The organism is Streptococcus sp. F0442, from assembly GCF_000314795.2.
Classification (GTDB): domain Bacteria; phylum Bacillota; class Bacilli; order Lactobacillales; family Streptococcaceae; genus Streptococcus.
In genome coordinates this window covers 228,865-341,398 of record NZ_KB373316.1, presented here as the reverse complement: position 1 = coordinate 341,398, position 112,534 = coordinate 228,865, and the positions used below count along the sequence as shown (strand labels likewise).

The window sequence follows — 112,534 nt, the reverse complement described above, 5'->3', positions numbered from 1 at the left end:
AAGACTATTGGTTGCCTCTGTTGGCAACTTAAAGTACTTGCTGACATGGTCTACTTTTACTGCAATTTCTTTATCTGTCATTAGAGAATCTCCGCAAATTTCTTAGCATGTTTGTTAAAGTAAGCAAAGCCAGCAACAAAAATAAGAATTGGTAAAACATAAGGAATCAAAACCAAGAACTTATTTTCCACCAAAAGCCAGACAGGGGTGTTGGCCTTATCAATCAAGAAGTAACGCATGTCTTGGATGATTTGAGCCAAGGGATTCATCATGACCAACTTAGCGGCCCATGGATTGCGGTCTGCGATAAAGGTAATCGGATAAATAATTGGCGTCGCATATAGGCCTGCTTGCAAAAGTACTTCCCAGACTTGTCCAAGATCGCGGAAACGAACAAAAAATGTCGCTAAGATCAATGCACATCCTGTCGCCATCAAGAACAACTCAAAGAACAACGGAATCACCATCAAAGCTGTCCAAGAAAATGTCACCCCATTAAAGAATGAAAAAATCAAGACCACCACAAGGTTAATAACAAAGTTGATGGCTGCTCCTGAAATTGCAGACAAGACAATGATGTGTTTGGAGAAGTTCAACTTCCGTAACAGGTCGCCTCGACTAACGATCGACACCATCCCCATGGAGGTCGCTTCTGAGAAGAAGCCCCAGATTACATTGGCCAACAAGAGGGCAACTGGGAAATGGGGTACATCTCCACCCAAGCGTAAAAATCGGATGAAGACAATATACATAATACTAAAGGTCATCAAGGGCTTTAAAATCGACCAAAGATAACCAATTGCTGATCCTTGGTAGCGTAATTTAAAGTCTGTTTTAATTAACTCTCGTAATAAAATTCGATTTTTCTGACTAAAAACGTCAAACATTATTTTTTACCTCGATATGCAAACTTTGTCAGAATCAAGCTAGTAAACACAAGAGTGTGGAAGGCTCGGTTCTTACGGTAACCATACTGACGAATCCGTCTCAAACGTTCTCTTAGCGGTACGTCCATGATGGTCACAAAGTTTTCAATAATTTCTTTATTTCGGGGACTGACTGGCAGATCCAATAAATTTTTTGCTTGTTCTTGACTGGACTCGATGAGATTCCAATATTTGGCAAAAAGAATATGAGGGCGAACCCAGTTTTTAACCCGTTTTCTAAGGGTACGAGCCCCAAGAACGTTGCTACTGTGCTGACGGTACAATTCTGTCGGCTGATCAATATAAATGAGCTTTCCAAAGCTAGCTGCCAACAATGCTAGGTACCAATCATGCATGAGAAGCGCATGCTTTTCTTGACCTGTCCATAAGTCAGCCAGGGCATGATTAATCATGGCTACTCCGCCAGTTACCGTATTCTCCGTCAACTCTTGAATCAGTTCCGTATTGGCATGATCAGACTGGGTGCGAATCATACTTTCGTGCTGCACATTCAAGTTTTCATCAACCACTTTTAAATCCGTGTAGGCCAGCAAAGGCACTTCCTGAGGATGCTTGGCTGCTGCTTCCACTTGTAGGGCAATCTTTTCAGGAAGCCAGACATCATCTTGGTCACTAAAACAATAAAGATCAGCCTTTTCATATTTTAAGAGTGTGTGAAAACTCTTGATAACACCGAGATTTTCGATAGCTTCTTGGTTGATAAAGCGAATGCGCTCATCCTGGGCTACCAACTCTTGAATGATCTCCACCGTACCATCTGTCGACCCATCATCTCGGATCAAGAGTTGCCAATCCTGATAAGTCTGGTCTTGGATACTTTTGACCTGCTCTTTTAGATACTGTTCACCATTATAGGTGGACAACAAGATATTTACTTTCATGATAAGAATAATTCCTCGTATTCACCTACAATTTTTTCCCAGGTAAAGTTTTGCTTCATATTGTCCTTGGCTAATTGACCCCATTTAGATACATCTTCTAAAGAATCAACCTGGTTGATCAAATGCGCCAAATTCCCATTTTCTTTGGTCCAATATTGGGCTGTGTCCTTTGCAACCGTTTGGTTAAAGGAAACACCTAAAACCAAATTGAGATCCGTCTGCGCAAGAGCCTCTAGGAGACCTGGATTGGTTCCACCCACTTCATGACCATGGATATAGGCAAAGGCTTCTTTACGGATATACTTCAAGAGGTCTTGGTCATAAACCGTTCCTACAAACTTAATACGAGGATCCTGATCAAAGCCTGTTCGAGTTCGAAGCTCTTCAAAATAGGGATTGCCTTCATGGTTACAAATGATCACCAAATCCCGATTGGTAGAAGAGGCCATAAATTCACGAATGGCAGTCTCGTAATTATTTTCTGGAACAAAGCGACCCAAGATCAAATAATAGTTTTTCTCTTGTGTCTGCCACTTGTGATAGAGTTCTCTGACCTTCCTATCCTGACTAGTCAAGCTGGTCGGAGATAAGTCCGTCCCATAGGCAATATAGGTCGTCTTGGACCAAGGGTAGGCTTCCTTGATATAGGACTCAATACCAGGGTTGTCAGAAATTACCAAATCCGCATGGCGCGTCATGATCTTTTCAGAATACTTGAGATAGGCTTGAATCGGTTTGGACCACTTGGCCCTCTTCCACTCCAGTCCATCTGGATTGATATAGAATTTCCCACCCATCTTATGAATCTTACGCGCAAAGGGTGCTACGAAGGCCCCGATTGTATTGCCCAAAACATAAAAAATCGGCTGTGCAATTCCTTGCTCCTTGATGACCTTCAAGGCATAGCTGATGGCCATCATATCATAGGCAATGACCCGTGCAGGTCCAAGCTTCGGTGCTTTAATCGTAAAACAATCGACACCCTTATAATCAAAATGATGATAGGCTTGATCATTAGAAAGGCAAGCAACATGGTACTGAATATCTGTAGACACTTGATGCGAGACTATTTGGTCCACAAAAGTCTCAAAACCGCCGTACTGAGCCGGAAGCCCACGACTTCCGATAATAAAAACGTGTTGCATAATATTCCCTTTCTAACAATTTACAGTCTATTCAATTATACCATTTTCTAGGCTTTTTGCCTAATGCAAACGGAAAAGCGACCCTTGAGGTCGCTTCAAATTTCTCTTATTTCACTTCTTGTTTGTAAAACTCTTTCAAGGCATCTTGCCAAGTTGGAATAACGAATCCTGTAGCTTTCGCTTTTGCCAAGCTCATCGTTGAGTTAAGCGGACGTTTTGCCTTAGCAGGGAATTGGCTGGAATCAACTGGCTTCACTTCTACATCCGTATCTTTGAGGATCTCAACTGCAAAGTCATACCAAGTTGTATCTTCTTTTGCATCGTTAGACAAGTGGTAATAACCATATTCTTTACGATTTTCAGCCAAATAAGTCATGAACTCAGCAAGAGTACGTGTCCAGGTTGGACGACCATGTTGGTCGTTGACGACTGTAAGTGTTTTGTGAGTCTTGGCAAGGTTTTGCATGGTGAAGACAAAGTTCTTACCGTAGTTCCCGAAGACCCAAGCTGTACGGATGATATAGAAGTTAGACACATACTTCTCAACTAATTCTTCTCCCATACGTTTGGTACGACCGTACTCTGTTTGAGGATCTGGTTGATCGTCTACTTCCCATTCTTGTCCCACTGGTTTTTTCCCATCAAAAACGTAGTCGGTTGAGATATAGACCAAGGTTGCATCGTGCTTTTCAGATGCCTTTGCTACATTTTCAGTACCAGTCACGTTGATGGCATAGTCCAACTCTTTTCCTTCATCTTCAGCAGCATCAACAGCTGTGTAGGCAGCACAGTGGTAGACTAGGGTTGGTTTTACTTCCGCAAATACCTCGTCTACTTTTTCTGCATTTGTGATATCCATTTCAGCTACATCAACAGCTACATATTCTTCATTTCGTTCATCTAACAAATGGCGAAGCTCCGTTCCAAGTTGCCCATTTGCACCTGTAATTAAAATCATGGTAAATTCCTTTCAAATGCTTTTTCCCTATCATTATAGCAAAAAAAGCAGAAGTTTTCTGCTTTTTAGGATGGGAAGTGCTCCTTATTTTTTGAATACTTCTGTTTAAAAATGAAGAACACTAGTATCCAAGAGATCCATTCTATTATAAAACCAAGATACTGTATAAATGTCTTGTGATAAGAAACTTTTACATGACCAGAATTTCTAATAGATAAATAAATTTTACCATCATTTAAAACTTTTTCTGAAACAGTTGGTCTCCGAGCTTTTTTATTTTCTTTTAATTCCGATTCGGTAAAAACACGCTGTTTCAGCACAGGTTGAGATCCTTCAGCCCCCCTAGAATATTCTGCGCGATATCCTTTGTACCATATCATTGGTATAGAAATAGTTGTTTCCTTTTTATCATCAGGAACCTTTATATCAAATTCTAAAAGATTGTATCTCTTTTTAATAGTTGATATTTTTACACCCTTAGCTGTTTGAAATTCTGTAAATTGTGGTAAGCGTATCTCTTGGTTATTAATATCAAGATTATAATATTCATCACCTACAGGATCGATATATTTTGATTTATCACCTTTATAAACCGATTTTAGTAATTTTTCATTCTTTTTATTATCCTCACGCATCTGTTTGTAATTTTTTGAAGAGGAATTAAATTGAGGAACTACATGATTGAAATAAAAAGATAAACTCAAGATACATAAGACGATCGAGAAAAACCATTTCTATTTGTAACAGCAAGAAAGAATAGGAACAACAGGGGAATGAAAAACAATAGGCGCCCTGAATACTGCATACTCCCTAAAAAACTGTATTTCAATATGGAATTCCAAGGCAGCAGACTCGTTGCAGAAAAATATAAGATCCAACAAGTCCAAAATATAGTTTTACTTAAACTTCCTAGATGGCGATAAAATAAGATTACCATCATACTCGCATAGAATAGGCCGTCTCGTACGAATTGATGGATCGGCCACTCTAATGGTGTGAAAGGTTTATAAAAACCATATCGATCTGCTTGAAATGGAAAAGGAACTAAAAAAGTATCTTTCACATTGACAGGAAAATTTCTCGCTGTCCATGTAAAGAAAAATTTTTGTGATGAAACCTGTTCCAGATATTGAAAAATGTATCCTGCTGACAAACATAAGGCAAACAAGATTGAAAATACAAAAGAGATAATCTTTTCAAGTGTGAGCCTTTTATAATTTAATAACAATAATACCGCAGAAAAAATTGCTAATATAATAGTTGATAAAATATGGGTTTGAATTAAAAGTGCTACTACGATCCCCAAATAGAGAGGGTTCTTTTTATTTAAGTAGAGCACACGATAAATAGAATATATAAGAATTGGGACTAGCGGCACTACCATGGTCATTCCAAAACCAAATAAAGTATAATAACACGGTATTGTCAATGCCACTACTAAGCCAGTCATCTTATTATTTACTATTTTCGAAACAACAATATAACTTGTTAGGCTTGTACAAAGAGTGATCAGGAAGGCAAAAATACTATAAGCAAAATTTCCATCGTTCGTCATCATATAAACGATGGCTGACGGATAAAACTGCCAATTGCCATAAAACATGGGAGAAGCATATCCTGTACCAAATGCAAATAAAAAATTCAGATTGGGAAGGATATCCCAATGTTCAATAGACTCCGCTAAGCCGACAATGCGTGATAAATGAAACACATAGTCATATGAGCGACTTTGAAAATTGATCAGATTGAAAGATACAAATGTAAAAATGAGCGCATAGGAAGTTAAAAATAAATAGATCAACTTATTACTAATTTGGTTGAAAACCTCTATAAGCCGGTCAATATGACTACGGATCCCTTTTACCATATCCAACTGATTGATTTTATCAAGGAGACGATCAATTTCCTTGTAAAATCTATCTATCTTTTGCTTAACAGCAAGAATCATACTTAGGATATTGTTCATTCTTCACTTTTCTCTTTGATGACATAAATTGGACGTTTCTTGGTTTCCATGAAGATCTTACCGATATATTTACCTAAAATGCCGATGGTTAGTAATTGGAACCCTCCTAGGAAAAGAATCACTGTCATGAGGGATGGCCATCCAGAAGTAGGATCTCCAAACACTAAGGTCCGGATTACGATCAGAATCACCATGATAAAGGCCAAGATCCAAGATAAAAGTCCACCAATAAAGGCAATATTTAGTGGGGCATCCGAGAAATTAACAATCCCTTCAATCGAGTATTTAAAGAGGGACCAAAAATTCCAAGACGTCTCTCCTGCCACGCGCTCTACATTTTTATATTCGAGGTATTCTGTCTCAAATCCAACCCAGGCGAAAATTCCCTTAGAAAATCGATTGTACTCAGATAGTTCAAGTATGGCATTGACCATAGGACGGCGCATCAAACGGAAATCACGCGCCCCGTCGACCATTTCCACTTGGCTAATATGATTGATCAATTTATAAAACATCCGTGCAAAGAAAGAGCGAATCGGTGGTTCCCCATCACGGGTTACGCGTCTCGTTCCGACACAGTCTAAATCCGGCTCTTCCTCCAACTTCTGCTTCATTTCGATCAATAGTTCTGGAGGATCCTGTAGATCCACGTCCATGACTGTTACATAATGACCTGTGGCATGTTGGAGACCAGCATAAAGAGCTGCTTCCTTCCCAAAGTTCCGTGAAAAGGAAAGATAGTGCACATTCGAATCTGTAACATGTAGCTTACGTAGAACAGATAGCGTCCTGTCTGACGAACCATCATTTATAAAAATATATTCAAACTTTTCTCCCATCTCTATCCGAACACGTTCCATTTCCCTATAAAATAACGGAATTGATTCTTCTTCATTAAAACATGGGACTACAACTGATAGTGTCATATCTTACTCCTTGACTTATTCACTCTCTATTGTAACAAAAAACTAGGGTTTCCCCTAGTAATAACTTATTTTAGTCTTTCAATTATACAACAGCATATAAAACAGAGATTGTTTGTAGTATAGTTAAACCTATAATAATGAGACTACTTTCTACTACAAAATGATCCGTGAACTTTTGTTCATCTGAAATTCTTTGCTTAAACAAACTGCAAATAACTGGTAGAGACAGAGCGACAACTCCTAAATAGTATCTACCTTGAACTCCTAAAACTTCAAAATTTCCAACTGGTGTCCAGGTTAAATACAAGGTTAAAGAGATTAACCCAACAATCGCAAAAGAAACCAAACTTGCTCCTACTACTGATACTTTTGGAAGTTTGATCTTCCCAAAATTTGAAAAAGTAATCAAGCTATATAGAGCATAAATTGGAATAAGAACCTCTGACATGGATAAATCCAACCAACCAAAGGTATAGAGCTGATTTAAATGACTGACTGATAATAACATCTCCTTCAAAATCACTGGAAGATACCAATGAGGTTTTGAAATGATGCTACTAATTTGGCCTTTTACATCTGCGCCCTCCAGTTTAAAGTTCTCAATTCGAACTTGCTGGGTAAGAACGTACCAAAAAATCGTAAAGACAAAGACTGCGATAATCAAGGCGAGAGAGATGAGATAGTAGTTTTTACACTTCGTTTTCTTTCTCGGTATAAAGAGCAATAGTCCTACTAGCAAGACATAAGGAAGTTTCATTGTAACAAGGATGATACAAAGCAAAGCATACAGCAATAAATCCTTGATGCTAACAACTTTTTCATCATCTGTTACATAGTTCAAGAACAATCCAATAATGAGGTAGGTAAACCCTAATGCTACACTATCTTGATTGTATGAAGCAGCAAGTACCAGATTCATTGGAAACATCGCAACCATTGTCATCAACTGCTTCGCTTTTCCACTTAATTTAATGGCAATAAGAGCTAAAATACAGTAAGCGATCACATTAAAAATTCGACCTAAGTAATAGGAGACTCCTACACTCAAGTTCAAAAATTTTCCAATCCCGAATCCAAGAGCCTGAGGAATGTAACCAATAAACCAATATGAGTTTGTTGCCCTGTAATCAGTTTCTTTACCAAACTTCACTTGTTTGGTCGTCTGTTTTTCTTCAAACAAAGAAGATTTGGTAAACGGCTTTTTGAAGTTCTTATATACATCAAAGTAATCTTCCGTAATATGGATATTTTTATTTCCCATATTGACGTCACCTTCAACAATATGAATGGTTCTTGATAGGTGAACTTGTTCATCGGGCGTATTCAAAACAGGTGTAATGAAAGCAAAGGAAAGACCGCCAATAAGCATAGCAATGAAGGTCCCAACATTTCTCTTGGGTAAAAGAAAAATGAAAACAGCAAATGCAACAAATACCACTATACCAATTTTAGGAAAGTCCACTAAGCGCTTTGTATAAATGACTGTCATACAAAAGGCCAGAAGCATGAAAGCCACTACATACTTCTTATTCCGCTCAAAACTATCAACAAATAACCTCATCATTTACTCCTAATTATTCGAATTTTGACTCTTCACATATTGTCTCATTAGCAACTTGGCCATCCATTTAGGCCAAAAGAGTTCGTACATGTATAGATCTTCTTTACTTCGAGTGTTGTCTGCAATCGTTTTTGACGTTTCAGACTCTCCATGGATACGGTGGCACATAAGCTTATCAGATACGTAAGCAAAACGACCTTTATACTCACTGATCTTATACCATGCGTACCAATCCAAACTCACTCTCATTCCTTCATCAAAAAAGAAATTCTTCAGATTTTCAAGATGATAGGTTACAGCTGGACAACAAATCGGATTTCCAAAAGCCATCACACGGTTGCGCCAGAAATGACTTGCTGGAAAAAGATTCATGGTTTTTAACATCAAGGTTTTGATCTTAAGATTTGTATTCGCAGGAATTTTATGGCCGTCTTTTTCTTCAAAATAATCAGAATAGCCAATTAACACATCTGGATGTTTCTCCATCTTAGCCAATACTTTCTCAGCATATTCCGGCTCATAATAATCATCCTGATGGGCAATGGTTGCATATTTTGTCTCTACAAAAGACAGGGCATTGTTCCAATCCTTGCCAATTCCCCCACCTTGCTTCGTATAAAATGGAATATCATAACGCTGGCAAAGTTCTTTGATCGAATCCAATGGTGTTGAACTATAACAAATAATCTGCGATCGAAGAGTTTGTTTTTTCAAGGATTGAATACAATCATCTAAATATTCACTCTCTCCATAAGCACAAATCACCCAGGTGTGTTGTTGATTAACGAGCATAGCTCATCCTTTCTACTTTTCTTGCAACAAAATAAACAAGTAAACTTCCACTAAAATAAACGAACATCACGATTAAAAAGCTTAAAGAAGCTCCCAAAAGCCCTAATCTATGTACAAAATAGTCATTTGTCAGTTTGGAAGTTATGAACATGAACAAATATACAGGCAATAAATAAGTTTGTTTACGAATAACTGTCATGACATCGCCAAAAACGATCCCAAGAGAATACAAGATACCAGAGAAAACAAGGATAGCTAGCGTACTGCTATGTTGATATAAAGGTAAGCCAAAAACAAGACTTAAAATTGGAGTCCCAATCAAATAGGCTAGTACAGTCAAAATCAAGCCAACTCCCAAGACAATCACAAACAATTTCTTAATAATGGCATCGAATTTTTTCAAGTCTTTATTCTTCCATAAGATCGCTAACTGAGTTGTTAAGGGTCTAAGGATTAAAATAAAGAGACTCATAAAAAAGACAGGCATAAACAAAATATTATAATCCCGTTGTGTACCTGCAATAAAATGTCCCAGTCTGATTTCAGAGTCAATGGCGATTCTAGGTTCATTGAAAATATAAGCAAGTAAAAATCCACTAATAAAGAGAGGAATACAATTTTTTAAAATAGCAATCGCATCGAACAAGTTCCTTTTGAGATTGTTTACTGAAATATCAATGGATTCAAATTCTTTTGATTTTACGTAATCATAAGAGAATACAAAAATAAAATTTAAAAGGACTAAATAAAGCAAGGACTGGGTCAAGGATTTTGTGACAAGTAAAAATACCAATAAAAGGATTGTGCTAATAGAATAACGAATCGTCATTGATTTGCCAGCAATATCCAATCGTTCATGACGCTGAAACATCCCTTGGAAAAGATCAGAAATTGCCTCACACATTCGAAAGAGAACATATAAGGCGATAATGGTAATTTTTGAACTCTCATGAAGATCAATCCCCGAAATAAATAAATAAGGAAAGAAGATAGCCACCATAAGTAGGAGAGAGAGACCTCTGGCAATACTATAGCTTGTAAAGGAATGTCTATAATGGACATCTGTCCCCTGGTAGCTTCGAACCTGAAACATTCCTACCACCACAAGAATCGCAGCAATTCCATAAGCCAGACTAAAGGAATCTGCTTCCATTGGAGAGGTCATTCGTGTAACGATTAATGTAAATAGCACAGATGATCCAGCGAATGCCAAGTTTCCTAACAGATTCCAAAAATATACCTTCTCAGTTGAAATAGGCTGATTATTCTTCATGCTCTTTAACCTGTAATGCAATTTTCTGAGACAACTGTCGGATTTGAACGGATTGTTTTGAGGTAATCCGAGTCAAAGAGAAGTTTAAATAAACAAGTAAACAGAAACCTAAGAAGAAGACTAGATTGCTTGGAACTTGAATCCCTAACATCTTTGAAAGTTGTCCAATCAAATTAGGAAACCAAATGACTGGCAACGAGACGATACAAAGAATAAGCCAAGAGATGACATTTCTCATTTCAACAACTTTCTTTGCAACTAGTCGCAGAATATAAACCATAAAAATAATTACAATAAGGGTTAACCAAATATTTAGCATCTTATTTCTTATATCCTCCACCTATTCTAGCCACTAACATAGCCATTGTCACCTTAATCATATAATAGACTGATTTACTTAAGGTAATAGACGATTCACCATGTTCTCGTTCATTCATCAAGACAGGTACTTCTGCAACGGAATAACCCGAGGTCAAGAGGGATACAATCGTCTCTGGTTCTGGATAATCACTTGGATATTGCTTGGCGAATTCCTCAATCACTTTTCGGTCAGCAACTCGTAAACCAGAAGTTGGATCTGTTACCTTTTGACCCGTCAAAACCTTGATTAATTTTTCAAAAAATGAGATTCCAATCCGCCGCGCGAATGAGGATTGGAAACCTTGATTTTCAATGAAACGAGAGCCAATCACCATGTTCACATCTTTCTCTTGTAGAACTTGAAGCATCATTCTAATAAATTCAGGATTATGTTGGCCATCTCCATCCACTTGAACCGCATACTGGTATCCTTCTTTAACTGCGTATTGATATCCTGTTTGCACAGCACCACCAATACCTAAATTGATGGGTAAATCAATGACGTTATAGTGATGATTGCGACAAATTTTAAGTGTATGATCTGTAGAACAATCATTGATAATGACATAATCAAATTCGGGCGTATGATCTTCAATCATCTTGATTGTTTTTTCAATATTTCCACTTTCATTATAAGCTGGAATAATGATCAGTAATTCTGAATTTCTCACTCCTATTGTTTTCCCTTCTATGCATATCACTTCATTATACAATAATCAGTGCATATTTTCTACTTTATACTGCCCCCTCCTCCTTTTCATGGTATAATAGAGTGAATCGATTGCGGGAGGACATCTGATGCTAAGACTTGGAATGATTGGAACGAGTTGGATTTCACACGAATTTATAAATGCGGCTCACCAGACGGGTCACTATCGTTTGCAGGCTGTGTATTCGAGAAAAATGAAGACAGCTCGAGATTTTTGTGACCCATATGAAGCGATCTCCTGCTACACTGACTTAGTGGACTTCTTAGATAGCGAACTGGATGTAGTCTACATTGCCAGCCCCAACTCTCTTCATTACGCTCAGGCCAAGCTTGCTATTCTAGCCAAGAAGCATGTCATCATTGAAAAACCGGCTGTGACGAGTCCTGCTGAATGGAAGGAACTGGTGAAGCTTGCTAAAGACCACCATGTTTATCTCTTTGAAGCTGCTAGAAATTACCAAGAAGCTGCCTTTCAAGTGGTTAAAGACTTCCTTTCAGGCCAGGAGATACTAGGCGCCAACTTTACCTTTGCCAAGTATTCTTCCAAGTTGCCTGCTCTTCTAGCAGGTGAGATGCCTAATATTTTCTCAGATCTCTATGCAGGTGGCGCTCTAATGGATCTGGGAGTCTACTGCCTCTATCTGGCCATTGGCTTTTTTGGAGCGCCAGACTCTAGTCACTACACCGCTCACCAATTACCTAACTCAGTTGATCTCTATGGGCAAGGTATCTTGATCTATCCTGAGTTTCAGGTTGCCATTCAGGCGGGAAAAAACATTACCAGTCATCTCCCTGCTGAAATCTACACTAAGACTGGAACCCTGACCCTAAATGCTGTAGCTGCAATCGACCAGGCTCAATTCGTCAGCCATTCTGGAGAGGTCATCGACCTTCCTATTGAGCCCTGCAGTCATGTCATGCAAGAAGAGGCCGAGGCTTTTGCTCTTGCCATAGCTGGGCAAAAAGAGACGGCTTACCTAGAGTGGTTAAAAACGGCTGAGCAGGTCCATGAAACCCTCTACCAAATGCGCCAAAGCGCTGGAATACAATTTAAGGATAAAAAAGAATGAAAGAACTATTTCCACAAAGCTGGAAAGATCAGCTAGAAACACTCGGATTTGATACCTTCACTGACATTCAAGAGCAAATCTTCACCCCTATCTATGAAGGAGAAAATGTCCTCGGGATCAGTCCTACCGGTACTGGTAAGACACTTGCCTACCTCTTTCCAAGCTTGCTCAAAGTCAAACCTAAGAAGGCCCAACAGCTCTTGATCTTAGCTCCTAATACGGAATTGGCGGGACAAATTTTTGATGTCACCAAGCAATGGGCAGAGCCTCTTGGGCTCCAGACTCAACTCTTCCTGTCAGGATCCAGTCAAAAACGGCAAATCGAACGTCTCAAAAAAGGACCTGAAATTCTAATTGGGACGCCTGGTCGGATCTTTGAACTGATCAAGCTGAAAAAAATCAAAATGATGAATGTGGAAACCATCATTTTAGATGAATTCGACCAATTACTGAGCGATTCTCAGTACCACTTTGTCGATAAGATCAGCCATTATGCTCCCCGCGACCATCAATATGTCTACATGAGCGCTACAGCCAAGGTCGATCCAGACCAACTAGAAGAAAATACCCTTCGCATTACGGTTGACGGGATTTCTTTGGACAATATCCAACATTTTTACATGCAAGTGGATAAGCGGGACAAGGTCGAATTGCTCCGCAAACTCGCCTACGTAGAAGATTTCCGGGGCTTAGTTTTTTTCAATAGCCTATCTGATCTCGGAAGCGCAGAAGAAAAATTGCAGTATAGAGATATTGATGCTGTTTCTCTTGCCAGTGATGTCAATGTCAAATACCGCAAGGTCATCCTGGAACGCTTCAAAGACCATCAGCTAACCCTCTTGCTTGCTACCGATTTGGTGGCACGCGGAATTGATATTGAACATCTCGAATGTGTGATTAACTACGATCTCCCCCGTGATGTGGAGACCTATACCCACCGTGCCGGTCGGACAGGACGGATGGGGCGTGATGGCTACGTGGTCACCTTTATCACCCACCCAGAAGAACTCAAATCCTTGAAAAAATACGCCTCTGTACGTGAAATCGTCTTAAAAAATTCTCAACTCTTTTTAAATGAATAAGAAAATCCTCTGCTAGTGAATGGAACTGCAGAGGATTTTTACGTTAATTTCCATTGTAATAAATGCGATGACTTTCAAGTTGATAGTTCAATAATTCATCGACCGTTACAAAGGTATAGCCTTGGGCTTTGAGATAGTCAAGCAGTGCTGGCAGAGCATCAATCGTGGTTTGATGGATATCATGCATGAGGATAATCGAACCTGGTTTGACAGCTTTTTTTACTTCATTCAGAATGGCTGTTGTATTGTGGCTCTTCCAGTCTAAACTATCCACATCCCACATAATATAGGATTGGTCCACCCCGTATTGGATGGCACTATTAATTGCTCCGTATGGTGGACGCATGATCTTCGTTTGGACGCCTGTCGCTTTTTGGATGGCTTCTTGAGTATCTAGAATCTCTTTTTTAGCACCGTCTAAGCTCAATTTTGGTAATTGAGGGTGATTCCAGGTATGGTTTCCAATCTGATGCCCTTCCTTACGAACTTGCTTGGCAATATCTGGGTAAGCATTGACATTTTTTCCAACCATAAAGAAAGTTGCTTTGGCATTGTATTTCTTTAAGATAGAAAGAGCTTGAGGAGTCGTCGTTGGATCCGGCCCATCATCAAAGGTCAGTGCAATCATCTTGCGATGACGCTCTTCAATATAAGAATGATAGGAGGCCAAATCTTCAGAAAGCAACCGTTCAGTATCGATCACATCATAGAATTTAGACAAGGGAACAGTAAAGGTATCATCTCCCTTAACCTCAGTTGGAAAGGGAATGGTGAAATTTCCTTTTTCATATTGAAATTCCCATTGGCTCAGATCTAACTCTGCAAAATGAGCGACCATTTTCTCAATGCTCTCTTCATCCAGCTGACGAAAGGCTAGATTGCCTTGCAACTCTTCCAAAAAGATCTGCTTAGCTCCATCTGGATCCGCAAAAACCTGGCTGAGGGTCAGAGGATTGTTCTCATCATCCAAGTAAAAGAGAGGCAGCTTCACCGTCTCATCTTTGATGAATTTTCCTTTTCTGTACTGATACTCAGCCCGCTTGATCTGAATGGGATGATAGCCGACAAAAGGAGCTGCTGCTTCTTCACTATGGTAGAAAGTTAGATGCTTGGGTTCCTTGGTTTTCTCATCCGATCCTAAATGATTCAGGTCTTCTTGGATCTTTTCTTTAATGATCTCAACGGGTTGTCCATCTTTTGTAGGATAATAAGCCGTCACATAGGAAGTCCCTATTATTCCTTCTTGAATCTGAACATTTTTTCCTTTCTCCACCGCTCCTTCTAGCTGGGTTACCTTAGAAAATTGGTCCTGATAGGCCTTGTTTTCTCGTGATTTTTGAATCTTTTGGTAACCAATATACAAAAGACCAACTAAAAGAAGATTTATAAGGATTAATAAAATAATTTTTGTGTGTTTGAATCGCATAACTTTATTATAGCAAATTTCTCTCCAAAAAACAGTCCTTTTTTGTAAATGTTTTCATAAAAAAGAGGGCGACAGTCGCCCTGGTTATTATCAAATTGATTTCTCACGAATAACTTCAACTTTATAACCATCCGGATCTACTACGAAATAATAGTTTGGTGGTGTTCCTGGAAGCCCCTTTGGTTCAGTCACTTCATAACCTTTAGCCTTATGCTCTGCATGCAAACCTTCTAAATCTGGTGTGCTCAAAGCTACGTGAGCATAGCCATCTCCGATGACATAAGGACCATGATCATAGTTGTAAGTCAATTCTAACTCGTAGTCATCCCCAGGCAAGGCCAAATACACAATGGTGAATTTGTAGTCTGGGAAATCCTTCCGACGTTTTTCCTCAAAACCAAATGCATCTTGGTAAAAAGCGATTGATTTTTCCAAGTTTTCTACACGAAGGCAAGTATGCAACATTTTTGAAGTCATAAGATTTCCTCTTTTCTTTTTTTAAAAATTTATAAACGATTTTTTTTACGACTTTCCGTCTTAGTGAATAACTTCACTTCAAAGATAGTCCCCTTGGGTTTGTTATCTTTAACTTGAATAGTCCCTTTAAAGGCTTCAACGATCTGCTTGGCAAGCGATAACCCCAAACCAAATCCACCTTTCTGACGAGTTCTGGCCTTGTCCACCCGGTAAAAACGATCAAAGATTCGTTTCTTATCCTCATCACGAATCCCCGGACCATTATCCACCACTCTTAGAAAGAGATTCCTGTCCTTTAACTGGACTTCAAACTGGATCTCACCGTCTTCATCGGTGTATTTCAAGGCATTGTCATAGAGAATAGTCATCAACTGCTTGAGGAGCGTTCTATCAGAACAAATGACTTTGTCCACCTGATTGTCTCCACGAAAGATCTTATCATTTTCTTCAGCAACAATCTCAAAATTCGAGAAAGTCTGATCAAAAAAGCTTGGCTCAATATCTTCCATCTCTGGCTTCAAGCCGTCATCCCTTCGGGCAATATTGAGAAGGTTGGTGGTCAAGAGCTTCATATTTCGCACTTCATCCAAGCTAGATGCAATGCTCTCGCTTGACTCCATAATGGTCGCTTCGGGCTTTCTAAAAAGCGTTTCGAGGCGATTTTGAAGGACTGCTAGAGGCGTCCGTAACTCATGAGAAGCATTTTCTACAAAAGCCTTTTGCTTTTGCATACTCTCAAGAAGCGGCTTAACGCTAAGACGGGCAAGGAAGAGACTCGCAAATAAGGAGATCCCCCAGAAGCAAATCATGACGAGTGCGATCTGGCTTTCGTGTTCCTCACTGGTCTGCTCTAGCTGACTGATATTGGTCATGACGACCGCATACTTGACGTCGCTATCTCCGTCATCAGACAAGCCCAAATCCGTCATGTAAGCCCGGTAACTTTCTTTTTTTCCGTAACTATTTGTAATTTGGAGCTGGGAAACTTTGTTGAGCAGTTTCCGGCCAAAGGTTACGGTTTTGAAGTTTAAAAATCCATTTCCTGTTGTCAAGTTTTGATATTTTTTATTCAGCAGAACAACAGTCGTATTGGAAGTAACATCTCCTTTTGGTTCCGATTTATCAGGATCAGGCATCATCATCTCATGCTCATCACCCTCTTTGGAATTAGACTGTTTCTGATCCCGGTTGGCAATAGCTATAATGGAATAGGGATCCTGACTCAGGGTCTTGAGATTCTCATCGACCGTTGTATAGAGACTCGAGCGCATGACCTGGATGATAATCAGGGTCATGGCTGAGAATATCAAGGTGAAGAGACCAAAATATCGGATGAAGTAGGAAAAATCATCTTCCCCGACGGTTTTCTTAATCCTTGTTAACATCTTTTAAGATATACCCCACACTGCGTAATGTTTGCAAGTTCTCAACAAAATCTGTTCCTTTTAATTTCTTACGGATTTTTGAAACATAGACTTCAACCACTGAGATGGTTGTGTCACTATCAAAGCCCCAGAGACGATCGAAGATCTGGGTCTTTGGAAGGATGACATTTTGGTTTTGAAGGAAATAGACCAAAAGATCAAATTCCTTCCCAAGAAGTTCCACTTCCTTATCGTCCACGTAAGTCGAATTAGTGGATAAATTAACCTTTAAATTGCCATAATTGAGGGTATTTTCATTGACCTTCCCTGAACGCTTCAAGAGAGCTTGAATCCGCATCTTAAGCTCTTCAAGATAGAAAGGCTTAGTGAGGTAATCGTCTGCTCCTAGCTCAAATCCATGCCCTTTGTCATCCAGACTTTCTTTAGCTGTCATGATCAAAACAGGGGTTGTCACGCCTTTTTCACGCAATTCTTTCAAAACATGGAATCCGTCTTTTTCAGGAAGCATGAGATCCAGCAGAATCAAATCATAGATCCCGCTTTCTGCTTCGTAAAGACCTTCTTCTCCGTCAAAGACCTGCATAACGTCTGCAAAATCATCTAAAAAATCAAATACTGAATTTGATAAACCAAGGTCATCTTCGACCAATAGAATTTTAATCATCGTGGCTTCCTCTTCTCTTTCCTGAGTGAGTCTTTCTAATCTATTCTTAATCATTATAACACGACTTTCCTTCATTTCCTATAGTTTCGAATCTTGTTTTACTAGCAAATTCAGTCTGCCTGAGGAAGGTTATTTTATGAGTTTGTCGTGTTTTCCTTGTTACTTTGACTGTCACTTGTCTTGTTTTTATTCTTCAAATTCTTTTTGCTGGACTTGTTAGAGGAATCCTGGTTCCTTTCTTGTTGTCCGCCAGATTGCTTCATGCCATTTTCTGGACCATTCCCTTGAGGGCCACCATTGCCTTCCTGTGGCATTTGACCAGGTCCACCTCCTTGCGGACCACCTTGAGGACCACCGCCTTGAGGACCGCCGTCCTGTGGGCCGCCATTTTGCTGGTTTCCTTGTGAAGCATGGCCATTTTGACTATTTTGTTGCTGATTGGTTCCTTGGTTTTGACCCGTTTGAACCGGTTGAGAAAATTGTTGAGAATTGGAAGATTGTGAGGCGATGACACCGACCCCAAAGCCACTTCCAGCACCGACCAACAATCCACCAACTGCTGCCATACCGATCCACCACTTAGGACTTCGTTTGAGGACGACCATTTTTTCTTTGGATTCTTGCGTTTCGACTAGTTGTTTTGTTTCTTTTTGATTCATCTTTTTACCTTTTATCTTTTTTACAAGTACTTGTCTTTTAAATTTTAAAGGGAGCTCGATCCTTTAAGTAAGGCGATTATACTGTAGAAGGCTTAAACAGGCCTAAATTTTTACTTAAAAAATTCTAAACTAGCCTGTTCTTTCTCGTATGGGCTAAATCTTTCTCTTCTAGACATAAAAATACCTCTTAAGTAGATTTTGGTTATTTACCATGTCTACTTAAGAGGTATCATATCAAAATTTTGTATCGATTATTTTCTTATTTCATGGATAGAAGCGCTGCTTCAACAGCTGCTTTCTCCCGCTCGATAAGATCGATTCGAGCCGCGATTTCTTTAATTCCCATCTTGATATTACGGCTGATCGCCATATCATCCAATTGAGGCTCAAAGAAGGCCTTGTATTCATTTAAGCGTTCACGGGTCTTGAAACAGTTAGCTGGGTAGATGACAAACTTATCAAAGCTCATATCACCACCGAGGGCTTTCTTGATCCAATCCCAGTTTTCACGCGCCCAATTCCAAGTTCTTCCTTGGGTAAAGTCATCGTGCAAGAAGTTGTAGTACCAGCTCATAGCCAAGTCCTGAGGTTTCACCACATCCTTGTTCTTCCACTCCTTCAATAGAGCTTCCAAAGTTTCCTCATCCTTGGTGTAAGAAAGTGCAGCCGCCAACTGGCGTTTAAAGTTTCCATCTACTGTCTTAACATAAGTATCCAGGTATTGTTGGCTAAGCTCCTTGGTTTCCTGGTGCTTGATTTGGTTGACCAAGATTTGCAGGCGGATGGCAGCTGGAAGTTTTTCCAAATCATCTGCATGCGCTTCAAAGATAGCGCTCGCTTGAGCTTTTGCAGCTTCATCATTGGCCTTGATCATATTAGCAATCATTAGCTGACGAACTTTTTCGTCTTCTTCTGTTTCACCAGGCTTAGCTTCTAGACCCAAGCGTTCAAAGTTGTAACGGTTCAAGCGTTTCAACAACTCATGGAAGGCCGCTTCTGTTTCAGTTCCTTCATCCACAAAGAGACTGATTCCGGCTAAAACGCTCGAAACAGCTGAAACAACCAAGTAGGAACTTTCTTCTGTCAAGTGTTCAATCACTGGCAAGAGGCTTGCATAAGAAATTTGACCACTTTCCGCTAAGAGACGGCGTTCTTGAACCACTTGTAATTTTGAAGTGCTATCCAAGCTAGCAAGGTCAGCAAGGATGTCTTCCAACAATTCCCCACGGTAATCACTGATATAATGAGCCGTATTTTCTGTATTGAAGCGAAGAGCTCCGGTATTAGCTTGTTTCAAGGCACTGTAGTTTGGAATTTCTAAGACTTCTGTTTCCAAGGTATCTGGAATACCTGTCCAGTTGCTATTTAATGGAACAACCCACTTGCGGCCTTTTTCTTCTCTTTCTCCGATGAAGAACTGCTCTTGACGGATGATCAAGGTATCGTTCTCTACAGAAGCTGAGACAACAGGGTATCCTGGTTGCTCCAACCAAGAATCCATAAAGGCTGCGACATCACGACCTGAAGCTTGACCAAGAGCATCCCAAAGGTCACGACCGATGGTATTGCCGTATTGGTGTTTTTCAAAGTAGATCTTCAAACCTTTACGGAAGGCATCATCGCCTAACCAACGGCGAAGCATGTGCATGAGACGGCTACCCTTAGCGTAAACGATTGCTGGGTCAAAGAGAGTGTTGATCTCGTCTGGGTGTTTGACTTCCACATGGACGGATTGAACGCCATCTGTAGCATCGCGTTTCAAGGCAGCAGGCACTCCAGTTGTTTGGAAGTCTTCAAAGATATTCCAGCTTGGTTCAATGGCATCCAAGCTGACATATTCCATCATATTGGCAAAGCTTTCATTCAACCAAAGATCATCCCACCATTTCATGGTCACGAGGTTACCAAACCATTGGTGAGCTAATTCGTGAGCTACGACCAAGGCTACTGTTTGTCGGCTTTGGGCCGTAGAGTTTTCATCTACTAGAAGGTAGACTTCACGGTAGGTTACCAAGCCCCAGTTTTCCATCGCTCCGGAAGAGAAGTCTGGAAGAGCGATATGAAGAGATTGAGGGATTGGATACTTCACGCCATAGTAGTCTTCATAAAATTCAATAGCACGAACGGCAATATCCAATGAGAAGTCCAAGTTTTCTAATGGGTGAGCTTTGGTAGAGTAGACACCGACTAGGGTTCCATTCTTGGTCTTAGCTGTCACTCCTTGAAGGTCTCCAGCCGCAAAAGCCAAGAGGTAAGAAGACATCCGTGGAGTCGTAGCAAATTTCCAAATTCCTGTTTCTTTGCGGTTTTCCACGTCGATTTCAGGCATATTTGAAAGGGCAATTTCACCTTCTTCTTGGTCAAATTTCAAAGAAAGATCGAACGTTGCTTTGGCTTCAGGCTCGTCCACACTTGGAAAAGCTTCACGCGCAAAATGGCTCTCAAACTGGGTAGAGAGGACTTCCTTCTTCACGCCATCAATGCTGTAGTAAGATGGGTAAATCCCTGTCATATTGTCTGTGATCTTACCAGAATAGGTCAGAGTAACTGTCACTTGACCTGTTCCTTCTAATTCAACATAGACTGCTTCATTGTCATCATCAACCGTAAATGGACGGGCTTGACCTGCTACTTCTACTGTTTCGATGGTCAAATCCTTTTGGTGAAGCGAGATCTTGTCCGCCTTGGCTTGACCTGTAATGACCACACGACCACTAAAAATCTTTGTTTTACGACTTAAATCCAAAAACACTTCGTAATGTTCTGGAACGAATGTTTCTACAAAATGTGCAACTGCTTGCATAATTTCCTCCTTTAAATTTCTTTGCTTTTCAACTAAAAGCCCTCATAAAACTATTTTATCACAAAGTCAAGATAAAAGAAAAGACAAGCATTGGAATGCCTGTCTGAGATCGAAAAGATTCAGCAATTCTACATTTCGATAATTTTACCTGTTTCGAAGTAAACTACCCACTCACAAATGTTTTTTGCATAATCTCCGATACGTTCCAAGAAGTTGATCACTTGGAAATAATCCCGTCCGGTCACGATGGACTCTGGATTCTTCCGGATTTCTTCTGTCGCCAATTCTTGAATGCTATCAAAGTAATGGTTGATCACTTCATCCCGTGTAGCAACGTCATAAGCCAAATCCACATCACCTTTGAGGTAAACATCCAGTGTCGCTTCAACAAAGTCTTTAACTTCACGACCCATCTTGCTGATCTCTTCTTCAACAGATTGGATGCGGACTTCACCTTTCATGCGAATGGTTGCTTTGGCGATTGAAACCGCATGGTCACCCATCCGCTCTAAGTCTGAGACCGCTTTTAAGACCGTCATAACCACACGAAGGTCTTGTGAAACGGGCTGTTGAAGCGCGATAATCTCAAAGGATTTACGCTCTAATTTCACTTCGTACTCGTTGATCTCCGTATCATCTTCGATGACTTGGCGGGCCAATTCCCGGTCATGGGTCACGAAAGCACGGACCGTACGATTGATTTGGGTCAACACTTCATTTCCCATTGCATAAAACTGGTTATGCAACTTTTCTAAATCTTCTTCAAATTGAACTCGTAACATTTTATTTTCTTCCTATCCAAATTTACCAGAGACATAGTCTTCTGTTTCTTTCTTAGCTGGGTTCAAGAACATTTCGTTGGTATCATTGTACTCAATCAAATCGCCATCCAAGAAAAAGGCTGTTTTATCAGAAATCCGACTCGCTTGTTGCATGGAACGTGTCACCAAAAGCATGGTGTAGCGGTCTTTTAGTCCATACAAGGTTTCTTCAATCTTCCCAGCTGAAATCGGGTCCAGCGCTGAAGTTGGTTCATCCAAAAGAATAATCTTTGGACTGGTCGCAAGGACCCGCGCCACACAGACCCGCTGCTGTTGACCACCGGAAAGTCCGATCGCTGAATCATGCAGGCGATCCTTGACTTCATCCCAGATGGAAGCGCGTTTCAGTGAGGTTTCAACCGCCTCATCCAAGACAGCCTTGTCCTTGACACCATTGATCATCAAGCCGTAGGTCACGTTATCATAAATGGACATTGGAAAGGGATTGGGCTGTTGAAAGACCATTCCGATTTCCTTACGCAATTCGACCGTATCGGTCCGTGGTCCGTAGATATTGTGACCGTTGTAGAGGATGGTGCCTGTGGTTGTAACCTCATGGTTAAGGTCCCCCATGCGGTTAATGGCTTTTAAAAGGGTAGATTTCCCTGATCCTGAAGGACCAATCAAGGCTGTAATCTCTTTTGGAGCAAAGTCCAAGGAGACACTATTTAAAGCCTTCTTTTTATTGTAATAAACCGACAAGTCCTTGACTTGCAAAATTGGTTCTGTCATTCTATTTTCCTTTTTATTGTCATATTACTTTATCCAAAGTGACCTGATACATAATCGTTGGTCGATTGCAATTTCGCGTTTTGGAAAATATTCGAAGTCTTATCGTACTCGATGAGGTTTCCAAGATAAAAGAAACCGGTATAATCACTAGCACGGGCTGCTTGTTGCATGCTGTGGGTCACGATGACAATCGTGTAATCCTTCTTCAACTCCAGCATGGTTTCTTCTAATTGCGCTGTCGCAATCGGGTCAAGTGCTGATGCTGGCTCATCCATGAGTAAGATATCTGGCTTCACAGAGATGGCCCGCGCGATACAAAGTCGTTGCTGTTGGCCACCTGAAAGTGTCAGGGCTGATTTATGAAGATCATCCTTGACCTGATCCCATAGAGCTGCCTGTCTCAAAGAAGTTTCGACCAATTCGTCCAAGACTTTCTTGTCTTTCACACCAGCACGTTCATGCGGGAAGGTAATATTTTTGTAAATCGATTTGGCAAAAGGATTTGGTCGTTGGAAAACCATTCCGATATGCTTGCGCATTTCATAGACATTGATATCTGGGCGATTGACATCGATTCCTTCATACCAAATTTCACCCGTTACACGCGCAATATCGATGGTATCATTCATCCGGTTCAAACTACGAAGGTAGGTTGATTTCCCCGATCCTGAAGGACCGATCAAGGCTGTAATCTTATTCTTTTCAAACTGCATGTCAACGCCTTTGATGGACTCGTTCGTTCCATAATAGACATGCAAATCTTTAGTCGATAGGACCACCTTTTCTTCAGGAAAAGTAATGATGTGTCTCTCATCCCAATTGTATTTTGACATTTCTTCTCCTTTAAGCAGATGTTAGTTTTTTATGAAGGTAACTTCCGAGTTTGCGGGCTCCAAAGTTAAAGATCAAGATAAAGATCAAAAGAACCGCAGCAGAACCAGCTGAGACTTCAATGGAATCAGGAATGGTTCCTTCGCTATTGACCTTCCAGATATGGACGGCCAAGGTTTCAGCTTGACGGAAGATCGAAATCGGACTCGTCACACTAAAGATATTCCAGTTTGACCAATCGAGAGCTGGAGCTGATTGGCCTGCTGTATAGATCAAGGCAGCAGCTTCTCCAAAGATCCGTCCTGAGGCCAAGACAACCCCAGTGATAATGCTTGGAAGAGCCTCAGGAACCACGACATGCATCACGGTTTCCCAGCGAGACAAGCCCAGAGCTAGACCTGCTTCACGCTGCGTATGATGGACGTGCTGCAAGCTATCTTCGATATTGCGGGTCATCTGGGGCAGGTTAAAGACGGTCAAGGCCAAGGCACCTGAAATGATCGAAAATCCATATTTGAACTGGACAACAAAGACCAAGTAACCAAAGAGACCTACAACAACAGATGGCAAGGAAGACAAGATCTCAATACAGGTACGAACCAAATTGGTCAAGCGCCCTTTTTTAGCGTACTCAGAAAGGTAAATCCCAGCCCCAAGAGAAAGTGGGAAGGAAATCACCAAGGTAATGACTAAGAGGAAAAAGGAATTATACAATTGAATTCCGATCCCTCCTCCTGCTTGATAAGAAGAGGATTTCCCAGTCAAGAAGTGCCAGGATACATGGGGCAAGCCACGGACCAAGATATAAAGGATCAATGAGGCAAGAATCGCAACGATGATCCCTGAAATAGCATACAGTACTCCTGTTGCAATTTTATCCATTCGTTTAGCGTGCATAGTTCTTCTTACCTCTTTCTTTCGTAATCAGTTTAATCACACTGTTAAAGGCAAGACTCATGAGGAGCAATACCAAGGCAAGTGACCAAAGAACATTGTTATTGACCGTACCCATGACGGTATTTCCGATTCCCATGGTCAAAATAGAGGTGAGGGTGGAAGCTGGTGTCGTGAGCGAGGTTGGTACCACTGCCGAGTTTCCGACCACCATCTGGATAGCCAAAGCTTCCCCGAAGGCACGCGCCATACCAAAGACAACTGCTGTAAAGATTCCAGAGCGGGCTGCCTTGATGGTGACATGCCAAATGGTTTGCCAGCGGGTCGCTCCCATGGCCATACTAGCTTCCCGGTAATGACGGGGAACAGCTCGGAGGCTATCGGTCGTCATAAAGGTGACTGTTGGCAGGATCATAACAAAGAGGACAAAGACCCCGGAGAGGATCCCAAAACCAGTCCCTCCAAAGAGACTACGGGTGAAAGGGACAACGACTTGAAGACCAATGAATCCATAAACAACGGAAGGAATTCCCACCAAAAGCTCAATCGCTGGTTGCAAGAAACGAGCTCCTTTGGGAGAAACTTCTGTCATAAAAACAGCTGCTCCAATGGCAAATGGCGTTGCCAAAAGGGCAGAAAGCAAGGTTACAATAAAGGAACCTAGAATCATTGGTAGGGCTCCGAATTCCTTTGCGGCAGGATTCCAAGAGCTCCCAAATAGAAAACTAAAGATATTGACTTTATTGACAAAGAAAGTCGATAAGCCTTTTTGAGCCACAAAAATCAAAATCATGGCTACAACGACAACAATCAAACTCATACATAGAAAGGTAATGGTCTTCCCAAATTTTTCTAGGCGGGAGTTTTTTGATTTCGTCAGCATTTTTTTTGCTACTTCGTTCATTTTTTACCTAATTCTTTTATTTTTTTGTCACATTCCCTTTTAAATCACGGGTGACTTTCATATCATTGATTGGGATATAGCCCATCTTACCAACAACCTTTTGCTGGATCTCATCGGTCATCATGTAGTCAATGAATTTTTTAGACAACTCATTGGGTTTTCCTTTGGTATACATGTGTTCATAAGACCAGATTGGCCAGTTATTGTTGATAACATTGGCTTTGGTTGGTTGATAACCATTGAGCTTCATGGTTTTGACACTGCTATCCAAGTAGGTAAAGGCCAGATAAGAGATGGCTCCTGGAGTCTGGGAAACGATATTTTTCACCATTCCATTAGAATCTTGCTCTTGGGCCTGCTTAGGTTGTTTGCCATCCATGATAATGGCATCAAAGACTGCACGGCTACCAGAACCAACAGCCCGGTTCACAATCGTGATCTCAAGATTTGGTCCTCCCAATTGCTTCCAGTTGGTATATTCACCCGTAAAAATCTTTCGCAATTGCTCAGTTGTCAAATTATCGACTGAGATATTTTTATTGGCAATGATCGCTGTCCCTGCTACGGCTACCTGGTGATCGACAAGACTAGAAGCATCAATCCCAGATTTTTCTTCGGCAAAGAGGTCACTATTTCCGATATCAACTGCGCCTGATTGAACTTGAGAAAGTCCTGTACCAGATCCTCCTCCTTGCACATTCACAATTTTACCTGGATGTTCCTCAATGTAACGGTCCACTACTCCCTCAACTAGAGGTTGTAGGGCAGTCGAGCCAACAGCTGTAATAGACTCTCCACGATTGATCCAAGAAGCACAAGCAGATAAGCTTCCTGCTAATACGATCGTCGCTAATCCTAAGACTAACTTTTTAGACGTTTTCAAATCATGTCTCCTTGATATTTCACTATTTCACTTTCGATTTTTTGTCAATTTTTTTCCAAAAAACCTTTACTTCCACTATATCATAGAACCAGTTCTTTGCCTAGCATTTTACCTAAAACGTAGGCCCTTGGGATAGAAATTTTTCAGGGTCTGTCCAGTGACTTTGGCAAAGCCCAAACCATTGCCTTCAACGAGGACCTGGTACCAACCATTTGGATGTGTTTCCTTCAATTGGATGGTCTCTCCCGCCACATAATGGACAAAGTCCTCTGGTGTGATGGCAACGGTCTCTTTAACTTCACTCGGTCTCAGAGCTAGACCAAGGGCAAAACTAGGTTCAAAACGATTTTTCTTGAAGGTTCCGAGGTGCAAACCATTTCGAGCAATTTTTACTTTGCGCAAATCTGGTAAACCTAAAGGAACCAAATACAGCTCGTCACCAAAGGTTTCGAGAACCCCTTCCAGTGTGACTTTAAAATGTTTCTTAGCAAATTCCTGCCACAATTTCTTTTGTTCTGCAGATAATTGGTCCTTCTTCGAAGGGACTTTGGCAGGTCGATTCTCTCCTAGATAGCGGAACTTAGCAACAAATTGTCCCTCTCCTTTAAAGAGATGAGGATACATGCGCGCCGTTTCTGGATAGTCAATGCCTTCTGCCATACCATTGATCTTCTCGATAGTTTCCAATTCCAGATCATAGTTTTCCAGAAGCCAGGATACGATCTCTTCATTTTCCTCAGGAGCCCAAGTACAGGTTGAATAAACCAAGAAACCACCCGGAACCAACATCTTGAGAGCATCCTCTAGAATCTCTCTTTGAAGGAGACTGCACTCTCGAGGATAATCGATGGACCAATAGTCCATGGCATCTGGTTGCTTACGAAACATCCCCTCGCCTGAACAAGGGGCGTCTAGTACAATCAGATCAAAAAAGCCTGAGAAAACTTTGGCCAGACGATCGGCTGATTCATTTGTCACCAGCACATTTCGAGCACCAAAGCGTTCGACATTCTCTACGAGAATTTTCGAGCGGCCCTTGTGGATTTCATTGGAGACCAAGAGTCCCTGATTGTCCAAATAAGACAAGAGCTGGGTCGTCTTTCCTCCAGGAGCTGCCGCCAAGTCTAAGACCTTCATCCCTGGCTTCGGCTGAGCGACTTGGGCCACTATCTGTGCTGCTGGCTCTTGCGAATAGACCAAGCCTGTTGCGTGCTCGATGGATTTCCCCGAGACCTTTCCGTAGTGCCCCCAAGGCGTATTAGGAATGGGATCGTCAAATACTTTTTGCGCTTCTTTCAAGGGATTGGTGCGAAAGGCTGCTAACGCTTCTTGATCAAAGGTCGCAAAAAAAGCAGCAGCATCCTCACCTAGAAGATGCTGGTATTTTTCTTTAAAACCATTGGGAAAATTCATTTAACTTCTCCCTTTCTTAAGATAGGTTTGAATTTCTGTTAGCTTAGCTTTTGGAACCATCATAATGGGTTCCACTGTCTGGTAATTGGGGCTATCCCCATTTAGATTTAAGACTGTGTATCCTAACCGTTCGCCCATGATCGCTGCTGCTGCGTAGTCCCATGGCCAGATATAGCTAAAGTAAGCCAAAATACCGCCTGAGAGAATTTTTGCAAAACTAATGCCTGCACTCCCATAGACTCGAATTCCTAGTGAATCCATTCCAAGATCAGCCATGCCCCAGTCATTTTTCTCAAGCATACCGACATTTGACGCAATCAGGAAGTTCTCCAAAGGCTGATCCACAAAGGGCGTCAGTTCAACATCATTTCGATAAACTGGGAATTCCCCACCACCATAAAAGAGGTGGTCCCGCATGACATCGTAGATCAAACCAAACTGACCAATCCCGTCTTCAAAATAGGCTACCATCACCGCAAAGTCTTCCTTTTGGGTCACAAAATTATTGGTTCCATCAATGGGATCGATTACCCAAACCGCTCCTTCTGAAATCGGGGATCGAAGACCATCTTCCTCCGCAAAAATACGATCTTCGGGATAGCGACGATTAATTTTTTCAACCAAATCCTGTTGAACTTGTTGGTCCATTTGGGTGACCAAGTCCGTTGGCCCCGTCTTTTTCGTAATCATTAAGGAATCATTGAGATGAAGACGTAAATACTCCCCTGCTTCCAAAACGATCTGTTTTGCATACTCTAATTTATTCTTCAAGAGAAAACCATCCTTCCTCTTTTTGCTTTGCAGCCTGGGTCGCACGATAGAGAGAATAACCGCTCACTTCTTCGAACTCCCGTCCGAGACGTTTTTCTTCTCCGATACTAGGCACGACCTTCTTAAAAGCGCGGTAGGCTTCCATGTATTCTTTGGCCTCTACCTTACTTTCATAGGCTTCTTCAACTTTATTGTAAAAAGAAAGCACTGAAGCAAGCTCTTCAGTGCTCCACGATAAGTCCAGTGGGTAACTATAATTTTTTTGCATTCGACATACTTCTTAGTTTATTTCTGCTCTTAGAGTGGCAGAGCGTAACTCTTGTTTACGATAACTCCGCGGCAAGAAGGCACGAATTTCGTCTTCGTTAAAGCCGATTTGCATGCGCTTGTTATCTAAAATTATCGGTCTCCGTAGGAGACTTGGATTTTCCTCAATCAGATGAATCAAGGCTGAGATCGATAAATCTTCAACATCAACATCCAATTTTTGAAAAATTTTTGAACGAGTTGAAATAATGTCGTCTGTTCCGTTTTCGGTCAAGGCCAATATACTTGTCAACTCCTGTTTGCTCAAAGGACTTGTCATTATATTGTGTTCTTTAAATGGAACATCGTGCTTTTTTAACCAAGCCCGAGCTTTTCGACATGATGTACAACTCGGTGATAAAAATAATGTAATCATGTGGTTCACTTCTTTTTTTATATATAACTATCTAACTCTATTATACAAAAAAATTAGGTGCTTGAAAAGCGCTTTTTTGATTTCTAGTCGATTTTTCTGAATTTCAGTAGAAAAAAAGAAACCACTTTCATTATCCCCCAAAAGACAGCAGAAAAAAGGACTAGGTAGCTTCCTAATCCTCGGTCCAGTTTCGTGAAACTGCTTCATCTTCTTCTAGTTGAGCCACTAGTTGATCTATCCCATCAAATTTGACCATTTCTCGAATCTTATCTAACCAGTGAATGGTCAGGGTATGACCGTAGATGTCTCCTGAAAAGTCAAAAAGATTGACTTCAAACCGAAGCTCCTTCCCATCAAAGGTAATATTCTTCCCGACAGAAGCCATGCCCCGATAGGTATGCCCTTTAAAATCGACATCAACTACATAGACTCCATCTGATGGTAGATAGGTCCGATCGATTGGTGCTAGATTTGCTGTAGGGTAACCAATAGTCCGACCACGCGCATCTCCATGCACCACGATTCCCCGACTGGACAAGGGATGACCAAGCAACCGTGCAGCTTCCTTGACACGCCCTTTTATGACATCTTGACGTATGCGGGTTGAGCTAATTTTTTCGCCCTGATCCAATACAGGTGGAATGACTTCAACCTGGCCATCAAAATAAGTAGCTAAATGAGAGACATTATTTTTATCTGAACCAAAACTGTAATCAAATCCAGCAATTAAGACCCGAGCTCTCAAGGCTTTCACGTACTGTTCGACAAATTCTTTTGCTGTTTTAGAAGCAAAATCAGTCGTAAAATCAATGAGGAAGAGCTCATCAACACCTAGTTCTTTTAATTTTTGGAACCGATCCTCAGGGCTCTGCAAATGAAGGAGTAATTCCGGTCGGTAGCGAACAAAGGCTAATTTAGGAGATTCAGGAAAGGTTAGTAAAGCAACCTTCAATCCCTTTTCATCTGCCATTTGACGGGCCTTTTTAAAGAGTTCTTGATGTCCCAGATGCAGGCCATCAAAATAGCCTAGGACTAAAACAGTATCACTGTCTAAATGGATCTGATGAGCAGTAGTTATCAAACGAATATTCATAAATTTATTGTAACACACTTTCTGTCAGAAAAACCTTGCGAGGTTTGTAAAGTTCTTCCCTTTTTTCCAAAATAGCTACCAATTTCCCTTGGTAAAAAGCAGCTAACTCTCTGGCTTCGCTCTCAACTGGAATAAAGCGTCCCACTTGGACTTCGCCAACCTCTTCAACTGTCAGATCTACTTTTTCCAGATCCCCGGTTCCAATCTCAAGTGGGTGAAGGAAGCTCAAATCTCCTTGCGCTACTTTTTCAGCAACCTCTTCCAGGGTCAGGGCATCATCCAGTGACAAACCGGCAGCCCTGGTTCGGGTAAGATGGGACATATGGGCTGCATAACCCAGTTTTTGACCCAAATCCACCGACAAGGTCCGGATATAGGTCCCCTTGCTGCATTTGACCCTGAAGCGAAAACGGGCTAGTCCTTCCTCGTAGCCAATCTCACCGATGCGCGTGAATTCACAAATCGTCACCTGTCGGACAGGACGTTCCACTTCTTCTCCTGCTCGTGCATACTCATAGAGTTTACGTCCGTTGACCTTGACTGCTGAGTACATAGGTGGTATCTGCTCCATTTCTCCCACCATCTGGGCAATCATGCGGTCCACCTCTGTTGCATCTAAAGGGGCTTCCACTGGGGTCCGCTCTACGACTTCCCCGCTGGCATCCTCCGTCGTGGTAGAAAATCCCAGAGTGATTTCGCCCTCGTAGACCTTGCCCTCGTCCTGCATGAACTCTACCATGCGAGTCGCCTTCCCTATAGCAATGGGTAAAACGCCAACCACATCCGGATCCAAGGTCCCACCATGACCGATTTTTTTTGTTCCTAAAATCTTACGTAGCTTAAAAACCGCATCATGCGAGGTCATGCCTGCTTCTTTTTTTAAGTTGATAATACCGTTCATGTCTTGCTTTCTATTTTCCTCTCTTCAGTTGTGGTCAATAAAGTTATATTAACTCGTTCCAGTATCATTTAAACCATTCTCTCATGCCTTTGATCAAGCTATTGGCACTTTTTTAAGATTTCTTTTAATGTAGTCTCAATAATAAATCAATAGGTAAGTAATCTACTATTCACCTCTATCTCTCCAATTCTTTATGATAGTATAAATAAAATGTATCAGTATTGCTACTAAAAATGAGAATAAAGGGCGTAATGATACCAAGCTGATACCCACAACAAGGAAGGCTGATAAAAAATAGATGATAAACGCCTCTAACTTAGAAGGTCTTCTCTCCTCTGGAAGCATATCTAAATGTTCCTTCGTTAGAGCTGAGCGTTTATCGAATCGATAAAAGAAACGATATCTTGCAGATAAAGAATCAATATCTAAAAAGTCATATCCCCTAATATAATCAATTACGTAAAACATCAGTAAATTGTCAATTTCGTCAATATTTTCAGTATAGAGAGAAAAGTTTCTCTTTCCAGCAATTGCAATATTACTTGCAGCATAAACGGCAATCGGAATGCCATCTTTTGTGACAGGTGAAATATCTCCTTTACTACCTGAACCTACACTCGTCATTTCATAGTTATTTAAATTGAATTGAAAAACTCCATGCCAGTATGCTTGTTCCCATAAATGTTCAAATCTTTTTTCTTCATAATAAATCAAATCCTTATTTAACCCTCTTGCGACTATTCTTTTCTTCTTAGAAATGAATTCTGATTCTTTCAAGACAAGAATTTCTACATCTGTTGCATAGAGACGATAACCTTCATCTTCTTGAACGATTTCAATCCTTTCAGTCCAAAGTTCATCATCAGGTAATTTTGACTCAAGGATAAATCCTTCTGAGTTTCCACGTAATTTTAATTGTATTTCCATGTTTTACCCCCCTATTGATAAGCCCAATCCAAATGGTCCTAGTTTCATTTTTGCCTCTGCTTTTAGTATCTGGACAATAATTTATCATCATGACAGGCTCCACACCTTCTCTCACCCGAACAACACTCCCGATCGGTAAAATGGAAACTTTTAATAGCTCAAAGCTTGATATTAAAAATGTATAATCTCTTAATCTGCCCCCATTTTTTTCAAATTATATTTGGACATATTTTACATGGCAGATTGAAAGTCTCCTTTTAAACCCCACTTGCATCCCCCGTCGTGGTAGAAAAGCCTAAAGTGGTTTCTCCTTCATAGATTTTGCCTTCATCTTGCATAAATTCGACCATCTGGATCGCTTTTCCAACTGCAATCGGAAGCACTCCCACCACATCAGGATCCAGCGTTCCCCCATGACCGATCTTCTTGGTTCCTAGGATTTTTCGCGGTTTAAAGACCACATCATGTGAAGTCATCCCTGCTTCTTTTTTTACATTGATAATTCCGTCTATCTGATTTGCTCTTTCTAGCTCATGTGTGATCACCCTAGTCACCGACCCTTTATTATACCATGAAACGAGACTTCTTGTCCCTGTTTCCTCTTCCTGATAATCTCCCAAAAAATCCCGTAGCAGATTTCAGACTTTTTAAAATGGGTTTGATACAATAGAAAGCGAAAGAAGGTGTAACATATGTTAATGTATGATGTAATTGTTATTGGATTTGGTAAAGCTGGTAAAACTCTTGCAGCGAAATTATCAAGCCAAGGAAAAAAAGTTGCTCTGATTGAAAAGAGCAAGTCTATGTACGGTGGTACTTGTATCAATATCGCTTGTATTCCAACCAAGACCTTGATTGTTGCAGCAGAAAAAGGCTTGGATTTTGAGCAAGCCATGAATGAGAAAAATGCAGTGACGACTCGTCTCAATGGCAAGAACTACGCAACCATTGCTGGAACTGGCGTAGACATTATCGACGCGACGGCCCGCTTTGTGTCTAACAAGGTCATCGAAATTCAAGCTGGAGATGAAAAGGAAGAATTGACAGCAGAAACCATTATTATTAATACTGGTGCTGTGCCAACTATCCTTCCAATCCCAGGATTGGCTGAAAGTAAATTTGCAGTGGATTCAACCGGTATTCAACGTTTGGAAAACCTACCTAAACGCCTGGGCGTCCTTGGTGGAGGACCTATCGGATTGGAATTTGCTCATCTCTATAATACCTTGGGTAGCCAAGTAACAGTATTGGATGCTGCAGATACGTTCTTGCCACGGATCGAGCCAAGCATCGCAGCTCTTGCCAAAGGCTACCTGGAAGAAGATGGCATTCAATTCTTGCAAGGCGTTCATACCCAAGAAATCAAAGATGGCCAAAACAACTTAACCGTTGTAACGGATAAGGGAGACTTCGAGTTTGATATCCTTCTCTACGCAACAGGACGTAAACCAAACACAGCTGGACTTGGTCTTGAAAACACAGACATCCAAGTCACTGATCGTGGGGCAATCCAAGTTAACCGTCATTTGGAAACCAGCGTCCCTGGTGTCTTTGCAGTTGGAGATGTCAATGGTGGCCCTCAATTCACCTACATGTCACTCGATGACTTCCGCATCGTCTTCAACTACCTTACCGGAGATGGTAGCTACAATCTCGAAACTCGTAACAATTATGCGACAACACTCTTTATTGCTCCTCCACTTGCCCAAGTCGGCTTGACCGAGCAAGAAGCGCGTGACAAAGGACTTCCAGTCGCTGTTAAAGAATTGCCAGTTGCTGCTATGCCTCGTGGCCATGTCAACGCAGACCTCCGAGGGGCCTTCAAAGCCGTGGTCAACCCAGAAACCAAAGAAATTCTTGGAGCGACTCTCTTTGGAGAAGCTGCAGGCGAACTTATCAACCTAATTACCATGGCCATGGACAACAAGATCCCTTATACTTACATCGCAAAACAAATCTTTACCCACCCAACCATGGCAGAAAACCTAAACGATCTCTTTGCGATTTAACTAACATAAAAAAGCTGGAAAATTCCAGCTTTTTTTAGTTTAAGAATTCACAGACAGCCTCTTGAAATGCTTTATTATCTTCATAAAGAGCATGCCCAGAATGCTTTAGAATAAGGAGCTGACAACCCGAAATCGCTTTTGCCAGTTCCTTGGAGTCGTTCACACCGATCACATCATCTTCAAGCGCACCAAGGACCAAGGTCGGACATTGAATTTCTTTTAAGACCTCAAGGCTATTATGTTCCAGGCAAGACTGAGACTGAATAGCAATTCGTTTCTCATCTTTCATTCGTCCCAAGCGACCCATGATATTATAAAGCAACCGCCACTTTTGATAACTCTTTTGCGTGTAGGAATGCTTTGCAATATCCAGCATGAGATGCTTAAAATTTCCAGATTGACTAAGTTTTTGCCAATGCTCAATTCGTTCTCTAGCAAGTTGACTAGGTTTTGCAGTGGTCACGGCTAAGATGAGCTTTTGAACCTTTTCAGGAAAATCAACTGTCAACCATTGGGCAATCATTCCACCTTGTGAAATCCCCATAACATAAGCGGTATCTAGTTTTAGTGCCTCCATTGCTTCTGCTACATCTGCTGCCATATCTCGCGTCGTATAGCCCTGTCTCAGCTCATTGATTCGAGAAAAAACATAGATTTTATAGTGCTTAGCAAGTAGACGATAAGAGAGGGAAAAGAGCAGGGCCTTTCCTTTAACCGTCTGCAACCCATCCCCCAAGCCTGCTATGATCACTAATGGTTGCTTACCTTTACCAAATGTCACATAGTCCATGGTTTTCCCATTCATGGACAAGGTAGCGTTCTTAGCTGAATACAAAGATTATTCTCCTTTCAGAGCATCAAATTTAGCTTTCATGGTTGGATTTTTGCGGGTCAATTTTTTGACTGATACATCATCCAACTTATTATTAGCGAGGCGGAGTTGATTTTCTGATGTGGTGAGGAATTTCTTGACTTCTTCCATCCGCTTGATGGCTTTGTCGATTTCATCGATGGCCTTACCGAAGTTGACGGAGGCTGAATTGTAGTTCTTAGCAAAGGCAACCTTGAAGGCGTCTAGATCTTCTTCAAAGTGGGTGATGTCAATATTTTGCTCACGGATAAGTGCTAGTTCTTGCTTGTATTTAAGAGAGTTAAGAGCCGCATTGCGCAAGAGGGTAATCATGGGCAAGAAGAACTGAGGCCGGATAACATACATCTTCTCATAGACGTAGGACACATCGACAATACCCGAATTGTAGAGCTCGCTATCAGCCTCAAGAAGTGTCACCAGAATAGCATACTCGCAACCTTTCTCCCGCCGGTCCTTATCCAGCTCTTTGAAGAAATGCTCGTTTTTCTTCTTGGTCGCTGTCTCATCGCCTTCATTTTTCATCTCAAACATGATAGAGAGGATTTCTACACCATTTTCATCCACCTCACGGTAAATGTAGTCACCCTTGCTGCCAGTTCTGGCATCATTGTCCTTGCCAAACTCAGCTCGTGGAAACATAGCCATACGATTCTTGTTAAACTCATACTCGCAGTGCTGTTCCAAACTCTCGCCAATCATCTTAGTAGACTGCTTAGCTTTGAAATCCTTGTAGAACTCTATGGTCTCGTCTTTCTGCCGCAGCTCTACCTCATAGCGCTCTTTGAGAGAAGTCTGGGCGAGTGCTGCTTCCTTTTCTTGCAAGGCTAGCTGATTCTTAACCTCGTCTCGCTCTTTTTCCAGTGCAGATAAAGTCTTTTGGAGCTGATTCTCATGCTCCAAGCGCAAGGTGGCCAACTGATTTTCCAGCGCTTGCACTTCTTTTTCTTTCTCTAGTAGGCTTTGGCTAGCCGTTTGCTCCACCTCTTTTTTGGCCAATTCTTTTTCGGTATCAAACTGTTGAATCTGGTTTTGTAACTGAGCAATTTCTTGATCCTTCTTTGCTAACTTCTCTTGCTGCTCATTAAGGGCCTTTTGCTCTGCTAAAGCCAACTCTTGCCGAATTCGCTCATGAATTTCCTTGTCAAACTCTGCTGTCCGTACCTGTGACAAGAGTTCGCTGTATTGACTTTCATTGACTGTAAAGACTTCCCCACAGTTGGGACACTTGATTTCGTTCATAGCCTGCCTCTTTCTCTATTCTTAGTATATTATATCATGCCACCAGTAAAATCAAAACCAACAAACGAAGCTTGCTGGTTTTAAGTAAATATTCATTCTTTTATAGAGACTTTCCTTAGGTGAGGACGGACGGTAGCGACTCCCTTTGGGATTCCATACCTTAGATTTGAGCCTTTCGTCTCAAATCTACCGAGCACCAGAAACTAATGCGTTTCTGATGCTTTCCTCACGGCGAAAAGTCTCAATCTATTTTGCACTAGTTCCAAAATATTTTTTTCAATAGTCTCATTCAGTAATAACTTTAGATTTCTGAAAAGATGTTGCTTATTTATAATCTGAAACAGTGGACTTAGCTTACTGGCTTTAGTTTATTTCTTCTCAATCGGCGCGACACTGGCCAAGAGTTTTTTGAGACCCACTTCTGGGAAGTTGATCTTGAGTTCTTGGGTACTACCACTACCAGATACTTCAAGCACGGTTCCTTCGCCCCACTTCTTGTGAATGGCAATGTCGCCAATGGCCCATGCGACGCTTTCTTTGGCGCTAGAACGGTTGCTATTGCCAAAGGGGAGGCTTGATGACGTGAGAGCACTTGGGGCTGCTTGTCTCTTGCGCTCTTGAAGGGCTTGTGACAGGCTCATGCCTTTTCCAAAGGTCGTTCCGCCTCCATTGCTATAAGAAGCCTTAAAGCTGGTATTAACTGGACGGGCTAATCCTTGGTAGGTCAATAAATCCGAGCTAATTTCATTGATGAAACGCGTCGGGCGGTTGTAGCTGGTCCGTCCAAAGAGCAAACGTGAGTTAGCATTGGTCAAGAAGAGAACCTTCTCTGCCCGCGTGATCCCTACATAAGCCAAGCGACGCTCTTCTTCCAACTCATCTGGATCCTCAGCCGCACGACTAAGAGGAAAGACATTTTCTTCCATCCCAATCAAGAAGACGACTGGAAACTCCAATCCCTTAGCCGCGTGAAGGGTCATCAAGGTGACTTCTGAAGTTTCTTGGGCCCCATCATCTGTATCGGCAATCAAAGCCAAATCGTTCAAGAAACGACTCAAGGTTTCCACACCTGATTCGTCTTCGACGGTCTCTCCATTTTCATCAAAATTCTTGGTAACAGATAGGAACTCTTGGATATTCTCGATGCGGGCCTGACTTTCCAAATTTCCCTGATTGGTTAGGGCCGTCATGTAACCTGTCTTATCAAGGACTTCTTCGACCAATTCTGTAATGGTCAGATGGTCCAATTTTTCTCTCAAATCAAGAATGAGATTGGCAAAGTCCCAGATGGCTTGGGCTGCTTTTCCTTTGATGCCAGAGAGCATAATATTGGCTGAAGCATCCAGGAGTGAGGACTCTTGCATTTGGGCAAAGTCGCGAATCTTATCCACTGTACCTGGCCCGATTCCCCGCTTAGGTTCATTGATAATGCGCTCAAAACTGATATTGTCACTGAGGTTGGCAATCAAGTTCAGATAAGCAATGACATCCCGAATTTCCTTCCGGCTGTAGAACTTGGTGCCTCCCACCATGGTGTAGGGAATGTTGGACTTGAGCAGCGCTTCTTCAATGGTCCGTGACTGGGCATTGGTTCGGTAGAGAACAGCAAAATCACGGTGCTTGTAGCCAGCTTCGCGACTGAGCTCTTCAATGGTTTTAGCAACAAAGACTGCTTCATCCTGCTCGTCATTAGCCCGGTAATAGACAATCTCTTCCCCGTTTTCATTTTGAGTCCAAAGATTTTTAGGTCGACGGTTACGATTGTTTTTGATGACATCATTGGCTGCTTGCAAGATCGTCTTAGTCGAGCGGTAATTCTCTTCTAGGAGGACGACCTTGGCATCAGGATAATCCTTCTCAAAGTCCAGGATATTCTGCATATCTGCTCCCCGCCAGCCATAAATAGACTGGTCCGCATCCCCAACGACACAGATATTTTTAAAACGTGAAGCCAAGAGTTTGACCAATTGGTATTGGGCATGGTTTGTATCTTGATACTCGTCTACGTGGATGTATTGAAACTTCTGCTGGTAATAGGTCAGCACATCTGGATGCTGATCAAAAAGACGCAGTGTCAGCATGATCAAATCATCAAAGTCCACTGCTTCTGACTGACGGAGTTCCTTTTGGTAAGCCTCATAACACTTGGCGACGATCTGGGTATACATATCCCCCGCTTGGGCGACGTAGGCCACTTCATCGATCAGGTCATTTTTGGCATTGGAAATAGTCCCCAAGATGGTCCGTTCATTCCATTTTTTAGGATCCAAGTTCAAGGACTTCAAAATCCGCTTCATCAAGGTCCGTTGCTCACCCGGGTCGACAATGGTGAAGTTGCGGTTGTAGCCAATGTGATCCGCATCACGACGGAGGATGCGCACACACATAGAGTGGAAGGTGGCAATCAAGCAATCTTGGGTGGCTGGATTCAACTGATAAGCCCGCTCCTTCATTTCCCGAGCGGCTTTATTGGTAAAGGTAATGGCCAAAATATTCCAAGGATTGACCATTTTTTCATCGATCAAGTAAGCGATGCGGTGGGTCAAGACACGTGTCTTACCAGAACCAGCCCCCGCCATGATCAAGAGGGGACCTTCTGTCGTTTGGACCGCCTCTGCTTGGCGATCATTCATACCATTCAATAAAGGATTCATCTCATACTCCTCATTCATTCAATCGTTCTATTATACCACATTTTCGCCCTTTCTCCTTTTGGAAACAGTTGGCATCATTTGAATTTTGTACTCAAAAAAGCTATAATAAAGCCTTAAGAAGAACGAATATTTCCTCATCAACAACGATCCAAGTTTGTCGCTTAGGAGGAAATCTACAGAAGTCTGGAGGAGGTCTAAGTGAATCGATCACAAAGTAATTTAAAACTAGCCGAACGTGGAGCCCTGATCAGTATTGTCGCCTACCTGATTCTTTCCGCAGCTAAATTAGCAACAGGCCACCTGCTTCACTCCTCCAGTTTGGTCGCTGATGGTTTTAATAACTTATCCGATATTATCAGCAACGTCGCCCTTCTCATTGGCATTCGCTTAGCCCGCCAGCCAGCTGACCGTGACCACCGGTTCGGTCATTGGAAGATCGAAGATCTAGCTAGCCTGGTGACGTCCATCATCATGTTTTATGTGGGCTTCGATGTCCTACGAGATACGGTTCAAAAAATTCTCAGCAGGGAAACAACTGTTATTGATCCTTTAGGAGCCATTGTTGGAGTTGGGTCAGCCCTTGTCATGTTTGCGGTCTATCTTCATAACCGCACTTTAGCCAAGAAAGCCCAATCCAAGGCCCTCAATGCAGCTGCCAAAGATAACCTCTCTGACGTGGTCACTTCTTTAGGAACCTCTGTTGCGATTGGGGCTAGCGCTCTCAACTACCCCATTGTGGACCAATTGGTGGCCATTGTCATCACCTTCTTTATCCTAAAAACCGCCTACGATATTTTCATCGAATCCTCCTTCAGCCTCTCAGATGGATTTGATGAAAGTCTTCTTGATAAATACAAGGCTGCCATTCTAGAATTGCCCAAAGTCAGCCGGGTCAAATCCCAAAGGGGACGGACTTACGGAAGCAACATTTACCTAGATGTCGTCATCGAAATGAATCCAGACCTCTCTGTTTATGAGAGTCATGCCATTACCGAAGAGGTCGAGCGCCTTCTTAAGGAAAAATTTGGCGTCTTTGACATCGATGTGCATGTGGAGCCAAGTTCTATCCCAGAAGATGAGATCCTGGACAATGTCCTTCTCAAATTAAAAACTTATGAAGAACGCTTGCAGGCTCAGCAGGAATATTCAACCCTCCTAGCAGACAACTTCACCCTCATTAATGAATTCGGTCAAGAAAGCCACAAAGAGGATCTCGTTCGTTTGCAAGAAGAGCATCAAATTCCCTTTAAGAATTTCGAAATCGAATCCATCAGTCAAAAGACCAAATTGATTCGCTATGAATTACACAACCAGGTTCATACCAGTCTCTGGCGTCGCCATGAACACTGGCAAAAGGTCTTTCACCAAATCACTAGTAAACAAGAAAAATAGATCCCTCTCCCTCAATTTAACCAGAACAAAAAGCTACTGCAATTCCTTTCCGCAGTAGCTTTTTTGTAAGAAAAAATAGCCTTTCGACTATTCTTCAACTTTTATAAAACCAAATTTATTGAGGGGGTAGAGACGAAGATTGACAACTCCTTCAATCTGATTTTTATGGATATACCCAAACTCCCGACTGTCTTCTGTGTCCCCACGGTTATCATTTAAAACCAAGTAAGTATCCGATGGTACCCGGCCAGCCTTGGTTCCCTTTAACTCTGATAAGAAGAAGTCATCTGTGTAATAGCCATTACTGGTTGGAGCAGCTAGATGTTTGTTGAGCATGTTATTCAAGTAAGGTTCTGGCGTTGCCTGCCCATTCAAATAGAGAACATCATCCACATAGCTAACTTCATCATCTTCTTTAGCAATGACACGTCCAAGGTATTCTTTTCCACCAACCTTGTATAAAACCAAATCACTGCGATCCACCTGAGCATTTCTAGTTGCCACAACGAGATCCCCATTTTTTACAGAAGCATTGGCCATTTTCTCAGTAATTGTTAATGGATGAAATACAAAAATTCGCAATAAAATCAGTGCTAATACTAGTACACCGACAATGACGATATTTCTAATTAAATCTCTCCTTGGCATGTGTGTCTCCCTTCCTTTTTATTTATTATACCATGTTTTCAATCTTTAAAAAAGAGAAAGTAAACATTAGTGAGAATTCACTTGATAACTTCCTCCGATAGACAAGTCAACGAGAAAAAGAAAAACCTTGCTCGTTGATCCTTTTCGATCAACGAGCAAGGTTTTAAGAACAATTGTCTTTATTAACGTACTGTACGGATACGCATTGTGTTTGTACGAACAGCTTCGCCAAGTGGCACACCTGCAACGATAACGATATCGTCACCAGATTCTACAAGACCTGCTTCAACTGCTTTACGTTCAGCGATTTCGAACATATCATCAGTTGATGATGGAGCTTCAGTCAACATTGGGATAACACCCCAGTTCAACATCAATCCACGCTCTGTCAATTCGTCGAATGTCAATGCCAAGATATCAGCATTTGGACGGTATTTAGAAATCAAACGTGCTGTGTGACCAGTCTTAGTAAGGGTAACAACCAATTTGATATTCATTGAGTTTGTAGCGTCTTTAACAGCTGAAGCCATAACTTCTGTCTTAGAGTTACGTTCGAAAGTATCTGAGTTCAAACGTCCGTATTCGTTAAGAAGAGTTTGAGCGTTCTTGTCAATTGTAGCCATTGTTGTTACTGACTCAAGTGGGTATTTACCATTCGCAGACTCACCTGAAAGCATTGTAGCGTCAGTTCCGTCGATAACAGCGTTAAATACGTCTGATACTTCTGAACGAGTCGCACGTGGTTTTTCAGTCATTGTTTCAAGCATGTTTGTTGCAGTGATAACAACTTTACCAGCAGCGTTCACTTTAGTGATGATCATTTTTTGGTAAACTGGAACCATTTCGAATGGTACTTCGATACCCATGTCACCACGAGCGATCATGATACCGTCAGCAGCTTCAATGATTTCATCCAAGTTATCGATACCTTGTTGGTTTTCGATTTTCGCAAACAATTGAACGTGACCGTTACCAGTTTCTTCACAGATGGCACGAACTTCGTTGACGTCTTTTGCAGTACGTACGAATGAGATCGCGATGAAGTTGATACCTTGTTCCAAACCGAAGCGGATATCATCGTTATCGCGTTCAGCAAGAGCAGGGAAAGGAATTTTCGTGTTAGGGATGTTCACACCTTTTTGTTTAGCGATCACACCGTCGTTTTCAACTTCAACGACAAATTCACGAGTTGCATCATCTTTTTCTACAACACGAAGACCCAATTTACCATCGTCAACCAATACTTGGCGACCAACTTCAACGTCATCATAGATGTCAAGCGCACCTGCAACGTTCAAAGCAATCACTTCACGAGTTGATTTGATTCCTTGTTTAGTTGCAACACGGATTTTTTCACCAGTTTTGTATGAGTACTCTTTAGCTTCACCTTCGAACAATTCAGTACGAATTTCTGGTCCTTTAGTATCAAGAAGGAAACCAACTTTTTTACCTGCAAGTTTTTCTGCAAGTTTAACAGTTGCCATCCGTTCACCTTGTTCTTGGTGGTCACCGTGTGAGAAGTTGAAACGGAAAGTGTTAGCTCCTGCTTCAATCAATTTAGCAATGTTTTGTGCTGAAGCTTCAACGTCAAGTTTTTCACCCCAGTATCCATCTTCACCGAATTTTTTTCCACCACGGATTTCTACCGCAGGACCCAAAGTTGCAACGATTTTTACACGTTTGTTCATGATTTATGTGACTCCTTTTTAAATATATCTGTCTTTCTAGGACCAGATTAACAAATTTATGAAATAGAATTAGATTGAAGACAAGTTACGGTTTAACTCACAAAGGTCAAGATCAGCCTTGTGGGGATTGTTCACCACAATCTTACCTTCTTCTGTCAAGCTAAAGAGCGCTCCTTCTTCTGCTTTACCAAGGATTGGGCTTTCCACCATCTTCTCATTACGGATTCCAACGGCTACACCACCGATTCCTTGTTTGAGCAATTTAACTGCGTGTGCACCCATACGTGAAGCAAGGACACGGTCACGTGCAGTTGGTGAACCACCACGTTGGATGTGACCAAGCTCCGTCACACGAAGGTCACTTGTATCTCCAGCATCTTTCAAAGCTTGACCAAATCCATCCGCAGACATCACACCCTCAGCCAAAACGATGATGTTGTGGGTACGACCTTTAGCGTAACCTTCTTTGATACTTTCAACAACTTCTTCGATCTTGAATCCTTCTTCTGGAATAATGATTTCATCTGCACCAGAAGCAATTCCTGCCCAAAGAGCAATATCTCCAGCATTGCGACCCATAACCTCGATAACAAAGGTACGACGGTGACTAGATGAAGTATCACGGATTTTGTCAATGGCGTCCATTGCAGTTGTAACTGCCGTATCAAAACCAATTGTAAAGTCAGTTCCAACAATATCATTATCAATGGTACCAGGAAGACCAACAGCTGGGAATCCAAGTTCTGTCAAGCGCATCGCTCCATGGTAAGAACCATCTCCACCAATGACAACAACACCTTCGATTCCATGTTTCTTCAATTGCTCGATCCCTTTTAATTGACCTTCGCGCTGAGCGAATTCAGGGAAACGAGCAGAGTGAAGGAAGGTCCCTCCACGGGAGATAATATCACCAACAGATGATCTATCAAGTGGCTTAATTTTACCAGCAACCATTCCGGCATATCCATCATAGATACCGAAGACTTCCATTCCTTCTGAAATTGCTTGGCGAACAACTGCACGGATAGCAGCATTCATTCCAGGGGCATCTCCACCACTGGTTAAAACAGCAATACGTTTCATTTCGATATTTGCTCCTTTTTTTCTTTTACATTCTACGTAATTATAACACAAAGAAAATCAAAATTCTCGTATTTTTAGCAGTTTTTATCGATAAATCGTTTTCATAACGAGATTCTTTAGTTCCTCTTCCAATTCTTTGTTTTTTTGAACTGTATAGCCCTTCAATTGCAGGGTTTTCTTTTCTTCTTCATAGCGCAATACCACAGGATAAGGCCCTGGATATTTTTTCAAAATAGACAGAATCTTTTTATCCTGACGATGATCAACCAATTGCAGCCAGAACTTCTCATTGGTTGCTAGTTGAGCTTCCGCTAAAATCATCTGCAAACGACCATCTCGCTCTTGTACCTTTCCAGTCAAGTAGTAGTAACCACCTTCTTTGATCAAGGAAGAGAATCGATTGTAAGTTTCAGGAAAAAGGGTCACATCTAATTTGTTCTTAGTATCGCTGACCTGCAAAAAGGCCATCGGTTCCCCCGACTTGGTTCGAATGGTTCGAATGCTGTGTACCTCAATAAGAATGCGTGCTTGCTCCCCTTGTACAAGTTGGGCAATAGGCTGGATCTCAAAAGGACTTGTTTTCCCAATTGCAACCAGTGGATGGTTGCTAAGGCCAACTCCAATAATCGCCTCTTCCTTCTCATATTTTTTAGCCTGGCTAAAGTCTTCTGTCTCTATCCAAGAGTAATTGGAATCTGCAAACAAGCTTCCTAATTCATCAGCAAAAACAAACAAATTCGGTAAATTTTGAAGGACTTTGCGTCTATTCTTTTCAAAAATATCAAACAATCCAAGCTCCGCTAAGGGAGTCAAGAGAGGCAATTTATGGTACTGCCTTGGAAGTCTTAAGATGAAATCTTCGACACTTTCAAAGGGGCGATTGTCGATAATCCAATACGCTAAATCCCTGGGGAGTCCCTTGATATTTTTCATTCCCAAGTAAATTTTTCGATCCTGAAACTTATCTCTGTAAGGGATGGTATTGATGGATAATGGCGCGACTTTAAAATCAGACTGAAGAGCATCCGTCAGATAATCGCTACTCGAATAATTGAGCATGATATCAAAGAAAACATCGGGATAATGCACCTTGAAATAGGCCATTTGAAAAGCTAAGGCAGAATAGGCATAAGCATGGGAACGGTTAAAGCCATAACCAGCAAATTTTTCCATGATCGCAAAGACCTCTTTAGCTTTTTCTTCCGTATGACCTAAATTTTGAGCACCAAGGACAAAATCGTCTTCCATCTTATGCATTTCCGCCGCATTTTTTTTACCCATGGCACGCCGTAAAATATCGGCTTTCCCCAGGCTAAAACCTGCAAAGCGTTGGGCAACCTGCATGACCTGCTCCTGATAGAGCATGATGCCATAAGTAGGTCTTAAGATTTCTTCAATGGCTGGATCCAAAATCTCCACTCTTTCTTGGCCATGCTTTCTTTTGACGAAATTATCGATGTAATCGCTGGCACCCGGACGATTGAGAGAGGTGGTCGCTACCACTTCTTCGAAATGATTGGGTTTCACCCGTCTCAAGAGGCGGATGGCTCCAGCCTGTTCAAATTGGAAAATCCCCTTGGTATCTCCTGCCGCAAACAAGGCCAAGGTTGCTGGATCTTCTAAATCAATGGCTTCAATCACAATCTCTTCTTGGTACTTTTCATAGACGGCTTCCTTCATCTTCTGAACAAAGGTTAAATTGCGCAGGCCCAAAAAGTCCATCTTTAACAGACCATTGGCTTCAACTGCATGGGCATCATACTGGGTGACGAACATATCTTCTCCGTACTTGAGAGGAATGTAGTCCGTCAAATCCTGGTCACTCATCACAACACCCGCCGCATGGATCGAGGTCTGTCTTGGTTGGCCTTCAATTCTTTTAGCAATCTCAAAACCACGCTCAAAGTCTGCCCGGCTATGGATTACTTGTCGAAAAGCTAAATTCTGTTCATAAGCGGTTGTGAGTGTATCTCTAAAACCAATCCGCTTGGTAATAGAAGTCAATTCGTACTCAGGAACTCCAAAGCGTTTAAAGACGTCTCGAATGGCTTGTTTGGCTCCAAAGGTTGAAAAGGTGACAATCTGAGCCGCATGGTAACTCCCATACCGATCTCTCACATAGCGGATAAATTCTGGACGATAGATATCAGGAATATCAATATCGATATCTGGCATGGTGTAGCGCTCCACATTTAAAAAGCGCTCAAATAGGAGATTCTTCTCCACTGGATCAATCCCTGTAATTTCAAGGACATAAGCTACCAGCGAGCCTACAGCTGATCCACGCCCCATTCCCATATAATATCCCTGACTCCGTCCGAAACGAAGGAGATCCCAGACAATCAAGAAATAATCATCGAAGCCCATTTGATGAATAACATCTAACTCATGCTCTAGACGTTCTTGATAGACCCGACTGGTCAAGTTCTTTCGAAGAAGACCCGCTTGGGCTAATTCTCTGAGTTCCTCCACTGCAGGTCTTTGAGGATTGAAACGAGGTAATTTCAATTGGGTATCCATGTCATAATGAATCCCTTGGACAAGTTTTTCAAGATTTGTGATGGCGTGCGGAAATGTTTCTGCAAAATCCTTCTCCAACTCCTGAGGAGCTTTTAAGACGAGGGCAGGATCAATTGGTCCTGTTTCCGTCAAGGTTTGATTTTCTTTAATAGCAGCTAGCATTTGCATAGCTTCCATATCCCCAGCCTCAAAAAATCGAACAGTATGAAGAGGGATCACAGGGTGCGAAAACACTTGGACGGGACTATCCACAAACACCCCGATCAAGTAATCCAGACCAAGTGCTAATTCTTCGCTGGCAAAAGGAGCTGGGACAATGACTGCTACCCCTTCAGTCAAATGCTTCACATCCTCCCAATTGCACTTCCCCATCATCTTGACGGTCGACATCTTCATCAGATTCTGGTATCCCTTGGTAGATAAGGCCAACATCCGAAAGGGAATCGTTTCATTCCCGAGCTCCAGTTCAAGTTCCAAACCGACTATGGGCTTAAGATTTGCCTCCTGACAAGCTTCAATAAACTCATAAGCTCCATACAAATTATCCACATCCATCATTCCTAAAGCATCATAGCGCAAGCTTTTAGCCTTTTGGACATAGTCTTTTAGGGTCACAAGGCTTTCCATAAAGGTATAGACTGTTTTTGTATCCAGCTGTGCAATCACTTTTTCTCCTCCCTCACTTGTCTATTTTTGGGACTCTTTATTGTACAAAAAAACACCACTGCTACACAATGATGTCTCAACAACGGAAGACATGGGATTCGAACCCACGCACGCTTTTACACGCCTACCGCGTTTCCAACACGGCCTCTTAAGCCTCTTGAGTAATCTTCCATGAATAAAAATATGGAGCCGGTGGGAGTTTCTAAAACTCAATTATATAGCTGTTTTTAGGTTTTAGGGTCTGTTTTAGGTACTGACTTCTAAAACTTTCACGGCTCATCATTTGTATTACTAGTTTAGCATAGGTTCCAAGAAAGTTCAAGCTTAATTATAAAAGAGATATAGAATGAAGCTATTTAATAGGAAAAAATCTTTTATTTTTTTAAAAAAAGTTAGTAAAATCTCTTGATTTAATACAACTTTAGTTGTATAATATATACATAAGGTTAAGGAGGAAACCTTAGACAAGGAAACTAAAGAAAGGAAAAATAAATGTTAAGGCGAAGAAAAAAGCCAATCAAAGCTAAGACGAATAAGCTAGTAGTCAAAATCAACTTGTTCATCATAAGCATTGAGTGGCACATCGAATTCGGATAGTGAGCAATCACTATCCGCCCCTTGGTGGGGCTTGCTTTAATTATATCAGGTATCGTGATGAAAGTAAAATTTAATGTTAAAAAAACCACAGCTAGAGAAAAACTTGAGTTTATTTTAGGGCTTCTGTTGATCGTAGTGATCATTTGGTTTTTTGTGAGGTAAATATGTTAGTTGATATCAATGCTATTAAATGGCTGCTAGAAAATGCCACAGCCTATTCTATTAGTAAAAATTGTGGATTATCCACCCAAGCTGTAGACAAATATAAGAATGGTATTTCTGATATTATGAATATGCGTTTGAAACACGCAATTAAAATGACAGAATACGCCAATCAGTTAAAAAACAAAAAGTGATGGTTATTTAATCATCACTTTTTTTGATGTAAAGACCCATTGCTTATAGCAGAGAATCAAAAAAACATAGTCATTCGATTGAGGTTACAACGGACAATTTTAATAATTGCCGTTATAAGCACAATAAAAAAAGCCCCCTCGAATTGAGGGGGTGTGTGTCTTATGTATTATAGAGTTTCTGGCCACGGGTCATCTGTGATATATGACATATCAGTAAACCGCAAGTCTCCGATATCACGATCTGTTGGCACTGGGTCATCGAATTGTAAGCGTAGCTGGTTGCCGTCACCCGGCCCACCTAGATAGAAAGTGCCAAGGCGCTTGCCTTTGTCATTTGTCATAATACCCAGTTTTGAGTTAGTCGCACGAAAACCGACGGGTATACCACCGACGTTTAAGATCACCACGTTTCGCTCACGGTCAGAGCCTTGTGGAACGTAGCTGGGCGCACCTCGTCTCACGATTCCAAACCAACCCCAAGAGAGGCCACCAAAGCCGATCTCAACCGTGGAGTTTATACGTCTAAACTCGACATACGCATTAGTTTGATTTGAGTTGATATTTCTTGGTTTAATTTTGACATCTCCAAACAAGACTGACCAAGCGTTAGAGCCGGTTCCGGAGCCTTTCTTGATCCACTTCACCGCTCCGTTTTTAGCCGTGGTATCAGTATAAATTGTACCGATGTCAGCGTTTAGATTATACGGGAAGCCTTGACCTTTTAATTCCGTTCCAGCACTGCCACCAGATCCTACCGAACGCTTTAATTCCTCAAGATCGTTTTTGCTGGCCAGTTGGCTTGTGTCGATTGTCGGGATTTTAGAGCGTGTTACGAATGGATCACCGCCATTTGCCAATTTTGTATCAATCAATGCATCCAGACCCAATTCAAGGTGCTTGTCTTTGATGTTATTGGCCATCTGGGATTGCAAGGTTGTATAGGTTGGAAATAGTTCGTATGCTTTAGAGGTTGATAAAAATGAAGTCTGTTGTCCTTGAAGCACACCTATATCAACCCCAATCGCCTGAATAACTTGTTTTAGTTTATCCATGCTTCACCTCCTTAGAGGGTATTTTTAGCGGTATTATAAATCTGTGCAAAATCGGTATTTTCCAAGTCAGTAAATTTTTGACCAAGCTCTGTCATTTTAGACACGATAGCCTGATCTGCTGATCCTGCACCGTTAGCAATACGGTCTGCGATTTCTTTGAGAGTGTCAAGTTCTTCTGGCACACCCTCGCCAAGGATTGCGGTTTTCACCCCTTGAATTGCTGTTTCCAGTTGTTGTTGTGTGATCCCGCCTTGACCAAGCTCAGACTTGTCAGCTTTATTAGCAAGCGTGGTCTTGATTTCTTTTACGTCAGCACCAACGGCCTGTGCAAATTGTGTGAGGTTTTGTGTGTTTAAAGTCATTTATTTCTCCTTTTAAATTTTAGCTAGGTTATATAGTACGGTTAGATCTGGGAGTTCTTCCGTCTGTGGTCCATTTGGATGTTCTGCAATGTACTTGTCGATTTCAGTCTTGACATCGTTTCTTACAAGCGAAAGAACTTCCACGCTTGTAAATTCGTCTGCTGAACGTGTGATTTCCAAACGTGTCGAGCGGTCACTTGGGAAAATATACCCGTCACAAACGACTTCTACCAAATAAGATCCAATCGGTAGGGGCTTGCTTATTTTAAAAGTAACTTTTGAATTATCTACTGTACTCTCAAATGTAGCCTTTCCTTTTTGATTAAAGATTCGTATTGTAGCATTTTTGCCGTTTAGATCACTAATAGGGCGCATTTGCTCGTCCAGTAGCTCATATCCAAAAAGTGAGGCAGAGTCGCCTTGCTTGACAACCGCCCCTCCTTCGAATTGTTTTAGGTTTGTTGAATTAATGCGCATAATTCACCTCCTTTAAGAGAATGAACCAAAGCTATTAATACGCTTACTATTCTCTGATTGCCCGACTGCGACATATCTGCGATTGCCAGATCCTGCGATATACGTAATCCAGATATAGCCGTCATTATCAATCCAACCGTCATAATTGATGGTTTGACCTGCTGTATACACTGCTACAATCTCAGAAGAGAGCCCTGCAGAGGCACGTACATTGAGCGCAGAAACTTCCACGGTAAATGTTCCCGTTTCCTCGTTAAATGCACTAGAATCGACTGTGAGAGGCTCTGACGGCTCGATAGAAGTCACTTGCGCTGGTTGGCCATCTACAGGGAAGTAAAACCAGCCTACAATACCGTTAAAATCACGGGTGTTATATCGTGCTGGACCACCGACATAAAGAGCATCTGCATTACCATCAATGTTTTGCTCAATAGTGCGCATGGTATATCCGTCACTATCTTCGATGACTAACCCTGTGTGACCGTAGCTGTGTCCGTAGATGTAAGTGGTATCCATAACAAATACAGCCCCAGCCCGTGGCTTGCTATCGAGATTTCCCTCTTGGTTGTATTCTACCTCGTAGCCAAGGTCACGGGCAGAATTAAGCAGATCAATCGCATTTCCCCAAAGAGTTTTTCCAAAAAAGTAAGTAGAGATCGCATTAGGTAGTGCAGCACACTGCATACCCCACTGGCTCATAGATACACCTGTTCCAGCATCTGCAAGACCTTCTGCATATCCTAAAATATCGTTTAAAGTAGCCATTACTGCTCCTTTCTAAAATCAAAGGCTACTATCCAAAAATAGATAGTAGCCAGTAAAAATATATTAATCTTCGCTAGGTTCTTCATAACCTAAAGCACGCTCTGAATCGCTCAATCCAGCAGTAGTTGGATCGTTGACCACTCCGACCAAAACGAAGAATGCAAACAACACATTGACGAATACCAAGATTTTATCAATGGTTTGGCCAAACTCTAGCTTGATACCGAAGATGTCAGCGAATGCTTGAAAGAGCAATGCCAAAGCTGGCACTAATGCAAGCCAAAAGTTCTTATTTTTAAGTCGTACTGACCAGTTAATTTTATTCATAATGTTACCTCTTAATTATTTTTGTTTTGAATGAGTGCTTTAAGCTCCTTCATATCCTCGCTCAAGGCTTTGACCTGCTCTGCGAGGATCAATAGAGACTTATTCTGTTCATCGTGGTTATCGAGCCGTCTCACTGCTGTCAAACGGAAATCACGCATGTTTTCGATGTCTTTTTCGATCACGACCATGCGTTTCTCTTGTGCCACGACACTTCCTTTAAAGTTGCCGTAAATTCCAAGTAAGATCCCGATAAAACCGACCATCATCGAGATGTCCTCTGGTGTAAAGTGGATCATAGATCACGCCCCTCTCTTGTTAAAGTGTTGGTTGTGGTGTAGCTGTAGCCACTGGTTGAGTTTCAAGGTCGCCAGAAGGTTGTCCTGGCTTCTCTTCCTTCTCTTCCTTCTCTTCTTTTGGTTTGGTCCACTTCCAAATGCCGATTTTGCCATTTTGATAAAGGCTATTCAATTGATCCAAGGTTTCGCCTTGGTAAGTAAATGGCTCATTCACTTGGATCATGATGCGTTTCCCTTCACCAAATGCTTCTGTGTGGCTTGGATCTTCGATGGTAAAGATCTCTTGTGGTTGGTAAGTCTTGCCAGATTGACCAAGATCTACCAACTCAAGACCACGTTTAAATACAGTAGGATCAAGTGGATTTTCAACATCAGTCACACGGGCCAACACGTTCCATTCGGCCACTTCTTTGATCTTCTGGATTTGGTTCGCTTTTTCTTCGTTGTCCTTGGTGAGAGCTTGAATCTTAGCGATAGCGTCATTGTTAGCTTCGACAGATTTGTCTAACTCTTTCTTGATTGCTACGACTGCTCCAGATGTGTCAAGTTCCATGCGGACGATGTTTAATACTGCTTCAACCAGTGTCGCATCATCTTCAGTCGTGCGGTTTGTTGGCAAAATTTCCTCGAAAACACGGTACGGAAAGTCTTGCTTGATTGCTACCTTGGTAGTGTTAGCTACTGCATCGTATGATTTAAATTGTACTTTGTAATCCATTATTTAGTTACCTCGTTTTTATTTTTGATTTCTTCAAACAGGTCCTTCAAGTCTTTATCAGAATCAAGGACAGAGCGATAGCTTTCAACTTCCTGAGCAAGTTGAGCTACAAGTTGCTGTGACTCAGTAAGACGAACCTTAAATTCAGCCTCATTGATTGACTTGCTGGCAAGTTGATTTGCCAGTTCTGTGATGATTGCTACATAATTATTTTCGTTCATTACAGCTCCTATCTGTAGTTATATTTCGAAAGGACACCACCGATGTGTCTTTGAGCAGCACTGTTTTTGAGATCCCAGCCATATTTCTGCAGGGTGCCAAAACATGTGAGCAGATCCCATAAATAAGTTCCGACACTTCTATGATTACCATCTGCTGTGTAGATCAATCTAAAATCAGATGCAATCATCTCTGAGTATGTTGTGCCGTTTAGTGGTGCAATTCTTGGTTTACCAGCATTTTGAATGATCCAACCTTGCTTGTATTCACTGTGTTGCAAATACAACTTATCTGCATAAAACTTAGTATAATCTTCAACGTCTTCATTCGTGCTGTTGTAGATCTCGATGCCACTAAATGTCCTGTTCCCACTATTTTCCGTACCGTCACGGTTTGATCCGATGATGGTCTTCGAAAATCTGTTTCCGTTTTCGATATGAGTTCCATATCTAATAAACTGAGTAGGAAAGTTGTTGAAAACACGTCTGATAACTGCTGTGTCAGTCAACATGTTCATCGCACTATTATCTAAATCGAATACCAGAGATCCAGTATTCGATTCTAACCTACCACCTTTAATTCGTTCTGCAGAAAAGTCGATTGAGGCAAGTTGCGTGATAAAGGCTTTTTGGGCCATTAACTCTCTGATAAATGCTTGGTTTGTCACCAATTTATTAATCATGGCAGAATCTACTAGCATTTTATCAGCCGTTACTGAGTTCGAAGCTAAAACCGGTGTAGTAACCGATCCAGCCTTCATGTGCCCAGTTTCCACGCTCTCGCTTGCGATATGACGGCCCAAAATGGATCCATCAACTACCATGTCACCCTTAACTTTAATCAATTGAGCGATCAAGGCAATGGATTCTGGCTCTTGTACCATTAAGGAACTGATTGTTCTCCCGTTGATGCTCTTTCCAGTGCCAAAGGAAATTTGACTTGGTGTGATTTGGATATCCGTTTTTCTCAACATATCACCAATTTGGTTTGTGATTGTTGTAAACTGTCCATCCACCGTCTGTCTGTATTCAGCAATCTTAGACTCAATTTTAGCCTCTGAAGTGCCAGCTTTATCCAGTGGGCTGGGCCTAAATGCTGGGATCTTAGATCCACGGACTAAAATTGGATTCCGTACCCAAAACTCTCCGTTATTGATAGCATAGATGTAGAATGGGAAATTACCTGTTTTGTTAAACTCAAAATCACGATTGGCAGTGAAATGGAATTCTGCTCGAATCCACCTATCTTTCGGTGTATTTTTGTCAGCAAAACCTTGAGCAAATATGGCAGTATTGTTTGAATGGTTTTTTAATGCAAATGTTAGTCCTTTGTCTACCTCTACACTAGATTTGATCATGTAATCAAATGCGATAGAGTATACATCACCTTGCAAAATACGATCAATATAGATTGGGAAGCAAGGTCCTAGCCATGTTGTGGACGGAGACCCATCAATTTTCATTTTGAAGATTCCGTCTTCCGACCTTGAAAGCCTATTATTATTATTATTATTGGATACACTGTATTCAGTTAATGTGTCCGCAAATCTGATAAGATTGTCTGGTGTTGTATCTGTCGCAACACTTTCAAATCTTCGATTGATTCCAGCTACATCTTCATCATATTTAGCTTTTGCTATGTAGCCTTGCTCTAGAATCTGCCTTGTTGCTTTCAGGGCATCAACTGCAGCCTTCTCAGAGTAGGTCTGCATGCGCTGTTCAAGTTCGCCATTTGGACCAGCTTTGCTCTCTAGTTGTGTTAATTGGGTCGAGAGACCTTGGATAGTTCTTTCAAAAGTAGCTTGAGCCTGTGTTACTAAATATTCTTGATCTTCAAGTGCTGGTTGCCACGGCCTTTTTTGAGTCCCTTTATAAAGGTCAATTTCTGCAATATATAAATCAGATTGACCGCCATTTGTTCCGTTATTATCAAAACGTAAATAGGCATTATCAATATCTCCGGAATTAAATTGGACTGATACACTTTCTAGTTCACTAGTGCTTAATTTTTTACCATTAATCAACTGTTTGACAATGGTGAAGCCTTGGGTTTCACCGTTACGACGGCCAAGGATAAAGACATCATAGGACGTCAAAGCCGAATTATTAAAACCCCTAAAATTAAGGGTATAATCTGTATTTTTTTCTAATAAGAACCGGTTAGAACTTATTACTTTTTCGGTTTGGTCATTATTAGAGAAAATAAGTATTGGTTTTGAGCCGTTAAAATAGAATGGATGGTTTCCTATTTTTGCAATCCCATTGCTACCAAAATATTTCGTACCTTCTTTATAAGCAGTATCACGAATTAAGTTAGGCCCACCGATTGTCGAAGAGGTAAGTTGCTCTTTAATTCCATTCACCGTCTGCTCGACATAAGAGCGATCTGCTTTGCCATTGGCTACATTGATCAGGTCAGATATGGCTTTCTCAGTCGTCTGCTCAAAGCGTGATTGAGCGCCTTGGACACCGACAAATTGGCTTTGCGTTTGAGTTTTGAAATCATTGATCAGCTTCTGGATGTCTGCATCACTGGTTTTTAATTGATCAGTAGTAGCTTTCAGTCCTTGCATATTGACTTCAATGCCATTGTATCGAGCCCTGAACTCTTCTACAATTTCATTTTTGTTTGCTTGGTTTGCTGCATTGATTTTCTCAGTTACTTTAGCCGAAATTTCCTGCTTGACCACTTCAGCTTGTGCTTTGGCTTGCTCAATCCCGTCTGTGATTTTATGTTCCAGCTCTTTCGCTTGCTTGTCATACTCAGCATTAGCATTATCTACAAGCTTCTGCACTTTCGCTTCATATTCTGCATCATAAGACTTCATTTTCTTGTCAACGGAGTCATTGACCATTCCTGAGATAGAGTCTGCTAAAGTTCTAGCAACTTCGCCAAATCCGATGCTGACAAGTTTGTTGCTCATTGGATTAAACTTGTATTTCGTGATCTTTTTTCGCAAATCGACATCGTAGCTCTCGTGGAAGATGCTCACGATATCGAACATGTGTACTGGTTGATCTGCCTGGCCTACAACATCAATCTCAAGGCTTTCTTCGATCATGTCACACAGAGTTTCTCGAAAATAGCGCTTGCCGTATTCCTCAAGCGTTTTTTGATCCACGACATCCTGATCTTGTACTTCCATATCTGCTTCGTAAATATGCTTGTACTTAGTGATCAGTGGGCTATCAATGGTCACGGTTAGGATTTGATCTTTCTTCCCTTCTTCGTGTGCTTCAATAACCTTTTTAAAATGGATCCGTGTTCTCAACTCTTTGGTGGATTTTGTTTCTTGGAACGACTTCATATTTTTCTTGTAGGCAAATAATGATTCGTTTTCGATTCCACCATGTTCTAGCAATCGGACGCTGTACTTGTCCCGGACAAGGTCTCCACCCCACTGCCCAACGATGGAGTGCTTGTCTTTGGCCAAAGCTTCCATCGCTGAGATATCTTTTAAATTAAGGGTGTGTTTTGACATCACATCAGAAAAGAATGTGAATGGTGTTTCTCGTTTGAACCCGGCAACAAGCGCATTCATTACGGTTGCTCCATTCACTCGATCGACATTGATCTTGTTGATAGAATAACCATTTAACAATGTAGCTACTTGATTGGCGTATACTGTGACATATCCGTGTTGCTTTTCGACTTCAAAGATAGTAAAGTACTGTTCTCCGTGCAAGTCATCAGCAACTAATTCTGTTTCCGGAATTAACGATGCCCATTTGGGGTCTGATGTGGGAAATTTAAAGGTAAGCTGGTAGGTGCTGTTAGCTTCCTGAACGATTTCGGAGCTAAAAGCTTCATTAAGAGGGAAGTTACCCTCTTGCAGATAGATCATACTTTATACCTCCAATTTCCTTTGATTGTGATTTTTGAGACGGTGCCTGAAACTGCGATACCAGATGTGCCTGGAGCAATTTCGAAAAAACCACCTCGTTTTCTCAATGTATTTTTCAGATTTCCATTTTTGTCATAGACATTTTGCTTTTTATGACGGCAGTCAATTGTTGCTTTTGTATCAATCGTGAGTTGCATGGTTTGCTTCCCAATGGTTAGAGAGACATCTCCATTGCCCTCAATTGTGATGACTGGTTCAGAATATACAGTTCCTGGGTTATTTATTGTGCCGTTACCTGCCAAGGTGACTGCAGCGTCATTATTTAAGTAGCGGAATGGATGCATCTTTAACTTTATTTCTAAAGTCCAAGCATGTAAGCCATTCTGTTTAAATGATGCGCTCTGAAAATCTGCATAAAAAATAGAGCCTGGCCGATGACTAAACTCTATTTTATTTTCCTCTTGTTTGAATTGATTGACAATCATTTCGATTTCACTTGTTTTGACAACGTATAAACTTACTGTCTTATCGTATCCGTCAAAAGCTCCATCATAAAGATTATAATCTCCATTTGCCCCGTAAATCGTATTTGATTCGACCCTTGGTGTGGCCGTCTGGTCTTCTCCGAAATCCGTCACATAGCAGTTTGGGATTGATCCAGTGTCAAATCCATTTATAATCATGTTAAACATTAGATTCCCTCCCTTGCCATGATTTTAGAATATCTTTGATAGCTGTTTTGCGCTAAAACATCACCGTCCAGATAGGTTTCTGACGGTTTTTCAAGGATAGCCGTAAGGATCTTTTCTAAACTTGCTCTCAGAATTGCGATCTCAGCAACGATATTTTCACCAGTGTAGCTATTTCCGTTTGATGTTTCTTTAAATAAAAATTGCTGGCTGGCATTTTTCATTTCTCGCAAGAATTTGGCATCTTCCGGAATTCCGACCCCTGTGGCATACCTTGGGAAACCAAGATTTTTCATCAGTCGCTTAGTTCTATCGGCTCGCAATACTTTGGATCCACGAGGCAAGTTGAGTACAACGTCCCGTCCATCTGGTATAAATGAGCTTCCATCTGGTAATGTTACCATTTCTTTATAGACCGCATTTCGCTGGTCATTAACCATTGCGAGTCCACCTTCGTGGAAGTTCGTACCTTTTTCATGTCTTGATCCAAAAACACGGGAGAATGAGTTAACTACTTTATTTACTACTTCTGTAGCTGTGATAGTCGTGTGGTGACTTGTTGGGATGCCGTTGATAGCATTGGTAGCACTGTTCGCAGCATTAACCGCACTAGTGCTATCGCCTGTTATAGGCTTAGTTGGGCTTGGTGTAGCGTTCCAAGCGTTTTGATTATCAATCGCTTGTCGTGCAGCAGTGATAGCACCCGTTGGATCACCTAACTGTGGTTTGACAGGAGACGGTGTGCTGTTCCATTCTTGTTGCTTATTAATCGCTTGTTGTGCAGCATTATTCGCATTGCTTGGATCAGCGGTAATTTGTTTTGTAGGAACAGAAAAATTATTATACAGTCCTAAAGCTCCCATTGCTTGGTTGCTTCCTAATGTTACACCATCCGGAGTAGCAATCAGATCTGTCTTGTGTTGTGTTGGTAAAGTTGTGATGCTTGCTAATGCACTTGCGATTGCAGTTTGTGTCTTGTCGCTCGCATCAAGGTTAACTACTGGATTCATTCCGGTTAAGGCTTGTGCGGCAAGTTTAACACGCTCCATCTTATCACTAGCAGCATCCTTAACAATCAATTCCTTTTCTGCTGGTGTCAACTGATTCCAATGTTCTAAAACGGCTTTCGCACGTTCGCCAGACTCAAGAAATGCTGTGTTTTTCATCAACAATTCTTTTACTTCTGCCGGCATGGCATTATATTGATCCAGCAATGTTTTGTTATCAAGAATGGCTTGCATACCTTGATGATTTCCGACTACTAACTCTTTTTCTGCCGGGGTCAAGCTATCCCATTTACCGACTTCAACCAAGGCTTCACCGATTGTCATCTTGGCATTTGTTTCAAGATTGGCATGCTTGAGAATAAATTGCATATTCTCCCAGCCGTTTTCAGCCTGCAATGCTTTTGTGACTTCTTCCTGCGCATTGGTCTTGACTTGTCCAGTTTTAGGATCAAATACCATTCCATTCCACAAGAGATTTGCATCCCTTGTCTCTTGTGACATGTTTTGAACACTTTTAGCGACAAGACCTGATGAGCGACCTACGATGTCAGCAAATTGGTCTGCCTTGGCCATCATCTTGTCATAATCGAGTCCAAGTTCTGCCCAACTTTTTCGTAATTGGCTAAAATATAACTCACGTTGTCGATCATCACCAAAATTAAGAGGGACTTTTTCACTCAGTTTCTTTTGAAGAGCGGCATACTCACGGCCAAATGCTTCCATTTTGGACTTGTGTTGAGCGCTTAACTCTTCCATTTTTTGGTTATATTCAGCTTTATTGAGAGTTCCTTTGTCATACTCTTCTTTTAAAGCTTTTGTCTGGTCTTCGTAAAGTTTGATCTCATCTTTCAACCATTTAGCAACGACTCCGGATCCTTTCCTTAGCTGGGTTTCGTTCAAGTCGTTTATTTGACCATTCATCGCTTTGATGATGGCTGTGCGCTCATCTGCAGAAAATTTCTGTATTTCCAGTTGTTTGTTGATAAATTGGTTCTCGTAGTCGTAAATGAGAGCTTGTTCTTCACGAGTGATCTTACGTTTTTTGTCAGACGCATTTTGATAGATCTGGATGATCTCATCAGTCATTGTCTGTACGTTTTTCTTCTGCTGTTCTGCTTGTGCTACAGCACGTTTTTGGACTTCTTCAGAAGCTCCAATTTTCTCAAGGTTTTTTTGAGTGCGTTGGAGATCCTTATCAATTGCCTTTTGCAGATCACTCGAAAGTCCTTGCACACTCTTACGGACATTTTCAACGGCTTGAGATCCACCGTTTCCAAAACCAATCATTGCTTGATGGGCATCATCGATTTTAGCTTTTAATTTCGATAGTTCCTCTGCTTGGACCTTGTTTACCGAAGTTCCCCAGGTCCGAGTCCTCTCGTCTGCGTCTGCCATTTCTTTGGCCACTGCAGCAATCACACCAACAGCAACACCGCCTATTAGGACTCCCCAGGTGACAGGGTTCCCAAGTAGTGCGATCCCTTTTGCTAATAGACCAGTAGAAGCTACTGCACCTTCTGCAGCAGTACTTGTCGCAGTGATACCAGTAGTTGCGGTTTTAAATGCAGAAGAAAGACTGCTTCCCTGTTTAAATAATTGGAATGTCTTGCCTAAAACAGAAAGACCTCCTCCAACTTTCCCAATTCCTTGAGTTAGGAATCCGATACCTTTAGTGATACCTCCGATAACTCCGATACCTTTGCCAAGGATTGATAAGGCTGGGCCTGCGCCTGCTGCAAGTAATCCCCATTTAATGATATTCTGTTGCTGAGACTCGCTCATTTCACTAAATGCCTTGGCCATGTCCGCCAATTTTTGGACCCAAGGTTTTGCAGCCTGCAAGCCAGAGTTCATTGCTTTCAGAAGCGGTCCGCCAAATTCAATTGCCAAATCAGTAATCTGGTTTTTAAAGATTTTTAATTGAGATTCTGTAGTCTCATAGCGCTTTTTGGCTTCGTTCGTGAGGGCTGTATTTTCTTTCCACGCTCCATTTGCAGTTTTTAAGGCTCGTGATAGCAAGTCTCCAGCACCAGCCATACGTTGCATAGTATCTACTTCTTGAGTTGATTTGATACCCAGTTCTTTTAAAGTTTGGGTTACATCCCCACCAGACTGCTTGACTTTTTTCAATCCGTCAAGAAATGCTAATAAGGCGATTTGTGGTTCTGTTTTCCACTCATGAGCAAAGTTTTGAGCGCTCATTCCAGATACTTTCGCAAATAATTCTAGCTTTTTACCACCAGAAAGGACTTGCGTGTTGATTTTTTGCATGACACGAGAGAATGAGCTACCCCCTGCTTCTGCGTTAATACCCACGGAACTCATAGCAGTTGCTACTGCTAAAATCTGCGGTTCAGTCAATCCTACCAGATGCCCTGTACCTGCTAACCGCAAGCCCATTTCCAGAATCTCAGATTCAGTTGTTGCAAAATTATTTCCGAGGTCAACAATAGTTGATCCTAGTCGTCTAAATTCAGATTGTGGCATCTGAGTGATGTTTGCAAAACGGGCCATTGCGGTAGCAGCTTCATCAGCAGTCAAGTTGGTAGATTCACCGAGGTCGATCATGGTTTTCGAAAAGTCAACAATGTTTTCTTTTTTGATCCCTAACTGACCTGCCGCTTCCGCTACTCTCGCAATGTCCGCAGCACTCGCTGGCATTGTCTTAGATGCCTCACGAATAGCATTTGACATCTTCTTATATTCGCCCTCAGTAGCGTCAACCGTTTTTCTAACTCCGGCAAAGGCAGACTCATAATCCACGGCAGCCTTAACTGCAAATCCTGCGCTTGCAATCAACGGAGCTGTCACACCTTTGGTTAATGTTCCTCCAAAGTCGGAAACTTTCTTGCCAAATTTTTGGATGTTATCTCCATTTTTGACAAGGTTCTTCCCAAAGTTTTCCATTTTACCAAAAAAGCTATTTTCACGTCCAACAGCTTTCAAGGCTTGCTCTACTTTGTAGAGTTGTCCTTCCATTGCTGACAATTTTGCATTTTCTCGCTCAATATCAGCAGCAGCTTTGTCAAATTTAGCAGATCCAGGATCGAGCTTGTCGAAGTTCTGCTTCATTTGATCGAGTACCTTCTTTTGTGCTTCAATGGCCTGTCCTAAAGACTTGTATTTTGCTTTGAGGAGTTCAGTACTCTTACCATTGTTTTTTAATGTGCTATCGAGCGCTTTGACATTATTTTGGAAATACTTCACAGCGTTCTTTGCACTTGTTAAGCTAGGATTGAACTTTGACACGTCCAGCCCTAGTTCGATATACATTTGTCCTAGTGGCGTTCCACCTGCCATTTTTCCTCCTTTTACAAACAAAAAAAGCCCAAAGAGGCTTTATGCTTCCATTTCTCCAAAAATGTCAGCTAGATCTAAAGACGCATTTTCGGTTTGATCTTTATCAAGATCAATAATTCCGATCAGATCTTCCCAGCTTAATTCCATCACATCATGGACATTCATGTTATATGGTCCATCAGCAACTTCCTTAACGAATTTGTAGAAACGTTTTAATGCATCTTTAGGATCTATTTTTTCCCCTTTGGGTCCACATCACCCACAAGATGAGCATAGATTTCAGTGAACACTTCAATGATTTTAGCAAAATCAGTATGTTCTAGTAATTGCTCTACTGTCACATTTTCGAATAGTGAGGCAATGAAGCCTAATTGTTGATCCAATTTTTCGACTTCTGTCTTGTCTGATGTGAGTGAGTCGTTCAATACAAGGTAATCACGATAATCACGAGTAGTAATTTCTTTACTAGAGTAAAGTACATCTTCTCCAGCTTCGTTCTTCATGGTAAATGTAATTTTTGACATTGTTTGCCTTTCTATAATTAAAAAAGCACCGAATGGTGCTTATTTCATTTTGTCCAAGTTTTATTTAAAAATTCAATTTTATTGACATCATTATCCGAATGGTCATTATCCATCGCATAAAATATAGCTATGGTTGCCTCTTTCCCGGCTTGTATGACGACACTTTTATCCGATTGAACAGAAACGGTATCATCGTTAGACATAACGGAATCATAAGCAAGATAATTGCCTTTGTCATCGCTCGCAAGGAATTTACCTGGATTGAATTCAATATTCGATGAGTCGTTATTTTTTATAGTCAGTGTTACCGTTACTGGGATGAAACTTTTAGAGTCATGGTTCATCGCAAGCATTCCGGAAGTTTGTTTTTTCGGTTCGCTGACAGCGATTTGAGTTTTGTCGAAAAGAACTCCGTCACCAAATTTGTAGCTAGTCAATGAATTCATTCCAAGAACAAAATCATTTGCTTCCAGAAATAAATCGTGATCTACATTTGATACGTATGTAGAGAGCTTATCTTTTACCATGACAGCTCTGTCCTTCTCTTCCTTTACGCTCTCTATTTCCTTGTGTGCCTTAGAAAGTTGATTGTTGGAATTTACGAGCATAATAGCAAGTACAATGGAAACTAGAGTGATCATAATTGTTAATGTTATTAAAACTGTATTTTTCTTATTTTTCATAACAAAACCTCCACAACTTATTATATCAATAATTGTAAAGGTTTACAACGATATAAAGATAAATAAAGGGGCTAAATGCCCCAATTATTATCCTGCTGCTGCCATACCGAGTTTTGCTTTCAATTTCTTGATTTTTGCTTCATCACTACCAAAGTACATTGTACCGTACTTGTTCTTGGTTTGCTCATCAGTACTTGCGCCTGCAGCGAATGATACATCTGTAGTAGCAAGCTCATCAGCTTTATCTTTGATCGTGTTAAGATCGATTGCATCCATTGAAAGATTCCCTTTGTAGAAACCGTAGTAAGCTCCACCACCATCTGCGGTATTTGATTCGAGCAAGATCGCAACATCTTTTGAAACTGTGTCAGCTCCAAAGTCAAGGATATCATCATCGTTTTCGTAGCCGAGAGCTTTAACGTAAAGCGCTACTGGAATGTCCAAGAGACCAAGTTCTACCTTGACATCTCCGACTCCACGGTTGTTCACATGGTAGGCGATATTGCTTCCAAATGTTTTTGTAGGGTCAACGGCAAGACCAGAGATTTTTGCGGTTTGAGTCGCACCTTCTCCTTTTTTACCTTGGATGATAAAGAGGTTTTCTCCCTCTGTTGGGGTTTGATTCCCATCCAAAATTCGAACTGTAAGGCTTTTAAAACCAACTGTAGCAGTTCCTTGTTTTTGTTGTGTCATATTAAATTTCCTTTCTAATAATCGTCATACAGCTTGCTCTTCCCTTTGTAAGTTCTGGCATCTGCATAGCGTTTGATTTCAGGGATCCATTCATCTAGACCCCCAGCAATTTGATAGAATCCTTGTGACTCCATCACCTTTTCGACTAACCCTTGCATTTTTTTGCATTCAATTCGGTTAATCGATTCAACATTGATTTGATAAAGAAATGTTTTTGAAAAGCTTGTATTGCTTCCCTGGTCACTTTGGATAGGTGGCCCTAGTGGGATAATAACAATACTCGTCTGATCTGTTGGTAAGGTTTCAGGACGCTCAAATGATTTGATAGTGATTTTAGAAAGTTCCTCATCGCTCATCAGAGCATCATATATTTCTGATATTTTGTCTTTAATCATCCAAGCCCTTCTCCTTTCAATTTAGTTGCTAAGCGATATTTAAATTTTTCTTTGTTGGCTTCCGAAAATCTTCGGATAACACCGAATCCTCTTGGATGAGCCTTTTTGGCATATCCAAATTCGTTCAAATGTTCTAATCGCCAACGTGAGCCAGCACCAAAACCGAGTTTAACCATTGGCACTCCTTCAAAAGCACCCGTTACATTTCCGACTGTTGCGCTTTCAATTGTTTCTCCGGTATCTTTGAAAACTTGTAGAGCGACTTTAAAGTCTTCAAGTGTTTCGGTTGCTGCGCCTTTCAAAGCTCTATTCGCAGACCTTCTCACTTTCGCATCGCCAAGCTTTGCTTCTAAATTCCGGATGACTTCATCGAAGCCTCTTAATGTAGCGCCACTAGTCATTTGATCCACCAATAACAACAATTAAATAATCACGGTTGTCATAATCGGGACGAACGTCAATGATCTGCCATTTTTTATTTTCTAATCGGTGATCATTTACTTGCACAAAATGCTTATTGTCAGGTTGATAACTTGTTAAAGGATCTCTTATTTTTAAGGTCATCCTTGCAGTCATTGATTTCCCTGTTGAAATTTCGATATCCTTTAAACTAGGCGAGTAGATTTTTGCGAATGTATAAAATACTTTCTCAAAACTCACATCCCTGCCATCTAACCCTTCAAGTACTTTTGAGTTATAAAACTCTACTGGAGTTCTTAATTCGCTTGTATTGGTTTCTGGCTTTTTGTATTTAAACTCAGGCTTATTCATCTTCCACAACTACATCTTCGTTTAGATTGTCCGAAGCTACTAAATCGTATTCTTTCACAAAATCAGGTAATTTCTTCATCAATTCGTTTTTTCGATCATCATCAACTTCAAAAATGTCTCCAACGTGTCGAACGACATTTTCTTTCAAGTCAAAGAAATCTTGGATTGTTTCTAGCACTCTTTTCCTCCTATTGGGTGATTTTGAAGTGATAACTCAAGGAGTTCTCCTTGAAAATTCGTAAAGAAAAACTCGACCTGATCATTGTACAGATATCTTGCACGTTCCAAAACAAGCTCTTCAGTGCGAGAATCTGACAAATCAAAAGCTCCTGTTAAGTCGAGAATTGCTTTTTCGGATGAAGTCAACATCCTTGAAAGATTCCCGTCTTCAGCATCATGAAAGATTTTCATCCGCTCCTTAAATACTGCTAGAAGCGGATGAAATTGTTTTGTTTCTTCCATTCGGTGTCACCACCTATTATTTGATTTCCAATTTCCAAACAGCAGCAGTCTTTTCGTCGTGAGCCTTACCATAAGCGAATTGCTTAGCAGTGTAGAGATTTAAGTCTTCGAGAGCGTAGGTTTCTGTATAACGACCAAACTCGATTCCGCCACCTACAAATGCATCGTAGCGACCTTTGACAAATGTAGTCACTTTGCCAGTGGTTTGAGCAACTGACTCAGCCAAGATCAAGTTGTATGGCATTGCTGTCACATACACACCTTGAGCGTTAAGTGACGTATATTGTTTTTTGACATCCCATGCATCCGCTGGATTGACAACCATCACAACATTTCCTTCAACCGCTACTGGACTACCGTCAGTTTTAACAGAGTGATATTTGTAAACATTTGTCAATTCCTTAACGACTGTAGCAGAGTCCGCAAATGTAAGTTTTGCAGTTTCAACAGATTTTTCTGCATAAGTTGTTTTTCCACTTGCTGCAGTTCCTGTAAGAGTGCGAGAAAGACCGATAGGCTTGTCGTCCCCATCACCGTTCAGAAAGGCAGCTTCCAAAGCAGCAGCGAACGCTTCTGTGATTTGAGTAGATACGAATGATTGCAACCAAGCCGGACCGAATTTTTCAGAATCTTTAGGAATGACTACAAATGCAGTCAACTTGTTTTGAATAGCTTCTTCTTCGTTGAAGGTTTGTTTCAATTGACCTTGGATTTCCCCATTGATCTTGCCCCAAAGAGCTGTACCAGTTTGAGTCGATTTGAGGAATTTAAGGCGGATGCCAGCATTGCGCAAGCCAATATGTTGCAAGAGAGGGCGAGATTTAACCATATCGTCAAAGATACGGTCAATAGTTTCTTGTGGGAAGAGTTTTTCTACTCCTACAGGAGCAGTTTTTTCGATGTCGTTGAAGAATTCACGAGCTTCGGCAGTCAATTTAGCATCATAAGGATTCATTGCTGAAACTTCCTCATGAGCGGCATGACGAGCTTGCTCCATCATTTCGTTTGTCATCGACTCGATCATTTCATTGTAGAGTTTCGCTTGTTCTTCTTGAGGTGCGCCATTTGCTACAGCGTTCAAGAAGTTCTGACGAATTTCGTTGAATTTGTTAGATAATTTCATTGTCATTGTATTTTTCCTTTCTAAAATGCAAAAAGACTGAACCCTTTCGGTACAGCCTCGTTTGTGTTATTTTCTGGACTTTCTGGAATATTGAATTTTTTCTGTACAAATTCGCTATTTTTAAAAGTCTCACTTGCGATTTGTCGAGCTTCTAGCTTATTCGCTACAAGATCAGCGATTTTATCAACATCAGGAGTCATTGCTGACTTCATCTTGTCAATAAAATCATGTGGGATCATTGGAGTTTCGCTTGCAGCAAATGTAGGAGCAATTTCTCCAGCAAACATGATCCTGTCAGCAAATCCTTGATTTACTGCTGATTCAGCATCAAACCAGGTAGTCTTGTTCATCAGATCCAATAAATCATCTAATGCTTTTCCAGTTTTATCAACATAAGCATTTGCGATTGACTTATTAAAACCTTCAAGCACTCCAGCTTCATGAAGTAGAGTGTTGTGGTCTCCGTCAACTCGTGATGACACGTTATGGATCATGATTTGAGCAGTAGGGCTAATTTCTACGACATCACCAGCCATTGCGATAACGCTCGCTGCGCTTGCAGCAATTCCCACGATTTTAACAACTACTTTCCCTGAGTAGGCCCGTAATGCAGTATAGATTTCGCTACCTGCATATACATCTCCTCCCCCTGAATTGATGTGAACTTCGATGTCCTCACCAGTTTCCGGTAATACTACATTTTTAGGAGCGGTACAGTCCCAACCAAACCAATCATAAAGCCAAACATCATCGTTTGACACGATTGTTCCTTTAATCGGAATCACTTTCATCTTCTTTCTCACCTCCCTTCTCTACATCCTCACCAAGTTGATAGTTCTTAGTGATCAGAGGCTTGTCGCCCCACGGTACAGCTTCAAGGCCAAGTTCCTCACGGACCTCATTGATAAGCATGGAACCAGAAGAAATCAGCTTGTCAATACTTTGAGCAAGCGAGAATTTATCTCTTTGCCCTTCACCAACAATGACAAGGCGCTTATTGTCTTTGTATTCACTTTTGCTGAGCAAAGCAAAGTTCAGACCATCGCTCATTTTCTTCACAAGCGACTGGTAGCAATAGCTATTAAACATCTTCTGACTATTTTCCAGATTAGCCATGTCCCCATGCATCAGAGCAGTGGGAATCCCTAAGATGTCAGCTACCTCATCATCAAATTGCCTACGAAGCTTCTTGAGTTCATCTACTGATAGATTTGATGTCCCGGTAGTGTTGGTCAGTTCAGAATATTCCATTCCTTCTTGAGCTGGAACAATTGCTACGGTCTTGGTCGTAAATGATTTAAAGAGACCGTCTGCATATCGTTGCATCTTTTCACGTTTTGATTCGTCAAAACTTGCATTCGTTCTAGTACTGAGTACTCCACGAATTTGATTATTCCGTGCAAGCGCTTCGACTAGTCGAGTGTGTAGTTTTTCGTAATCATTGAAGAGTTGAGTGAAATATTCTTGAAGACGATTGTTGTTGTATTGCAAGAAAATGACTTCATTCATCTTGAATGGTTTCTGGAAAGTATAGTTTTGACAACTCACAGATGTGAATGTATCATCGAACACAGCATATTTCTGTCGAATGTACGAGTCAGCAATCAATAACTGATCATCATTCGACAAGAAAATTAGTACTTCGTTCTTGGTCAATAAGCGATAAACCGCCTTTTGCCAAAACTCAGAAGCTGATTCATTTTTATTGGGCCTTACATTTAACAGATAATCCCAATCAGTAGCCTTCTTTTTCCCATTCTCGATGAATTTAAACTCAGATCTTGCAAAGATACGGGCCACAAATTCAGCAGCCTTGTCAATCGACAGGCTCTTTAGTTGCAGATTTCCAAAAATCCGCTCCAGCTCATCAAACTCAAAACTCGGTTCCGGAACTTCTCGCTTGAATAAATTTAGCCATCCCAAGGCACCTCCTCCTTTCTAAAATTCTATGCCTACCACCCACCCGGATATTTTTTTATCGTTTAAAGAATGACTTTTTGGAGCGTTTTAGTTCCTTCTTGATTGATTCGAACTCTTTATTTGTTTGTTCAACATTTTGTCCACAAATATCTTCATGTCGTTTCACGGACTGGTTTAAAGTATTCAATTCAGCACTGATTGAACCAATCTTGTTCAACAATTCAATGTTTTCTTTGCTTACTACTGCAAGCTCACATTCAAGCCCTTGAATCTTTTGTTCGAGTTGTTGTTTTTTCTTCATTCGTTTGTTCATTTTGTTGTCCTTTCTAAAATTCCCAATCTTCGATCACGTCAAGGAAGTCTCCAACCGTACTTTCCTGAATGATTTCTCTCTTGTAGAGAGCAGCAATAAAGGCATGGAAGCCGTCAGTCTTTCGTCTCAACGGTTCCTTTTTCAAAAATCTCTTGTTTCCGTCTTTGTCTTCTTTCACAAAGGTATTATCGGTATACCAGAGCATTGATTTGTCATTTTCAAAAATGAATCTTTCGTTCGCAAATCCGTCCTCAATAATTGGAGCCACCTTCGACTGTATCGCTCCTGGATTTCGCAAAAATTCATATTCAAAATCAGCTTCTTCCAGCAATGGTTTCAGCAAGTCCATTCGAAATCCATCAGCACAGACAATTTCGATATTGTAGAGCTTGCGCCACTGGATTAATTTATCAACAAGTAATCTTGGATCTATACTTGGACCATCTACGATAGTAAAGAGCCCTTGCTCCTGCCATTCACGGATTGGAGCCTTGATTTTAAACATATCCAAAAATTGCTTTCTGGCAAAACTGTGTTGCTTCCAAATAAACTCATCACCGTTTTTAAATAGCAGTCCAACACTGGCAAAGTCTCTGATGCTTGCGTAGTCAAAGCCAGCGACACAAGATCTTCCTGAGAGATCTATGCCAGGGCTTCGCAATGCAGCCATTAACTTTTCACGAGTGGTCACATCTTTTTCGATGTCGGCTTCAGGCAGATTCATCCGCTTGGTCATAAATTCCTGTCTGCCTGATGGTTCCAATTCCAAATCATCATAGTCAGCTTTCGTTCTGGCCAGCAGACGTTTGGCATAAGGTGTGGTTTCATCCAGCATAGGATTCGCTTTGGGCCAGTTGCTCATATCATCCACTTCTTCCGGGTCGTCTAGTTTGCAGATAAACGGAAATAAGCGAAATTCCTCAAGTTCTCCATTCAAGATTTTCATTGATTTTTCGATCATCTTGTCATAGAACCCTTCACGGACGTGTCCGTTGGTACCATTGTAGAAGGTACGAGCATGGGCAATTTTACCAAGTCCTGATCTCTGGATTTTAACAGCAGAATCATTTTCAAACTGGTGAATTTCATCGAATTCAAGGCATCCATCACGAGCTGAGTCCATTGTCTTCGGATTATTCGTCCGATAAGAAAAGACCGAGTTGTTCCCTCGGCCTGTAATAGACATCTTTGTTAAATAAAAATGGTCTTCCAGTCCTCTTCGCTGGACAGTTTCATAAACCTCTTCAAAAGATACTTTCCCCTGTTTCTCCGAATTGGCTGTGATAGTCACATCATAATCTCGGATGGGATACAGTGGGCTGATAAAAAACGCATCTCGACTAGACATAAAACCATTCTTACCACCACCACGGGCCAAAGTAAGAAGAAATTCATCGAATTGAGGTTCGCCATCTTCTTTCCTGAAAAGGAATATAAACGGTGTCAAGAATTTTTGATATTTAGCAAGTGGAAAGAAATTCTTTTCAGTGAACTGAATATATTTTTCGATCAATTCATTGTGAAAATAAAGATCATCCCTTGGATATATCTTTTCTTTGATGATTTTGAATAGCAGTGAGCGTTCTTTGTTGACTTTGATTTTTCCTGATTCGGCAAGTTCGATGTATTCATCAATCAGAGGATGAGAAATCACAATAGATCACTTCCGTCTGATGGTGGTTTCTTCTCCACTGGTGAATTTTCAACCTCAAAGTCAAATGATCGCTCAATCGCTAGTAGCTGATTGCTGGTTGTGTTGATTTCTTTGATCAACGAGTTCGCTTTTTGAAATCTTTGCTGACCATTGTGAACTGTGATAACTAATCCATCTTGTTTGAGTCGTTCTTTCAATTCATAAAGTAGACGGACCAGATAGAGATAGCGATGAACTTTCTCGTACTGAATCGCATCTTTCTTTCGTGTGCTGAAATTGCCGATTTTGGAAAGTAACTGGTTTTCCAATTCTTTTATATTTTTTTCTGAGTATTCTTCCATGAGCCCCCTCCCCCTTAAAAAATAGTGCTTTGCATTTGGACAATCGACCCCTCCCACCGGTTCCCAGAGACCGATTTTTTTCGATTTTTTTCGACCGGGGGGTCTGTGAATTTTTCAAAATTTTAAATTTTCATCCCCACCATTCGTCCGAACGAAAATTTTTATTTTGCAATTTGGATGATTTACGAAATTGAAAGCGATGATGTCGCTTGTTATGGCACTCCTTGCACAGAGTACGAAGATTGTTAATATCTAGAGCAAACTCTGGATAATACTCCAGCTCTTTGATGTGATCGACTTCAAGGTTATCTGTAGTCACCTTCCCCTCATCTCGACACCAGACGCATTCAAAATGATCTCGACTCATTGCTTCGAGTCTCAGTTGTCTCCATGATCTTGAAAGATAAAACTCTCTGCGACTTTCTCTTGTCGAAACATCTACTTTCAATTCTTAAATCCTCTGTAACATTTCATACTTTCAATTATCTATTTCTGAAATTCATTATATTATTTCTGAAAACTATGTTGTTTTTCTCTCTTGAATTAGACATATCTTATATTCTGTCTGATTCGCCTCAGCTTTAAAAAGCCAGTAAAATAAATGAATAGCAGGTAACTAATAAAACCAATTAGCATTTTACTCGTTGTGTCTAATTGATAACTATAAATCAAAATTAGACATGGCTTTATCTCGTTGATCCTGTCTAATCCCAATATATCTCAGCGTAATTGCAGGAGATGAATGATTAAATAGATCCATGAGCATTGCCACATCTTTAGTTTTTTTATAGTAATGATAGCCAAATGTTTTTCTCATCGAATGGGTACCGATATTCTCGATCCCACACTCGATAGCTGCGGTCTTCAATATCCAATCGACTGTCCGCCTGTCCAGCGGTTTGTTTTTCCCGATGCGACTTTGAAACAGATAATGATGTAGTGGCATATCTTTGATGTATTCTCTGACTTCCTTCTTCAGAGTCTTTGTCATCTTGAGCTGTTTCCTTTTCCCGGTCTTCTGCTCTTTGATTTTGATATACCAACCTTGCACATCTTTTACTCGTATCCTCAAGATATCTCCTACGCGCAATCCGGAATTGATACCAAATAAAAAGAGTAAATAGTTTCGCTCATTCCATTCTCGAAGATATTCCTTCATTGCCTGGATATCATCTTTGTCACGAATAGGATCCACAATGTTCACAGTGCCACCTCCTTCCTAGGCAAAATAAAAAGCCAGCTTGTGCTGACTTGGCTGATAATAGGAGTACAGGATTCGAACCCGTGACACGCCGGTCATAACCCGACCGCTCTACCAACTGAGCTAACTCCTAACCCGTTTCATAAGGATCCATCGGTTCGGTTTTACCCGATGATATAATTTTACCACCTTATTTTTTAATTTTTTCCACACTTTCGACTATATTTTTAACTTTTTTCCAAATTAATATTAATCTTAGTGTTTACAGATAGTTCATAGATTTTCTTTTCAAGCCCACTAAAGAATGGCTCAATCACTTCCTTGTATGCAAGAGACTTACTGCAATGTAAGTATTTAATCGATGCTCCTTCCACAGTTAGAGTTCCATCAATGTATACTTCCTTGATTGCTGCCCATTGTTTTTCTGGTGTCAAAATCTTGATAGTGCTGATTGCTTCTCTGAGCAATTCGAGACGATGTAGTTCTGGATCCGATTCTTTCTTGATGATATCGGACAGAGCTTTTGGAGTCATTACCTTATTGCTCTTAATCCCTGTATTTGGATCTGTTGGCTTCCAAGGTACTTCAATTTCTTCAATCCGTTCCTTGATTTCTTTCTCGAATGGATATTGCTTCAGGGCTAGAATTAAATATCCATATCTACTTCTTAGATTCATTCATTTACCTCTTTGGTGTAGACTTCCACAATTCCTTGCAAGCCCAAGCTTTCATGATAAGCAAGTGCGTCATGTCTATTTTCAAATTCTTTCTCAATGTATTTTGCTAAGTGTTTAGGATCGATCCAACTTGAGCGTCCATGGTATTTCCTAACAACATATACCCTCATTTATTGTCCTCCACATCGATGATATGATCAATAATACGCTTTAAATCTCTTATATTGTCAAATGGCAGCACTGCATCGTATAGATCTTCAAAGTATGAATCGGTTTCAAAAAACTCTTCCCCAAGTATGGCTATCTCAAGCTTGCCATTTATTTGGGAAATAGATAGAATTCTGTTCGCTCGCATTGGTATATGTACATTATCCAAACTCATCATTTTTTCTCCCTGTTTTTAAAAACGATCACACTAGCCCAGATCAGACCGGAGAGCCAGACTAGTGCGAATAGTAAATATATAAAGTTTTGTAGATCCATTATTTTTCCTCAACATCGTATACCACATAAGAAATTAACTCGTTCGGATTGATATATAGACCCTTAACACGCATTAGATGCCCATTATTAAATTGACTGGCCAATCTATCCAAATCATCCCAACTACATCCGTGCGCTTCACACCTATTGCCATCTTTTAAATAAAACACAATCGTCATCGTTTTACCTCCATGCTCTTAATTTCTCTAGTAAGTCTATTTTTTAAAACATGACTTGTAAAATAACTGCCGTCCTCGTATGTGAAATAATCAACGTTTTCTTCTTCCCACTGACTTTTTGTGTATGGGTATCTGTTTGGTCGTGTCATTCTTTGTCCTCGCTCATTTCTTTATTATATTTATAGGCTGCGTACATTATTAGATCTAGTTCATTCTCATAAGTATTTCCTATCACTTCGCAATTATCCCAGTAATATTTATCAAAAGGTGCATAAGTAGCAGGAGTCACGTTTAGAAATGATAAGTAAAATCCGATTTCTGTTGTTTGTGTGTCGTCATCTTCAAAGTAGGTATATTCACCAAAGCCTACAATACAGCCATAAGCGCTTGTTCGGATTATATCTCCCTCAAAGATTTCTTTGCCATTCTTGTCTTTGCGGCCTGTGGATTGTCCAATTGTTTTTGGATCTACAGGACACCAAGAGCCTATAGTGATGTATTGTTCATTAGCTTCTACCACTTCGTTGATAATAAATGCTTGTTCACCATCTGCAATCAGATAACCATATTGCATTTTACCTTTGCTATCGTCAGCAATAGATATACCTCTAAATTTTGGAATCATTCTGTACCTCCTCAAAGCGCCCATCTTTTTTTGGACTTATTTCTTTTAAAAATAGGATTCTTCTTTTCCTTCTTCTGCTGCTTGTGATATTCACTGTCTTTATTGAAGATAATATCTTCGTCTTCAATAAGTTCAGGAATAAAAAGTCTAGATAGGTATCGTTCAGGTTGTTTCATCCCTCAACCTCCTAAATTGCTAAATGGAACTTCCCACTGATAATCATCGTATTCATAACAAATATTTTTGATAATTTCACCTTTTGAAATTTCAATTTCCTGTGTGAATTCCATGCCACACTCAAACGTAAAAATTTTAATATCAACATCAAACTTACTTGAAATTTCTTGATAATTTTCTGGAATAGCACTCCATGCTTGCTTAAAATTATCAAGTTCAACGATACAAAATTCTTTTTCAAGTTCAAGCCAAACTTCTATTTGTTTTTGATCAACAAACGCTCGCCTTGTTCCATTGATGTAAAAATAGGGAGCTGTGTTGTTGAATCTAAGTAGAATGCCATCATATTCATCTTCTAATGTTACAGTGTCACTTAATAGCATTTCATTCAATGCTGATGCAATATTTTCGCTTTTTCCCCTTAATTTAAGAGATCCTTTGGCCCAATTTGGCATTATTCCTACACCTCCTCAATTTCAATTCCAGGGCAATCAAATACCCAGTCGAATCCGGCGCCTTTTAATTCTTTTTTAGTGTGTTTAATAATAATACTTTCTTTTTCTGAATCAGTGCCAAAATACCAGTAATTATCCTCGGCGTCGTGTTTTAAGTACACACTACTGGGAACGACGCCTTTCATCTTCACCAGATACCGCTTCTCTTTCTCGACTGTATAGCCATTGATCCAAGCGGCAGCAAGCGTTTCTTGATTACGTTCGTGATAAACCCATATCAGAAGTTCTTCATCTTCTTCGTCTTCTATACGCTTAAATAAATCTTGAAAATCCCAATCATTCTCTATAGCATATTTAATATAATCCGCTACAAACTGCGGTACTGTGACTTTCTGTGGTTCGTCTAGTTGTTCTATAGATCCCAATATCCAATTTCTATTTACTGTGACTGTATCTGCTATAGGACCTTCTGAATAAGGCAGCTCCGAAATACGTTTTATCAACTCTTGTTTATTCATTCCTCCACCTCCTCAATCTCAATCCCTGGGCAATCAAACACCCATCCAAAACCAGCATCTTCTAACTCTTTGCGAGTGTGTTCTGTACGAAATTTCTTGTCAATTTTTAACGACGATAACACCCAAGCACGTTGAAATTTGATAAAGTTTAAGTAATTAAAATCATTACTTTCCATCCCTTTAAATCTTACATAATACCGCTTCTCTTTCTTGACCGTGTAGCCATTGACCCAAGAAAGAGCGAAGAGTTCGGAATTATCCCAATACCATTCTGCAACTCTATCAGACATGCATGCATCTATTGAGTAGGACAGCGTATGACCTAGTTTTTTCTGTTCTGTGATAAAATCCGCCACAAAAATTGGGATCTCTACTTCCTGCGGTTCGTCTAATTCAGAAATAAGTCTAATTACCGTATCTATTTCGACATATTCAGATTTATTTCCGAAAAGATTTTTTAAACATTCTATCCGTTCAATCAACTCTTGTTTATTCATCTGGCAAATCCTCTTCTTTTACAAACGATCCATCAATCCATTTGCCTTTCCGATCTTTGATTTCGTTATAAGCCCCAGTGAAACATTTTAGAAATTCATAACCCAATATATTGCTGATTGATTTCAAGTAAGCAACAATGCGCACAAGGTTATGACGACACATTTTTTTACTTGCTAAATCTTGAGATAGCTGAAACTCTGAAATGTTAGCATTTAGCAATTTGAAACAGTCCATTGCTTCTTTTCGTCTAATATTATTAGCCTCTTCAAAGATGCCATGTACATCCTCTTTAATCAGCAATACTAGACCTACAACTACCACAGCACAATCACCAATGCTATCTTTTGTTAGTGCTTCATTCTTTTTCAAGAATCCTGCACATAACTCACCAAATTCCTCACTTAATTTTAATGACTGTTTATCTAGTCGGCCCCCGTTTTCTAGATCTCGATCAATAAACCATTTTTTCACTTTGTTTAAAATTAAATTCTCCATTTTTACCTCTTTCTATTTTTTTACAAGTTTTAAATTACCAGTTTCTTTGCCTCTCCTATTTAGATCTTCATAGAATTTCAATAGCAATTTATCTTTCCCTGTAATTTTGCTTAATTTCTTTAACGAACCAGTACATAAATAATGCCCGTTTTCATAGAGCTTATAATCAGCCAACTCATCCGCATCACCCATGAGAGAGTTCTCTCCAATTTTAAAATATTCGCTAATCAGTTGTATGTGGCGTTCGTGTACTTTTTTTTGGCCGGTTAATAGACTGCTTATTGTAGTCATTGAGTAGCCTATTTCTTCGGACAATTTTCTAGCTGTTAAGTTATGGCTTTTCATTAAGAGCTTTAGTTGCTCCTTGAAATGTTCTATCTGATTTTTGGTATAGCCTGGCATGATACATTGCAGCTCCTTTTTAATTATCAATTTCTACTGGATAGAATGTACCGAATGACTTTCTTAAAGCATTTCCTACCTGGATAGCTACCCCACGAGATACGAACTTCATAGCTTTCGATTCTTCAGAAAAAGAGACATCTAGACCAGTTGTTCCAATCGCTACAGATTTTAAAAATGGTTTTGCTTCTTTTGATCCATGCTTTAAAATAAACATTACTTCCTATCCTTTTCTAAATTCTGTAGCATTTTATTTTTTGCTTCCTCCAAAGCTTTTTTTTCTTGCTCACTTGTTTGATTGGTATAATTTGGTTTTGACCAATCTGGAACGTTTGATTGTTGCTTTGTTGGTTGTCCTTTTGTTTTGCTTTCCTGAAACTTCCGTTCTCGTTCGTTTACTGCTGCAATTGATAACAAGCCATCATTTTTCCAATTTTGCAAAATAGCTCTAATATAGCTAAAATTTCTTTTACCATTGTCAGCAGCTAAACTGATAGCTTTTAAAACCACATCTGGTTCCATACCATCCAGAGTGATGAATTCTTTTAAAGTTTCAAATTGGATTCCATCAATTGGTGAAATACGAGACTGATATTCGTCTACGATGATTTTGAGCGTATTTTTCTCTAAATCTTTCTCTATATCTATCTCTATTTTTTTCTCTTTATCTATCTCTAACTCTGGTGGATGTTCGTCCGACATTTGTCCGGACAAATGTCCTAACAATATTTTTTGTTTTTCCTTCTCAATTCTTCTGCGATAGTCACGCTTTCTATCAGCTTCCGTGTTCGATTTTCCAATAAATGATTCAATGTCTAGCATGAAAATGGCACCATTGTCCAAAACATCAATTAGGTTCATTTCCTTAAAAATGCTGACAGCTTTTTCTACTACTGCCACAGGATGTCTCGTGATTTTTGAAAGCATTTCAGAATTGAATGGGATTCGATCATTGAACATCAACTTACCATTGTTTTTCAAAGATCTCAGATAGAGCTTGATCAAAATGTTAGAGTATAGAAAGCCATCTGGCATACTTTCTAAAATAATCATTTCATCGCTATCATAAAAATTTTCTTTCACTCTCAGATAGTAGTATTTCTTATTATCTGACATTTCATTCCTCCATTCTAGAATGGTAGACCGTCATCAGGGATATTCATTTGATTACTTTCAAATGAAGGAGGCATTTGCTCATACATAGAGTTCCGGTTGGCTGAATTGTCACGCTTTTCTAAACTTCTGAAACTATCAATAACAACTTCAGTCACATAGACACGTTGACCTTGCTGATTCTCATAATTACGAGTTTTGATGTGGCCAGTGATGGCTACAAGATTTCCTTTTTTGATCCAGCTTGCGAAGTTCTCCGCTAATTTCCGCCAGATCACGCAATTGATAAAATCTGCATCATATCCACCATCTTGATTTTTAAAATTTCGATTTACAGCAAGCGTGAATTGTCCAACCGCTTGATCTTGAGGTGTTCGATATAGTTCTACATCACGAGTTAAGCGCCCGATAAGTACAACATTATTAATCATTTCCCACTCCTCTCAAATCCTTTTCATTTTTTAAAATTGCCTTCTCTTTTTCAATCAACCAATCCATGTGAACCTTTGCTTTTTCCAAGTCCTCAATCCCGTTTTTTTGGCGATAACGAAGGATATATTTTAGGAGATTGCCCAAATGATAACCTGTTAGCTGTTCATCATTCATGAAGTTGCGATGAACATCAATTGCTTCTAAGCCATTCCGTCCTTGGTAATGTTTTGGATTTCTTACATTGTCGTTCATAGTTCAGACATTCCTTTCACTGTTCTCTTTTGATGAATCTCTGACATTCTCTTATTCCACATTTCACGCTGATATTTTGCTGATTTGTAATGCTTCATTTTGGCTTTTTGGCGAACGATTACTTCACGCATCACATAGATTGCGAATCCTGAAAATAAAATGTATGTTACAAAAGCTACTGCTAAAATAATTTCAATTGTTGTCATTTTCTTCTACCTCTTTTGTTTCTTTTTGCGGGAAAAGTTCCCGGTTGAATTTGTTGATCATCACATCTTGAGCCTTATTGCTCTCTTTGATTTTTTCGATGCTTTCAGCCCAATGACCTGTACTTTCAAAGTTCATTTGGACTGAATTTTCTAGTTCTTTGATGTGTTGTTCTTGATCGTACATGATTTTCATTGTTGCGCCTGCAAATAATAATAATAGTGTTGCAAGTGATAGAACAGTAAATTTTAATTGTTTTAAACTCATACTCTAATCACCCCATCGTTCTTAAAATCCAGAGCCATCTGATGAAGTTTGTTTTCAAATTCATTGTCTGGCAATTTCATCAATCTGGCTTTTTCCTCTACTTTCAGCGGACGATTAGCATCTTGCCATTCCATCAATTTTAATAATCTTTTAATAGGATCCATTTTTTCTCCTTCAAATTGTGTTATAATTAGTTTATAGTTCTTTCAAAAGTGCCTTTCTCAAGGCGCTTTTTTTATTTTTGCAAGCTTCGACAGAATCGCTGAACATCTTCCAAATTATAGAGATACTTTCCACCTTTCCCAGACTGTTGAAATTGAAATTTCCCTTGATCACGCCATTCTTCTAGCTTGGTTCTACCCCAGCCGGTTGCTTCCTGTAGCTGTTTGATCGGTACCCATGTAATTTGTCTGCTTTGTCTGCGTTTGGCTTCTTCCATTGCTTTGATATTTAGAGATACGAGTTCTTCAAAGAGCTGATTTATATAGTTCTCGTTATGTGTTTGAGTTATTTGATTTAGAATAGGATATTGTGACATTCCCGTCTCCTTTCTAACTTTAATTTTTCTTTTGTTCTATAGCTCTTAAAATTATTTCATGAGCTATATTTTTAGTAAGCTTTTCTAATTTGATTAAAGCTTCACTATAAGTTTCTGATTGTTCAATTAGCCAGTCAGATAACTTTATAATTTCATCTTCAAAATCCATCTCAAGACCGATGACCTTTCTATATTATTGTGTTAAGTTACTACTGACAAAAAACGATTAAATAAGACCTCTTACTCCTTATGAAAATCGTCTGTCAATTTTTATGAAAGGAGGAAATCTATGAATTACATTAATGAAATGTTGCCTAATGAAGTAAGTTTCTTGTCATATCGTTTTTCAACCTCAGATGCAGATAGTGTTGATCCATCATCTAAAACTGTTTTGAAATTTGCTACAACAGTAGATAACGAGAAATTTATTGATTTATTGTCGGTACATGAAAATGGTTTAGTTCTATTAGTTAAAAGTGAAGACCACGAAGTTTGGTCTAATAGAAAACCAATTTCCAATACTGTTGATGGTAAAGTTGTAATTACTTTTGAAAGTGAATAATCGAATCACTAAGTTTTACAGAAGTTTTCCCATCTTTTGAACTAAGGACTTGTTTTTTAACAAGTTCTTTTTTTAATTTTATTTTCATTTATTTCTCCTTATACAATTTATTTAAGTAGAGTATTAGGAAATGATTGCTTAATTGATATCTCTTTAGGATGCTCCCGACCATTAATATAGTCGATTTGGATCAGAGTTTCAGGTACTTCGTCCTTGCTTGTCTCCCAAACAATGTTTATTCCTTGTAAACCGATATCTTCAGCTTGAAAATCAACTCCATTTAAAATAACGTGAGGTATGCTAGAATCACTGCTGATCTTAATTTCTAGATTTTCGATTTGCAATGTCTTTTTTAAAGGTTCGCTCATTTGTTTCTACCTACCCGACTAAACTCATCTGTCCGTTGCGGGCTTTGATTTCTAGCTTGGTATTTGCTGATGGCTCCCAACTATCCCAATAGTCGAAAGCTTTTTCCTCGTCCTTGCGCTTCAACAAATCATAGCGAGGGATCCGGAAGTAGTCCTTGAAGTCTTTAGCAGCCTGAGAAAATACGGATTGTGCAAAATGTCGGTCACGGTATGCTTGGCTGTCTTTTCCACCGAGCAAGGCTACTACTTTCTTCTTGCGTAGCTTTTCTAATGCCAAGCAAATGGATGGATTCACTGGTTGCTCATTCTTTAGATAATCAACATCAGCTGATAAGATGGACTGGCCTTCTTTCAGTTTTTTTAATTCCTGGAGTGCATGGATCATTGCGTCTTCTACCACTAGTTCAGTAGGTTGAATAGTAACTTCATTCATTATTCAAATTCTCCTTCTAAAATGTTGCTTTCTTTGCGGATGTCGTTTAGGTCGTTGAAGAATCGAAGACCACGATTGATAAAGCTATCAAATTCATTTCGGATGATTCCGTCTGCTTTCAGAACTTTCTCCTCGTCTGCGTAGATTAGGCCGCCCATGCTTGCTAAAAAATCATTTCCCTTTTGCAAAAGGCTAGTGATGTTCTTGTAAGCTGAGATTTGCTTCTGTACACTATTTAGTTGCCCTTGCGATTCTTCAATCGCTCGAGTCAATTCATCATACTGAGCAGATTTCTTATCGACCTCTTCACGCTGGATCAATGTGTCAGCAAGTTGCTTTTCGATGAATTCGGAGCGTTCTTCCATTGTCTTAACGGTTTTGGATAGTTCCTTATTCTTTTCTAGCAATTGCTTGTTAAGGTCCTGTGTGGCCTTGTAATCGTCTGGGATGACTTCCTTGACTTTGACCTTGGAAGACTTGATTCTCTCGTTTTCAGCCTGTAGACGCTTGTTTGCAAGCTTGCTGAGGTTGAGTTTCTTCTTAACTTCCTTCAACTCTCGCACCGTTGGATTGTCACCATCTTCGATGCGTTGAATCTGCTCCTCCCTCTCTTCTTCTGGAAGAGTTGCAATCAGATGAAGTGCTGTTGTTCCTAAATTTCGTAACGTTTCGAAATTTGGAAGTTCTTTTGCTATCTTCATTGATTTACTAGCAAAATCTTTGTCAATTCCAAGGTTAGTGTACCAATCCATGAATTCCCCATGTACCAGATTGTGCTCTTTCACATGGTTCAATCGTCTGCCGATTTCCCAAATCGACTGCCCAGCTATTTGTTTGTGATGACTGATTTCAAGTTCTATCTGAGATAGATTATTTGATAAAGCTATTTCGTTCACACGCTTTTTCCTTCCTAAATTTGGTATAATAAAAATAAAACGAGGTGATAGTTATGAGACTAAATCCCGATTGTATTCGAGATATTCTTTTTGTTGTAGAAAATAATGCGACGTATTCAAATGATGTTTCTGAAGAAACGATTTTCAAAGAACTTACTCCAAAATATTCTCGAGAAGAAATCCTCTACCATGTACGACAATGCGAACACAGCGGATTATTCCTCAAAGTAGTACACTATTTTGGAGGCTTCTCCATTGAGGATCTATCACCTTATGGTCATCGTTTCATTAATGATATACGTCAAGATAATAACTGGAGTAAAACAAAGGAAATTGCCAAAAGTGTCGGCTCTTTTTCACTGGATGTTCTGAAAGATATTTCATCACAAGTTATTACCAACCTCATTTCAAATCAACTTGGCGGTAAATTTTAAGTAAACAGTAGCATGGTTGCTTTCAGCCGTGCTTTTTGTTTTGATTGCTTACACACCATTTAATTTTTGGTTATTCAAATAAATGCCGTCTTTTTTTATTTTTTGTTCTTTCATTCTTTTCTCCTACTCCTCAAATTTTTCCCATGACTCATTGATTCGCAATTTTTTGTTAATGCGAAGTTTTAAGTCATCGCTACCTTTTCCTTCTTTGAAAAGTTGAGTTATTGTAGCTGGACTTACACCTACGACAGTTGCTAAGTCTGATCGTGACCACCCTCTTTTTTCGAGAGCTTCCTCTACTAATGAATTCCATCGTTTATGTTGTTGGCTCATCATATCGGCTCCTTTCTACTTTTTTGTAAAACAGTAAAAGAATTAGTCAAAAACTTTATAAAATTCCTTGACATTTTTTAAAATTAATTCTAAAATTAAGGCATAGTTAAAAGACATCTTAAAACCTTTTATCTTTAATGATTCTCGCTCGCCAAAGCTGTCATTTTTTAAAAAGATTTTATATGTTGTTTTGCTAACTCTTTTACTTTACAAAAACTATTTTAAAACTAATTCTAATTTTTGTCAATAGTTTTTAGAATTAATTTTAAATATTTTTTGTCGTATCTTAGAAAGGTTGATATATCAATGTTTTCGACGTTCGATAAAATTAAAGAACTTTGCCAAAAGCAAGGAATTTCGCTTAACCAATTAGAAGAAAAACTAAATTTTAGTACAAATTATCTTTATAGTATGAAAAAGGGAAATCCGAAAGCTGATAATCTCCAAAAAATCGCTGATTATTTTAATGTGTCCACCGACTACCTCTTGGGACGCACGGATAATCCAAACATTGCGAAAGATGGTGATGCTTCTGCACCATTAGACCTCCGAGACATCGCAGCTCAATCTATGTTATTCGATGGTAAACCACTTACCGAAGAAGATATTGATTTTATTACAGCGGTATTGGAGGCACACTTAAAAAATAAATAGAGGTGCATTTATGACTGTAAAAGAGCTTTGCGCTCAAGAGGGTGTAAGCCTATGTTACTTTGACGGAAGCGACTGGCATAGTCCTGGGTTCTTTAATCCTACTTTGAACATTTTAGCATTAGATATTAATTTGTCAGTTGAAGATCAAAAACAAGTTGCTTTGCATGAATTGGGTCACAAAGAGCATACTCCTGCTCAATATGAACTAAATAGAGAATACTGTGAACTGCAAGCTGATAGAAGTATGATTCATCATTTGCTGGAAGAAGAACTACAATTAATGGAAGATGTCAGAGATTTCAATTACATAAAATTTATGGAAAAGTATAAATTAAAGACCATTGCTGATGAAACAATGGTCAAAGATGAGTATAATTCACTAATTAGTTAAAAAGGAGAAAAACGATGGCTATTTTTGGGAAGAATAATGATGAAAAAGAAATTGCTCAAAAGCAGAAATACTACAATGATGCTTATCCTTATTTTGAAAAAAATAATATGCTTAATATTTTAGAAAAATATCCAGAGCAGGCTGCCTACATTGGAAATGTCATGGATAGCAAAGCTGTGGCAATTATGAACGCAAGTGGGCCGGGTGCATTGGAAAAGGTACAGATCCAACAAAATCAAATCTTGATCCAACAAAATGAAGAAATAATTGAGCTTTTAAAGAGGTTAAAATAAAAAAACTCTCCATTTTTTAAAGGAGAATACAATGGAAATTAAATCTTACAAAAAGAAAAATGGTGATACTGCCTACGGATTTAGGATCTATGTCGGCAAAGAAAACGGAAAAGACAAGTATGTGAAGCGTCAGGGCTTCCAGACGAAAGCCAAGGCAAGAGCAGCACTTCTCCAACTTCGAACTGACCTTGAAAATAGTGAGGAAATCACTGTCAAGGAAATTACTGTCAAGGAAGTCGCTGAAAAATGGCTCAAGGAATATGCTGATACAGTACAGGATAGCACCTACATCAAGACAGAACGTAATATTAAAAATCATATCTATCCGACTTTAGGAGACAAGAAGATTTCTACTCTCACTCCTCTGCAACTTCAGGAACAAGTCAATGCCTGGTCCAAAAAACTTGTTTACGGACGTAAAATGAAAGGCTTGATGAATAACATATGTAAGTACGCTATCAGACATGGCTACATCTCAACAAATCCGGTTGAGAGTGTAACAACGCTTGTCAGAAAGCAAGTAGATACAGATAGCGATTTTTACGACAAAGATGAACTGAAATCTTTCCTTGAGTTAGTAGACAAAACAGATGAACTGAGAAAGAAAGTCCTCTTTCGGCTTCTGGCCTTTACAGGAGCTCGAAAAGGGGAGGTTTTAGCCCTCAAATGGGAAGACTGGACCAATAACACTCTGAGCATAAACAAAGCCATTACGAGAGGATTTGACGGGGAATCTGTCGGTCCTACAAAAAACAAAAGTAGCAACCGATTGATCAGCTTAGACGAAAAGACAAATGAACTACTCACAGAGTGGAGAGAAATGAATCCTACTACTACTTTTATCTTTGAGAATGAATTTGGAAAACCAATACCAGGAACACTACCACGGAAATGGCTACAACAAATTGTCAAAGATTCGGATGTGCGCCCGATTAGAATCCACGGCTTCCGACATACACATGCCAGCCTATGCTTCGAAGCTGGAATGACACTCAAACAGGTCCAGTATAGACTTGGACACTCAGATTTAAAAACAACCATGAACATCTATACTCACATCACTAGAGAGGCTAAGGATGATATTGGCGAAAAGTTCGCAAATTATATTGATTTTTAAACAAATAACATAAAAACAGACCCTTTGGATAAAAAAGGGTCTGTTTTTGGGTCTGTTAGTTTCAAAAAGGTTCAAAAAAGAATAGAAAGTATAAAACAAAAAACGTTGTTTTTACAACGTTTTAGAAACTTTTAGAAAACTTTAGAAAGTATATATGGAGCCGGTGGGAGTCGAACCCACGTCCAAACACCTGCCAGCATATTTGTCTACAACCATAGGTTATGTATTATTTTAACAGCTACATGACACATAACTCAAGCCCTGTACCTGCGAGTCTATCACTCTCTTATCTAACTCCTAGACAAAGTTAGATCGTATCTCGCTAAAATAAAGACCTGTCATCAAACACGAGCGATTCGAGTCGGGTCACGCCTGCTGGTGTTTAGGCAGCTAAAGCGTAAGAATTATTATTTTTTGCAGTTATATTTAACTGGCGTTTTACATCCGCTAGATGAGTTGCAAAATATGCCTCATAATGCCTGTCGAATCCGTAACGACCCCAAAACGAATACCATTAGTATATCAAAATCTAGCTAAAAATGCAAAAGAAAAAATTGAACAAGGAAGCCTTCTTAAGAAAGAACCTTGTCCAATTAGCTATCATTATTGAAGATTCAACTTATACTTGCTGATATAGTGAACCGTGAAGTACATAGAAACAATTTTAATCGCTTCATAGATGAGTCCTGGGATGAAGTCAATTCCAAAATCATCGGTAGTACTAGACATCGTACCGATTAGATTAAATATGTTTTCTAAATCTCTAAAAGGATTGACAATTGTACCGATGATACTTAAAACAACCCACAATAAAAAACCAAATAAAATTGCTTTAAGACCACGACGATTTTGGAAGAGTTGACCAAGCGCAATCGATACATAAAACATCAAAATTCCTGAAGCTGTTGTAACCATTATCCAGACGATCTGCCATAGGGTAAAAGAATGGCTCAAGATAGAAAGGTAGTTATCCCAAATAAGAGAGAGATCTTCACCTGTTACAGAACCCATGACTAACAAAGTCACAATACCACAGATATAGAGAAGAACAAAGCAGTAAATGCTCGCTATCCAAGCTCCCAAAAATTTAGACAAGAGAATCGCATGGGGACTGGCTGGAAGGGTCCAGGTCAAGTAGCCTTCACGTCCATATAAGTTCGTATAGAAACGACGGATAATAATATAGTAGTTACTGAGAAAGAGAACAATCAAAATCCCAAAAATGAGAATAAAAAGAATCCCAATAATCGTTTCCAGCATTTGGTTTTCCAAGAAGTTGGCATTTGATGCATTACTTCCACCAATGACACCTACTAGAACTGATAAACTTAGGACAATCAAAGTCATCAACAAATACCATTTCGCTGTTGATTTAAATTCATATTTTAATAATTTACCAAACATGGGGTCCTCCTAATAAACACGGAATTGATCACGGAAGATCTCATCGATTGATTTTCCGTGTTGATTGCGTAAAACAGTCGTATTTTCATGCAAGAGGATTCTTCCTTGGTTGATGAAAATAGCCTCATCCAAAACTTGCTCAATATCAGCAATCAAGTGAGTAGAGATCAAGACAGAAGAATTTGGACGTCTATTCTGAATAATGGTCCGCAAAATATAATCACGCGCTGCTGGGTCAACCCCACCGATTGGTTCATCGAGAACATACAAGTCAGCTTCACGGCTCATCACCAAAATCAATTGCACTTTTTCCTTGTTTCCTTTTGAAAGGCTATTCAATTTTTGATTTGGAAGCAAGTGTAAGTCATTGAGCAATTGATAAGCACGTTGGACATTAAAATCAGCATAAAAATCTTGAAAATAACGAATGGCATCGTTAATTTTCATATTTTCGTTCAAATAAGTTGTATCTGGTAAATAAGAAATAACTTTTTTAGACGCTGGGGATGGCAATTGTCCATGAATATAAATATTACCAAGACTTGGTTGCAACAAACCATTAATCAGTTTAATGATAGTTGTTTTGCCACTACCATTGGGACCTAAAAGCCCAATAATACGGCCAGGTTGGATGTTCAAACTAACATCCATAAGAGCAACTTCGTGCCCATAATTCTTTGTCACATGGTCCAAGTAGACCAAAGGATATTGATTCATGTAAATCTCCTTAATGTTCTATTTATGTTATTATACCGTTCCCTTTTAATGTTTGCAACTTTATCTGAAAATTTGCAAATAATTTGTACGCACTCATTCTGAATCAAGTGCCTGTTTAAACTAACAAGAGGTTGGGAACATTCCCAACCTCTTGTTATTCTGAAAGATAAGCCCCTATTGATTGGAGAAGGTTTTAACTAATGCCGAGAGCAATCCGTGCATAGCGGCTCATTTTTTCAACCGTCCAAGCCGGATACCAGACGAGTTTCACATCCACAGATGTCACTTCTTCTACTTCGGTCAAAACATCATGGATTTGATCTGTTAGCAGATCAGCCAATGGGCATCCCATGGTCGTTAAGGTCATATCGATAATGGTTGCTCCAGTTTCACCATCAAAATGGATCTCGTAGACAAGACCTAAATTGACAATGTCAATCCCAAGCTCAGGATCGATTACCTCTTCCAAAGCATTTAAGATTTTATTTTTAATTTCTTCAATTTGCTCAGTTGTATAAGCCATATGACACTTCCTTTTTTACTAGTTTACTCCCGCCAGACCTAGGTTGCTTCTTCATTTCTAGGCGACCGTTAAAAATGTCCACTGGACCTGGGTCGCTTCTTCATTTCTAGGCGACCGTTAAAAAGGTCCACCGGACCTTTTTAATCCTCAATAAAGTCACGCAATGGTTTGCTTCTGCTTGGGTGGCGGAGTTTGCGGAGGGCTTTGGCTTCGATCTGACGGATCCGTTCACGGGTCACGTTAAAGACTTTGCCCACATCTTCCAAGGTCCGCATTTTTCCATCATCCAAACCGAAACGGAGACGAAGCACGTTTTCTTCCCGATCTGTCAGAGTATCGAGGACTTCATCCAACTGTTCACGTAGTACTACACGAGTGGTGTAATCTACTGGATTTTCAATCACTTCGTCTTCGATGAAATCTCCCAAATGGCTATCGTCTTCTTCCCCGATTGGAGTTTCGAGAGACACAGGCTCTTGAGCAATCTTCAAGATTTCACGCACCTTGTCTGGTGTCATATCCATACGTTCAGCAATTTGTTCAGGTGTTGGATCTTGTCCCAATTCTTGCAAGAGATTGCGTTGTTCACGGACCAACTTGTTAATAGTTTCCACCATGTGAACAGGGATCCGAATGGTACGAGCTTGGTCTGCAATAGCACGAGTGATAGCCTGACGGATCCACCAAGTTGCATAAGTAGAGAATTTAAATCCTTTGGTATAGTCAAACTTATCAACGGCCTTCATCAAGCCCATATTTCCTTCTTGGATCAAATCTAAGAATTGCATCCCACGTCCAACATAACGTTTCGCAATGGAAACAACCAAACGAAGGTTGGCTTCTGCCAAACGTTGCTTAGCTTCCAAGTCTCCTTGTTCCACCAAGATGGCCAATTCTTGTTCTTCTTCATTGGTCAAAAGAGGAACGACCCCAATTTCTTTCAAATACATCCGTACTGGGTCATTAACCTTGGCAGAGTTGCTTCCAAGCAATTCCTCATCTGACAGTTCTGGTTCTTCTTCGTTGTTTAAGACCCGAGCACTTGGATTTCCTTCTTTATCTGTGATTGAAATCCCTGCATCCTGAATCCGTTGCAAGAGATCTTCAATTCCGTCTGCATCCAGTGTGAAAGGAATAACCAACTTGTCATTAATTTCATCATCTGTTGCAGTCCCGCTTTGCTTGTGGCTACGGATAAATTCTGCAATTTGAACGTCCAATGTTGTAATATCTTTTTGTTCTTTAGCCATTCCTACTCCATTCTTCTTTTTTGAGCGATCAAGCGCTCGAGTTCCAATAAAGCTGTTTCCGCATCCCCAGTTGAGGAAGCTTCTTTCACTTTATTTCCAATTTGTTGACTTTCTTTACGAAGGAGCTCACGAGTTCTTGTCGCTTCTACTTCTTCGAGTTCACCATCCGCTATCTCTTCTGGTAAATCTTCTTCTAACATACGGTACCAGGCATGCTGGACCCCTTCGGCTTGCTCGGACAAATCCTGCGAAGTAACTTCCCCATTTTGACAGAGCAATTGATACAAGATCTGAAGCTCCGGTGTATCGAAGGAAAAATCAGGTCGTAAACGATAATCATTCAGCACCATGGGAAAATCCTTCATCCTGCTCAACAAATGATTTTCTGCCTTGATCAAGCGCGTCATCCCACGATTCGGCAAGAAATCTACTGAAAAATTCGACGTTTTTGCTCGCCCACTCGTTTGAGCCTCTTGTCGTTGATGCAAGCGACTATTATTAACAATCTGCTCAATCTGCAAATAATCAAAATCTGGTAATAAATCAGCCAGTTTATAGATATAGGTATTTTGAGCGGTGATGGAGCGCGTCTGAGCAATCATAGGCGCCATCTTTTCAACAAATTCAATTTGTGCTTGCAGATTTTCAATATACTGGGGCTTCCAGTAATGCATCAAGAATTCCACCTTACTGATCCGAGAATTCTTTAAGAGTCCTGCTAGATCTTCTGGGGAAGTCTTTTTGAGATACTCATCTGGGTCCATCTGATCCGGAATACGGACAATCTCTAGTTCCAGATCCTGCAAAAGCTCCAAGGCCTTAGCTGTCGCTTCAAGTCCAGCTTTATCTCCATCATAGGTCAGAATGACTTTTTTTGCGAAACGAGACAAGTGCTGGACATGCTCCGGTGTCAATGCTGTCCCCATAGAGGCAACTGCATTTTCAATTCCAGCACGATAAGCCGCAATGACATCCATAAAGCCTTCCATGACATACATTTCATGCTGTTTTTTTGCACTAGTCTTAGCTTGATCTAAATGATAGAGTTCATAACTTTTATTAAAGAGACGGGTACTACGACTATTCTTGTACTTGGCTTGATGACTCCCATCATCCATCTTTTTCCATAACCTACCAGAAAAAGCAATGACTCGTCCGCTATCATCCGTCAGAGGAAACATAATCCGATCCTGAAAGGCATCAAAAACTGTTCCAGCATCTGATATAGTAAATAAACCCGAATCGGTTATAACCTTTTCAGAAAACTTCTCGGATAGATTGCGATAGAGGTAGTTCCCTTCTGCTGGAGCTAAACCCAATTGAAAATGTCGGATGACCTCATCCGTCAGTCCACGTTCATGCAGATAGTTCCGTGCTTCTTCCCCCATCTTTGTCGTCATCAGAATCGCCTGATAGAACTTACTAGCTTCCTGATGAATCTCATAAAGTTCTTGGTTGGGATTGGTAGACGTGGATTGAGCCGGCCTTGCTTGGTACTGAAGCGCAATACCAGCCTTGTCAGCTACGATCTGGACCGCATCCATAAAAGCGACTCCCCGATAGTCTTCAATAAATTTAAAGACATCGCCAGAGCGACCACATCCGAAACAATGGTAAAACTGCTTGTCTTCAACGACATTAAAAGAAGGAGTCTTTTCACCATGAAAAGGACAGAGCCCTAAAAAATTACGCCCAGCCTTGGTCAGGGAAACGACCTCGCCAATCACTTCGACAATGTTTACACTGTTTTTAATCTCTGCAATTAGCTCTTTTTCAACCATAAACAGTGCCTCCATTTTACCATAGATTATCACTTTATATTTTATACTAAAAGTTAGTAAAAGTAAATTTTTTCCTACTGATTTCACACATAAAAGAAAAGATTTTCAACCTTTATCACTAATTTTAAAAAAATGATGCATATTTCTTGTAAGTCGAATATTTTTCCGTTATACTATCATAGTAAAAAATTATTATGAAAGGACATATTTAGGATATGTTAAAAGATTTGAAAGCTTTTCTCCTTCGTGGGAATATTGTTGACCTTGCTGTAGCAGTCGTTATCGGAGCTGCATTTGGAGCTATCGTAACATCATTTGTTAACGATATCATCACTCCACTTATTTTGAACCCAGCTTTGAAAGCTGCTCATGTTCAAAATATTGCACAATTGTCATGGAACGGTGTTGCTTACGGTAGCTTCTTGAGCGCTGTGATCAACTTCCTTGTTGTTGGTACTGTTCTTTTCTTCGTAGTGAAAGCTGCAGAGAAAGCTCAAAACCTTGGTAAAAAAGAGGAAGCTGCTGAAGAAGAAGCTGCTGCTCCTACTCAAGAAGAGTTGCTTACTGAAATCCGCGACTTGCTTGCAAACAAATAAAGAGATAAAAAATCCGATCTTCTAGAAGAAGGTCGGATTTTTTTGTCTTCAATTTTCTAGAGAAACAAAAAACAGACCGAAGTCTGTTTCTGTATTCAATTAGAATTTTTTACGTTTACGAGCTGCTTCTGATTTACGTTTACGTTTTACAGAAGGTTTTTCATAGAATTCACGTTTGCGTGTTTCTTGAAGAGTACCAGCTTTAGTAACCGCGCGTTTGAAACGACGAAGAGCATCGTCAAGAGATTCATTCTTACGTACTACTGTTTTTGACATGTTTTTCACTCCCTTCAAGCCTAAAATCTTAATTATTTTATCACACTTGAAAGATCCTGTCAATATCTTTTGAAACTTTTCTACTATCCCCATTCATTTTTTGCGCTTTCCAACTTTTTCATTCCTTGCATTTTATGTTACAATGGAAACAAAGAAAACCATGAAGGAGACACCATGTCAGAAATTTATGATATTACCATTGTTGGGGGCGGACCAGTTGGTCTCTTTGCTGCTTTTTATGGTAATTTGCGCCAAGTAAAAGTCAAACTAATTGATTCCCTGCCACAATTGGGAGGGCAACCAGCTATCCTCTATCCAGAAAAAAACATTCTTGATGTCCCTGGATTTACGAATTTAACAGGTCAAGAGTTGAGTGACCGTTTGATCGAGCAAGTGAAAGGATTCGACACTCCGATCTTCCTCAATGAAACCGTAGAGGAGATTCAAAAAGAGGGCGATATTTTTACCATCACTACTTCTCGCCAAAAACATTTGTCTAAAGCAATCGTCATTGCCATGGGAGGTGGAGCCTTTAAGCCACGCACCCTTGATATTGAAGGCGCTGAGGACTTTGACAATGTTCACTACCACGTTTCGAACATCCAACAATACCAAGGACAGCAGCTAACTGTCCTTGGGGGCGGGGACTCTGCAGTCGACTGGGCCCTTGCTTTTGATAAGATTGCTCCGACTACGATCATTCACCGAAGAGATAACTTCCGCGCCCTCGAACACAGCGTGGAGGAATTGAAACATTCTTCCGTGCAGATTAAAACACCCTTTGTTCCAAGTCGCTTGATTGGAGAAAATGGACAAGCAACTCATCTAGAAATCACCAAAGTCAAATCCGATGAAACAGAAGTGATTCCAATAGATCACTTGTTTGTTAACTATGGTTTTAAATCTTCCATCGGGAACCTAAAAGAATGGGGTGTAGACCTGCAACGCCATAAAATAAAGGTGAATCAAAAACAAGAAACTAGCCTTCCTGGAATTTATGCCTGTGGAGACTGTTGCTTCTACGAAGGAAAGATCGATCTCATCGCTACAGGTTTGGGTGAAGCCCCTACAGCTGTCAACAATGCTATCAACTACATCTATCCAGATAAGAAAGTCCAACCAACACACTCAACCAGTTTATAATAAAAAAAAAGGCCTTCGGCCTTTTTTATTTGTCTAAATCGTCTGCGATCTTATTGATCTTACGTAAGCGATGGTTGACGCCACTTTTGGAAATTGGAATTTGCAAGCTATCCGCAATCTGCTGGATGGAATAATCTGGATGGTTCATCCGGATATAGGCAACCTCTTGCAGGTCACTTGGTAAACTTCCTAAGCCGACCGTATCCATGATTTTACTAATATTATTGATGGTTTTCATACTAGCTGTGACCGTTCGCTGGATATTGGCCATCTCGGCATTATTGGCCCGATTGAGATCATTGCGCGTCTCTCTCATGACCTTGATAGCTTCAAATTCTTGCATAGCTTCCATAGCCTCTACCACAATGAGAAAATCAATAATATCTTCCGCTCGTTGCAGATAGGTCACCACTCCTTTTTTCCGCTCGATGGTTTTCGCATCTAGTAAAAATCCTTGCATAAGAAGGGCAATTCCTTCCGCGTGGTCTGTATAAACAGAATGAATTTCCAGCTGGTATTTCCCTTTTTCAGGATCCTTGATGGAACCACTCGACAGAAAAGCTCCCCGAAGATAAGCACGACTGGCTACTTCATCCTCTAAAACACTAGCATCAATGCCTGTCTCAATCCCAAAGAAGGCATCTGCCAAATGTAAGTCAGCTAAAATTTCTTCTACCTTTTCATCCAAGAATACTGTGTAGACACGATTCTTTTTCAAATTGGTTTTTTGGTGGTGACGAATATCTGATTTGGCCTCATAAAAATGATGCAATAATTCATAGATATGGCGAGCGATCTTGGCATTTTCTGTCGTTACCGATAGCGTCAAGCCGCCCATTGATATGCCGAGGCTCCCAGACATCTTTATAATAGCAGCTAATTCACTCTTTTCAAATCGCTTGAGAGACAATAATTCTTCTTTGACACGAACCGTAAAACTCATTTTCTCACCTGCACGATCTGCATCAGTTCTTCGACTACTTTTTCGCCATCATGAAAGGCTCCTCCATTGACCAGCTTCAAGAAATCAGAAGAAATCACTTGGGGAACTTGCGAGTGCAGCCCTTTGAAATCGTGCTCTACCTGCACCAAGTATTCATCAAATTTATTGCTGTTCATATAAGCTGCGGGAACCTGATTGATATTGACAAGGACGGTATCGATGAACTTCTCTCCCAAATGTTTATGGAGAACGGCAACGTGGTCACTGTCTGTGAAATGCTCGGTTTCTCCTCTTTGCGTCATGATGTTACAAACATAGGCTACCTGAGCCTTGGTTTCAAGGATGGCTTTCCCAATCTCATCGATCATCAAATTAGGAAGGATCGAGGTAAAGAGCGAACCAGGACCTAAGACGACCATATCACTTTCAAGAATAGCTTCCACTACTTTCTTACTAGCTTTTGGACGCTTTTGATCAAAGGTATTGGTCACATAGACATGATCAATCATGCCGGTGTAGTTGGCAATGTGGCTTTCTCCTACCACTTCTTTTCCATCTTGAAAGACGGCATGAAGGGTCAAGGGACTATCACTGGAAGGATAGATCTTGCCGGTCGTATGAAAGAACTTGGTTAACAACTGCATGGCATTATAGGTCGAGCCTTGCATCTCTGAAATCCCTGCAATGATCAAGTTTCCCAAAGGGTGGCCAGCCAAAGGGCCATCATCGTCAGCAAAGCGGTATTGAAAGACCTTCTCATAAAAACGAGGCATATCTGACATGGCAACCAGCACATTTCGAAGATCTCCAGGTGGTGTCAATTTTTGGATGTTCTTCCGCAATTCACCTGAACTCCCGCCATCATCTGCAACGGTTACGATGGCAGTGATGTCGACCGGTTTCTTTCTCAAACTATCGAGGATAACAGAAATTCCTGTTCCTCCTCCAATAACGGTTACTTTAGGTTTTCTCATGAGCGATTCACCGTTTCTTTCCGTCTGTCCTTGTCTCTATGACTGCAATTGACCTGCCAATTTTTTTCTAAATCATGCGCTAAACGCTCTGCAAAGGCTACTGAACGGTGTTGCCCACCGGTACAGCCCATAGCGATGGTGAGAACGGATTTACCTTCTCGTTTATAAGACGGTAAAATAGGAACGATCAAGTCATGAAGGTGACGATAAAAGTCCTCTGATTCAGGGTGATCCATGACATAATCATAGACTGCTGGATCCTGACCGGTTAAATTCCGAAGTTCCAATTTATAGTAGGGATTTGGAAGAAAACGAACGTCAAACACAAGGTCAGCATCTATCGGAAGGCCATATTTAAACCCAAATGACATGACCTCAACCCGAAAATCTGGCTGATTATCTTGACTGGCAAATTGTTCTGCGATCGTTTTTCTCAGGTTACGAGGCGTCAACTCAGTCGTATCCACCACATTTTGACTGATATTTTTTAATGGTGACAAGAGTTCGCGCTCTAGGGTAATCCCATCCAAGACACGGCCATCTGCCGCTAGTGGGTGACTACGACGGGTTTCCTTGTATCGTGCTACCAACTCACTGTCAGTGGCATCCAAGAACAAGACCTTGAAATCGAGGTCTTCTTGGTTGTCCAATTCATCCAAAATGGTGCGAATTTCATTGAAAAAAGAACGGCTCCGCATGTCCACAACAACGGCTAATTTATTGTTATCCGGGCTATGACGCATGAGCTCAATAAATTTCAGCAAGAGCGCCGGTGGCATATTATCGATGGTAAAGTAACCCAAATCCTCAAACGATTGGATGGCGACGGTCTTTCCCGCACCGCTCATCCCGGTTACCATGACCAGTTGAATCTTACTTTCTGTCATTTTCTCCTCCCATAAATAAAACAGAGTGGCCTACAGTTTCCTGCTCTCCACTCTGTCTTTTTGTCTTTGAATGGTTATTAGGCTTTGATTTCCGCAATAACTTCAATTTCAACCTTCACATCACGTGGCAGGCGTGCTACTTCAACAGCAGATCGAGCTGGAAACTCTGTGGTAAAGACTGTTTTATAGACCTCATTAAAAGGTACAAAGTCATTCATATCACTTAAGAAACAAGTGGTTTTCACCACGTGGTCAAAGTCTGTCCCAGCCTCTTCCAAAATAGCCCCAATATTCTTTAAGACTTGTTCTGTTTGTTCTTGGATGGTTTCGCCAATGATTTCTCCTGTTTCAGGTGACAAGGGAACTTGTCCGCTTGCAAAGAGAAGATTACCTACGATTTTCCCTTGAACATAAGGTCCGATTGCTGCGGGTGCTTTATCTGTATGAATTGTTTTTGCCATAGTATTCTCCAAGTCTATTTACTTCTGCTGGTTTTCTTTTGCTAATTTTTCCCTTTGTAAGCGCAATTTGCGCTTAGGATTTAGCGTATTAAAGAGTTCTTCTAGTTTTTCAGCATTCCAAACATCGGCTGCTGAAACAAAATTTCCATTTTCATCTCGAAAAGATATTGGTTTATCTCCCACTGAAAAAGCCTCACTTCTTATTTGGAATCCTTGATCCGCTGGGGATCTATCCTAATCTACAAACTCAAATTCAAATTTACCGATCCGGACAATATCGCCATCTTTTGCCCCACGCGCACGGAGAGCTTCATCAACCCCCATGCCACGCAATTGACGAGCAAATTTCATGACCGCTTCATCACGATCGAAATTCGTCATATTAAAGAGTTTTTCAAGTTTTTCACCAGACAAGACCCAAGCGGCATCGTCATCCCGACTGATGTCAAAGGCTGGCTGGTCTTCATCAAAGCCATAGTAGACTTCTTCTTGGGCCATTTCGTCTTCTGAATACAAGAGGAATTCTGGCGTTTTGTCTAACAATTCTGCTGTTGCTTCTAACAAGTTGTCCAAACCTTGATGCGCCAAACTAGAGATCGGGAAGATCTGTGGCAATTCATCAAACTCATCGTAATTGGACGCCAATTTCTTCTTGAACTCTTTCAAGTTTTCTTGGCTCTCTGGCATATCCATCTTATTTGCCACGATAATCTGAGGTCGCTCCATCAAACGAAGATTATAGGTTTCAAGCTCTTTATTAATTTGAACATAGTCTTCATAAGGGTCGCGTCCTTCACTCGCCGACATATCAATAACATGCAAGATAACACGGGTGCGCTCGATGTGACGAAGGAACTGGGTTCCGAGTCCGACTCCTTGGCTAGCTCCTTCAATCAATCCAGGAAGGTCTGCGACTGCAAAGGATTCACCTGACGGTGTCCGAACCATGCCCAAATTTGGAACGATGGTTGTAAAATGATAGGCACCAATTTTTGGTTTGGCTGAAGTAATGACACTAAGAAGGGTTGATTTCCCAACAGAAGGAAAGCCAACCAAACCAACGTCTGCCAAGACCTTGAGTTCTAATTCGAGTTCACGTTCCTGACCAGGTTCCCCATTTTCTGAAATCTCAGGCGCTGGATTCTTTGGAGTGGCAAAACGGATATTTCCGCGACCTCCACGTCCTCCGTGGGCTACAATGTACTCTTGACCATTTTCAACCAAGTCAGTAATAACCTTGCCAGTCTCAGCATCTCGGACTGTCGTTCCTTGCGGTACTCGTACATAGAGATCTTCTGCTCCCCGTCCGTGCATCCCTTTGGTCATCCCTTTTTCCCCATTTTGGGCTTTGAAATGTCGGTTATAACGGAAGTCCATCAGCGTGCGCAAGCCTTCGTCTACAACGAAAATGACATTCCCGCCACGGCCTCCATCACCACCCCAAGGTCCGCCATTAGGGACATATTTTTCACGGCGAAAGGCCACCATGCCATCGCCGCCATTTCCAGCCTTGACCTTAATCTTGGCTGTATCTAAAAACATACTCATAAATAGATGATTTCCTTTATTTCTGTGTGCGTCTTAGTAAGAAAGAGCACCAATTGCGGTTGCAAAGATTGCACCAACCGTTACAATCAACATAATCACAATGACCACCATCGTGATCATTTCAAATGGTGTTTTTTTACGTTTTCCGTTATCTCCAAAAGCCACTGCTAATACCTCGATTACTATAAATTCATTAGCCCTATTTTACCACGAAATAGGGGATTTTTCAAATCGAGCCTACACAAAAAGACCAGACAAACGTCTGATCTTTTATGGATAGATTTAGGAATCTTTTCTTACTCGTAAAATACTAACAGAAAGAACCGCCAGTAAGACACCCATGACAAGAACAACCGGTGTCATCTTCTCACCTGTACTTGGAAGAACTTTTTTCTTACCAGGTTTTGGTGCTTCTTCTTTGACAGAAGTTGATGATGAGCTTGATGAAGTACTAGAACTTGACGAAGATCTAGAACTTGATGAAGACGATGAACTTGACGAAGAGCTAGAACTTGATGAAGACGATGAACTTGATGAAGAGCTAGAACTTGATGAAGACGATGAACTTGACGAGGATGTTGTGCTAGGTGTCGGTGGTGTTTGTTCTTTCTCACCCAATCCTTCGCCAGATCCTGTTTCCAATCGCACTTCACGGGTTAAACTACGCGGTGCTGGGAAATTGGTTGCCTTCCATGTTAATGTATTATGGACAATATCACCGACTTTAGTTCCAGGAGCTACTTTTGTAGAATATTCAATATACATTGGCCATTTGTAATTATCACCAAATTCAATTGTAAAACCAGTGATCTTTCCATCTGCATTCTTATCGAAAACAGCTTTTTTAGTAAAGTTATCTAGAACTGGGAGACTCAAGATCTGAGCTTCGTTCTTGATCCCACCTTCTACAGGAGCATAGCGAACCGCACGTAAGCTCCCTTCAACCAATGTTAAACCATCTCCGAATTGGTCTTTAATGACCATTCCTCGCAGCATATCTTGACGGGCATTTAAGAGAATCCGCCATTTGATTATGGTTGGATCAGACTTATCTTGATAGCCGTATTTCATTTCATAGTCCCCAGCTTCCCCAGCTGTTTTTTCATAATTCAAGGAAAAATCTGTATTTCCTAGTTTAAACTGGATTGGAGATGTTTTTGTAACTACTTCTGAATCGACTTTTACATCAAAATGAAGAGCAACTCGTTTGTTGAGTGGATGAGATGCGAAATAATCATTAAAGGTAACGGTCACTGTTTTCTTAGCTGTATCAACGACAGCTTTCCCCACCGCCTGACCATTTGATTGGCCTTCCTCAAGAACATTGAATTCCAATGCTGTGTAGAGGGCTAATTCTTTTGGCAAACTAAGAGTTAAGGTATCACCAGCTTGAATAGCTTGCGAATCTGGGAAGGTCAAATAAATGCTTGCTGACAATTTTTCATTTGTCAACACCTTGCTTCCATTTGTTAGCGTGTTACCGTCTTTCGTTAGACGTGCTGTCTGTGTATATGATGAGACTTCTGCAGCATGAACTGTTTTAGTCAAACCAGCTGTGAATAGAATCGTTAGCACTAAGGCAAGTGCCCATACAATTTGACGAACCTGTTTCATATATACCTCCTCTGCTCGCCTATTTGCGAGCCATGTTTTTTACAAGGTTAAAGTCCGATTTTTGCTTGAACAACTGCAGCAATGGTATCCACATAATAGTCCACTTCTTCATGAGTTGGTGCTTCTGCCATCACACGAAGGAGGGGTTCAGTTCCACTTGGACGCACGAGGATGCGGCCATTTCCTGCCATTTCCGCTTCCATTTTTTCAATGATTTCACGAATAGCAGGGACTTCCATCGCCTTGTCTTTCATGCTATTTTCAACTCGGATATTGACTAGTTTTTGTGGATAAATAGTTACTTCAGCAGCCAATTCAGATAATTTCTTGCCGGTTTCTTGCATGATTTTAGTCAATTGAACTCCTGTTAATTGACCATCACCAGTTGTATTGTAATCCATGATGACGACATGACCAGATTGTTCACCACCAAGATTGTATCCTGATTTGCGCATTTCTTCGACCACATAACGGTCTCCAACAGCTGTGATTTCTTTTTGAATTCCCTTCGCATCTAATGCCTTGTGGAAGCCGAGATTAGACATGACGGTTGTGACGATCGTATTTTTTTCGAGCAAGCCCTTGCTTGAAAGATAAGAACCGATGATGTACATGATCTTATCGCCGTCTACGATCTCTCCATTTTCATCAACAGCAATCAAGCGATCGCTGTCTCCGTCAAAGGCAAGACCAATCGCTGCACCTACTTCTTTGACTTTCTCTTGCAAATGCTCTGGGTGAGTAGAACCAACCCCATCATTGATGTTCAAACCATCTGGGTTTTCACCGATGACAGTCAATTGAGCTCCCAAATCTGCAAAGATTTGACGGGCACTAGTAGAGGCTGCACCATTTGCTGTATCTAAGACTACGTGCATGCCCTCGAGTTGAACGCCTGTCGATACAAGGAATTCTTGATACTTACGCAAGCCTTCCGGATATTCCATGACCGTTCCTAAACCTTGGGCACTTGGACGTGGAAGCGTATCTTCAGCCGCATCAAGTAAGGCTTCAATTTCAAGTTCGCGATCATCATCCAATTTGAAGCCATCACCACCAAAGAATTTGATGCCATTATCCAAGGCTGGATTGTGGCTAGCAGAAATCATAACTCCGGCGCTGGCTTTTTCCGTACGAACTAGATAAGCAACACCTGGCGTTGCAATCACACCCAACTTGTAGACGCGAATTCCAACAGATAAGAGCCCAGCAATTAAGGCATGCTCTAACATTTCACCAGAAATACGCGTATCACGTCCAACAAATACCAAGGGTGTTTCTTCTTCATGTTGGCTCAACACATAGCCACCGAAACGGCCTAGTTTAAAAGCCAATTCTGGCGTTAATTCTACATTTGCTTCTCCACGGACACCGTCCGTTCCAAAATATTTACCCATTCTTCATTACCTTTTTTACTTTCTAATTACTTGAACTGGAAGAGGTCGACGACGAACTGCTAGAGCTTGACGTAGACGAGCTAGTCTTTGTGGTTACTTTAATCCGTGTTTCACTCGGATTTACCAGACCTGGTAGAACATTTCCTTGGGCATCTACTGCATTTAAGGAAATGGTTCCGCTATAATTTCCACTAATGATTTCACTGGATGGGAAGACAGCTTCGACATGATCAATGCGACTCAAGGTTTCTTGATCGCTGGTCACTTCTACCTTGGTGGTTTCAAGAGTAATATCCGATACCGTTATTCCATCTACAATTTGATTGTCCGGGATCGTGGCCCTGACCGCAAACGATTTTTTGGCTTTCTTCCCGATTTTTACAGAAACTTTTTGAGGCTCTACGGTTGCGGTCAAACCAGCCGGAAGATCTTCCACAATCAACGGCACTTCAACGGTACCTTCCTTGGCCTTACGAAGATCTGCTACCACACGAAACTTCCGAGTGCCCGGTTGCATCTCACTAGCAAGAGCAACCCGGTTTGAACCTTTCAGAAAGACCGTTAGCTCTGATGTCAACCCACTGACAAAGTATGTCTTGTCATTATACTTGGCATCAATTGGAATATTGGTCAAGGTATTGGTGTAGGTCTCTGAGCTGACTTGTCTAGCGCTACTATTATTTTGAAAATTAAAGGAAGACGCATTGATAAACAAGATAAAGGACAATAAGACGGAGGCGAAAACATAAAGAAATTCTTTTTTCGATCTCATTTTGTCACCCTCCCAAATAGACGCTCTTTCCAACTAATCGTTTTATTCTCTTCAGGAACCAAGAAGGCTCTCAATTCTGATTCGAACTCTTCTAAAGTTAAATCGTGTCGGAAGGTTCCATTGTAGGTCACAGAGACCCCACCCGTTTCTTCTGATACCACAAAGGTAAAGGCATCCGAAACTTCAGATAAACCAATGGCTGCGCGGTGACGCGTTCCGAACTCTTTTGAAATTCCAGTATTTTCGGTCAAGGGCAGGTAGGCACAAGAAACAGCGATTTTATCATTGCGGACAATGACGGCTCCATCATGCAAGGGAGTATTAGGAATGAAGGTATTAATCAGCAATTCTCCTGAAATTTCTGCATCTAGAGGAATCCCTGTGGAAATATATTCCTGAAGGGTTCTGGCTCCTTGAATGGCTACCAAGGCACCAATCTTACGTGGGCTCATATAAGCTACTGCCTTGACATAGGCCTGCACCATCTTCTCTTCCTGACTGACTTCACTCGTCGTAAAGAATTCTGTCGCCCGACCCAGACGCTCTAAACCAATCCGAATCTCAGGGGAGAATATCACAACCAAGGCGATAACCCCATAGGTAATCACTTGATTGATCAGCCATGAAATAGTCGTAAGACCTAGGAAATTGGCTAAAAATTGCACCAAGAAAAAGATAATAACTCCACGAACCAAAATCATGATCTTGGTCCCGACGATGGCCTTGATCAAAAAATACAACAACCAAGCCACCAGGGCAATATCGATGATATTGATAACAATACTCCACCAATTCGGGAACAAACTGGTCCAAAATTGTGGATTTGTAAACTGTTGAATATTCATATTCTCATACCTACCACTTCTCTAAAAGACATCATCCTATTATAACACGTTTCAACAGATTTTTCTGTAACCTTCTGACGCTTTTTATGATAAAATATGATTTATGAAGATAAATACAACCTTGGGCCTTCTGGCAGGAAAGCTTTCCGGCTCTATTCTAGAAAAAATGGGGCGGGGATCAACCCTACCAGGTAAAGTAGCCCTCAAATTTGATAAAGATATTCTCAGTCAACTGGCAAAAAACTATGAGATTGTTGTGATTACAGGGACAAATGGGAAAACCCTGACCACTGCGCTGACCGTAGGTATTCTCCAAGAAGCTTTCGGACCGATTTTAACCAATCCAAGCGGGGCCAATATGATCTCTGGGATTACAACGACCTTCTTACGGGCTAAGCATTCGAAATCAAATCGACCGATTGCGGTACTTGAAATTGACGAGGCCAGCCTCTCTCGGATTTGTGATTATATTAAGCCCAGCCTTTTTGTGATCACTAATATTTTCCGGGACCAGATGGACCGCTATGGAGAGATCTATACGACCTACCAAATGATTTTGGATGCCATTCACAAGGTCCCAACTGCAACAGTCTTGTTAAATGGTGATAGTCCGCTCTTTAATAGTCAGACCTTATCCAATCCGATCCAATATTATGGATTTGATACTGACAAATCAGAGCCACAACTAGCTCATTACAATACGGAAGGAATCCTCTGTCCGCATTGCCACAACATCCTCAAGTACAAGCTCAATACCTATGCAAATCTTGGGGATTATATCTGTGAGCACTGTGGTTTCCACAGGCCTCCTCTGACTTATGCCGTATCAGACCTCCTCTCATTAACCCAGCGCTCTTCCCAATTCCGGATTCAAGGCCAAGACTACCACATCAATATCGGCGGTCTTTACAACATCTACAATGCCTTAGCTGCTGTTTCCGTTGCTGGATTCTTTGGAGTTCAACCTGAAGTGATTAAGCAAGGATTTGATCGCAGTCGCGCTGTCTTTGGTCGTCAGGAAACCTTTAAGATTGGGGATAAGGAATGTACCTTGGTTTTGATTAAGAATCCAGTTGGTGCGACCCAAGCCATTGAAATGATCAAACTAGCACCTTATTCCTTTAGCTTATCAGTCCTCCTTAATGCGAATTATGCAGACGGAATCGACACGAGCTGGATTTGGGATGCAGATTTTGAGCAAATCACCCAGATGGATATTCCAAAAATCAATGCTGGTGGGGTGCGCCACTCTGAGATTGCTCGGCGACTTCGGGTCACTGGCTATCCGGCTGAAAAGATCACAGAAATGGCTGAATTAAAAGAGGTCTTCCAACGCATCCAGCAACAGGAAACCCCTCACGCCTATATCTTAGCCACTTATACGGCCATGCTTGAATTCCGTGAACTCTTGGCCCAAGAACACCTGATTGAAAAGGAGATGCACTAATGACTTATACTTCTCTAGAATCTTCTGATCAGGCACAGTATCCATACAGCCTGCGCATTGCCCATCTCTACGGCAACTTAATGAATACCTACGGAGACAATGGAAATATCCTCATGCTCAAGTACGTTGCTGAAAAACTTGGAGCCCATGTCACAGTGGATATCGTCTCTCTCAAAGACCGGTTCGACCCTGATGCCTATGATATCGCCTTTTTCGGTGGCGGCCAAGACTACGAACAGACCATTGTATCAGAAGATCTACCAGATAAAAAAGAAGATCTTGAACGCTTCATTCATGACGATGGTGTGGTCCTTGCTATCTGTGGTGGCTTTCAGCTTCTGGGTCAGTACTACATTGAAGCTTCTGGCAAACGCATTGAAGGACTTGGCATTATGGGCCACTATACGCTCAACCAAGTCAACAACCGCTATATCGGTGATATCAAAATCCATAATGAAGAATTTAACGAAACCTATTATGGTTTTGAAAACCACCAAGGTCGAACCTTCTTAGCAGAGGATGAAAAACCACTGGGCAAGGTCGTCTATGGAAATGGGAACAACAAAGAAGATGGGTGCGAAGGGGTTCATTACAAGAACGTCTTTGGCAGCTACTTCCACGGTCCTATCTTGTCCCGAAATGCCAATTTGGCCTATCGCCTAGTGAGCACTGCTTTAAAAAATAAATATGGCAAGGACCTTTCCCTACCGGCTTATGAGGAGATTCTAAGCCTAGAGCAGCCGGAAGAGTACGCTGATGTGAAAAGCAAGGCCCCTGCTGAACAATAAGGAGATAATGATGAACAAAAATAATCTACACTACATTGCTTTATTACTTTTAATTTTATTGATTGCTGGTATTTCCCTTGCAAACATGCAAACGGTCACCGTAAATTTCCTCTTGGTCCAATTTAAATTACCCTTGATCATTCTGATCTTGCTCTGTGTCCTCTTAGGTGCATTCGTCATGAACTTGATTAATTTTTCAAAGGGCTTCTCCCTAAAAAAAGAACTCAAGAGCACTCAAAAGCAACTGGAAGAAGCAAAGAAAGAAGTTAAAGCAGAAGAAAAAGATAACAACTAAAAAAGCACCGATCGGTGCTTTTTTCATGCTGATGTACCTTCTTTTGCTTGTAATTTCTTGGCGACTACTTGAGCTAGGAGTGAAAAAAGGATGACACCAGCTCCTATCAGGAGAAAAGATTCTACACGGACGCTTGGCAACAAGGTCATCAAACCTTTAGCCACCGGCATAAAGAGAATGGCTAGGGTAAAAATGGTGCTTAAGACCCTGCCCAGATAGTCTCCTTCTACCTTGGTTTGAACCTGGGTAAAAAAGTGAATATTGAAAATTGTCATAAAGAGTTCACAGACTAAATTTCCAGAATAGGTAAGAAGAGGCGGAAGGGGCAAGCCCATCATGAAGACTCCTACTCCTGTTAAAATCAATAAGAAAAGAAGCATCTCCATGCTGGATTTAAATTTATTGGCGATCAAAGCTCCGATGATGGAGCCGATAGCCCCCAATGTTAAGATGGTCGCATAGGCTCCTTTGACCCCGTAAAGGCGATTGGAAAATGGGAGTAAAAACTCAAAAGCTGCAAAAAAGAAATTGACGCTGGAAGCCACCAACAAGAGAAAGAAAATCTCTTTCTGATGCCAGATATAGTCTAGTCCATCTTTCATATCCGAAAAAATATCTTTTCCCGTAAACCGTTTCTTTTCCTGAATCTTGGCTTCTTCTTTCGGAAGGAATGCCACTAGGACAAAGGCGATGAAAAAGGTCAGTGCATCCAGTAAGAGGGTCGCATGGAGACTGGCAAATTGTAAAACAAGGAAAGAGAACACAGGAGAGCTGACACCAACTACTTGTAAGACCAACTCCAAGCGGGCATTATAGGTCACAATCTCATCCTTTTCTACAACTTCTGTGATAATGGCTTTATTAGCCGTACGAGAGAAAGCAAAAGCAATGGCCTGGACAATATTGGCAAAAATCAGGGCCGCAATCATCCAACGATCATTCCTGATAAAAGAAATGCCCAAACAAAGGAGACCACAAACCAAGTCGGTTGTCATCAAAATCTTGCGACGGGAAAAACGGTCTGAGATCACGCCTCCAAATGGATTGACTAGAATGGAGGTGACGAGTTCAGAAATCTGATAGATCCCCAACACTGTCTTTCCTACCGTCCCCATCGAGGCCAGCCAGACACTATTCCCGTAATCATAGAGCATATTTCCCATTCGATTGATCGCCCCACGAGCAATTAATTGGACTGCATGTCGATTCATAAAAAACCTCCTTCATTTTCTGAAACTATTGTATCAGTTCATGAAAGAGGTTTTCATTTTGTCCCCTATTTGGGAAAAATAATGGTTTACAAATTTATCAAAGGATCCCTACTGTTGTTTTGATTGAAGCTGCTTAGCTACTAGCTGAGCCAAGAGTGAAAAGAGAATAATCCCAGCTCCAATCAAGAGAAATGATTCCATACGGACGCTTGGCAACCAAGTCATCAACCCTTTGGCGATGGGCATAAAGAGAACAGCCAAGGTATAAATTGTGCTCAATACTCTACCTAGATAATCATCTTCCACCTTGGTTTGTACTTGGGTAAAAACGTGGATGTCGAAAATGGTCACAAAAAATTCACAGACCAAATTTCCTGAAAAGGAAAGATAAGGCGGAAGGGGCAAGCCCATTATGAACACTCCGACCCCTGCCATGATCAGTAAAAACAGGAGAATTTTCATACTTGATTTCATTTTATTGGCAACAAGCGCTCCTAGAATAGATCCAATAGCTCCCAGCGTTAAAATAGTCGCATAAGCTCCTTTAACCCCGTATAGACGATTCGAGAAGGGAAGTAAAAACTCAAAAGCGGCAAAAAAGAAATTGACGCTAGAAGCCACTAATAAGAGAAAGAAAATCTCTTTCTGATGCCAGATATAGTCTAACCCATCCTTGATATCAGAAAAAATATCTTTCCCGGTAAACTGTTTCCTCTCTTGCACCTTAGCTTCTTCTTTCGGAAGGAAAGCTACTAGGACAAAGGCAATGAAAAAGGTCAGCGCATCTAGTAAGAGGGTCGCATGGAGACTGGCAAATTGTAGAACTAGGAAAGAAAACACGGGAGAACTGACACTAACAACTTGTAAGACCAGCTCCAAGTGCGCATTATAGGTTACAATCTCTTCTTTCTCCACAACTTCTGTGATAATAGCTTTATTGGCAGGTCGAGAAAAACCAAAGGCAATGGCCTGAACAATATTGGCAACAATCAGGGCCGCAATCATCCAACGATCATTTCTGATAAAAGAAATCGCCAAACACAGGAGACCACACACCAAGTCGGTCGTCATCAAAATCTTGCGACGAGAAAAACGGTCTGAAATCACCCCTCCAAAAGGATTCACGAGGATCCCTGTTACTAACTCAGAAATCTGATAGATTCCTAATACCGTCTTTCCTATAGTCCCCATTGAGGCCAGCCAGACACTATTCCCATAATCATAGAGCATATTTCCAATTTTGGTAATCGCTCCACGACTAATTAATTGTACCGCATGTCGGTTCATAAAATCTCCTTTATCACTGTCCTATTTAGGGACATTCATCTATTACAAATTTATCAAAGTGTTCTTGATAGTAAGCTACCTGCTCAGGAAGTCCTAGCACATCAAAAATATTCATAGCCTCTTGCATTTGCTGACTCCCTTCTTTCTCTTGTCCCTTCTGATAGAGGGCAAATCCCTTGAGGTAATGAAAGACATTGCGTTCGTAGAGTTTGATGCTCTTCCCGATAATCTTTTCCACATAGGCTTCAAAATAGCTGGCATTTTCGAAAGAACGGTGTTCTAAACAATGCTGGTAACTATTCAGAGCTAAAATCAAGACCAGTTTTCGATGGCGACCAATTTCCTTGTAGAAATTTTCCCGCTCCATCACTTCTCTACCAAGCCGAGTGACATAATCCACATCATAAAAGCTATAAAGATTGCCAAAGAGGATCAACTCATACATGGTCCATTCTTCCGTTTGAAAGAGATAATCTGCCACCTTTTCCAGATCACTTTGCTTCATCGTGTAGCTGGCATCTCTCTGGCAAATCAGCCCTTGTAGCAGAATCCAGTTCAATTCAAAATAAAGGGGACTGGTCGAACCTTTAGCCTTTTCAAGTTGTTCTCCTTGAAGCCTTTGAAAACCAGCAATATCATTTGCATAGTAAAGCGGAATAATCTGAGCCATCAAGGCCACATGCTCATGGTGTTGGAAATTTCTGGCCTTATCCATAAAATTCTCAACAGTCACATGGATATTGTCCAAAATTTCAAAGAAGCGCGACGTAGCTAGATCCGACTCCCCCAATTCAAAACGGGATAACTGGGAGGTCGAGCAAGCTTCTCCTGCAGCTTCTTTTAACGAATAATTTTTACTCATTCGAAATTCACGAAAAACTTTGCCTAAATCTTCCATTTGATTACCACTTAAATTCCTTTAAGTACCTTTCTAACTCTTGCAAGTATCCTTCGTAGAATCCATGTTCTTCTTTAACGGAAAAATCTAATTGTCTTAAGTAAGAAATCAGCCAATCAACCAATAGATCGTACTGATGAAGAGGTAGGCGTTTCATCTGCTCTTCAACAAAAGAAATGGCCTCCGCAAAGCGCTGCTCTTCTAAAACTTGCTGAAGATAGTGATTCCCGTTGATGAGTTTTCCTTCCTCATCCTCATACTGCCCCAAATCTAAATTCTGAATCTGCAGACGCAAAATTGTACCAATAATATCGGCTACACCTTTAATCTGCTTCATAAACCAATCATTTTCAGTCATCACAATGTTCTCCTTAGGCAAATTAGAAAACTACACTTTCTCCGCTAGTTCTTCCCATTCTATCATGGCTTCTTCTTGGATGGCGGTCAGCTGGTCGATTTGCTGCTGGCTCTCCATGAGTTCGCCGGTTTCATTGGTGGCCTACAACTTCTTTCAATGAATAATTTTTACTGATTCGAAATTCACGAAAAACTTTGCCTAAATCTTCCATTTATTCCACCTGCTCTGACAATTCTGCCCACTCTTCCATGACCACTTCCTGTTGAATAGTCAGTTGGTCCAGGTCACTCTGGAGTTGAACTAAGTCGGCTGCATCATTGGTGCTATGCATGGTTTCGGTGATGGCTTGGATTTTCTGATCTAGCTCTTCCATCTCTGCTTCCAATTGCTCAATGCGACGGGTGATTTTACGGAGTTCCTTCTGGTTTTGCTTTTGCAAGTGATAGTCATTGCTGGTGACTTCTTCGGTCGAAGAAACAGGCACAGCTTCTGCTTGCGCTGCAGCAAGGGCCTCTAACTCTGCTTTCTTCTCCAGATAATAGTCATAGTCTCCTAGGTAAAGGGTCGAGCCCTCTTCTGAGAGTTCCAAGACCTGTGTAGCCACCCGATTAATAAAGTAGCGGTCGTGGCTGACAAAGAGCAAGGTCCCATCAAAATCAATCAAGGCATTTTCCAGTACTTCCTTGCTATCGATGTCCAAGTGGTTGGTCGGTTCATCGAGAATCAAGAAGTTGTTATTCTCCATGGACAGCTTGGCCAAGAGCAGGCGCGCCCGCTCTCCACCTGACAGCATGCCGACAGTTTTCTTGACATCATCCCCAGAGAAAAGAAAGGCTCCCAGGCGATTGCGGATCTCCACTTCTGGTGTCAGTTTAAAGTCATTCCAGAGCTCATCCAAGACACTGTTGTGAGGCGTCAGTTTACTTTGGGTCTGGTCATAGTAGCCCACCTCGACATTGGCCCCAAAACGGGCTTCCCCCTTGATAAAAGGAATTTGTCCGACAATAGACTTGATTAAGGTCGATTTCCCGATCCCATTTGGTCCCACAATAGCGACTGCATTCATCTTGCGGATATTCAAATTAATAGGCTCTGAGAGGATTTGATCGTCATAGCCGACGGCTGCCTCTTCTACTGTCAGGACAACATTTCCAGATGTCTTATCGGAATGGAAGGTCATATGGGCAGACTTGGTCCCAGCTTCCGGCTTGTCTAGACGCTCCATTTTTTCCAACTGCTTGCGCCGAGACTGGGCTCTCTTGGTAGTCGACGCCCGCACCAAATTGCGATTAACAAAGTCTTCCAGCGCAGCAATTTCTTTTTGTTGCTTCTCGTAGTTCTTGGCTTCGGTCAACAGTTTTTGCTCCTTTTGCTCCACAAAACTCGAGTAATTACCGACATAGCGGTCCAAGGAATGCTTGGTCAAATCCAAGGTAATAGTTGCGACCTTATCGAGGAAATACCGGTCGTGGCTGACAATGAGAAGGGCCCCGCTATAATTGACTAGGTAATTTTCCAACCAGGCGATGGTCTCAATATCCAAGTGGTTGGTCGGCTCGTCCAGTACCAAGAGATTTGGTTTTTCTAGAAGCATCTTGGCCAGAGCTAGACGGGTATTTTGCCCTCCTGATAGCTCTTCAATCTTCATCTGCCACATGGACTCATCGAACTTGAAGCCGTTGAGAATGGTGCGGATATCTGCCTCATAGGTAAAACCACCTGCCTGACGGAATTCTTCCGAGAGACGGTCATAGTCCTGCATGAGTTTTTCTAAGTCAGCCCCAGTTTTTTCCCCCATCTCAAGCTCCATCTGCCGCAAAGTTTTCTCCGTTTTACGGAGGTCGTCAAAGACATGGAGCATCTCATCGTAGATGGTATTGGACGACTCAAATCGACTATCCTGGGCTAAATAAGAGAGAGAAAGATCCCGCTTTTTATTGATTTCTCCTGAAGTTGGTTCTTCTTCTCCCACCAAGATTTTCAAGAGCGTAGACTTGCCGGCTCCGTTCTTTCCGACCAGGGCAATCCGGTCCCGTTCATCCACTTGCAGGCTGATATTATCAAAAAGAACCTCCCCTGCAAAAGAGCGTTCAATTTTGTTGGCTTGTAAAATAATCATGTCCTTATTTTACTATCTTTTTTCAGATTAAACAAGGAAAGACGAGCCATCAAAAAAATCCTGAGCCCCTTGAGGCTCAGAACTTTTAGAAAGTATTTTAAAACTTATTCTTCCTTGTATAATTGCCGAACTGCTTCCACATCTGTATCCTGAATACTGTAGAAGGAACCAGCCGGTTGCATGACCGATTCTCCATCAGTGTGGTCCAGCCCAATGGCATGGCCTAGCTCATGCTCAGCTGTATTGACAATCCGATCATAACTATAGTTATAGACATAATTTAAAAGATAATGGCGATTGAGACGCACTGTGATGTGGGTGAAGCGGTTGGTTAAGAGGTTGGTCTGAGAAGCAGTCTCTCCTGCAGCAGAAACCGATGCGTTATCCATTTCCGTCAAGACCACATTAGCCTCTTTTTCATTTGTAACCAACTTGAAGGTAAAGGCGCCTGTTTGGTTCCAAGCCTCAATAGCATCCCGATAAGCTTTTACAAAAGTTTGACTGATATTAGGATCCAGGTAGACCGTGGCCTCCGCTTTTTCCCAGCGAGCACCGCTATGCTCATGATTGTCCGTCTGCGTGGTCTGTGAGCTAGGTGTCATCCCAAAGCGCGATGCAAAGCCCTGATCACCAAATAAATTGCCTACTTGATAGACAACCTTTTGGGCGGCTCGGCCAAATCCATCCATACCAGAACTAGGAGAATCTGTGAAATAGATGATCCCCACTAGGACGAGAAAACTGATGGCAATGGTCCAGAAAAATCCCCAAAAAAGACTCCAAGCCATGCGAAGGATTCCTCTGAAAAATCGAAAAATGGTTCTCATACATTCTCCTTTCTCTTAAAGAAGGTATGCAATTGTAACACCCCATTCTTAAAAATAACTTAAATAATTGCGCTTTCCAGCTTATTGATGAACGGTTACTTTGCCTGTCTGATAATCCAGGCTAATCCCACTTTGAACATTGGGAACAAAGACATTGAACTCAAGGGTCCCATCACTCGATTTGGCTTCGATCTGTGATCCTAATGGAATCAGATCTTCTGGATGGTTGTAGATCAAGGTCACCCGATAGCGGATCCGCTTGTTCTTATCCAGTGCTTTTCGAACCAGGGTCTCATAGTAGTTTTGACCAGTGGAATGAGGATCATTGGCTTGATTGGACCAAGCCGTTTGTACAGCGATATTTTTTGGATTGCTAGTCGAAGCATCGAAACCTTTGAGATTGCCGATCAAGGCGTAGCCCAATAGGTGGCCCCGATCCACAGCATGGTCATACTCGCCTGACAGATGATGTACCTGATGCCAACCTGCTGGTTTCCAATCGGTTAGGCCACTACCTGTTGCATCTCGATCTCTGTACTGGCGAGTCGCTTTGGTCATGATGGCATTGGCAACCGTCGGCACAGTCCTTCCATTGACTTCTTTTGTCTTGTTATCGGCATAAGGTTGACTAGCCACGCTGGCATCCAGATCTGTACGATTTCCCTTAACTACAAAAGCTCCAGCGCCATTCCATTCCAAGTCATTTCCTAATTGTGAACGGGCAGATTTCGTTAGTACCGAGCTAGCTAACTCTTTACTAGGTGTTTCTTGTTGGCTACTAGTCACCACCGAAACAACCTGATCTGTCGCTTCTTTTACCGTCGGTTGATTGAAATAATAGCCCCCAATAGCTAGGGCCGTTGCCACCACAAAACCGGCTAGGGTTTGTTTGGTTCGTTTTGTGAATACTTGTTTTGTCATGCCTCTCTCCAAAAAAGAGCAGCGCTAGATGGGTCATTGACTCGATTCGCTGCTCTCCTTTTTACTCAATTTTAGTTAAAAGATTATTTGCCTGTTAGCTTTCCAATGATCTCTGACCAAGTGTCCGGAGAGAGAATGGACCATGGATTTTTTCCATCTCCAATCACTCCATAGCCAATGACCAAACCAACTGCAAAAATGATGATTCCAATCACAGCCAACAGGAGGACAATTCCTAGCTGTTTTCCAACATAGCGAAGATTAGTTTTCATCGTCTTCTTCCTCTACACGTTTCACGTCTGCACCTAGTGCCACCAATTTCTCATGGAATTGATAATAACCACGGTCTAAGTGACTTAATTTGCTGACTTTCGTTTCTCCTTCTGCTACCAAGCCCATCAAGACCAAGGTTGCACTTGCTCGTAAATCGGTCGACATGACCTCTGCACCTTGGAAGCTTTCCCCTCCAACGATACGAGCTGTATCCCGCATAATGTCTGAGTGAACGCCCATCCGACGCATTTCTTCCAAATGCTGGAAACGATTCTCAAACACCGTTTCAATCATGGTAGACTCACCTTTAGCCATGGCCATCAAGGCTGTGAATTGAGCCTGCATATCTGTTGGGAATCCTGGATACGGAAGGGTTTTAACGGTCACTGGACGGAGCTTACTGATATCCGATTGAATCCGAATGCCATTTTCTTCTTCGGTTACCGTTACACCCATCTCCTGCATCTTAGATAGAAGCGGACGGTTGTGTTCCCAAATGGCATCTTCGATCAAGACATCTCCACCAGTCATGGCTGCCCCAATCATAAAGGTTCCAGCCTCGATGCGGTCTTGCACAACATTGTGGTTTGCACCATGCAAGCTCTCCACACCAACGATGGTCAAGGTCTCAGTTCCTGCACCCTTGACGTTAGCCCCCATTTTATTTAGCAAGAGAGCTAGGTCAACAATTTCAGGTTCCCGAGCTGCATTTTCAATCACAGTGACTCCATCTGCCAAGGTTGCGGCCATCATAATATTTTGTGTCGCCCCTACTGATGGGAAGTCCATATAGATGTGTGCACCCTTGAGACGATCTGCTTTTGCTTCAATATAGCCGGCTGTTTGGGTAATTTCAGCTCCCATGGCTTCCAGACCTTTCAGGTGGAGGTCAATCGGACGACTACCGATCGTACAGCCTCCAGGCATGGAAACTTTGGCATGGCCATTGCGTGCCAAGACAGGACCCAGGACAACGATAGAAGCCCGCATCTTGCTCACATATTTATAAGGCGCTTCTTCAGACAGTTTCTCTCGTGCATCTACGACAACCATATTGTCTTCTTCATTGAAGGTTACTTGTGCATTCAACCCACGAACAACATTGTTCATTGTAAAGACATCTGATAAAACAGGTACATTTTTCAAGGTTGTCACGCCCTCGCTTGCTAGAACTGTTGCAGCAAGAAGAGGAAGGACAGCATTTTTTGCTCCTTCGATTTTAACAGTTCCAACCAGTCGATTATGACCACCATTAACGATTATTTTTTCCATACGGGATTGTTCTCCAATTTCTTAAAGTCACGCTTTCTATCATACCATATTTTTTATAAAATGTGGCTAGAATTGGCCAATAAAAATCTGCCGACTCATCTCATAGACACTGATAA

General features: G+C 40.9%; 133 protein-coding genes, 2 tRNA genes, 1 other RNA gene and 2 pseudogenes (2 of these 138 running past the window's edge). 16 read left to right on the top strand and 122 right to left on the bottom strand.

The window, feature by feature from the left end; genetic code table 11:
• The 13 genes from HMPREF9186_RS10725 to HMPREF9186_RS10670 form a co-directional block, all read right to left on the bottom strand.
• Positions 1–81: the 5' portion of an ABC transporter ATP-binding protein gene (locus HMPREF9186_RS10725; protein ID WP_009732687.1), read on the bottom strand. Its footprint begins 1,143 nt before the window's first position; 81 of the gene's 1,224 nt are visible here — the first part of the coding sequence; it begins with the start codon at positions 79–81; the stop codon falls past the left edge of the window.
• Positions 81–887: an ABC transporter permease gene (locus tag HMPREF9186_RS10720; protein WP_009732686.1), complete on the bottom strand. Its 807-nt coding sequence runs from the start codon at positions 885–887 to the stop codon at positions 81–83. Before HMPREF9186_RS10720 ends, HMPREF9186_RS10725 begins: the two co-directional genes overlap by 1 nt.
• Positions 887–1,828, bottom strand: coding sequence for a glycosyltransferase family 2 protein (locus tag HMPREF9186_RS10715; RefSeq protein ID WP_009732685.1), 942 nt, complete (start codon positions 1,826–1,828; stop codon positions 887–889). The genes HMPREF9186_RS10720 and HMPREF9186_RS10715 overlap by 1 nt, the downstream gene beginning before the upstream one ends.
• Positions 1,825–2,973, bottom strand: coding sequence for a beta 1-4 rhamnosyltransferase Cps2T (gene cps2T, locus HMPREF9186_RS10710; RefSeq protein WP_009732684.1), 1,149 nt, complete (start codon positions 2,971–2,973; stop codon positions 1,825–1,827). The genes HMPREF9186_RS10715 and cps2T overlap by 4 nt, the downstream gene beginning before the upstream one ends.
• Before the next feature lie 106 nt (positions 2,974–3,079).
• On the bottom strand, positions 3,080–3,931 hold the full coding sequence (rfbD, locus tag HMPREF9186_RS10705) for a dTDP-4-dehydrorhamnose reductase (RefSeq protein WP_009732683.1): 852 nt from the start codon (positions 3,929–3,931) through the stop codon (positions 3,080–3,082).
• 65 nt (positions 3,932–3,996) lie between these two features.
• Positions 3,997–4,566 (bottom strand): hypothetical protein, encoded by a 570-nt coding sequence (locus HMPREF9186_RS10995; RefSeq protein WP_009732682.1) that lies wholly within the window; start codon positions 4,564–4,566, stop codon positions 3,997–3,999.
• Between the two features lie 65 nt (positions 4,567–4,631).
• Entirely contained in the window at positions 4,632–5,897 is a 1,266-nt protein-coding gene (locus tag HMPREF9186_RS10700) for a hypothetical protein (RefSeq protein ID WP_009732681.1), read from the bottom strand.
• The gene (locus HMPREF9186_RS10695; RefSeq protein WP_009732680.1) at positions 5,894–6,823 is read right to left on the bottom strand and encodes a glycosyltransferase family 2 protein; all 930 of its coding nucleotides are present in this window, start codon (positions 6,821–6,823) and stop codon (positions 5,894–5,896) included. Before HMPREF9186_RS10695 ends, HMPREF9186_RS10700 begins: the two co-directional genes overlap by 4 nt.
• 82 nt (positions 6,824–6,905) lie before the next feature.
• Entirely contained in the window at positions 6,906–8,387 is a 1,482-nt protein-coding gene (locus HMPREF9186_RS10690) for a DUF2142 domain-containing protein (RefSeq protein WP_232198448.1), read from the bottom strand.
• Between the two features lie 6 nt (positions 8,388–8,393).
• A complete protein-coding gene (locus HMPREF9186_RS10685) occupies positions 8,394–9,176 on the bottom strand; it encodes a glycosyltransferase family 2 protein (RefSeq protein WP_009732678.1) in 783 nt (260 codons plus the stop codon).
• A complete protein-coding gene (locus tag HMPREF9186_RS10680; protein ID WP_009732677.1) occupies positions 9,166–10,449 on the bottom strand; it encodes a lipopolysaccharide biosynthesis protein in 1,284 nt (427 codons plus the stop codon). Before HMPREF9186_RS10680 ends, HMPREF9186_RS10685 begins: the two co-directional genes overlap by 11 nt.
• Positions 10,439–10,768 carry a DUF2304 domain-containing protein gene (locus HMPREF9186_RS10675; RefSeq protein WP_009732676.1) on the bottom strand — a complete coding sequence of 110 codons (330 nt, stop codon included), beginning with the start codon at positions 10,766–10,768 and terminating at the stop codon, positions 10,439–10,441. Before HMPREF9186_RS10675 ends, HMPREF9186_RS10680 begins: the two co-directional genes overlap by 11 nt.
• A gap of 1 nt (position 10,769) precedes the next feature.
• Positions 10,770–11,480 (bottom strand): glycosyltransferase family 2 protein, encoded by a 711-nt coding sequence (locus HMPREF9186_RS10670; protein WP_009732675.1) that lies wholly within the window; start codon positions 11,478–11,480, stop codon positions 10,770–10,772.
• Between the two features lie 127 nt (positions 11,481–11,607).
• Here HMPREF9186_RS10670 and HMPREF9186_RS10665 point away from each other — a divergent pair, with 127 nt between their 5' ends.
• A complete protein-coding gene (locus tag HMPREF9186_RS10665) occupies positions 11,608–12,588 on the top strand; it encodes a Gfo/Idh/MocA family protein (RefSeq protein ID WP_009732674.1) in 981 nt (326 codons plus the stop codon).
• A complete protein-coding gene (locus HMPREF9186_RS10660; RefSeq protein WP_009732673.1) occupies positions 12,585–13,670 on the top strand; it encodes a DEAD/DEAH box helicase in 1,086 nt (361 codons plus the stop codon). Before HMPREF9186_RS10665 ends, HMPREF9186_RS10660 begins: the two co-directional genes overlap by 4 nt.
• 43 nt (positions 13,671–13,713) lie before the next feature.
• Here HMPREF9186_RS10660 and HMPREF9186_RS10655 read toward each other — a convergent pair whose 3' ends face one another.
• From HMPREF9186_RS10655 to truB (HMPREF9186_RS10560), 20 genes and pseudogenes are all read right to left on the bottom strand, one after another.
• Positions 13,714–15,096, bottom strand: coding sequence for a polysaccharide deacetylase family protein (locus HMPREF9186_RS10655; protein ID WP_009732672.1), 1,383 nt, complete (start codon positions 15,094–15,096; stop codon positions 13,714–13,716).
• A gap of 90 nt (positions 15,097–15,186) precedes the next feature.
• Entirely contained in the window at positions 15,187–15,573 is a 387-nt protein-coding gene (gene gloA / locus HMPREF9186_RS10650) for a lactoylglutathione lyase (RefSeq protein WP_009732671.1), read from the bottom strand.
• A gap of 29 nt (positions 15,574–15,602) precedes the next feature.
• Positions 15,603–16,958: a sensor histidine kinase gene (locus HMPREF9186_RS10645; protein WP_009732670.1), complete on the bottom strand. Its 1,356-nt coding sequence runs from the start codon at positions 16,956–16,958 to the stop codon at positions 15,603–15,605.
• A complete protein-coding gene (locus tag HMPREF9186_RS10640; protein WP_009732669.1) occupies positions 16,942–17,622 on the bottom strand; it encodes a response regulator transcription factor in 681 nt (226 codons plus the stop codon). Before HMPREF9186_RS10640 ends, HMPREF9186_RS10645 begins: the two co-directional genes overlap by 17 nt.
• A 134-nt stretch (positions 17,623–17,756) precedes the next feature.
• Entirely contained in the window at positions 17,757–18,281 is a 525-nt protein-coding gene (locus tag HMPREF9186_RS10635; RefSeq protein WP_009732668.1) for a hypothetical protein, read from the bottom strand.
• A gap of 259 nt (positions 18,282–18,540) precedes the next feature.
• Positions 18,541–21,084 carry a M1 family metallopeptidase gene (locus tag HMPREF9186_RS10630; RefSeq protein WP_009732667.1) on the bottom strand — a complete coding sequence of 848 codons (2,544 nt, stop codon included), beginning with the start codon at positions 21,082–21,084 and terminating at the stop codon, positions 18,541–18,543.
• Between the two features lie 128 nt (positions 21,085–21,212).
• Complete coding sequence (phoU, locus tag HMPREF9186_RS10625; protein ID WP_009732666.1) at positions 21,213–21,866, bottom strand: phosphate signaling complex protein PhoU; 654 nt, start codon at positions 21,864–21,866, stop codon at positions 21,213–21,215.
• Between the two features lie 12 nt (positions 21,867–21,878).
• The gene (gene pstB, locus HMPREF9186_RS10620) at positions 21,879–22,637 is read right to left on the bottom strand and encodes a phosphate ABC transporter ATP-binding protein PstB (protein WP_003003393.1); all 759 of its coding nucleotides are present in this window, start codon (positions 22,635–22,637) and stop codon (positions 21,879–21,881) included.
• Between the two features lie 29 nt (positions 22,638–22,666).
• Positions 22,667–23,470 (bottom strand): phosphate ABC transporter ATP-binding protein PstB, encoded by an 804-nt coding sequence (gene pstB, locus HMPREF9186_RS10615; RefSeq protein ID WP_009732665.1) that lies wholly within the window; start codon positions 23,468–23,470, stop codon positions 22,667–22,669.
• Between the two features lie 10 nt (positions 23,471–23,480).
• Positions 23,481–24,365, bottom strand: a complete 885-nt coding sequence (gene pstA, locus HMPREF9186_RS10610) for a phosphate ABC transporter permease PstA (protein WP_009732664.1) — start codon at positions 24,363–24,365, stop codon at positions 23,481–23,483.
• Positions 24,355–25,266: a phosphate ABC transporter permease subunit PstC gene (gene pstC / locus HMPREF9186_RS10605; protein ID WP_009732663.1), complete on the bottom strand. Its 912-nt coding sequence runs from the start codon at positions 25,264–25,266 to the stop codon at positions 24,355–24,357. Before pstC ends, pstA begins: the two co-directional genes overlap by 11 nt.
• 16 nt (positions 25,267–25,282) lie before the next feature.
• Entirely contained in the window at positions 25,283–26,149 is an 867-nt protein-coding gene (locus HMPREF9186_RS10600; protein WP_009732662.1) for a phosphate ABC transporter substrate-binding protein PstS family protein, read from the bottom strand.
• 108 nt (positions 26,150–26,257) lie between these two features.
• Positions 26,258–27,562, bottom strand: coding sequence for an RsmF rRNA methyltransferase first C-terminal domain-containing protein (locus HMPREF9186_RS10595; RefSeq protein ID WP_009732661.1), 1,305 nt, complete (start codon positions 27,560–27,562; stop codon positions 26,258–26,260).
• Positions 27,563–28,333, bottom strand: coding sequence for an inositol monophosphatase family protein (locus tag HMPREF9186_RS10590; protein ID WP_009732660.1), 771 nt, complete (start codon positions 28,331–28,333; stop codon positions 27,563–27,565). It lies immediately after the preceding gene.
• Positions 28,323–28,601: a UPF0223 family protein gene (locus HMPREF9186_RS10585; protein ID WP_009732659.1), complete on the bottom strand. Its 279-nt coding sequence runs from the start codon at positions 28,599–28,601 to the stop codon at positions 28,323–28,325. The genes HMPREF9186_RS10590 and HMPREF9186_RS10585 overlap by 11 nt, the downstream gene beginning before the upstream one ends.
• 12 nt (positions 28,602–28,613) lie before the next feature.
• Positions 28,614–29,015, bottom strand: coding sequence for a Spx/MgsR family RNA polymerase-binding regulatory protein (locus HMPREF9186_RS10580; RefSeq protein WP_009732658.1), 402 nt, complete (start codon positions 29,013–29,015; stop codon positions 28,614–28,616).
• A gap of 172 nt (positions 29,016–29,187) precedes the next feature.
• On the bottom strand, positions 29,188–30,108 hold the full coding sequence (locus HMPREF9186_RS10575) for a bifunctional riboflavin kinase/FAD synthetase (RefSeq protein ID WP_009732657.1): 921 nt from the start codon (positions 30,106–30,108) through the stop codon (positions 29,188–29,190).
• Between the two features lie 4 nt (positions 30,109–30,112).
• Positions 30,113–31,009 carry a tRNA pseudouridine(55) synthase TruB gene (gene truB / locus HMPREF9186_RS10570; protein ID WP_009732656.1) on the bottom strand — a complete coding sequence of 299 codons (897 nt, stop codon included), beginning with the start codon at positions 31,007–31,009 and terminating at the stop codon, positions 30,113–30,115.
• A gap of 165 nt (positions 31,010–31,174) precedes the next feature.
• Positions 31,175–31,936: a hypothetical protein gene (locus HMPREF9186_RS10565; RefSeq protein ID WP_009732655.1), complete on the bottom strand. Its 762-nt coding sequence runs from the start codon at positions 31,934–31,936 to the stop codon at positions 31,175–31,177.
• 263 nt (positions 31,937–32,199) lie between these two features.
• Positions 32,200–32,448 (bottom strand): annotated as a pseudogene (gene truB, locus HMPREF9186_RS10560) (tRNA pseudouridine(55) synthase TruB); the annotation flags it as partial.
• A 180-nt stretch (positions 32,449–32,628) separates the two neighbouring features.
• On the opposite strand from truB (HMPREF9186_RS10560), the gene HMPREF9186_RS10555 reads away from it, so the two are divergent.
• Positions 32,629–33,945: an FAD-containing oxidoreductase gene (locus HMPREF9186_RS10555; RefSeq protein WP_009732653.1), complete on the top strand. Its 1,317-nt coding sequence runs from the start codon at positions 32,629–32,631 to the stop codon at positions 33,943–33,945.
• A 34-nt stretch (positions 33,946–33,979) separates the two neighbouring features.
• Here HMPREF9186_RS10555 and HMPREF9186_RS10550 read toward each other — a convergent pair whose 3' ends face one another.
• The 3 genes from HMPREF9186_RS10550 to pcrA all read right to left on the bottom strand — a co-directional run bounded on the left by HMPREF9186_RS10550 (position 33,980) and on the right by pcrA (position 38,709).
• Positions 33,980–34,780 (bottom strand): alpha/beta fold hydrolase, encoded by an 801-nt coding sequence (locus HMPREF9186_RS10550; RefSeq protein WP_009732652.1) that lies wholly within the window; start codon positions 34,778–34,780, stop codon positions 33,980–33,982.
• A 3-nt stretch (positions 34,781–34,783) separates the two neighbouring features.
• Positions 34,784–36,055, bottom strand: a complete 1,272-nt coding sequence (locus tag HMPREF9186_RS10545; RefSeq protein WP_009732651.1) for a DUF2130 domain-containing protein — start codon at positions 36,053–36,055, stop codon at positions 34,784–34,786.
• A gap of 368 nt (positions 36,056–36,423) precedes the next feature.
• Positions 36,424–38,709 (bottom strand): DNA helicase PcrA, encoded by a 2,286-nt coding sequence (pcrA, locus tag HMPREF9186_RS10540; RefSeq protein ID WP_009732650.1) that lies wholly within the window; start codon positions 38,707–38,709, stop codon positions 36,424–36,426.
• A 198-nt stretch (positions 38,710–38,907) separates the two neighbouring features.
• On the opposite strand from pcrA, the gene HMPREF9186_RS10535 reads away from it, so the two are divergent.
• Complete coding sequence (locus HMPREF9186_RS10535; protein WP_009732649.1) at positions 38,908–40,101, top strand: cation diffusion facilitator family transporter; 1,194 nt, start codon at positions 38,908–38,910, stop codon at positions 40,099–40,101.
• Between the two features lie 87 nt (positions 40,102–40,188).
• On the opposite strand, the gene lepB is transcribed toward HMPREF9186_RS10535, so the two are convergent.
• From lepB to HMPREF9186_RS10510, 5 genes are all read right to left on the bottom strand, one after another.
• Entirely contained in the window at positions 40,189–40,749 is a 561-nt protein-coding gene (gene lepB, locus HMPREF9186_RS10530; RefSeq protein ID WP_009732648.1) for a signal peptidase I, read from the bottom strand.
• Positions 40,750–40,931: 182 nt separating this feature from the next.
• Positions 40,932–42,437 carry a pyruvate kinase gene (pyk, locus tag HMPREF9186_RS10525; protein WP_009732647.1) on the bottom strand — a complete coding sequence of 502 codons (1,506 nt, stop codon included), beginning with the start codon at positions 42,435–42,437 and terminating at the stop codon, positions 40,932–40,934.
• A 69-nt stretch (positions 42,438–42,506) separates the two neighbouring features.
• Positions 42,507–43,520, bottom strand: coding sequence for a 6-phosphofructokinase (gene pfkA / locus HMPREF9186_RS10520; protein WP_009732646.1), 1,014 nt, complete (start codon positions 43,518–43,520; stop codon positions 42,507–42,509).
• Positions 43,521–43,604: 84 nt separating this feature from the next.
• Positions 43,605–46,706 (bottom strand): DNA polymerase III subunit alpha, encoded by a 3,102-nt coding sequence (locus HMPREF9186_RS10515; protein ID WP_009732645.1) that lies wholly within the window; start codon positions 46,704–46,706, stop codon positions 43,605–43,607.
• An 83-nt stretch (positions 46,707–46,789) separates the two neighbouring features.
• Positions 46,790–46,877, bottom strand: a tRNA-Ser gene (locus HMPREF9186_RS10510).
• Positions 46,878–47,467: 590 nt separating this feature from the next.
• Between HMPREF9186_RS10510 and HMPREF9186_RS10505 the strand changes: the two genes are divergently transcribed.
• Positions 47,468–47,659, top strand: a complete 192-nt coding sequence (locus HMPREF9186_RS10505; protein ID WP_009732644.1) for a hypothetical protein — start codon at positions 47,468–47,470, stop codon at positions 47,657–47,659.
• Positions 47,660–47,826: 167 nt separating this feature from the next.
• On the opposite strand, the gene HMPREF9186_RS10990 is transcribed toward HMPREF9186_RS10505, so the two are convergent.
• The 48 genes from HMPREF9186_RS10990 to HMPREF9186_RS11500 form a co-directional block, all read right to left on the bottom strand.
• Complete coding sequence (locus HMPREF9186_RS10990) at positions 47,827–48,711, bottom strand: hypothetical protein (RefSeq protein WP_009732643.1); 885 nt, start codon at positions 48,709–48,711, stop codon at positions 47,827–47,829.
• 11 nt (positions 48,712–48,722) lie between these two features.
• A complete protein-coding gene (locus HMPREF9186_RS10495) occupies positions 48,723–49,073 on the bottom strand; it encodes a hypothetical protein (RefSeq protein ID WP_009732642.1) in 351 nt (116 codons plus the stop codon).
• Between the two features lie 12 nt (positions 49,074–49,085).
• The gene (locus HMPREF9186_RS10490) at positions 49,086–49,550 is read right to left on the bottom strand and encodes a carboxypeptidase regulatory-like domain-containing protein (protein WP_009732641.1); all 465 of its coding nucleotides are present in this window, start codon (positions 49,548–49,550) and stop codon (positions 49,086–49,088) included.
• 12 nt (positions 49,551–49,562) lie between these two features.
• Entirely contained in the window at positions 49,563–50,315 is a 753-nt protein-coding gene (locus tag HMPREF9186_RS10485; RefSeq protein ID WP_009732640.1) for a CHAP domain-containing protein, read from the bottom strand.
• Positions 50,316–50,378: 63 nt separating this feature from the next.
• Entirely contained in the window at positions 50,379–50,642 is a 264-nt protein-coding gene (locus HMPREF9186_RS10480) for a phage holin (RefSeq protein ID WP_009732639.1), read from the bottom strand.
• An 11-nt stretch (positions 50,643–50,653) separates the two neighbouring features.
• On the bottom strand, positions 50,654–50,938 hold the full coding sequence (locus HMPREF9186_RS10475; RefSeq protein ID WP_009732638.1) for a DUF7365 family protein: 285 nt from the start codon (positions 50,936–50,938) through the stop codon (positions 50,654–50,656).
• 19 nt (positions 50,939–50,957) lie between these two features.
• The gene (locus HMPREF9186_RS10470; protein ID WP_009732637.1) at positions 50,958–51,656 is read right to left on the bottom strand and encodes a hypothetical protein; all 699 of its coding nucleotides are present in this window, start codon (positions 51,654–51,656) and stop codon (positions 50,958–50,960) included.
• Positions 51,656–51,877, bottom strand: coding sequence for a hypothetical protein (locus HMPREF9186_RS10465; RefSeq protein ID WP_009732636.1), 222 nt, complete (start codon positions 51,875–51,877; stop codon positions 51,656–51,658). The genes HMPREF9186_RS10470 and HMPREF9186_RS10465 overlap by 1 nt, the downstream gene beginning before the upstream one ends.
• Positions 51,878–51,885: 8 nt before the next feature.
• Entirely contained in the window at positions 51,886–55,719 is a 3,834-nt protein-coding gene (locus tag HMPREF9186_RS10985; RefSeq protein ID WP_009732635.1) for a phage tail spike protein, read from the bottom strand.
• Positions 55,716–56,411 carry a phage tail family protein gene (locus HMPREF9186_RS10455; protein WP_009732634.1) on the bottom strand — a complete coding sequence of 232 codons (696 nt, stop codon included), beginning with the start codon at positions 56,409–56,411 and terminating at the stop codon, positions 55,716–55,718. Before HMPREF9186_RS10455 ends, HMPREF9186_RS10985 begins: the two co-directional genes overlap by 4 nt.
• Entirely contained in the window at positions 56,411–60,715 is a 4,305-nt protein-coding gene (locus HMPREF9186_RS10450; protein ID WP_009732633.1) for a phage tail tape measure protein, read from the bottom strand. Before HMPREF9186_RS10450 ends, HMPREF9186_RS10455 begins: the two co-directional genes overlap by 1 nt.
• A 230-nt stretch (positions 60,716–60,945) precedes the next feature.
• On the bottom strand, positions 60,946–61,239 hold the full coding sequence (gene gpG / locus HMPREF9186_RS10445; protein WP_009732631.1) for a phage tail assembly chaperone G: 294 nt from the start codon (positions 61,237–61,239) through the stop codon (positions 60,946–60,948).
• A gap of 44 nt (positions 61,240–61,283) precedes the next feature.
• On the bottom strand, positions 61,284–61,922 hold the full coding sequence (locus tag HMPREF9186_RS10440; protein ID WP_009732630.1) for a DUF4352 domain-containing protein: 639 nt from the start codon (positions 61,920–61,922) through the stop codon (positions 61,284–61,286).
• Positions 61,923–62,009: 87 nt separating this feature from the next.
• On the bottom strand, positions 62,010–62,615 hold the full coding sequence (locus tag HMPREF9186_RS10435; protein ID WP_009732629.1) for a major tail protein: 606 nt from the start codon (positions 62,613–62,615) through the stop codon (positions 62,010–62,012).
• Between the two features lie 14 nt (positions 62,616–62,629).
• Complete coding sequence (locus HMPREF9186_RS10430) at positions 62,630–63,010, bottom strand: hypothetical protein (protein WP_009732628.1); 381 nt, start codon at positions 63,008–63,010, stop codon at positions 62,630–62,632.
• The gene (locus HMPREF9186_RS10425; protein WP_009732627.1) at positions 63,007–63,411 is read right to left on the bottom strand and encodes a hypothetical protein; all 405 of its coding nucleotides are present in this window, start codon (positions 63,409–63,411) and stop codon (positions 63,007–63,009) included. The genes HMPREF9186_RS10430 and HMPREF9186_RS10425 overlap by 4 nt, the downstream gene beginning before the upstream one ends.
• Positions 63,404–63,781, bottom strand: a complete 378-nt coding sequence (locus HMPREF9186_RS11585; RefSeq protein WP_009732626.1) for a hypothetical protein — start codon at positions 63,779–63,781, stop codon at positions 63,404–63,406. Before HMPREF9186_RS11585 ends, HMPREF9186_RS10425 begins: the two co-directional genes overlap by 8 nt.
• Positions 63,774–63,959, bottom strand: a complete 186-nt coding sequence (locus HMPREF9186_RS10415; protein ID WP_009732625.1) for a hypothetical protein — start codon at positions 63,957–63,959, stop codon at positions 63,774–63,776. The genes HMPREF9186_RS11585 and HMPREF9186_RS10415 overlap by 8 nt, the downstream gene beginning before the upstream one ends.
• On the bottom strand, positions 63,953–64,243 hold the full coding sequence (locus tag HMPREF9186_RS10410; RefSeq protein WP_009732624.1) for a phage gp6-like head-tail connector protein: 291 nt from the start codon (positions 64,241–64,243) through the stop codon (positions 63,953–63,955). Before HMPREF9186_RS10410 ends, HMPREF9186_RS10415 begins: the two co-directional genes overlap by 7 nt.
• A gap of 16 nt (positions 64,244–64,259) precedes the next feature.
• Positions 64,260–65,372, bottom strand: a complete 1,113-nt coding sequence (locus tag HMPREF9186_RS10405; protein WP_009732623.1) for a phage major capsid protein — start codon at positions 65,370–65,372, stop codon at positions 64,260–64,262.
• Between the two features lie 14 nt (positions 65,373–65,386).
• Positions 65,387–66,157 carry a head maturation protease, ClpP-related gene (locus HMPREF9186_RS10400; protein WP_009732622.1) on the bottom strand — a complete coding sequence of 257 codons (771 nt, stop codon included), beginning with the start codon at positions 66,155–66,157 and terminating at the stop codon, positions 65,387–65,389.
• Positions 66,138–67,289 (bottom strand): phage portal protein, encoded by a 1,152-nt coding sequence (locus HMPREF9186_RS10395; RefSeq protein ID WP_009732621.1) that lies wholly within the window; start codon positions 67,287–67,289, stop codon positions 66,138–66,140. The genes HMPREF9186_RS10400 and HMPREF9186_RS10395 overlap by 20 nt, the downstream gene beginning before the upstream one ends.
• Positions 67,290–67,341: 52 nt before the next feature.
• A complete protein-coding gene (locus tag HMPREF9186_RS10390) occupies positions 67,342–67,599 on the bottom strand; it encodes a hypothetical protein (RefSeq protein ID WP_009732620.1) in 258 nt (85 codons plus the stop codon).
• Between the two features lie 13 nt (positions 67,600–67,612).
• On the bottom strand, positions 67,613–69,253 hold the full coding sequence (locus tag HMPREF9186_RS10385; protein ID WP_009732619.1) for a terminase TerL endonuclease subunit: 1,641 nt from the start codon (positions 69,251–69,253) through the stop codon (positions 67,613–67,615).
• Positions 69,250–69,594, bottom strand: a complete 345-nt coding sequence (locus HMPREF9186_RS10380) for a hypothetical protein (RefSeq protein WP_009732618.1) — start codon at positions 69,592–69,594, stop codon at positions 69,250–69,252. Before HMPREF9186_RS10380 ends, HMPREF9186_RS10385 begins: the two co-directional genes overlap by 4 nt.
• A gap of 130 nt (positions 69,595–69,724) precedes the next feature.
• The gene (locus HMPREF9186_RS10375; RefSeq protein ID WP_037614215.1) at positions 69,725–70,042 is read right to left on the bottom strand and encodes an HNH endonuclease; all 318 of its coding nucleotides are present in this window, start codon (positions 70,040–70,042) and stop codon (positions 69,725–69,727) included.
• Positions 70,043–70,255: 213 nt separating this feature from the next.
• Entirely contained in the window at positions 70,256–70,798 is a 543-nt protein-coding gene (locus HMPREF9186_RS10370) for a site-specific integrase (protein ID WP_009732616.1), read from the bottom strand.
• 57 nt (positions 70,799–70,855) lie between these two features.
• Positions 70,856–70,928: transfer RNA gene (locus tag HMPREF9186_RS10365), tRNA-Ile, on the bottom strand.
• Positions 70,929–71,022: 94 nt separating this feature from the next.
• Positions 71,023–71,472 carry a RinA family phage transcriptional regulator gene (locus HMPREF9186_RS10360; protein ID WP_009732615.1) on the bottom strand — a complete coding sequence of 150 codons (450 nt, stop codon included), beginning with the start codon at positions 71,470–71,472 and terminating at the stop codon, positions 71,023–71,025.
• Positions 71,469–71,642 (bottom strand): hypothetical protein, encoded by a 174-nt coding sequence (locus HMPREF9186_RS11510; RefSeq protein WP_009732614.1) that lies wholly within the window; start codon positions 71,640–71,642, stop codon positions 71,469–71,471. The genes HMPREF9186_RS10360 and HMPREF9186_RS11510 overlap by 4 nt, the downstream gene beginning before the upstream one ends.
• A complete protein-coding gene (locus HMPREF9186_RS10355; RefSeq protein ID WP_009732613.1) occupies positions 71,639–71,857 on the bottom strand; it encodes a hypothetical protein in 219 nt (72 codons plus the stop codon). Before HMPREF9186_RS10355 ends, HMPREF9186_RS11510 begins: the two co-directional genes overlap by 4 nt.
• A 97-nt stretch (positions 71,858–71,954) precedes the next feature.
• A complete protein-coding gene (locus HMPREF9186_RS10350; protein ID WP_009732611.1) occupies positions 71,955–72,134 on the bottom strand; it encodes a hypothetical protein in 180 nt (59 codons plus the stop codon).
• A 145-nt stretch (positions 72,135–72,279) separates the two neighbouring features.
• Positions 72,280–72,759: a YopX family protein gene (locus HMPREF9186_RS11260; RefSeq protein WP_009732609.1), complete on the bottom strand. Its 480-nt coding sequence runs from the start codon at positions 72,757–72,759 to the stop codon at positions 72,280–72,282.
• 11 nt (positions 72,760–72,770) lie between these two features.
• The gene (locus HMPREF9186_RS11580) at positions 72,771–72,935 is read right to left on the bottom strand and encodes a hypothetical protein (RefSeq protein ID WP_009732608.1); all 165 of its coding nucleotides are present in this window, start codon (positions 72,933–72,935) and stop codon (positions 72,771–72,773) included.
• A 3-nt stretch (positions 72,936–72,938) separates the two neighbouring features.
• On the bottom strand, positions 72,939–73,391 hold the full coding sequence (locus tag HMPREF9186_RS10340; protein ID WP_009732607.1) for a hypothetical protein: 453 nt from the start codon (positions 73,389–73,391) through the stop codon (positions 72,939–72,941).
• A gap of 5 nt (positions 73,392–73,396) precedes the next feature.
• The gene (locus HMPREF9186_RS10335) at positions 73,397–73,909 is read right to left on the bottom strand and encodes a DUF1642 domain-containing protein (protein WP_009732606.1); all 513 of its coding nucleotides are present in this window, start codon (positions 73,907–73,909) and stop codon (positions 73,397–73,399) included.
• Positions 73,906–74,406 (bottom strand): DUF1642 domain-containing protein, encoded by a 501-nt coding sequence (locus tag HMPREF9186_RS10330; protein ID WP_009732605.1) that lies wholly within the window; start codon positions 74,404–74,406, stop codon positions 73,906–73,908. The genes HMPREF9186_RS10335 and HMPREF9186_RS10330 overlap by 4 nt, the downstream gene beginning before the upstream one ends.
• A complete protein-coding gene (locus tag HMPREF9186_RS10325) occupies positions 74,399–74,902 on the bottom strand; it encodes a hypothetical protein (protein ID WP_009732604.1) in 504 nt (167 codons plus the stop codon). Before HMPREF9186_RS10325 ends, HMPREF9186_RS10330 begins: the two co-directional genes overlap by 8 nt.
• Before the next feature lie 12 nt (positions 74,903–74,914).
• Positions 74,915–75,304, bottom strand: a complete 390-nt coding sequence (locus HMPREF9186_RS10320; protein WP_009732603.1) for a helix-turn-helix domain-containing protein — start codon at positions 75,302–75,304, stop codon at positions 74,915–74,917.
• 19 nt (positions 75,305–75,323) lie between these two features.
• Positions 75,324–75,521 carry a hypothetical protein gene (locus tag HMPREF9186_RS10315; protein ID WP_009732602.1) on the bottom strand — a complete coding sequence of 66 codons (198 nt, stop codon included), beginning with the start codon at positions 75,519–75,521 and terminating at the stop codon, positions 75,324–75,326.
• Positions 75,521–76,420, bottom strand: a complete 900-nt coding sequence (locus tag HMPREF9186_RS10310; protein WP_009732601.1) for a phage replisome organizer N-terminal domain-containing protein — start codon at positions 76,418–76,420, stop codon at positions 75,521–75,523. The genes HMPREF9186_RS10315 and HMPREF9186_RS10310 overlap by 1 nt, the downstream gene beginning before the upstream one ends.
• A 14-nt stretch (positions 76,421–76,434) precedes the next feature.
• The gene (gene ssb, locus HMPREF9186_RS10305; protein ID WP_009732600.1) at positions 76,435–76,848 is read right to left on the bottom strand and encodes a single-stranded DNA-binding protein; all 414 of its coding nucleotides are present in this window, start codon (positions 76,846–76,848) and stop codon (positions 76,435–76,437) included.
• Positions 76,841–77,101, bottom strand: coding sequence for a DUF3310 domain-containing protein (locus tag HMPREF9186_RS10300; protein WP_009732599.1), 261 nt, complete (start codon positions 77,099–77,101; stop codon positions 76,841–76,843). Before HMPREF9186_RS10300 ends, ssb begins: the two co-directional genes overlap by 8 nt.
• Positions 77,098–77,307, bottom strand: a complete 210-nt coding sequence (locus tag HMPREF9186_RS10295) for a hypothetical protein (protein WP_009732598.1) — start codon at positions 77,305–77,307, stop codon at positions 77,098–77,100. The genes HMPREF9186_RS10300 and HMPREF9186_RS10295 overlap by 4 nt, the downstream gene beginning before the upstream one ends.
• Complete coding sequence (locus HMPREF9186_RS10290) at positions 77,294–77,572, bottom strand: hypothetical protein (protein WP_009732597.1); 279 nt, start codon at positions 77,570–77,572, stop codon at positions 77,294–77,296. Before HMPREF9186_RS10290 ends, HMPREF9186_RS10295 begins: the two co-directional genes overlap by 14 nt.
• Positions 77,569–77,736, bottom strand: coding sequence for a hypothetical protein (locus HMPREF9186_RS11505; RefSeq protein ID WP_009732596.1), 168 nt, complete (start codon positions 77,734–77,736; stop codon positions 77,569–77,571). The genes HMPREF9186_RS10290 and HMPREF9186_RS11505 overlap by 4 nt, the downstream gene beginning before the upstream one ends.
• A 71-nt stretch (positions 77,737–77,807) precedes the next feature.
• A complete protein-coding gene (locus tag HMPREF9186_RS10285; protein ID WP_009732595.1) occupies positions 77,808–78,110 on the bottom strand; it encodes a hypothetical protein in 303 nt (100 codons plus the stop codon).
• Between the two features lie 19 nt (positions 78,111–78,129).
• Entirely contained in the window at positions 78,130–78,279 is a 150-nt protein-coding gene (locus tag HMPREF9186_RS11500) for a hypothetical protein (RefSeq protein WP_156801325.1), read from the bottom strand.
• 120 nt (positions 78,280–78,399) lie between these two features.
• Between HMPREF9186_RS11500 and HMPREF9186_RS10280 the strand changes: the two genes are divergently transcribed.
• Positions 78,400–78,672 carry a hypothetical protein gene (locus HMPREF9186_RS10280; protein WP_009732594.1) on the top strand — a complete coding sequence of 91 codons (273 nt, stop codon included), beginning with the start codon at positions 78,400–78,402 and terminating at the stop codon, positions 78,670–78,672.
• A gap of 107 nt (positions 78,673–78,779) precedes the next feature.
• Here HMPREF9186_RS10280 and HMPREF9186_RS10275 read toward each other — a convergent pair whose 3' ends face one another.
• From HMPREF9186_RS10275 to HMPREF9186_RS10265, 3 genes are read right to left on the bottom strand one after another with little or no spacing between them, the layout of a single operon-like run.
• A complete protein-coding gene (locus HMPREF9186_RS10275; RefSeq protein ID WP_009732592.1) occupies positions 78,780–79,040 on the bottom strand; it encodes a hypothetical protein in 261 nt (86 codons plus the stop codon).
• 10 nt (positions 79,041–79,050) lie between these two features.
• Positions 79,051–79,473, bottom strand: coding sequence for an ORF6C domain-containing protein (locus tag HMPREF9186_RS10270; protein ID WP_009732591.1), 423 nt, complete (start codon positions 79,471–79,473; stop codon positions 79,051–79,053).
• The gene (locus HMPREF9186_RS10265) at positions 79,473–80,369 is read right to left on the bottom strand and encodes a DUF3102 domain-containing protein (protein WP_009732590.1); all 897 of its coding nucleotides are present in this window, start codon (positions 80,367–80,369) and stop codon (positions 79,473–79,475) included. Before HMPREF9186_RS10265 ends, HMPREF9186_RS10270 begins: the two co-directional genes overlap by 1 nt.
• A 53-nt stretch (positions 80,370–80,422) precedes the next feature.
• Between HMPREF9186_RS10265 and HMPREF9186_RS10260 the strand changes: the two genes are divergently transcribed.
• Positions 80,423–80,803, top strand: coding sequence for a DUF2513 domain-containing protein (locus tag HMPREF9186_RS10260; protein ID WP_009732589.1), 381 nt, complete (start codon positions 80,423–80,425; stop codon positions 80,801–80,803).
• Between the two features lie 123 nt (positions 80,804–80,926).
• On the opposite strand, the gene HMPREF9186_RS10255 is transcribed toward HMPREF9186_RS10260, so the two are convergent.
• Positions 80,927–81,139 carry a helix-turn-helix domain-containing protein gene (locus tag HMPREF9186_RS10255; RefSeq protein ID WP_009732588.1) on the bottom strand — a complete coding sequence of 71 codons (213 nt, stop codon included), beginning with the start codon at positions 81,137–81,139 and terminating at the stop codon, positions 80,927–80,929.
• A gap of 303 nt (positions 81,140–81,442) precedes the next feature.
• On the opposite strand from HMPREF9186_RS10255, the gene HMPREF9186_RS10250 reads away from it, so the two are divergent.
• Genes HMPREF9186_RS10250 through HMPREF9186_RS10235 form a run of 4 tightly spaced genes read left to right on the top strand, consistent with a single transcriptional unit; the run spans position 81,443 to position 83,591 of the window.
• The gene (locus HMPREF9186_RS10250; RefSeq protein WP_009732587.1) at positions 81,443–81,790 is read left to right on the top strand and encodes a helix-turn-helix domain-containing protein; all 348 of its coding nucleotides are present in this window, start codon (positions 81,443–81,445) and stop codon (positions 81,788–81,790) included.
• A 10-nt stretch (positions 81,791–81,800) separates the two neighbouring features.
• Positions 81,801–82,181: an ImmA/IrrE family metallo-endopeptidase gene (locus HMPREF9186_RS10245; protein ID WP_009732586.1), complete on the top strand. Its 381-nt coding sequence runs from the start codon at positions 81,801–81,803 to the stop codon at positions 82,179–82,181.
• 14 nt (positions 82,182–82,195) lie between these two features.
• Positions 82,196–82,474: a hypothetical protein gene (locus tag HMPREF9186_RS10240; RefSeq protein ID WP_009732585.1), complete on the top strand. Its 279-nt coding sequence runs from the start codon at positions 82,196–82,198 to the stop codon at positions 82,472–82,474.
• A 31-nt stretch (positions 82,475–82,505) separates the two neighbouring features.
• Entirely contained in the window at positions 82,506–83,591 is a 1,086-nt protein-coding gene (locus HMPREF9186_RS10235; RefSeq protein ID WP_009732584.1) for a tyrosine-type recombinase/integrase, read from the top strand.
• Between the two features lie 152 nt (positions 83,592–83,743).
• Here HMPREF9186_RS10235 and ssrA read toward each other — a convergent pair.
• The 6 genes from ssrA to dnaG form a co-directional block, all read right to left on the bottom strand.
• Positions 83,744–84,092, bottom strand: a transfer-messenger RNA (tmRNA) gene (gene ssrA / locus HMPREF9186_RS11255).
• Between the two features lie 102 nt (positions 84,093–84,194).
• Entirely contained in the window at positions 84,195–84,995 is an 801-nt protein-coding gene (locus tag HMPREF9186_RS10230; protein ID WP_009732583.1) for a hypothetical protein, read from the bottom strand.
• A gap of 9 nt (positions 84,996–85,004) precedes the next feature.
• Positions 85,005–85,712 (bottom strand): ABC transporter ATP-binding protein, encoded by a 708-nt coding sequence (locus HMPREF9186_RS10225; RefSeq protein ID WP_009732582.1) that lies wholly within the window; start codon positions 85,710–85,712, stop codon positions 85,005–85,007.
• Between the two features lie 193 nt (positions 85,713–85,905).
• Positions 85,906–86,235 carry a metal-sulfur cluster assembly factor gene (locus tag HMPREF9186_RS10220; RefSeq protein WP_009732581.1) on the bottom strand — a complete coding sequence of 110 codons (330 nt, stop codon included), beginning with the start codon at positions 86,233–86,235 and terminating at the stop codon, positions 85,906–85,908.
• A 140-nt stretch (positions 86,236–86,375) separates the two neighbouring features.
• A complete protein-coding gene (gene rpoD, locus HMPREF9186_RS10215) occupies positions 86,376–87,485 on the bottom strand; it encodes an RNA polymerase sigma factor RpoD (RefSeq protein WP_009732580.1) in 1,110 nt (369 codons plus the stop codon).
• Between the two features lie 2 nt (positions 87,486–87,487).
• Positions 87,488–89,266, bottom strand: coding sequence for a DNA primase (gene dnaG, locus HMPREF9186_RS10210; RefSeq protein WP_009732579.1), 1,779 nt, complete (start codon positions 89,264–89,266; stop codon positions 87,488–87,490).
• 215 nt (positions 89,267–89,481) lie between these two features.
• On the opposite strand from dnaG, the gene mscL reads away from it, so the two are divergent.
• Complete coding sequence (gene mscL / locus HMPREF9186_RS10205) at positions 89,482–89,862, top strand: large conductance mechanosensitive channel protein MscL (protein WP_009732578.1); 381 nt, start codon at positions 89,482–89,484, stop codon at positions 89,860–89,862.
• A gap of 99 nt (positions 89,863–89,961) precedes the next feature.
• On the opposite strand, the gene rpsU is transcribed toward mscL, so the two are convergent.
• Complete coding sequence (gene rpsU, locus HMPREF9186_RS10200) at positions 89,962–90,138, bottom strand: 30S ribosomal protein S21 (protein WP_000048054.1); 177 nt, start codon at positions 90,136–90,138, stop codon at positions 89,962–89,964.
• 174 nt (positions 90,139–90,312) lie between these two features.
• Here rpsU and HMPREF9186_RS10195 point away from each other — a divergent pair, with 174 nt between their 5' ends.
• Positions 90,313–91,281: an NAD(P)/FAD-dependent oxidoreductase gene (locus HMPREF9186_RS10195; protein ID WP_009732577.1), complete on the top strand. Its 969-nt coding sequence runs from the start codon at positions 90,313–90,315 to the stop codon at positions 91,279–91,281.
• A gap of 25 nt (positions 91,282–91,306) precedes the next feature.
• Here HMPREF9186_RS10195 and whiA read toward each other — a convergent pair whose 3' ends face one another.
• From whiA to cdaA, 11 genes are all read right to left on the bottom strand, one after another.
• Positions 91,307–92,224: a DNA-binding protein WhiA gene (gene whiA / locus HMPREF9186_RS10190; protein WP_009732576.1), complete on the bottom strand. Its 918-nt coding sequence runs from the start codon at positions 92,222–92,224 to the stop codon at positions 91,307–91,309.
• A complete protein-coding gene (locus tag HMPREF9186_RS10185; protein ID WP_009732575.1) occupies positions 92,221–93,198 on the bottom strand; it encodes a YvcK family protein in 978 nt (325 codons plus the stop codon). Before HMPREF9186_RS10185 ends, whiA begins: the two co-directional genes overlap by 4 nt.
• On the bottom strand, positions 93,195–94,085 hold the full coding sequence (gene rapZ / locus HMPREF9186_RS10180) for an RNase adapter RapZ (protein ID WP_009732574.1): 891 nt from the start codon (positions 94,083–94,085) through the stop codon (positions 93,195–93,197). The genes HMPREF9186_RS10185 and rapZ overlap by 4 nt, the downstream gene beginning before the upstream one ends.
• 77 nt (positions 94,086–94,162) lie before the next feature.
• Positions 94,163–94,546 carry a RidA family protein gene (locus tag HMPREF9186_RS10175; protein ID WP_003006514.1) on the bottom strand — a complete coding sequence of 128 codons (384 nt, stop codon included), beginning with the start codon at positions 94,544–94,546 and terminating at the stop codon, positions 94,163–94,165.
• A gap of 18 nt (positions 94,547–94,564) precedes the next feature.
• On the bottom strand, positions 94,565–94,729 hold the full coding sequence (locus HMPREF9186_RS11495) for a hypothetical protein (RefSeq protein WP_003006512.1): 165 nt from the start codon (positions 94,727–94,729) through the stop codon (positions 94,565–94,567).
• Positions 94,730–94,780: 51 nt separating this feature from the next.
• Positions 94,781–96,094, bottom strand: a complete 1,314-nt coding sequence (gene obgE, locus HMPREF9186_RS10165) for a GTPase ObgE (RefSeq protein WP_009732573.1) — start codon at positions 96,092–96,094, stop codon at positions 94,781–94,783.
• Between the two features lie 33 nt (positions 96,095–96,127).
• Positions 96,128–96,259, bottom strand: a complete 132-nt coding sequence (locus HMPREF9186_RS11250) for a DUF4044 domain-containing protein (protein WP_003011566.1) — start codon at positions 96,257–96,259, stop codon at positions 96,128–96,130.
• A gap of 117 nt (positions 96,260–96,376) precedes the next feature.
• Positions 96,377–97,708: an LPXTG cell wall anchor domain-containing protein gene (locus HMPREF9186_RS10160; RefSeq protein ID WP_009732572.1), complete on the bottom strand. Its 1,332-nt coding sequence runs from the start codon at positions 97,706–97,708 to the stop codon at positions 96,377–96,379.
• Between the two features lie 47 nt (positions 97,709–97,755).
• Entirely contained in the window at positions 97,756–99,105 is a 1,350-nt protein-coding gene (gene glmM, locus HMPREF9186_RS10155; protein WP_009732571.1) for a phosphoglucosamine mutase, read from the bottom strand.
• A gap of 22 nt (positions 99,106–99,127) precedes the next feature.
• Positions 99,128–99,877 carry a CdaR family protein gene (locus HMPREF9186_RS10150; protein WP_009732570.1) on the bottom strand — a complete coding sequence of 250 codons (750 nt, stop codon included), beginning with the start codon at positions 99,875–99,877 and terminating at the stop codon, positions 99,128–99,130.
• The gene (gene cdaA / locus HMPREF9186_RS10145; protein WP_009732569.1) at positions 99,874–100,722 is read right to left on the bottom strand and encodes a diadenylate cyclase CdaA; all 849 of its coding nucleotides are present in this window, start codon (positions 100,720–100,722) and stop codon (positions 99,874–99,876) included. Before cdaA ends, HMPREF9186_RS10150 begins: the two co-directional genes overlap by 4 nt.
• 103 nt (positions 100,723–100,825) lie before the next feature.
• Here cdaA and murT point away from each other — a divergent pair, with 103 nt between their 5' ends.
• Genes murT through HMPREF9186_RS10130 form a run of 3 tightly spaced genes read left to right on the top strand, consistent with a single transcriptional unit; the run spans position 100,826 to position 103,252 of the window.
• Positions 100,826–102,169: a lipid II isoglutaminyl synthase subunit MurT gene (gene murT / locus HMPREF9186_RS10140; protein ID WP_009732568.1), complete on the top strand. Its 1,344-nt coding sequence runs from the start codon at positions 100,826–100,828 to the stop codon at positions 102,167–102,169.
• Positions 102,169–102,957 carry a lipid II isoglutaminyl synthase subunit GatD gene (gene gatD, locus HMPREF9186_RS10135; protein WP_009732567.1) on the top strand — a complete coding sequence of 263 codons (789 nt, stop codon included), beginning with the start codon at positions 102,169–102,171 and terminating at the stop codon, positions 102,955–102,957. The genes murT and gatD overlap by 1 nt, the downstream gene beginning before the upstream one ends.
• Positions 102,958–102,967: 10 nt before the next feature.
• On the top strand, positions 102,968–103,252 hold the full coding sequence (locus HMPREF9186_RS10130) for a LapA family protein (protein WP_009732566.1): 285 nt from the start codon (positions 102,968–102,970) through the stop codon (positions 103,250–103,252).
• Positions 103,253–103,275: 23 nt separating this feature from the next.
• Here the strand turns inward: HMPREF9186_RS10130 and HMPREF9186_RS10125 are convergent, their stop codons facing one another.
• The 11 genes and pseudogenes from HMPREF9186_RS10125 to HMPREF9186_RS10080 form a co-directional block, all read right to left on the bottom strand.
• Complete coding sequence (locus HMPREF9186_RS10125; RefSeq protein ID WP_009732565.1) at positions 103,276–104,463, bottom strand: MFS transporter; 1,188 nt, start codon at positions 104,461–104,463, stop codon at positions 103,276–103,278.
• 108 nt (positions 104,464–104,571) lie between these two features.
• On the bottom strand, positions 104,572–105,750 hold the full coding sequence (locus HMPREF9186_RS10120) for an MFS transporter (protein WP_009732564.1): 1,179 nt from the start codon (positions 105,748–105,750) through the stop codon (positions 104,572–104,574).
• 25 nt (positions 105,751–105,775) lie between these two features.
• Positions 105,776–106,648: an XRE/MutR family transcriptional regulator gene (locus HMPREF9186_RS10115; RefSeq protein ID WP_009732563.1), complete on the bottom strand. Its 873-nt coding sequence runs from the start codon at positions 106,646–106,648 to the stop codon at positions 105,776–105,778.
• Between the two features lie 4 nt (positions 106,649–106,652).
• Positions 106,653–107,006 carry a hypothetical protein gene (locus HMPREF9186_RS10110; protein ID WP_009732562.1) on the bottom strand — a complete coding sequence of 118 codons (354 nt, stop codon included), beginning with the start codon at positions 107,004–107,006 and terminating at the stop codon, positions 106,653–106,655.
• Positions 107,007–107,036: 30 nt separating this feature from the next.
• A pseudogene (locus HMPREF9186_RS11770) lies at positions 107,037–107,147 on the bottom strand (ATP-binding cassette domain-containing protein); the annotation flags it as partial.
• A 70-nt stretch (positions 107,148–107,217) separates the two neighbouring features.
• Complete coding sequence (locus HMPREF9186_RS10105) at positions 107,218–109,125, bottom strand: ABC-F family ATP-binding cassette domain-containing protein (protein WP_009732561.1); 1,908 nt, start codon at positions 109,123–109,125, stop codon at positions 107,218–107,220.
• Between the two features lie 104 nt (positions 109,126–109,229).
• Positions 109,230–109,952 carry a M57 family metalloprotease gene (locus HMPREF9186_RS10100; RefSeq protein ID WP_009732560.1) on the bottom strand — a complete coding sequence of 241 codons (723 nt, stop codon included), beginning with the start codon at positions 109,950–109,952 and terminating at the stop codon, positions 109,230–109,232.
• Between the two features lie 81 nt (positions 109,953–110,033).
• Positions 110,034–110,873: a DNA/RNA non-specific endonuclease gene (locus tag HMPREF9186_RS10095; protein WP_009732559.1), complete on the bottom strand. Its 840-nt coding sequence runs from the start codon at positions 110,871–110,873 to the stop codon at positions 110,034–110,036.
• An 83-nt stretch (positions 110,874–110,956) separates the two neighbouring features.
• Positions 110,957–111,145, bottom strand: a complete 189-nt coding sequence (locus HMPREF9186_RS10090) for a DNA-directed RNA polymerase subunit beta (RefSeq protein ID WP_003006464.1) — start codon at positions 111,143–111,145, stop codon at positions 110,957–110,959.
• Positions 111,135–112,418: a UDP-N-acetylglucosamine 1-carboxyvinyltransferase gene (murA, locus tag HMPREF9186_RS10085; RefSeq protein ID WP_009732558.1), complete on the bottom strand. Its 1,284-nt coding sequence runs from the start codon at positions 112,416–112,418 to the stop codon at positions 111,135–111,137. The genes HMPREF9186_RS10090 and murA overlap by 11 nt, the downstream gene beginning before the upstream one ends.
• A gap of 66 nt (positions 112,419–112,484) precedes the next feature.
• A protein-coding gene (locus HMPREF9186_RS10080; protein ID WP_009732557.1) for a DUF1146 family protein crosses the window boundary here: on the bottom strand, positions 112,485–112,534 show its 3' end. Its footprint extends 181 nt past the window's final position; only the last 50 of its 231 coding nucleotides appear in the window; its start codon lies off the right edge, out of view; its stop codon occupies positions 112,485–112,487.

Coding starts and splice junctions, on each gene's coding strand:
- HMPREF9186_RS10095 (WP_009732559.1), bottom strand. CDS start 110,873: ATGACAAAACAAGTATTCACAAAACGAACCAAACAAACCCTAGCCGGT.
- HMPREF9186_RS10640 (WP_009732669.1), bottom strand. CDS start 17,622: ATGATTAAAATTCTATTGGTCGAAGATGACCTTGGTTTATCAAATTCA.
- HMPREF9186_RS10295 (WP_009732598.1), bottom strand. CDS start 77,307: ATGACAACAATTGAAATTATTTTAGCAGTAGCTTTTGTAACATACATT.
- pfkA (WP_009732646.1), bottom strand. CDS start 43,520: ATGAAACGTATTGCTGTTTTAACCAGTGGTGGAGATGCCCCTGGAATG.
- HMPREF9186_RS10465 (WP_009732636.1), bottom strand. CDS start 51,877: ATGAACGAAAATAATTATGTAGCAATCATCACAGAACTGGCAAATCAA.
- HMPREF9186_RS10410 (WP_009732624.1), bottom strand. CDS start 64,243: ATGGAAGAAACAAAACAATTTCATCCGCTTCTAGCAGTATTTAAGGAG.
- HMPREF9186_RS10275 (WP_009732592.1), bottom strand. CDS start 79,040: ATGAGCGAACCTTTAAAAAAGACATTGCAAATCGAAAATCTAGAAATT.
- truB (WP_009732656.1), bottom strand. CDS start 31,009: ATGAACGGTATTATCAACTTAAAAAAAGAAGCAGGCATGACCTCGCAT.
- HMPREF9186_RS10715 (WP_009732685.1), bottom strand. CDS start 1,828: ATGAAAGTAAATATCTTGTTGTCCACCTATAATGGTGAACAGTATCTA.
- HMPREF9186_RS10105 (WP_009732561.1), bottom strand. CDS start 109,125: ATGATTATTTTACAAGCCAACAAAATTGAACGCTCTTTTGCAGGGGAG.
- HMPREF9186_RS10270 (WP_009732591.1), bottom strand. CDS start 79,473: ATGAATGAAGTTACTATTCAACCTACTGAACTAGTGGTAGAAGACGCA.
- HMPREF9186_RS10655 (WP_009732672.1), bottom strand. CDS start 15,096: ATGCGATTCAAACACACAAAAATTATTTTATTAATCCTTATAAATCTT.
- pyk (WP_009732647.1), bottom strand. CDS start 42,437: ATGAACAAACGTGTAAAAATCGTTGCAACTTTGGGTCCTGCGGTAGAA.
- HMPREF9186_RS10090 (WP_003006464.1), bottom strand. CDS start 111,145: ATGAAAACTAATCTTCGCTATGTTGGAAAACAGCTAGGAATTGTCCTC.
- HMPREF9186_RS10450 (WP_009732633.1), bottom strand. CDS start 60,715: ATGGCAGGTGGAACGCCACTAGGACAAATGTATATCGAACTAGGGCTG.
- HMPREF9186_RS10475 (WP_009732638.1), bottom strand. CDS start 50,938: ATGATCCACTTTACACCAGAGGACATCTCGATGATGGTCGGTTTTATC.
- HMPREF9186_RS10505 (WP_009732644.1), top strand. CDS start 47,468: ATGTTAGTTGATATCAATGCTATTAAATGGCTGCTAGAAAATGCCACA.
- HMPREF9186_RS10230 (WP_009732583.1), bottom strand. CDS start 84,995: ATGTTTGGTAAATTATTAAAATATGAATTTAAATCAACAGCGAAATGG.
- HMPREF9186_RS10110 (WP_009732562.1), bottom strand. CDS start 107,006: ATGACTGAAAATGATTGGTTTATGAAGCAGATTAAAGGTGTAGCCGAT.
- HMPREF9186_RS10325 (WP_009732604.1), bottom strand. CDS start 74,902: ATGGAGAATTTAATTTTAAACAAAGTGAAAAAATGGTTTATTGATCGA.
- pcrA (WP_009732650.1), bottom strand. CDS start 38,709: ATGAATCCTTTATTGAATGGTATGAATGATCGCCAAGCAGAGGCGGTC.
- rfbD (WP_009732683.1), bottom strand. CDS start 3,931: ATGATTTTAATTACAGGTGCAAATGGGCAACTTGGAACGGAGCTTCGC.
- HMPREF9186_RS10125 (WP_009732565.1), bottom strand. CDS start 104,463: ATGAATCGACATGCAGTCCAATTAATTGCTCGTGGGGCGATCAATCGA.
- pstB (WP_009732665.1), bottom strand. CDS start 23,470: ATGTCAAAATACAATTGGGATGAGAGACACATCATTACTTTTCCTGAA.
- obgE (WP_009732573.1), bottom strand. CDS start 96,094: ATGAGTATGTTTTTAGATACAGCCAAGATTAAGGTCAAGGCTGGAAAT.
- HMPREF9186_RS10720 (WP_009732686.1), bottom strand. CDS start 887: ATGTTTGACGTTTTTAGTCAGAAAAATCGAATTTTATTACGAGAGTTA.
- HMPREF9186_RS10580 (WP_009732658.1), bottom strand. CDS start 29,015: ATGATTACATTATTTTTATCACCGAGTTGTACATCATGTCGAAAAGCT.
- HMPREF9186_RS11260 (WP_009732609.1), bottom strand. CDS start 72,759: ATGATTCCAAAATTTAGAGGTATATCTATTGCTGACGATAGCAAAGGT.
- HMPREF9186_RS10195 (WP_009732577.1), top strand. CDS start 90,313: ATGTCAGAAATTTATGATATTACCATTGTTGGGGGCGGACCAGTTGGT.
- HMPREF9186_RS10150 (WP_009732570.1), bottom strand. CDS start 99,877: ATGAGATCGAAAAAAGAATTTCTTTATGTTTTCGCCTCCGTCTTATTG.
- HMPREF9186_RS10285 (WP_009732595.1), bottom strand. CDS start 78,110: ATGTCACAATATCCTATTCTAAATCAAATAACTCAAACACATAACGAG.
- HMPREF9186_RS10635 (WP_009732668.1), bottom strand. CDS start 18,281: ATGAATCAAAAAGAAACAAAACAACTAGTCGAAACGCAAGAATCCAAA.
- HMPREF9186_RS10695 (WP_009732680.1), bottom strand. CDS start 6,823: ATGACACTATCAGTTGTAGTCCCATGTTTTAATGAAGAAGAATCAATT.
- HMPREF9186_RS10405 (WP_009732623.1), bottom strand. CDS start 65,372: ATGACAATGAAATTATCTAACAAATTCAACGAAATTCGTCAGAACTTC.
- phoU (WP_009732666.1), bottom strand. CDS start 21,866: ATGTTACGAGTTCAATTTGAAGAAGATTTAGAAAAGTTGCATAACCAG.
- HMPREF9186_RS10220 (WP_009732581.1), bottom strand. CDS start 86,235: ATGGCTTATACAACTGAGCAAATTGAAGAAATTAAAAATAAAATCTTA.
- HMPREF9186_RS10690 (WP_232198448.1), bottom strand. CDS start 8,387: ATGATGAGGTTATTTGTTGATAGTTTTGAGCGGAATAAGAAGTATGTA.
- HMPREF9186_RS10340 (WP_009732607.1), bottom strand. CDS start 73,391: ATGCCAAATTGGGCCAAAGGATCTCTTAAATTAAGGGGAAAAAGCGAA.
- HMPREF9186_RS10665 (WP_009732674.1), top strand. CDS start 11,608: ATGCTAAGACTTGGAATGATTGGAACGAGTTGGATTTCACACGAATTT.
- HMPREF9186_RS10240 (WP_009732585.1), top strand. CDS start 82,196: ATGGCTATTTTTGGGAAGAATAATGATGAAAAAGAAATTGCTCAAAAG.
- rpoD (WP_009732580.1), bottom strand. CDS start 87,485: ATGGCTAAAGAACAAAAAGATATTACAACATTGGACGTTCAAATTGCA.
- HMPREF9186_RS10160 (WP_009732572.1), bottom strand. CDS start 97,708: ATGAAACAGGTTCGTCAAATTGTATGGGCACTTGCCTTAGTGCTAACG.
- HMPREF9186_RS10115 (WP_009732563.1), bottom strand. CDS start 106,648: ATGGAAGATTTAGGCAAAGTTTTTCGTGAATTTCGAATGAGTAAAAAT.
- HMPREF9186_RS10680 (WP_009732677.1), bottom strand. CDS start 10,449: ATGAAGAATAATCAGCCTATTTCAACTGAGAAGGTATATTTTTGGAAT.
- pstA (WP_009732664.1), bottom strand. CDS start 24,365: ATGCACGCTAAACGAATGGATAAAATTGCAACAGGAGTACTGTATGCT.
- HMPREF9186_RS10490 (WP_009732641.1), bottom strand. CDS start 49,550: ATGCGCATTAATTCAACAAACCTAAAACAATTCGAAGGAGGGGCGGTT.
- HMPREF9186_RS10555 (WP_009732653.1), top strand. CDS start 32,629: ATGTTAATGTATGATGTAATTGTTATTGGATTTGGTAAAGCTGGTAAA.
- whiA (WP_009732576.1), bottom strand. CDS start 92,224: ATGAGTTTTACGGTTCGTGTCAAAGAAGAATTATTGTCTCTCAAGCGA.
- HMPREF9186_RS10595 (WP_009732661.1), bottom strand. CDS start 27,562: ATGAATTTTCCCAATGGTTTTAAAGAAAAATACCAGCATCTTCTAGGT.
- HMPREF9186_RS10685 (WP_009732678.1), bottom strand. CDS start 9,176: ATGCTCGTTAATCAACAACACACCTGGGTGATTTGTGCTTATGGAGAG.
- HMPREF9186_RS11510 (WP_009732614.1), bottom strand. CDS start 71,642: ATGAGGGTATATGTTGTTAGGAAATACCATGGACGCTCAAGTTGGATC.
- HMPREF9186_RS10130 (WP_009732566.1), top strand. CDS start 102,968: ATGAACAAAAATAATCTACACTACATTGCTTTATTACTTTTAATTTTA.
- HMPREF9186_RS10255 (WP_009732588.1), bottom strand. CDS start 81,139: ATGATGAGCCAACAACATAAACGATGGAATTCATTAGTAGAGGAAGCT.
- cdaA (WP_009732569.1), bottom strand. CDS start 100,722: ATGAATATTCAACAGTTTACAAATCCACAATTTTGGACCAGTTTGTTC.
- HMPREF9186_RS10565 (WP_009732655.1), bottom strand. CDS start 31,936: ATGGAAATACAATTAAAATTACGTGGAAACTCAGAAGGATTTATCCTT.
- rapZ (WP_009732574.1), bottom strand. CDS start 94,085: ATGACAGAAAGTAAGATTCAACTGGTCATGGTAACCGGGATGAGCGGT.
- HMPREF9186_RS10390 (WP_009732620.1), bottom strand. CDS start 67,599: ATGAACAAACGAATGAAGAAAAAACAACAACTCGAACAAAAGATTCAA.
- HMPREF9186_RS10120 (WP_009732564.1), bottom strand. CDS start 105,750: ATGAACCGACATGCGGTACAATTAATTAGTCGTGGAGCGATTACCAAA.
- HMPREF9186_RS11500 (WP_156801325.1), bottom strand. CDS start 78,279: ATGGATTTTGAAGATGAAATTATAAAGTTATCTGACTGGCTAATTGAA.
- HMPREF9186_RS10330 (WP_009732605.1), bottom strand. CDS start 74,406: ATGAATAAACAAGAGTTGATTGAACGGATAGAATGTTTAAAAAATCTT.
- HMPREF9186_RS10675 (WP_009732676.1), bottom strand. CDS start 10,768: ATGCTAAATATTTGGTTAACCCTTATTGTAATTATTTTTATGGTTTAT.
- gloA (WP_009732671.1), bottom strand. CDS start 15,573: ATGACTTCAAAAATGTTGCATACTTGCCTTCGTGTAGAAAACTTGGAA.
- HMPREF9186_RS10175 (WP_003006514.1), bottom strand. CDS start 94,546: ATGGCAAAAACAATTCATACAGATAAAGCACCCGCAGCAATCGGACCT.
- HMPREF9186_RS10355 (WP_009732613.1), bottom strand. CDS start 71,857: ATGATGAGTTTGGATAATGTACATATACCAATGCGAGCGAACAGAATT.
- murT (WP_009732568.1), top strand. CDS start 100,826: ATGAAGATAAATACAACCTTGGGCCTTCTGGCAGGAAAGCTTTCCGGC.
- HMPREF9186_RS10360 (WP_009732615.1), bottom strand. CDS start 71,472: ATGAATCTAAGAAGTAGATATGGATATTTAATTCTAGCCCTGAAGCAA.
- mscL (WP_009732578.1), top strand. CDS start 89,482: ATGTTAAAAGATTTGAAAGCTTTTCTCCTTCGTGGGAATATTGTTGAC.
- HMPREF9186_RS10660 (WP_009732673.1), top strand. CDS start 12,585: ATGAAAGAACTATTTCCACAAAGCTGGAAAGATCAGCTAGAAACACTC.
- HMPREF9186_RS10430 (WP_009732628.1), bottom strand. CDS start 63,010: ATGATTAAAGACAAAATATCAGAAATATATGATGCTCTGATGAGCGAT.
- HMPREF9186_RS10440 (WP_009732630.1), bottom strand. CDS start 61,922: ATGAAAAATAAGAAAAATACAGTTTTAATAACATTAACAATTATGATC.
- pstC (WP_009732663.1), bottom strand. CDS start 25,266: ATGAACGAAGTAGCAAAAAAAATGCTGACGAAATCAAAAAACTCCCGC.
- HMPREF9186_RS10380 (WP_009732618.1), bottom strand. CDS start 69,594: ATGGAAGAATACTCAGAAAAAAATATAAAAGAATTGGAAAACCAGTTA.
- cps2T (WP_009732684.1), bottom strand. CDS start 2,973: ATGCAACACGTTTTTATTATCGGAAGTCGTGGGCTTCCGGCTCAGTAC.
- HMPREF9186_RS10335 (WP_009732606.1), bottom strand. CDS start 73,909: ATGAATAAACAAGAGTTGATAAAACGTATTTCGGAGCTGCCTTATTCA.
- HMPREF9186_RS10480 (WP_009732639.1), bottom strand. CDS start 50,642: ATGAATAAAATTAACTGGTCAGTACGACTTAAAAATAAGAACTTTTGG.
- HMPREF9186_RS10225 (WP_009732582.1), bottom strand. CDS start 85,712: ATGAATCAATATCCTTTGGTCTACTTGGACCATGTGACAAAGAATTAT.
- HMPREF9186_RS10645 (WP_009732670.1), bottom strand. CDS start 16,958: ATGTTAACAAGGATTAAGAAAACCGTCGGGGAAGATGATTTTTCCTAC.
- HMPREF9186_RS11505 (WP_009732596.1), bottom strand. CDS start 77,736: ATGGATCCTATTAAAAGATTATTAAAATTGATGGAATGGCAAGATGCT.
- HMPREF9186_RS10985 (WP_009732635.1), bottom strand. CDS start 55,719: ATGATCTATCTGCAAGAGGGTAACTTCCCTCTTAATGAAGCTTTTAGC.
- gpG (WP_009732631.1), bottom strand. CDS start 61,239: ATGTCAAAAATTACATTTACCATGAAGAACGAAGCTGGAGAAGATGTA.
- ssb (WP_009732600.1), bottom strand. CDS start 76,848: ATGATTAATAATGTTGTACTTATCGGGCGCTTAACTCGTGATGTAGAA.
- HMPREF9186_RS10700 (WP_009732681.1), bottom strand. CDS start 5,897: ATGAACAATATCCTAAGTATGATTCTTGCTGTTAAGCAAAAGATAGAT.
- HMPREF9186_RS10400 (WP_009732622.1), bottom strand. CDS start 66,157: ATGAAAGTGATTCCGATTAAAGGAACAATCGTGTCAAACGATGATGTT.
- HMPREF9186_RS10310 (WP_009732601.1), bottom strand. CDS start 76,420: ATGTCAGATAATAAGAAATACTACTATCTGAGAGTGAAAGAAAATTTT.
- HMPREF9186_RS10585 (WP_009732659.1), bottom strand. CDS start 28,601: ATGCAAAAAAATTATAGTTACCCACTGGACTTATCGTGGAGCACTGAA.
- HMPREF9186_RS10235 (WP_009732584.1), top strand. CDS start 82,506: ATGGAAATTAAATCTTACAAAAAGAAAAATGGTGATACTGCCTACGGA.
- HMPREF9186_RS10470 (WP_009732637.1), bottom strand. CDS start 51,656: ATGGATTACAAAGTACAATTTAAATCATACGATGCAGTAGCTAACACT.
- HMPREF9186_RS11580 (WP_009732608.1), bottom strand. CDS start 72,935: ATGAAACAACCTGAACGATACCTATCTAGACTTTTTATTCCTGAACTT.
- HMPREF9186_RS10100 (WP_009732560.1), bottom strand. CDS start 109,952: ATGAGAACCATTTTTCGATTTTTCAGAGGAATCCTTCGCATGGCTTGG.
- murA (WP_009732558.1), bottom strand. CDS start 112,418: ATGGAAAAAATAATCGTTAATGGTGGTCATAATCGACTGGTTGGAACT.
- lepB (WP_009732648.1), bottom strand. CDS start 40,749: ATGCCAAGGAGAGATTTAATTAGAAATATCGTCATTGTCGGTGTACTA.
- HMPREF9186_RS10185 (WP_009732575.1), bottom strand. CDS start 93,198: ATGAGAAAACCTAAAGTAACCGTTATTGGAGGAGGAACAGGAATTTCT.
- HMPREF9186_RS10250 (WP_009732587.1), top strand. CDS start 81,443: ATGTTTTCGACGTTCGATAAAATTAAAGAACTTTGCCAAAAGCAAGGA.
- HMPREF9186_RS10455 (WP_009732634.1), bottom strand. CDS start 56,411: ATGTTTAACATGATTATAAATGGATTTGACACTGGATCAATCCCAAAC.
- HMPREF9186_RS10290 (WP_009732597.1), bottom strand. CDS start 77,572: ATGAGTTTAAAACAATTAAAATTTACTGTTCTATCACTTGCAACACTA.
- HMPREF9186_RS10435 (WP_009732629.1), bottom strand. CDS start 62,615: ATGACACAACAAAAACAAGGAACTGCTACAGTTGGTTTTAAAAGCCTT.
- HMPREF9186_RS10485 (WP_009732640.1), bottom strand. CDS start 50,315: ATGGCTACTTTAAACGATATTTTAGGATATGCAGAAGGTCTTGCAGAT.
- dnaG (WP_009732579.1), bottom strand. CDS start 89,266: ATGGTTGAAAAAGAGCTAATTGCAGAGATTAAAAACAGTGTAAACATT.
- HMPREF9186_RS10315 (WP_009732602.1), bottom strand. CDS start 75,521: ATGTTTATTTTAAAGCATGGATCAAAAGAAGCAAAACCATTTTTAAAA.
- HMPREF9186_RS10425 (WP_009732627.1), bottom strand. CDS start 63,411: ATGACTAGTGGCGCTACATTAAGAGGCTTCGATGAAGTCATCCGGAAT.
- HMPREF9186_RS10990 (WP_009732643.1), bottom strand. CDS start 48,711: ATGGATAAACTAAAACAAGTTATTCAGGCGATTGGGGTTGATATAGGT.
- gatD (WP_009732567.1), top strand. CDS start 102,169: ATGACTTATACTTCTCTAGAATCTTCTGATCAGGCACAGTATCCATAC.
- HMPREF9186_RS10260 (WP_009732589.1), top strand. CDS start 80,423: ATGAGACTAAATCCCGATTGTATTCGAGATATTCTTTTTGTTGTAGAA.
- HMPREF9186_RS10320 (WP_009732603.1), bottom strand. CDS start 75,304: ATGCCAGGCTATACCAAAAATCAGATAGAACATTTCAAGGAGCAACTA.
- HMPREF9186_RS10545 (WP_009732651.1), bottom strand. CDS start 36,055: ATGAACGAAATCAAGTGTCCCAACTGTGGGGAAGTCTTTACAGTCAAT.
- rpsU (WP_000048054.1), bottom strand. CDS start 90,138: ATGTCAAAAACAGTAGTACGTAAGAATGAATCTCTTGACGATGCTCTT.
- HMPREF9186_RS11585 (WP_009732626.1), bottom strand. CDS start 63,781: ATGAATAAGCCTGAGTTTAAATACAAAAAGCCAGAAACCAATACAAGC.
- HMPREF9186_RS10995 (WP_009732682.1), bottom strand. CDS start 4,566: ATGCGTGAGGATAATAAAAAGAATGAAAAATTACTAAAATCGGTTTAT.
- HMPREF9186_RS10630 (WP_009732667.1), bottom strand. CDS start 21,084: ATGCAAGCAGTTGCACATTTTGTAGAAACATTCGTTCCAGAACATTAC.
- HMPREF9186_RS10350 (WP_009732611.1), bottom strand. CDS start 72,134: ATGACGATTGTGTTTTATTTAAAAGATGGCAATAGGTGTGAAGCGCAC.
- HMPREF9186_RS10300 (WP_009732599.1), bottom strand. CDS start 77,101: ATGAACGACAATGTAAGAAATCCAAAACATTACCAAGGACGGAATGGC.
- HMPREF9186_RS10280 (WP_009732594.1), top strand. CDS start 78,400: ATGAATTACATTAATGAAATGTTGCCTAATGAAGTAAGTTTCTTGTCA.
- glmM (WP_009732571.1), bottom strand. CDS start 99,105: ATGGGTAAATATTTTGGAACGGACGGTGTCCGTGGAGAAGCAAATGTA.
- HMPREF9186_RS10575 (WP_009732657.1), bottom strand. CDS start 30,108: ATGAATATTCGTTTGATAACTACTGCTCATCAGATCCATTTAGACAGT.
- pstB (WP_003003393.1), bottom strand. CDS start 22,637: ATGACAGAACCAATTTTGCAAGTCAAGGACTTGTCGGTTTATTACAAT.
- HMPREF9186_RS10245 (WP_009732586.1), top strand. CDS start 81,801: ATGACTGTAAAAGAGCTTTGCGCTCAAGAGGGTGTAAGCCTATGTTAC.
- HMPREF9186_RS10495 (WP_009732642.1), bottom strand. CDS start 49,073: ATGACTTTAAACACACAAAACCTCACACAATTTGCACAGGCCGTTGGT.